106 protein-coding genes (2 of these 106 running past the window's edge) are annotated in these 113,181 nt (G+C 70.5%); 44 read left to right on the plus strand and 62 right to left on the minus strand.

What is annotated here, in order from left to right; genetic code table 11:
* The 4 genes from ACYVLP_RS26350 to ppk2 all read right to left on the minus strand — a co-directional run.
* Nucleotides 1-259 carry the 5' portion of a WhiB family transcriptional regulator gene (locus tag ACYVLP_RS26350; protein WP_452269380.1) on the minus strand. 29 nt of this gene lie to the left of the window's left edge, so only the first 259 of its 288 coding nucleotides appear in the window; its start codon is at nucleotides 257-259; its stop codon lies off the left edge, out of view.
* A gap of 274 nt (nucleotides 260-533) precedes the next feature.
* Nucleotides 534-794, minus strand: coding sequence for a hypothetical protein (locus tag ACYVLP_RS26355; protein ID WP_460630238.1), 261 nt, complete (start codon nucleotides 792-794; stop codon nucleotides 534-536).
* A 138-nt stretch (nucleotides 795-932) separates the two neighbouring features.
* Nucleotides 933-3,074: an ATP-dependent DNA helicase UvrD2 gene (locus ACYVLP_RS26360; RefSeq protein WP_460630370.1), complete on the minus strand. Its 2,142-nt coding sequence runs from the start codon at nucleotides 3,072-3,074 to the stop codon at nucleotides 933-935.
* On the minus strand, nucleotides 3,071-3,910 hold the full coding sequence (gene ppk2, locus ACYVLP_RS26365) for a polyphosphate kinase 2 (protein ID WP_460630239.1): 840 nt from the start codon (nucleotides 3,908-3,910) through the stop codon (nucleotides 3,071-3,073). The genes ACYVLP_RS26360 and ppk2 overlap by 4 nt, the downstream gene beginning before the upstream one ends.
* Nucleotides 3,911-4,000: 90 nt before the next feature.
* Between ppk2 and ACYVLP_RS26370 the strand changes: the two genes are divergently transcribed.
* A complete protein-coding gene (locus tag ACYVLP_RS26370) occupies nucleotides 4,001-4,261 on the plus strand; it encodes a mycoredoxin (protein WP_452269377.1) in 261 nt (86 codons plus the stop codon).
* Between the two features lie 49 nt (nucleotides 4,262-4,310).
* Here the strand turns inward: ACYVLP_RS26370 and nudC are convergent, their stop codons facing one another.
* Nucleotides 4,311-5,246 (minus strand): NAD(+) diphosphatase, encoded by a 936-nt coding sequence (gene nudC, locus ACYVLP_RS26375; protein WP_460630240.1) that lies wholly within the window; start codon nucleotides 5,244-5,246, stop codon nucleotides 4,311-4,313.
* 93 nt (nucleotides 5,247-5,339) lie between these two features.
* Between nudC and ACYVLP_RS26380 the strand changes: the two genes are divergently transcribed.
* Nucleotides 5,340-6,884: a phosphotransferase gene (locus ACYVLP_RS26380; protein WP_460630241.1), complete on the plus strand. Its 1,545-nt coding sequence runs from the start codon at nucleotides 5,340-5,342 to the stop codon at nucleotides 6,882-6,884.
* A gap of 186 nt (nucleotides 6,885-7,070) precedes the next feature.
* On the opposite strand, the gene ACYVLP_RS26385 is transcribed toward ACYVLP_RS26380, so the two are convergent.
* From ACYVLP_RS26385 to moeB, 4 genes are all read right to left on the minus strand, one after another.
* Nucleotides 7,071-10,511 carry a UvrD-helicase domain-containing protein gene (locus ACYVLP_RS26385; protein WP_460630371.1) on the minus strand — a complete coding sequence of 1,147 codons (3,441 nt, stop codon included), beginning with the start codon at nucleotides 10,509-10,511 and terminating at the stop codon, nucleotides 7,071-7,073.
* A 2-nt stretch (nucleotides 10,512-10,513) separates the two neighbouring features.
* Complete coding sequence (locus tag ACYVLP_RS26390) at nucleotides 10,514-13,741, minus strand: ATP-dependent helicase (RefSeq protein WP_460630242.1); 3,228 nt, start codon at nucleotides 13,739-13,741, stop codon at nucleotides 10,514-10,516.
* Between the two features lie 333 nt (nucleotides 13,742-14,074).
* Nucleotides 14,075-14,788: an MGMT family protein gene (locus tag ACYVLP_RS26395; protein ID WP_460630243.1), complete on the minus strand. Its 714-nt coding sequence runs from the start codon at nucleotides 14,786-14,788 to the stop codon at nucleotides 14,075-14,077.
* A 16-nt stretch (nucleotides 14,789-14,804) separates the two neighbouring features.
* A complete protein-coding gene (gene moeB, locus ACYVLP_RS26400) occupies nucleotides 14,805-15,983 on the minus strand; it encodes a molybdopterin-synthase adenylyltransferase MoeB (protein ID WP_460630244.1) in 1,179 nt (392 codons plus the stop codon).
* Nucleotides 15,984-16,122: 139 nt separating this feature from the next.
* Here moeB and ACYVLP_RS26405 point away from each other — a divergent pair, with 139 nt between their 5' ends.
* From ACYVLP_RS26405 to ACYVLP_RS26420, 4 genes are all read left to right on the plus strand, one after another.
* A complete protein-coding gene (locus ACYVLP_RS26405; protein WP_460630245.1) occupies nucleotides 16,123-16,761 on the plus strand; it encodes a TetR/AcrR family transcriptional regulator in 639 nt (212 codons plus the stop codon).
* Nucleotides 16,762-16,815: 54 nt separating this feature from the next.
* Nucleotides 16,816-17,037: a DUF3107 domain-containing protein gene (locus ACYVLP_RS26410; protein WP_452269369.1), complete on the plus strand. Its 222-nt coding sequence runs from the start codon at nucleotides 16,816-16,818 to the stop codon at nucleotides 17,035-17,037.
* A 261-nt stretch (nucleotides 17,038-17,298) separates the two neighbouring features.
* Nucleotides 17,299-17,568 carry a GlsB/YeaQ/YmgE family stress response membrane protein gene (locus ACYVLP_RS26415; protein WP_452269368.1) on the plus strand — a complete coding sequence of 90 codons (270 nt, stop codon included), beginning with the start codon at nucleotides 17,299-17,301 and terminating at the stop codon, nucleotides 17,566-17,568.
* Nucleotides 17,569-17,809: 241 nt separating this feature from the next.
* A complete protein-coding gene (locus ACYVLP_RS26420) occupies nucleotides 17,810-18,079 on the plus strand; it encodes a GlsB/YeaQ/YmgE family stress response membrane protein (protein ID WP_460630246.1) in 270 nt (89 codons plus the stop codon).
* 6 nt (nucleotides 18,080-18,085) lie between these two features.
* Here ACYVLP_RS26420 and ACYVLP_RS26425 read toward each other — a convergent pair whose 3' ends face one another.
* A complete protein-coding gene (locus ACYVLP_RS26425; protein ID WP_460630247.1) occupies nucleotides 18,086-18,853 on the minus strand; it encodes a ferritin-like fold-containing protein in 768 nt (255 codons plus the stop codon).
* 240 nt (nucleotides 18,854-19,093) lie between these two features.
* On the opposite strand from ACYVLP_RS26425, the gene ACYVLP_RS26430 reads away from it, so the two are divergent.
* From ACYVLP_RS26430 to ACYVLP_RS26445, 4 genes are all read left to right on the plus strand, one after another.
* Nucleotides 19,094-20,797, plus strand: a complete 1,704-nt coding sequence (locus tag ACYVLP_RS26430; protein ID WP_460630248.1) for a DEAD/DEAH box helicase — start codon at nucleotides 19,094-19,096, stop codon at nucleotides 20,795-20,797.
* Between the two features lie 163 nt (nucleotides 20,798-20,960).
* Nucleotides 20,961-21,221 (plus strand): hypothetical protein, encoded by a 261-nt coding sequence (locus tag ACYVLP_RS26435; protein ID WP_452269364.1) that lies wholly within the window; start codon nucleotides 20,961-20,963, stop codon nucleotides 21,219-21,221.
* Between the two features lie 14 nt (nucleotides 21,222-21,235).
* Entirely contained in the window at nucleotides 21,236-23,068 is a 1,833-nt protein-coding gene (gene glmS / locus ACYVLP_RS26440) for a glutamine--fructose-6-phosphate transaminase (isomerizing) (protein ID WP_460630249.1), read from the plus strand.
* A gap of 130 nt (nucleotides 23,069-23,198) precedes the next feature.
* On the plus strand, nucleotides 23,199-23,762 hold the full coding sequence (locus ACYVLP_RS26445) for a pyridoxamine 5'-phosphate oxidase family protein (protein WP_460630250.1): 564 nt from the start codon (nucleotides 23,199-23,201) through the stop codon (nucleotides 23,760-23,762).
* Between the two features lie 3 nt (nucleotides 23,763-23,765).
* Here ACYVLP_RS26445 and ACYVLP_RS26450 read toward each other — a convergent pair whose 3' ends face one another.
* The 8 genes from ACYVLP_RS26450 to ACYVLP_RS26485 form a co-directional block, all read right to left on the minus strand.
* On the minus strand, nucleotides 23,766-24,596 hold the full coding sequence (locus ACYVLP_RS26450) for a ParA family protein (RefSeq protein ID WP_460630251.1): 831 nt from the start codon (nucleotides 24,594-24,596) through the stop codon (nucleotides 23,766-23,768).
* Between the two features lie 28 nt (nucleotides 24,597-24,624).
* Nucleotides 24,625-25,269, minus strand: coding sequence for a maleylpyruvate isomerase N-terminal domain-containing protein (locus tag ACYVLP_RS26455; protein ID WP_460630252.1), 645 nt, complete (start codon nucleotides 25,267-25,269; stop codon nucleotides 24,625-24,627).
* Between the two features lies 1 nt (nucleotide 25,270).
* Complete coding sequence (locus ACYVLP_RS26460; RefSeq protein WP_460630253.1) at nucleotides 25,271-26,158, minus strand: RecB family exonuclease; 888 nt, start codon at nucleotides 26,156-26,158, stop codon at nucleotides 25,271-25,273.
* 82 nt (nucleotides 26,159-26,240) lie between these two features.
* Nucleotides 26,241-26,855: a MarC family protein gene (locus tag ACYVLP_RS26465; protein WP_460630254.1), complete on the minus strand. Its 615-nt coding sequence runs from the start codon at nucleotides 26,853-26,855 to the stop codon at nucleotides 26,241-26,243.
* Complete coding sequence (locus tag ACYVLP_RS26470; protein WP_460630255.1) at nucleotides 26,852-27,730, minus strand: PHP domain-containing protein; 879 nt, start codon at nucleotides 27,728-27,730, stop codon at nucleotides 26,852-26,854. Before ACYVLP_RS26470 ends, ACYVLP_RS26465 begins: the two co-directional genes overlap by 4 nt.
* Nucleotides 27,731-27,823: 93 nt before the next feature.
* Nucleotides 27,824-28,777 carry a type IV toxin-antitoxin system AbiEi family antitoxin domain-containing protein gene (locus tag ACYVLP_RS26475; RefSeq protein ID WP_460630256.1) on the minus strand — a complete coding sequence of 318 codons (954 nt, stop codon included), beginning with the start codon at nucleotides 28,775-28,777 and terminating at the stop codon, nucleotides 27,824-27,826.
* A 168-nt stretch (nucleotides 28,778-28,945) separates the two neighbouring features.
* Nucleotides 28,946-29,479 (minus strand): MaoC family dehydratase, encoded by a 534-nt coding sequence (locus ACYVLP_RS26480; protein WP_452269355.1) that lies wholly within the window; start codon nucleotides 29,477-29,479, stop codon nucleotides 28,946-28,948.
* Nucleotides 29,480-29,588: 109 nt separating this feature from the next.
* A complete protein-coding gene (locus ACYVLP_RS26485) occupies nucleotides 29,589-31,130 on the minus strand; it encodes a threonine/serine exporter family protein (protein ID WP_460630257.1) in 1,542 nt (513 codons plus the stop codon).
* Between the two features lie 209 nt (nucleotides 31,131-31,339).
* Between ACYVLP_RS26485 and ACYVLP_RS26490 the strand changes: the two genes are divergently transcribed.
* Nucleotides 31,340-32,884, plus strand: a complete 1,545-nt coding sequence (locus tag ACYVLP_RS26490) for an aminopeptidase P family protein (protein WP_460630258.1) — start codon at nucleotides 31,340-31,342, stop codon at nucleotides 32,882-32,884.
* 113 nt (nucleotides 32,885-32,997) lie between these two features.
* Here ACYVLP_RS26490 and ACYVLP_RS26495 read toward each other — a convergent pair whose 3' ends face one another.
* The 5 genes from ACYVLP_RS26495 to ACYVLP_RS26515 all read right to left on the minus strand — a co-directional run bounded on the left by ACYVLP_RS26495 (nucleotide 32,998) and on the right by ACYVLP_RS26515 (nucleotide 40,595).
* Nucleotides 32,998-34,152: a hypothetical protein gene (locus tag ACYVLP_RS26495; protein ID WP_460630259.1), complete on the minus strand. Its 1,155-nt coding sequence runs from the start codon at nucleotides 34,150-34,152 to the stop codon at nucleotides 32,998-33,000.
* Nucleotides 34,153-34,241: 89 nt separating this feature from the next.
* Complete coding sequence (locus ACYVLP_RS26500) at nucleotides 34,242-34,841, minus strand: YflT domain-containing protein (protein WP_452269351.1); 600 nt, start codon at nucleotides 34,839-34,841, stop codon at nucleotides 34,242-34,244.
* A gap of 40 nt (nucleotides 34,842-34,881) precedes the next feature.
* Nucleotides 34,882-36,084, minus strand: coding sequence for an acyl-CoA dehydrogenase family protein (locus ACYVLP_RS26505; protein WP_460630260.1), 1,203 nt, complete (start codon nucleotides 36,082-36,084; stop codon nucleotides 34,882-34,884).
* A 103-nt stretch (nucleotides 36,085-36,187) separates the two neighbouring features.
* Nucleotides 36,188-37,063: a caspase family protein gene (locus tag ACYVLP_RS26510; RefSeq protein ID WP_460630261.1), complete on the minus strand. Its 876-nt coding sequence runs from the start codon at nucleotides 37,061-37,063 to the stop codon at nucleotides 36,188-36,190.
* Nucleotides 37,064-37,121: 58 nt separating this feature from the next.
* Nucleotides 37,122-40,595, minus strand: a complete 3,474-nt coding sequence (locus tag ACYVLP_RS26515) for a CHAT domain-containing protein (RefSeq protein WP_460630262.1) — start codon at nucleotides 40,593-40,595, stop codon at nucleotides 37,122-37,124.
* Nucleotides 40,596-40,839: 244 nt separating this feature from the next.
* On the opposite strand from ACYVLP_RS26515, the gene ACYVLP_RS26520 reads away from it, so the two are divergent.
* Entirely contained in the window at nucleotides 40,840-41,748 is a 909-nt protein-coding gene (locus ACYVLP_RS26520) for a serine protein kinase RIO (RefSeq protein WP_460630263.1), read from the plus strand.
* Nucleotides 41,749-41,928: 180 nt separating this feature from the next.
* On the opposite strand, the gene ACYVLP_RS26525 is transcribed toward ACYVLP_RS26520, so the two are convergent.
* The 3 genes from ACYVLP_RS26525 to ACYVLP_RS26535 form a co-directional block, all read right to left on the minus strand.
* Nucleotides 41,929-42,597, minus strand: coding sequence for a nitroreductase family protein (locus ACYVLP_RS26525; RefSeq protein ID WP_460630264.1), 669 nt, complete (start codon nucleotides 42,595-42,597; stop codon nucleotides 41,929-41,931).
* Between the two features lie 106 nt (nucleotides 42,598-42,703).
* Nucleotides 42,704-44,113: a proline--tRNA ligase gene (gene proS, locus ACYVLP_RS26530; RefSeq protein WP_460630265.1), complete on the minus strand. Its 1,410-nt coding sequence runs from the start codon at nucleotides 44,111-44,113 to the stop codon at nucleotides 42,704-42,706.
* An 18-nt stretch (nucleotides 44,114-44,131) separates the two neighbouring features.
* Nucleotides 44,132-44,986 carry an extensin family protein gene (locus ACYVLP_RS26535; RefSeq protein WP_460630266.1) on the minus strand — a complete coding sequence of 285 codons (855 nt, stop codon included), beginning with the start codon at nucleotides 44,984-44,986 and terminating at the stop codon, nucleotides 44,132-44,134.
* 118 nt (nucleotides 44,987-45,104) lie between these two features.
* Between ACYVLP_RS26535 and ACYVLP_RS26540 the strand changes: the two genes are divergently transcribed.
* From ACYVLP_RS26540 to ACYVLP_RS26550, 3 genes are all read left to right on the plus strand, one after another.
* Nucleotides 45,105-45,677, plus strand: coding sequence for an RNA polymerase sigma factor (locus tag ACYVLP_RS26540; RefSeq protein ID WP_460630267.1), 573 nt, complete (start codon nucleotides 45,105-45,107; stop codon nucleotides 45,675-45,677).
* Nucleotides 45,674-46,606, plus strand: a complete 933-nt coding sequence (locus ACYVLP_RS26545; RefSeq protein WP_460630268.1) for a hypothetical protein — start codon at nucleotides 45,674-45,676, stop codon at nucleotides 46,604-46,606. Before ACYVLP_RS26540 ends, ACYVLP_RS26545 begins: the two co-directional genes overlap by 4 nt.
* A 78-nt stretch (nucleotides 46,607-46,684) precedes the next feature.
* Nucleotides 46,685-47,419, plus strand: coding sequence for a class I SAM-dependent methyltransferase (locus ACYVLP_RS26550; protein WP_460630269.1), 735 nt, complete (start codon nucleotides 46,685-46,687; stop codon nucleotides 47,417-47,419).
* 109 nt (nucleotides 47,420-47,528) lie between these two features.
* On the opposite strand, the gene ACYVLP_RS26555 is transcribed toward ACYVLP_RS26550, so the two are convergent.
* Both ACYVLP_RS26555 and ACYVLP_RS26560 read right to left on the minus strand, forming a co-directional pair.
* Nucleotides 47,529-48,479, minus strand: coding sequence for an HpcH/HpaI aldolase/citrate lyase family protein (locus tag ACYVLP_RS26555; RefSeq protein ID WP_460630270.1), 951 nt, complete (start codon nucleotides 48,477-48,479; stop codon nucleotides 47,529-47,531).
* Between the two features lie 5 nt (nucleotides 48,480-48,484).
* On the minus strand, nucleotides 48,485-49,558 hold the full coding sequence (locus tag ACYVLP_RS26560) for an HpcH/HpaI aldolase/citrate lyase family protein (protein WP_460630271.1): 1,074 nt from the start codon (nucleotides 49,556-49,558) through the stop codon (nucleotides 48,485-48,487).
* A gap of 90 nt (nucleotides 49,559-49,648) precedes the next feature.
* Between ACYVLP_RS26560 and ACYVLP_RS26565 the strand changes: the two genes are divergently transcribed.
* From ACYVLP_RS26565 to ACYVLP_RS26580, 4 genes are all read left to right on the plus strand, one after another.
* Nucleotides 49,649-50,263: a hypothetical protein gene (locus ACYVLP_RS26565; RefSeq protein ID WP_452269338.1), complete on the plus strand. Its 615-nt coding sequence runs from the start codon at nucleotides 49,649-49,651 to the stop codon at nucleotides 50,261-50,263.
* An 18-nt stretch (nucleotides 50,264-50,281) separates the two neighbouring features.
* The gene (locus ACYVLP_RS26570) at nucleotides 50,282-51,586 is read left to right on the plus strand and encodes a magnesium transporter MgtE N-terminal domain-containing protein (RefSeq protein ID WP_452269337.1); all 1,305 of its coding nucleotides are present in this window, start codon (nucleotides 50,282-50,284) and stop codon (nucleotides 51,584-51,586) included.
* Nucleotides 51,583-52,143 carry a DUF1003 domain-containing protein gene (locus ACYVLP_RS26575; RefSeq protein ID WP_460630272.1) on the plus strand — a complete coding sequence of 187 codons (561 nt, stop codon included), beginning with the start codon at nucleotides 51,583-51,585 and terminating at the stop codon, nucleotides 52,141-52,143. Before ACYVLP_RS26570 ends, ACYVLP_RS26575 begins: the two co-directional genes overlap by 4 nt.
* 162 nt (nucleotides 52,144-52,305) lie before the next feature.
* Nucleotides 52,306-53,448, plus strand: a complete 1,143-nt coding sequence (locus tag ACYVLP_RS26580) for an Mrp/NBP35 family ATP-binding protein (RefSeq protein ID WP_460630273.1) — start codon at nucleotides 52,306-52,308, stop codon at nucleotides 53,446-53,448.
* Between the two features lie 27 nt (nucleotides 53,449-53,475).
* Here ACYVLP_RS26580 and tatB read toward each other — a convergent pair whose 3' ends face one another.
* The 5 genes from tatB to ACYVLP_RS26605 form a co-directional block, all read right to left on the minus strand.
* Nucleotides 53,476-53,829 carry a Sec-independent protein translocase protein TatB gene (tatB, locus tag ACYVLP_RS26585; RefSeq protein ID WP_460630274.1) on the minus strand — a complete coding sequence of 118 codons (354 nt, stop codon included), beginning with the start codon at nucleotides 53,827-53,829 and terminating at the stop codon, nucleotides 53,476-53,478.
* 59 nt (nucleotides 53,830-53,888) lie between these two features.
* The gene (locus ACYVLP_RS26590; RefSeq protein WP_460630275.1) at nucleotides 53,889-55,601 is read right to left on the minus strand and encodes a S1C family serine protease; all 1,713 of its coding nucleotides are present in this window, start codon (nucleotides 55,599-55,601) and stop codon (nucleotides 53,889-53,891) included.
* Nucleotides 55,598-56,269: an anti-sigma factor gene (locus tag ACYVLP_RS26595; RefSeq protein WP_460630276.1), complete on the minus strand. Its 672-nt coding sequence runs from the start codon at nucleotides 56,267-56,269 to the stop codon at nucleotides 55,598-55,600. Before ACYVLP_RS26595 ends, ACYVLP_RS26590 begins: the two co-directional genes overlap by 4 nt.
* An 18-nt stretch (nucleotides 56,270-56,287) precedes the next feature.
* The gene (sigE, locus tag ACYVLP_RS26600) at nucleotides 56,288-56,944 is read right to left on the minus strand and encodes an RNA polymerase sigma factor SigE (RefSeq protein ID WP_460630277.1); all 657 of its coding nucleotides are present in this window, start codon (nucleotides 56,942-56,944) and stop codon (nucleotides 56,288-56,290) included.
* Between the two features lie 137 nt (nucleotides 56,945-57,081).
* On the minus strand, nucleotides 57,082-57,567 hold the full coding sequence (locus ACYVLP_RS26605; RefSeq protein WP_460630278.1) for a hypothetical protein: 486 nt from the start codon (nucleotides 57,565-57,567) through the stop codon (nucleotides 57,082-57,084).
* Between the two features lie 94 nt (nucleotides 57,568-57,661).
* Here ACYVLP_RS26605 and ACYVLP_RS26610 point away from each other — a divergent pair, with 94 nt between their 5' ends.
* The 6 genes from ACYVLP_RS26610 (at nucleotide 57,662) to ACYVLP_RS26635 (ending at nucleotide 63,579) form a co-directional block, all read left to right on the plus strand.
* Nucleotides 57,662-58,285: an O-methyltransferase gene (locus ACYVLP_RS26610; RefSeq protein WP_460630279.1), complete on the plus strand. Its 624-nt coding sequence runs from the start codon at nucleotides 57,662-57,664 to the stop codon at nucleotides 58,283-58,285.
* A 301-nt stretch (nucleotides 58,286-58,586) separates the two neighbouring features.
* On the plus strand, nucleotides 58,587-58,778 hold the full coding sequence (locus tag ACYVLP_RS26615) for a hypothetical protein (RefSeq protein ID WP_452269328.1): 192 nt from the start codon (nucleotides 58,587-58,589) through the stop codon (nucleotides 58,776-58,778).
* 75 nt (nucleotides 58,779-58,853) lie between these two features.
* Nucleotides 58,854-59,054 (plus strand): hypothetical protein, encoded by a 201-nt coding sequence (locus tag ACYVLP_RS26620; RefSeq protein WP_452269327.1) that lies wholly within the window; start codon nucleotides 58,854-58,856, stop codon nucleotides 59,052-59,054.
* An 87-nt stretch (nucleotides 59,055-59,141) separates the two neighbouring features.
* A complete protein-coding gene (locus ACYVLP_RS26625) occupies nucleotides 59,142-61,964 on the plus strand; it encodes a MinD/ParA family ATP-binding protein (protein ID WP_460630280.1) in 2,823 nt (940 codons plus the stop codon).
* Nucleotides 61,965-61,977: 13 nt separating this feature from the next.
* Nucleotides 61,978-62,721 (plus strand): hypothetical protein, encoded by a 744-nt coding sequence (locus tag ACYVLP_RS26630; protein WP_460630281.1) that lies wholly within the window; start codon nucleotides 61,978-61,980, stop codon nucleotides 62,719-62,721.
* A 132-nt stretch (nucleotides 62,722-62,853) separates the two neighbouring features.
* The gene (locus ACYVLP_RS26635; protein ID WP_452269324.1) at nucleotides 62,854-63,579 is read left to right on the plus strand and encodes an AfsR/SARP family transcriptional regulator; all 726 of its coding nucleotides are present in this window, start codon (nucleotides 62,854-62,856) and stop codon (nucleotides 63,577-63,579) included.
* Nucleotides 63,580-63,641: 62 nt separating this feature from the next.
* Here ACYVLP_RS26635 and ACYVLP_RS26640 read toward each other — a convergent pair whose 3' ends face one another.
* Entirely contained in the window at nucleotides 63,642-63,815 is a 174-nt protein-coding gene (locus ACYVLP_RS26640) for a DUF3117 domain-containing protein (protein WP_076262632.1), read from the minus strand.
* Between the two features lie 140 nt (nucleotides 63,816-63,955).
* On the opposite strand from ACYVLP_RS26640, the gene ACYVLP_RS26645 reads away from it, so the two are divergent.
* Complete coding sequence (locus ACYVLP_RS26645; RefSeq protein WP_460630282.1) at nucleotides 63,956-64,783, plus strand: enoyl-CoA hydratase/isomerase family protein; 828 nt, start codon at nucleotides 63,956-63,958, stop codon at nucleotides 64,781-64,783.
* Nucleotides 64,784-64,866: 83 nt separating this feature from the next.
* Here the strand turns inward: ACYVLP_RS26645 and ACYVLP_RS26650 are convergent, their stop codons facing one another.
* Genes ACYVLP_RS26650 through dapE form a run of 4 tightly spaced genes read right to left on the minus strand, consistent with a single transcriptional unit; the run spans nucleotide 64,867 to nucleotide 68,731 of the window.
* Complete coding sequence (locus tag ACYVLP_RS26650; RefSeq protein WP_460630283.1) at nucleotides 64,867-66,081, minus strand: hypothetical protein; 1,215 nt, start codon at nucleotides 66,079-66,081, stop codon at nucleotides 64,867-64,869.
* Nucleotides 66,078-66,806 carry a hypothetical protein gene (locus ACYVLP_RS26655; RefSeq protein WP_460630284.1) on the minus strand — a complete coding sequence of 243 codons (729 nt, stop codon included), beginning with the start codon at nucleotides 66,804-66,806 and terminating at the stop codon, nucleotides 66,078-66,080. The genes ACYVLP_RS26650 and ACYVLP_RS26655 overlap by 4 nt, the downstream gene beginning before the upstream one ends.
* The gene (locus ACYVLP_RS26660; protein WP_460630285.1) at nucleotides 66,803-67,573 is read right to left on the minus strand and encodes an LOG family protein; all 771 of its coding nucleotides are present in this window, start codon (nucleotides 67,571-67,573) and stop codon (nucleotides 66,803-66,805) included. The genes ACYVLP_RS26655 and ACYVLP_RS26660 overlap by 4 nt, the downstream gene beginning before the upstream one ends.
* Nucleotides 67,574-67,603: 30 nt before the next feature.
* On the minus strand, nucleotides 67,604-68,731 hold the full coding sequence (gene dapE / locus ACYVLP_RS26665) for a succinyl-diaminopimelate desuccinylase (RefSeq protein ID WP_460630286.1): 1,128 nt from the start codon (nucleotides 68,729-68,731) through the stop codon (nucleotides 67,604-67,606).
* A 92-nt stretch (nucleotides 68,732-68,823) separates the two neighbouring features.
* Here dapE and dapD point away from each other — a divergent pair, with 92 nt between their 5' ends.
* Together dapD and ACYVLP_RS26675 are read left to right on the plus strand one after the other, a co-directional pair.
* Nucleotides 68,824-69,762: a 2,3,4,5-tetrahydropyridine-2,6-dicarboxylate N-succinyltransferase gene (gene dapD, locus ACYVLP_RS26670; RefSeq protein WP_460630287.1), complete on the plus strand. Its 939-nt coding sequence runs from the start codon at nucleotides 68,824-68,826 to the stop codon at nucleotides 69,760-69,762.
* Between the two features lie 46 nt (nucleotides 69,763-69,808).
* Entirely contained in the window at nucleotides 69,809-70,684 is an 876-nt protein-coding gene (locus tag ACYVLP_RS26675; RefSeq protein WP_460630288.1) for a hypothetical protein, read from the plus strand.
* A 176-nt stretch (nucleotides 70,685-70,860) separates the two neighbouring features.
* On the opposite strand, the gene ACYVLP_RS26680 is transcribed toward ACYVLP_RS26675, so the two are convergent.
* The 4 genes from ACYVLP_RS26680 to fdxA form a co-directional block, all read right to left on the minus strand.
* Nucleotides 70,861-71,211, minus strand: coding sequence for a hypothetical protein (locus tag ACYVLP_RS26680; RefSeq protein WP_452269316.1), 351 nt, complete (start codon nucleotides 71,209-71,211; stop codon nucleotides 70,861-70,863).
* Between the two features lie 90 nt (nucleotides 71,212-71,301).
* Nucleotides 71,302-72,582 (minus strand): citrate synthase, encoded by a 1,281-nt coding sequence (locus ACYVLP_RS26685; protein WP_460630289.1) that lies wholly within the window; start codon nucleotides 72,580-72,582, stop codon nucleotides 71,302-71,304.
* A gap of 116 nt (nucleotides 72,583-72,698) precedes the next feature.
* On the minus strand, nucleotides 72,699-73,823 hold the full coding sequence (dapC, locus tag ACYVLP_RS26690; RefSeq protein WP_460630290.1) for a succinyldiaminopimelate transaminase: 1,125 nt from the start codon (nucleotides 73,821-73,823) through the stop codon (nucleotides 72,699-72,701).
* Nucleotides 73,824-73,831: 8 nt separating this feature from the next.
* Nucleotides 73,832-74,158, minus strand: a complete 327-nt coding sequence (fdxA, locus tag ACYVLP_RS26695; RefSeq protein WP_452269313.1) for a ferredoxin — start codon at nucleotides 74,156-74,158, stop codon at nucleotides 73,832-73,834.
* Between the two features lie 66 nt (nucleotides 74,159-74,224).
* On the opposite strand from fdxA, the gene ACYVLP_RS26700 reads away from it, so the two are divergent.
* Nucleotides 74,225-75,322 (plus strand): GNAT family N-acetyltransferase, encoded by a 1,098-nt coding sequence (locus ACYVLP_RS26700; protein WP_460630291.1) that lies wholly within the window; start codon nucleotides 74,225-74,227, stop codon nucleotides 75,320-75,322.
* Between the two features lie 130 nt (nucleotides 75,323-75,452).
* Here ACYVLP_RS26700 and ACYVLP_RS26705 read toward each other — a convergent pair whose 3' ends face one another.
* From ACYVLP_RS26705 to ACYVLP_RS26725, 5 genes are all read right to left on the minus strand, one after another.
* A complete protein-coding gene (locus tag ACYVLP_RS26705; protein ID WP_460630292.1) occupies nucleotides 75,453-77,180 on the minus strand; it encodes a VanW family protein in 1,728 nt (575 codons plus the stop codon).
* A 105-nt stretch (nucleotides 77,181-77,285) separates the two neighbouring features.
* The gene (gene mshB, locus ACYVLP_RS26710; protein ID WP_460630293.1) at nucleotides 77,286-78,164 is read right to left on the minus strand and encodes an N-acetyl-1-D-myo-inositol-2-amino-2-deoxy-alpha-D-glucopyranoside deacetylase; all 879 of its coding nucleotides are present in this window, start codon (nucleotides 78,162-78,164) and stop codon (nucleotides 77,286-77,288) included.
* Between the two features lie 11 nt (nucleotides 78,165-78,175).
* Nucleotides 78,176-79,945, minus strand: coding sequence for an ABC transporter substrate-binding protein (locus tag ACYVLP_RS26715; protein ID WP_460630294.1), 1,770 nt, complete (start codon nucleotides 79,943-79,945; stop codon nucleotides 78,176-78,178).
* Between the two features lie 7 nt (nucleotides 79,946-79,952).
* A complete protein-coding gene (gene typA / locus ACYVLP_RS26720; protein ID WP_460630295.1) occupies nucleotides 79,953-81,851 on the minus strand; it encodes a translational GTPase TypA in 1,899 nt (632 codons plus the stop codon).
* 13 nt (nucleotides 81,852-81,864) lie between these two features.
* Nucleotides 81,865-82,374, minus strand: coding sequence for a (deoxy)nucleoside triphosphate pyrophosphohydrolase (locus tag ACYVLP_RS26725; RefSeq protein WP_460630296.1), 510 nt, complete (start codon nucleotides 82,372-82,374; stop codon nucleotides 81,865-81,867).
* Between the two features lie 72 nt (nucleotides 82,375-82,446).
* On the opposite strand from ACYVLP_RS26725, the gene ACYVLP_RS26730 reads away from it, so the two are divergent.
* The 9 genes from ACYVLP_RS26730 (at nucleotide 82,447) to ACYVLP_RS26770 (ending at nucleotide 92,800) form a co-directional block, all read left to right on the plus strand.
* Entirely contained in the window at nucleotides 82,447-82,755 is a 309-nt protein-coding gene (locus ACYVLP_RS26730; protein WP_460630297.1) for a 4a-hydroxytetrahydrobiopterin dehydratase, read from the plus strand.
* 161 nt (nucleotides 82,756-82,916) lie between these two features.
* Entirely contained in the window at nucleotides 82,917-84,437 is a 1,521-nt protein-coding gene (locus ACYVLP_RS26735) for a hemolysin family protein (RefSeq protein ID WP_460630298.1), read from the plus strand.
* The gene (locus tag ACYVLP_RS26740; RefSeq protein ID WP_460630299.1) at nucleotides 84,434-85,447 is read left to right on the plus strand and encodes a hemolysin family protein; all 1,014 of its coding nucleotides are present in this window, start codon (nucleotides 84,434-84,436) and stop codon (nucleotides 85,445-85,447) included. Before ACYVLP_RS26735 ends, ACYVLP_RS26740 begins: the two co-directional genes overlap by 4 nt.
* A gap of 273 nt (nucleotides 85,448-85,720) precedes the next feature.
* Nucleotides 85,721-86,713: an ABC transporter permease gene (locus ACYVLP_RS26745; protein ID WP_460630300.1), complete on the plus strand. Its 993-nt coding sequence runs from the start codon at nucleotides 85,721-85,723 to the stop codon at nucleotides 86,711-86,713.
* Between the two features lie 49 nt (nucleotides 86,714-86,762).
* Nucleotides 86,763-88,547, plus strand: coding sequence for an ABC transporter substrate-binding protein (locus ACYVLP_RS26750; protein ID WP_460630301.1), 1,785 nt, complete (start codon nucleotides 86,763-86,765; stop codon nucleotides 88,545-88,547).
* Between the two features lie 105 nt (nucleotides 88,548-88,652).
* Nucleotides 88,653-89,666: an ABC transporter permease gene (locus tag ACYVLP_RS26755; RefSeq protein ID WP_460630302.1), complete on the plus strand. Its 1,014-nt coding sequence runs from the start codon at nucleotides 88,653-88,655 to the stop codon at nucleotides 89,664-89,666.
* Complete coding sequence (locus tag ACYVLP_RS26760) at nucleotides 89,663-90,832, plus strand: ABC transporter ATP-binding protein (RefSeq protein WP_460630303.1); 1,170 nt, start codon at nucleotides 89,663-89,665, stop codon at nucleotides 90,830-90,832. Before ACYVLP_RS26755 ends, ACYVLP_RS26760 begins: the two co-directional genes overlap by 4 nt.
* Nucleotides 90,833-90,863: 31 nt before the next feature.
* Nucleotides 90,864-91,928 carry an ABC transporter ATP-binding protein gene (locus ACYVLP_RS26765; RefSeq protein WP_460630304.1) on the plus strand — a complete coding sequence of 355 codons (1,065 nt, stop codon included), beginning with the start codon at nucleotides 90,864-90,866 and terminating at the stop codon, nucleotides 91,926-91,928.
* Between the two features lie 158 nt (nucleotides 91,929-92,086).
* A complete protein-coding gene (locus ACYVLP_RS26770; protein WP_460630305.1) occupies nucleotides 92,087-92,800 on the plus strand; it encodes a DsbA family oxidoreductase in 714 nt (237 codons plus the stop codon).
* 585 nt (nucleotides 92,801-93,385) lie between these two features.
* On the opposite strand, the gene ACYVLP_RS26775 is transcribed toward ACYVLP_RS26770, so the two are convergent.
* From ACYVLP_RS26775 to ACYVLP_RS26790, 4 genes are all read right to left on the minus strand, one after another.
* Entirely contained in the window at nucleotides 93,386-94,204 is an 819-nt protein-coding gene (locus ACYVLP_RS26775) for an ABC transporter permease (protein WP_460630306.1), read from the minus strand.
* Between the two features lie 11 nt (nucleotides 94,205-94,215).
* Entirely contained in the window at nucleotides 94,216-95,028 is an 813-nt protein-coding gene (locus tag ACYVLP_RS26780) for an ABC transporter permease (protein ID WP_460630307.1), read from the minus strand.
* A 103-nt stretch (nucleotides 95,029-95,131) separates the two neighbouring features.
* Nucleotides 95,132-96,355 carry an ABC transporter substrate-binding protein gene (locus ACYVLP_RS26785; protein WP_460630308.1) on the minus strand — a complete coding sequence of 408 codons (1,224 nt, stop codon included), beginning with the start codon at nucleotides 96,353-96,355 and terminating at the stop codon, nucleotides 95,132-95,134.
* Between the two features lie 11 nt (nucleotides 96,356-96,366).
* Complete coding sequence (locus tag ACYVLP_RS26790; RefSeq protein ID WP_460630309.1) at nucleotides 96,367-97,488, minus strand: ABC transporter ATP-binding protein; 1,122 nt, start codon at nucleotides 97,486-97,488, stop codon at nucleotides 96,367-96,369.
* 97 nt (nucleotides 97,489-97,585) lie between these two features.
* On the opposite strand from ACYVLP_RS26790, the gene ACYVLP_RS26795 reads away from it, so the two are divergent.
* Nucleotides 97,586-98,353, plus strand: coding sequence for a FadR/GntR family transcriptional regulator (locus tag ACYVLP_RS26795; RefSeq protein WP_460630310.1), 768 nt, complete (start codon nucleotides 97,586-97,588; stop codon nucleotides 98,351-98,353).
* The gene (locus ACYVLP_RS26800) at nucleotides 98,350-99,081 is read left to right on the plus strand and encodes a cache domain-containing protein (RefSeq protein WP_460630311.1); all 732 of its coding nucleotides are present in this window, start codon (nucleotides 98,350-98,352) and stop codon (nucleotides 99,079-99,081) included. The genes ACYVLP_RS26795 and ACYVLP_RS26800 overlap by 4 nt, the downstream gene beginning before the upstream one ends.
* An 18-nt stretch (nucleotides 99,082-99,099) precedes the next feature.
* Here the strand turns inward: ACYVLP_RS26800 and ACYVLP_RS26805 are convergent, their stop codons facing one another.
* The 3 genes from ACYVLP_RS26805 to ACYVLP_RS26815 form a co-directional block, all read right to left on the minus strand.
* Nucleotides 99,100-99,594, minus strand: a complete 495-nt coding sequence (locus tag ACYVLP_RS26805) for a GNAT family N-acetyltransferase (RefSeq protein ID WP_460630312.1) — start codon at nucleotides 99,592-99,594, stop codon at nucleotides 99,100-99,102.
* A 166-nt stretch (nucleotides 99,595-99,760) separates the two neighbouring features.
* On the minus strand, nucleotides 99,761-100,195 hold the full coding sequence (locus ACYVLP_RS26810) for a hypothetical protein (RefSeq protein ID WP_460630313.1): 435 nt from the start codon (nucleotides 100,193-100,195) through the stop codon (nucleotides 99,761-99,763).
* A gap of 96 nt (nucleotides 100,196-100,291) precedes the next feature.
* Nucleotides 100,292-101,038 carry a hypothetical protein gene (locus tag ACYVLP_RS26815; protein WP_460630314.1) on the minus strand — a complete coding sequence of 249 codons (747 nt, stop codon included), beginning with the start codon at nucleotides 101,036-101,038 and terminating at the stop codon, nucleotides 100,292-100,294.
* A 208-nt stretch (nucleotides 101,039-101,246) separates the two neighbouring features.
* Here ACYVLP_RS26815 and ACYVLP_RS26820 point away from each other — a divergent pair, with 208 nt between their 5' ends.
* Genes ACYVLP_RS26820 through ACYVLP_RS26830 form a run of 3 tightly spaced genes read left to right on the plus strand, consistent with a single transcriptional unit; the run spans nucleotide 101,247 to nucleotide 102,474 of the window.
* A complete protein-coding gene (locus tag ACYVLP_RS26820; RefSeq protein ID WP_460630315.1) occupies nucleotides 101,247-101,504 on the plus strand; it encodes a hypothetical protein in 258 nt (85 codons plus the stop codon).
* A gap of 53 nt (nucleotides 101,505-101,557) precedes the next feature.
* A complete protein-coding gene (locus tag ACYVLP_RS26825; RefSeq protein ID WP_460630316.1) occupies nucleotides 101,558-102,250 on the plus strand; it encodes an RNA polymerase sigma factor in 693 nt (230 codons plus the stop codon).
* Nucleotides 102,247-102,474 carry a hypothetical protein gene (locus tag ACYVLP_RS26830; protein WP_460630317.1) on the plus strand — a complete coding sequence of 76 codons (228 nt, stop codon included), beginning with the start codon at nucleotides 102,247-102,249 and terminating at the stop codon, nucleotides 102,472-102,474. The genes ACYVLP_RS26825 and ACYVLP_RS26830 overlap by 4 nt, the downstream gene beginning before the upstream one ends.
* A gap of 140 nt (nucleotides 102,475-102,614) precedes the next feature.
* On the opposite strand, the gene ACYVLP_RS26835 is transcribed toward ACYVLP_RS26830, so the two are convergent.
* The 6 genes from ACYVLP_RS26835 to ACYVLP_RS26860 form a co-directional block, all read right to left on the minus strand.
* Entirely contained in the window at nucleotides 102,615-103,241 is a 627-nt protein-coding gene (locus tag ACYVLP_RS26835; protein WP_460630318.1) for a potassium channel family protein, read from the minus strand.
* A gap of 3 nt (nucleotides 103,242-103,244) precedes the next feature.
* On the minus strand, nucleotides 103,245-104,753 hold the full coding sequence (locus ACYVLP_RS26840) for a DUF2252 domain-containing protein (protein ID WP_460630319.1): 1,509 nt from the start codon (nucleotides 104,751-104,753) through the stop codon (nucleotides 103,245-103,247).
* Between the two features lie 5 nt (nucleotides 104,754-104,758).
* A complete protein-coding gene (locus tag ACYVLP_RS26845) occupies nucleotides 104,759-106,528 on the minus strand; it encodes a SulP family inorganic anion transporter (protein ID WP_460630320.1) in 1,770 nt (589 codons plus the stop codon).
* 12 nt (nucleotides 106,529-106,540) lie between these two features.
* Nucleotides 106,541-108,313, minus strand: coding sequence for an MFS transporter (locus ACYVLP_RS26850; RefSeq protein WP_460630321.1), 1,773 nt, complete (start codon nucleotides 108,311-108,313; stop codon nucleotides 106,541-106,543).
* Between the two features lie 274 nt (nucleotides 108,314-108,587).
* Nucleotides 108,588-110,051 (minus strand): glycoside hydrolase family 3 N-terminal domain-containing protein, encoded by a 1,464-nt coding sequence (locus ACYVLP_RS26855; RefSeq protein ID WP_460630322.1) that lies wholly within the window; start codon nucleotides 110,049-110,051, stop codon nucleotides 108,588-108,590.
* A 247-nt stretch (nucleotides 110,052-110,298) separates the two neighbouring features.
* On the minus strand, nucleotides 110,299-110,514 hold the full coding sequence (locus ACYVLP_RS26860; protein WP_460630323.1) for a hypothetical protein: 216 nt from the start codon (nucleotides 110,512-110,514) through the stop codon (nucleotides 110,299-110,301).
* A 40-nt stretch (nucleotides 110,515-110,554) separates the two neighbouring features.
* Here ACYVLP_RS26860 and ACYVLP_RS26865 point away from each other — a divergent pair, with 40 nt between their 5' ends.
* Nucleotides 110,555-111,517 carry a hypothetical protein gene (locus ACYVLP_RS26865; protein ID WP_460630324.1) on the plus strand — a complete coding sequence of 321 codons (963 nt, stop codon included), beginning with the start codon at nucleotides 110,555-110,557 and terminating at the stop codon, nucleotides 111,515-111,517.
* 131 nt (nucleotides 111,518-111,648) lie between these two features.
* On the opposite strand, the gene ychF is transcribed toward ACYVLP_RS26865, so the two are convergent.
* Both ychF and ACYVLP_RS26875 read right to left on the minus strand, forming a co-directional pair.
* Complete coding sequence (ychF, locus tag ACYVLP_RS26870; RefSeq protein ID WP_460630325.1) at nucleotides 111,649-112,734, minus strand: redox-regulated ATPase YchF; 1,086 nt, start codon at nucleotides 112,732-112,734, stop codon at nucleotides 111,649-111,651.
* Nucleotides 112,735-112,880: 146 nt separating this feature from the next.
* Nucleotides 112,881-113,181, minus strand: the end of a protein-coding gene (locus ACYVLP_RS26875) for a thioesterase family protein (protein ID WP_460630326.1). It continues 539 nt past the right edge of the window; the window shows 301 of its 840 coding nt (coding positions 540-840); its start codon lies beyond the right edge, outside the window — the gene reads right to left on this strand; its stop codon occupies nucleotides 112,881-112,883.

The raw sequence follows: 113,181 nt of genomic DNA on the forward strand, positions 1-113,181 counted from the left end.
GGCCACGCGGCCGCTTGCGAGCCACGACCGCGCCCTGGACGAGCAGCTGCCCGCCCCAGACGCCCCACGGCTCCTGACGCTCGAGGGCGCCGGCGAGGCACTGGACCCGCGCCGGGCAGAGCCCGCACAGGGTCTTGGCGAACTCGACGTCCTCGGGTCGCTCGGCGAACCATAGCTCCGCTTCGTAGTCGCGGCACGGGATGGTCTCGCCGACCTGCTCAGCATGTGTCCCCAGGTCAAGCAGTTCGCTCAGCTGCATCGTTCTCACCTCCGTCTCGGGTGCGCCCTGCGGCGGGCGCTCCCTCTCACTCATGTCTGGTCTGGCTCGAAGCCCGGCACCGGTGGTGCGGGTCTCGGTCCTGCTGCTCGGCATCCGGGGAGTCATGGGTGTCCCTGTCTGTCTGGCACCGGTCTGGTGCTGTCCTGGTGACTTGTCGTTACTTCGGTGGAGCGGCAAAAGTGTTCGGAGAAACACGAAGGCCGCGGACCCGGTGATGTCGGGTTCGCGGCCTGGAGGTGAGGCGTCTGGTCTGTCAGACCGGTGGCCTCCCAGAGCGGGAGCGAGCGACATCGGAGGGCTTGTAGTTCGGGTCGAACGTGAGTGCGGCGGCGACAGAGATGTCCCCCTGAACGGGGACAGTGACGCCGGACATACGACCCTCGCGGGCGGCGATGGACACAGTGGTCCCCTGGCCCAGGGCGTGGGTGTCCGCAAGACGGATCTGGCCGGCAGCGCGCGGACGCACGGAAAGGACGCAGGACGCTGCGCTCATCGTCATCGTGGTGATGCTCATTGCCGACCCTCCTTACTCTTGCTCGCGGACCCCAGCTGGCCACCTGAGCCACTGGGCTTGACTTCGTCAAGGGTACGCGGGGCGCTCTCGCACGAACAACTTATTTATCGAAGTTTCCGGAACTTTTTTCAGAAGTCCCTACGCCTCAGCGGATTCCCTTGCGCCAGAACGGCTTTCGAGAACATCTTCGGCTGTGGCGCCACCGATGAGCGCCAGGACGTCGCCGCCGTACTGCTCGAGCTTGCGCGCTCCGACCCCACTGATGGCCGCGAGCGCGGACTCGTCCCGGGGCCCCGCCTCGGCGATCGCGGTCAGCGTCGCATCCGTGAAGACGACGTATGCCGGCACGCTCGCCTCCCGGGCGACGGCCAGGCGCCAGGCCCTGAGCCGGTCGAACGTCGCGGTGTCGTAGGTCGGCGGACAGTCGTCGCAGCGGCCGGTCTTGCGCTGGGCCGCGGTGACGAGCTCCGTGCCGCAGCCGCGGCAGTGCGAGACGCGGGCCACCTTCGGGGCCGACCGGCGGCCGCCGGACGGCCGGCCTTCGGTGCGCGCTCCCTGACCGAGGATGCCGGCGGCCGGGGCGAGGAAGCGGGAGACCCGTCTCGTGCTACGCGCCCCGGGCGTGCGTGCCCCCGACCACGAGACGAACAGCTGGCGTCGGGCTCGAGTGAGCCCGACGTAGAGGAGCCGGCGCTCCTCCTCGATGGCGTCGACGCCCTCGGCCATCGAGATCGGGATCAGCCCGTCGGACGCGCCGACGAGGAAGACCGTGTCCCACTCCAGCCCCTTGGCCGCGTGCAGGCTGGCGAGCGTCACGCCCTGGACCGCCGGGGCGTGCTGCTCTGCGGCTCGCCGGTCCAGCTCGGCGACCAGCTCGGGCAGGCGTGCGTCGGGCATCGCCGCCGCGAGGTCGTCGGCGAGGGTCGCCACTGCAGCGAGCGACTCCCACCGCTCACGCGTCGCGCCGCCGGCTGGGGGCTCGGGCGACCAGCCGGCGCCGGTGATGACGTCGCGGGTGAGCTCGCCCAGGGGCTTGTCACCGGCGTCGCTCCGGGCGGCACCGCGTAGCAGCAGGATCGCGTCGCGGACCTCCTTGCGGGCGAAGAACCGCTCGCCACCGCGGACGAGGTACGGCACACCCGCCTCGGCGAGGGCGGACTCGAAGGCCTCCGACTGCGCGTTGGTGCGGAACAGCACGGCAATCTCTGCCGCCTCGTGGCCGGCGTCGGTCATCGACCGGATGCGCGCCGCCACCGCCGCGGCCTCCGCCGGGTCATCAGCGTGGGTCTCCAGCACCGGCGCCGGACCGGCAGGGCCCTGGGCCACCAGGCGCACAGCCCCGTCTCGGGCCGCCTGCGTGCCCGACCCGACGATGGTGTTGGCCAGGGCCACGATCTGCGGCGACGAGCGGTAGTTGCGCACGAGGCGGACGACCTGGGCACCCTTGAACCGCTTCGGGAACCCCACGAGGTGGCGCGGGCTGGCTCCCGTGAAGGAGTAGATGGTCTGGGCCGGGTCACCCACGACACACAGGTCGTCGCGGTCGCCGAGCCAGAGGTCGAGCAGGCGCTGCTGGAGGTCGTTGACGTCCTGGTACTCGTCGACGACGAACTGGCGGTACTGCCCGCGGACCATCCGGGCGATGTCGTCCCGCTCGTCGAGGATCCCGACCGTCAGCAGCAGGACGTCCTCGAAGTCGATGACACCCCGGCGCTGCTTGACCTCCTCGTACGCCTCGAACAGGCGAGCCATCGCGGTGAGGTCGAGCCCGGGAGGCTCACGGCGCTCCTCGCGGGCGCGGGCGGCATACGACTGGGGGGTGAGCAGGTTGACCTTGGCCCACTCCACCTCGGCGGCGAGGTCGCGGATCGTCGTGCGGTCGAACTGCATGCGCAGGCGTGAGGCAGCCTCGGCGACGGCCGGCGCCTTGTGGCTCATCACCTCGGGGGCGGCGCCGCCGACGGCCTGCGGCCAGAAGAAGTGAAGCTGGCGCAGGGCGGCAGCGTGGAACGTGCGTGCCTGCACGCCCTGGACGCCCAGGCCCCGGAGGCGGGCGCGCATCTCGCCCGCAGCGCGGGCCGTGAACGTCAGCGCAAGGACGCGCTGCGGCTGCTGCGCGCCGGAGTGGACGGCATACGCGATGCGGTGCGTGATGGCGCGGGTCTTGCCGGTGCCCGCACCGGCAAGGATGCACAGCGGGCCCGCGGGCGCGCTCGCGACCTCCCGCTGCTCGGGGTCGAGCCCGGCGAGGATGTCGTCGGCGGACGGTGCAGGGCTCAGGACCGATCACCCACCGCAGCCGTCCTGAGCGCGGCGGCGTGGTCCGGGACGTAGTTCTGCGCCTCCTGGGGTGGGCGTTCGTACCCGCGCGGCGCGGGCCGCGCCGGGACCGGGGGCACGTCGGGGGAGATCTGCTCGTGCGGGATCGAGGTCAGCAGGTGGCTCATGACGTTGATCCGGGAGCTGCGCTTGTCCTCGGACTCGACGACGAACCACGGCGCGAAGTCGGTGCTGGTGGCCGCCATCATGACGTCCTTGGCCTTGGAGTAGTCCTCCCACCGGGTGATCGACTCGAGGTCCATCGGCGAGAGCTTCCACTGGCGCATCGGGTCCTTGGCCCGCGAGCGGAAGCGCTTCTCCTGCTCGGCGTCGGACACGCTGAACCAGTACTTGCGCAGGATGATCCCGTCGTCGACGAGCATCCGCTCGAACATCGGCGCCTGCGCGAGGAAGCGGTGGTACTGCTCGTCGGTGCAGAAGCCCATCACCCGCTCGACACCGGCGCGGTTGTACCACGACCGGTCGAACAGCACGATCTCCCCGGCGGTCGGCAGGTGGGCGACGAAACGCTGGAAGTACCACTGGCCACGCTCGCGCTCCGTCGGCGCCGGGAGGGCCGCGATGCGCGCCACGCGCGGGTTGAGGTACTGGGTGATCCGCTTGATCGCCGAGCCCTTCCCCGCGGCGTCGCGGCCCTCGAACACGACCACCACGCGCTCCCCGGTCGCCCGCACCCACTCCTGGAAGGACACAAGGTCTGCCTGGAGGCGAGCGAGCTCAGCCTCGTAGATCTCGACCGGCAGCCGCTTGGGTCGTTTTGCGCCGTGACGTGCCATGGAGTCATCCTTGCACCGAGGGATGACGGCCGTGAGGGCCATCCACGATCCCCGCGCAGCGCCCGCTCAGGGCACCAGAGAAGGAACCCGATGCCGAAGGTGACGCCCGACGAGGGCTCGATCACGATGTTCACGACCGTGTGGTGCGGCTACTGCACGCGCCTCAAGGGCCAGCTCACCCGCGAGGGCGTGTCCTTCACCGAGATCGACCTCGAGGCCAACCCGGAGCACGTCGACTTCGTCGAGAGCGTCAACGGGGGCAACCGCACCGTCCCCACGGTCGTGTTCCCCGACGGCTCGGCCGCGACCAACCCATCGCTTGCCGAGGTGCGCGCCCGCCTCGCGAGCTGACCCCTCCCAGCCGGGTGGCGCTCGACGCAACCGATGCGGACGGCGCCGGTCAGGTCGGGCGGGTGACGACCGACTCCACTGTCTGTCCGAGCCAGCGCTCGATGATCCGCTTGGCGATCGAGATGCCGCTCGGTGTGCGGATCTCGTCCGCACGCAGCAGGTCGCGGTAATCCGCTCGCGTGACCCACCGTGCCTCGGCCATCTCGACCGGGTCGAGCGTGAGATCGGTCTGCCTCGTGGTCGCCGCGAACCCGATCATCACCGACGACGGGAAGGGCCACGGCTGGTTGCCGAGGTAGCGCGCATCGTCGATGGCGATCCCGACCTCCTCGGCCACCTCGCGAGCGACGGCCGACTCGAAGGACTCCCCCGGCTCCACGAACCCGGCCAGCACCGAGAACCTCCCCGGCGGCCAGTGGGCGCCTCGACCGAGCAGCAGCCGGTCCTGCGGGTCGACGACCGACATGATGACGGCCGGGTCGGTCCGCGGGTAGTGTTCGCTGCCGTCGGCGACGCAACGGCGCACCCACCCTGCCTGGACGGCCTCGGTCCGCGCGCCACAGCGCGGACAGTGTCCGTGGGTCGAGTGCCAGTTGGCGAGCGCGAGCGCCGTCGTGAACACTCCGGCGTCGCGCGCACTGAGCGCCTCCCCGGCTTGCCTGAGGTTGAGCCAACCGTCACCGGCGGGGTCGACGGCTTCCGCGCCCTCTGGCACGACGACGCCGACGTATGCCGTCCCGCCAGCATCGCGACCGAGGTGCACCCCCAGCCGCCCCAGGTCGTCGGGCCGGGGCGATCGCAGGTCGAGCGACAGCGACCCGAGGCCGTCCTCGACGACGTGGAGGCGCTCGCCCCTGACCTCCGCCACGCGAGTCGCTGGGTCGGCCAGCAGCTCGGCGAGCACACCCTCCCGCACGCGCTCCTCGGCAACCCGGTCGAGAGAGCTGCGGGACAGTGCGAGATCGGTCAGGGTGTCGTCGCTCACGGCCACGACTCACACCCTAGGACGCGCGCAAGCGGCGGGGCCGGGGCCCCGGACGTCCCACGATCTCCGCGCCACGCGGCATACCGTTGAGAGGTGACGCGCACCCCGCTGTTCCTCGCCGCCTTGGCGAGCTCGGCCGTGCCGGGGCTGGACCCCGTGTCGGTCGAGGGCGTGGCGACGCGTCCGGACGGGCTCTTCGAGGTCGCGTACGTGCAGGACTCGCAGGACCGGCTCTGGGTCGTCAAGGCACCCCGCACGCCCGCGGCCGGCGCCATGCTCGACGACATCACGATGCTCTGCCAGCTGCTGGGACGGCGGCTCGATGTCGCGGTGCCGATGTTCCGCGGCCACGCACCCGTGCCGGAAGGGCGCGCCGCCGTCTACCTGCGGGTCCCGGGCCGGCCGCTGGACTTCGCGGGCCTCGGGCCGGGTCCGCTCGCGGCCGAGCTGGGGCGGACGCTGGCACATGTCCACAACCTCGAGCACCTGCTCTACGAGGAGGCCGGACGCCCGACGTACGACGCCGAGGCGCACCGACACCGACGACTCTCCGACCTCGACCGCGCCGCCGCGACCGGGCATGTGCCGACCGGCCTGCTCACCCGGTGGGAGCGGATGCTCGAGGACGTGTCGCTGTGGCGGTTCGCTCCCGCGACCGTGCACGGCAGCTTCACCGGCGACAATCTGCTCGCCTCCTTCGACGACGACCAGGACGACGCGAGCGGACATGTGCGCGGGGTGCTCGCCTGGGAGCAGTCGCGGGTGGGCGACCCCGCCGACGACTTCGCCGCGCTCGTCGCGCTCGCACCACCGGAGACTCTCGACTCCGTCCTCGAGGCCTATGCCCAGTCGAGGGTCGAGCGACCGGACGTCAACCTCGTGCACCGGGCGCGGCTCGCCGCTGAGATGGCGCCGTTGGCCACCCTGCTGCACGCGCTCGCCTCGGGACTGCTGCCTCTGGTCGAGCGCACGGCCGACGAGCTGCGTGCCCTCGACGAGAGGGTCGAGGACGACGACCGCCGCCACGCCGAGGAGGACGCCGCCCGAAGCGAGCGCACCCGCCGGGCCAAGGAGCGCGCCCTGCTCGCGGCCACCATCGACCCCGACGACCCGGAGCAGCCGCTGCCGGACTGGGACGCGACCCAGCCGCACTCGCCGTTCCCGATGCTCGGTGAGACGCAGTACATCGAGATGTATGCCTGGCTCACCGACGACGACCCGTCGACGGCGGCCACGGCCGAGGACCTGCCCGAGTGGTCGGAAGAATCCGACGAAGCGGACCCGTCCAACGCTGATCCGGCCGCCGCCGATCCGCCCGCCGCCGATCCGCCCGCCGCCGATCTGTCCAGCGCCGACCCGTCCGGGCCCTCGACGGCGGTGTGGGACTCGCCGGACCGGCCTGGCGACCCATCCGCCGAGGCGACGCCCGACGGTATGGGCCGCCCGCGTCTGGGGGTCGTCCGCGACACCGGGGCGCCAGTCCCCTACGTCAGTCCTAGCGACAGAGATGGCGCCGCCTTCGAGATCGACGAGGTCGAGGCACTGCCGGACGAGCTCGACGGGGTGCTCGACCTGCACGAGGGTGCGTCCGACTTCGTGCGCATCACCGACCGCCGCCACGGCGACCACGCCTCCTGACCACCCCTCGCCTACGGCCGTAGCGTCGATCAGCCGGACCCGGGCTCTGGCGCAAGGTATGCAGCATCTGGTGGTGAACACCCCCGCGACGTGCAGACCTTCCGACAACCCATCCGACGCGGACTGTGGTCACCTGCGGCGCGCGGTCGATCGGCCGTTCCGCCGAGGTCGATCGGCCGTGCTCGCTCAGTCGGGGACGGTGCGGAGCAGGGTGACGAGGTCGGCCTCGCCAGGGACCCTCGGCCGGACGGTGACTCCCTCGCCCGCGTAGTAGAACGCCGCGTCCACTCGCGCAGGGTCGACGCCGCGCAGCCGGGCGAAGGCGACGGCGTAGGCGGCGAGCTGAAGGGCGCGGACACTCGCATCGCGCCCCGTCGGCTTGGCACCCGTCTTCCAGTCGACGACCGTCCACCCGCCGTCGTCGCGCCCGAAGACCGCATCGACCCGGCCGCGCACCGCGATGCCGTCGATGACGGTCTCGATGGACAGCTCGATCTCCTCGGGGATCCGGTCGGCCCACTCGCTCGAGAGGAAGTGCTGCTTCATCACCTCGAGGTCGGAGTCGTCTGCCGCGCCCTCGTCAGCACTGCCGGGCAGGTCGAACAGGTCGACGATCGCGGCGCGCGAGTAATGCTGCTCGACCCAGGTGTGGAAGGCGGTCCCCAGGCGCGCCGCGACGGCGGGTGGGCTGGGCATCGGACGACGCAGCGTCATGGCGAAGGCCTCGACGTCGCGGGCGAGGGAGACGACTGCGGATGCGGACAGATGGCGCGGCACATCGACCACGGGCTCGGACGTGTCGCGCCTGGCCGCACGCTCGGCCAGGAGCACACGAAGGTCATCGACGCGCGGATCGCCCTGTGGCACAACGGGGCCCGACTCAAGTGCGGCGCGCAGCAGCCGTCCTGCACCGACCAGCGCGGCGCGTCTGGCCGCCATCGGGTCGTGCGGCCACCGGGCCGACACCGGCTCGGCCAGGTGCGGGTTGGACGGGGCAGACGCCTTCCCGCGGTCGTCCAGCAGAGGCTCTGGCGCCGGGTGCCACGCGGTTCGCACCACGCGGTCGGGCAGCGCATCGCAGACCTCGAGCAGGAAGCGCGACGGCACCGACAGGGTCTTCTTCGCCGCTCCCCAAAGGTGGCAGGTGAGCAGCATCGCCGTCCGCGCGCGGGTCAGGGCGACGTACGCGAGCCGGCGCTCCTCGGCGATGGCGTGGCGTCCGCCGTCGAGGACGAACTCGTCGATGGCGGTGCTGAGAGCCTTTCGGTCGGGCGCACCGCGCCAGTCGAGGTGTGGCAGCCCGTCGCGGTCGCCCCGCAGGTCGTAGGGCAGCGAGTCGAGGCCGACGAGCCAGCCCTTGTCCTTGACGTCGCCGGAGCAGGCGTACTCGACCGGGTCGCTGCCCTCGATGACCGCGACCGAGGTCGTGGCCGAGTGGGCCGGAAACACGCCCTCGACGAGTGTCGGGATGGCGACGACGTCCCACTCCAGGCCTTTGGCGGCGTGCACCGTGAGCACTTGGACCGCGTCGGCATCTGACTCCACGTGGCCCGCGTCCAGGCCCCGCTCCTGCTCTCTGGCGGCGTCGAGCCAGCTCAGGAAGCCGGACAGCGTCGGCCGGTCCGAACTGGTCGCGAACCGGGCCGCGACGTCGGCAAAAGCGTCGAGGTGAACGCGCGCGGTCGACGAGGTGTGCTCGGCGCGGGAGAGCACCTCGATGTCGAGCCCGATCGCCACCTCTGCCTCGGCGACGAGGTCGACAAGCGGTAGCGCGGTCAGCCGGCGCAGGCGACGAACCACGTCAGCCAGCCCATGCAGACGGGACAGCGCCTCGGCGGTGACCGTGGCTCCGTCACGACCTACCCACCCGGCACGCGGCAGGTCGTCCAACGCCTCGACGAGCGTCGCGGTGTCGGCGCTGTCGGCCGCCAGGTCGCTGCCGCGGCGGTCGTCGGCCGAGTCGGGGTCGGCCTGCTCGCCCGCCGTGGCGGCCGGTCCACCGTCGCCAGGAACCGCCCGACCCGGCTCCGCAGTCGCCGGCTCGAACAGGGAGCCTTGCTTGGCCGGCTCGGCGCCCACCCGCCACGGCCGCGAGTGCAGCTCGCGAGCCCACGACCAGAGGCCGGCGAGGTCGGCCGCTCCGAGCCGGACGACCGGCCCGGTGAGCAGCCGCATGAGCTGGTCGCCGCGGGTCGGGTCCTGGACGACCCACAGGGCGGACACGAGGTCGCTCACCTCCGGCGTGACGAGCAGTCCACCCAGGCCCACGACCTCGACGGGCAGCTGCTGACGGCGCAGGGCCTCGAGCACGAGCGGGAAGGAGGAGCGTCGACGGCACAGCACCGCGGCGCTGCGTCCCGTGCGACGGCCGCTCGGGCTGAACCAGTGCGACGCGACCCACTGTGCGACATGGTCGGCCTCCGCCTCAGCCGTCTCGAGCCGTGCGACGTCGATCTGGCCCGCGCCGGCACCCGCTCGTGGGCGCAGCGGCCGGACGTGCTCGGTGGCCAGCGGACCCGCGGTCACGTTCGCCGCCTCGAGGATGGAGCAGTCGTTGCGCCAGCTCGTCGACAGCGGGAGCACCTCTGCCGGACTGTCCGTGCCGAACTGGCGCGGGAAGCGCAGCAGCGTCGTCGCGCTCGCGCCACGCCAGCCGTAGATCGACTGGTTGGGGTCGCCGACCGCGGTCAGGGCGACGTCCGGGTGGTGGAACAGCGAGTGCAGCAGCTCGAGCTGAGCCTCCGACGTGTCCTGGAACTCGTCGAGCAGCACAGCGCGGAAGCGCTCCCGCTCGACGCGCCCGACCGCCGAGTCCGAGCGGGCGAGCCGGGCAGCGAGTGCGATCTGGTCGGCGAAGTCGAGCGACTCCCGCTCGCGCTTGAGCGCCAGGAAGGCCCCCACGATCGGCAGTACCGTGCGGCGCTCGCGCAGCACGGTGATGGCGTCCCTCGCGGTCGTGGTGACGCCTCGCCCCTCGCCGTCCGGCAGCCCCTCGAGCCGTTCGAGCACCGCGTCGAGATGGGCCATCACCTCGTCGGGCGTGCGCACGTGCTCGGCCATCTCGCCCGCGAGAGCCATCACGGCCTGGATCACCGTGGCCTCGCTCTTGACGACGTCGTCCATCGGACCGTCCCAGCGCGCCACGGCCTCGGCGGCCAGCTGCCAGGCCCCGGCCTCGGTGAGCACCCGGAACTCGGGCTCGATGCCGACCCGCAGCGCATGCTCGCGGACCAGCCGGCCGGCATACGAGTGGTAGGTCGACACGGTCGGGGTGCCCCCGAGCACCTCGGCCCCGGTGCCGTCGTCGACGGGTGGCGTCCAGATGCCCGCGCGCTCGAGGCCGCGCAGGCGCTTGGCGATGCGCTGGGACAGCTCAGCCGCGGCCTTACGGGTGAAGGTGAGGCCGAGCACCTGGTCCGCGGCGACGAGGCCGTTGGCGACGAGCCACACGACGCGCGCAGACATCGTCTCGGTCTTGCCCGAGCCGGCTCCGGCCACGACGAGGAGCGGGGCCGGGCCGGCCTCGATGACGGCGGCCTGCTCGTCGGTCGGCGGAGGCATGCCGAGAGCGTGCGCGATGTCGTGCGCCGAATGACGCACAACGACCTCGGGCCGGTCGACGACCATGCTCACAGCGCATCCCCCTCTGGCTGGACGGGGCACGAGGAGCGCACCGGGCACGTCTCGCACGACTTCCCTTGTGCCGCAACGAACTCCGCGGCACCCATGCCATCGGCCGTGGCTTGGACCAGGGCCCGCGCCCAGCCAGGGTCGTCGCTGGAGGACAGAGCCGGCTGGTCGAGGACGCTCGGCTTGAGACCGGAGAGCCCACCCTTGCCGATGAAGACGAGTGCCGCTCCGGCGCTCCGGTCCCCGAGCTCGGGGAACCCGCCCGCCTCGACGGCGACCTGGTACGCGCCCAGCTGGCCGTGGGTGGCGAGCTCGGCTCTGGCCGGCTTGGACTTGCCGGTCTTGAGGTCGACGATGCGCAGCGCTCCGTCGGCGTCCCGCTCGATGCGATCGACCCGGCCCGCGACCACCGCGCGCCCGACCGGCACACGGAAGTCGGTCTCGACGCCGACGCGCTCCCAGCTGCCTTCCGCCCCGTCGCGGTATGCCGTGAAGCGGGCAACCATGTCATACGCCTCCGAGCGCGTCCGCTCGGTCACCCACCCCGGCCGCAGCCCGAGCCGACCCCAGCGGGCGTCGACCTCCGCGCGGAGCTCGTCCAGCGTCGCGTCGGGCAGCTCGGCCACGATGTCGTGGACGAACGTGCCAACCGATGCCGCGCCCAGCGAAACCCCTTCTCCCCCAACAGAAGTCAGGAACCAGCGCAAGCCACACTCGGCGAAGTAGGTGACCTTCGAGGGCGACACGGGGACCGACTCCTCGGGTCGCCGCACGGGGAGATCGCTGGTCACGGACCGCAGCGCCCACCACGAAGCGGGGTCGGCGCCACGGACCCCGGACCGCGCAGCCAGCGCCAGCAACGCCAGGGCCGGCTCGGCTACCCCGGGATCGGGGCTGAGCACCTCCCGCCGCAGCTCACCGACCAGCCCGGGCAGGGTCATGGTGCGCGCGAGCTCGGTGTGCGGGCGGACCTCGTCAGCCATCCGCGGCCCGTCGGGAGGGTCGACGAGGTCGAGATAGACCGAGGGCTGCTCGTCCTCGTTGCCCACCGCGGTGACGAGCAGCCGCTCCGTGGAGCGGGTCACCGCCACGTGGAAGAGACGCGTCTCGTCGTAGCGGACTGCGGCCTGGGCGGCGCGGAATCCGAGGGGCCGCCGCTCCAGCACGTCCACGAGGTCCTCCGACCCGAGGATCGAGCCGCGCAGCCGCAGGTCAGGCCAGGCGCCCTCCTGGACGCCGGCGACGACGACGATGCGCCACTGCCGACCCGCCGCGCTCTGCGGGGTCAGCAGCGCGACGCGACCGCCGCCCTGGCCGCCGACGAGGAGGGTGTCGCCGGGGACGTCCTGCCCGAGGATGTGGTCCAGGAACTTGTCGGGACCTGCCGTGGGGAGACGGTCGACGTACGACGCAGCGGCGTCGAAGAGGGCCAGCACGGCGTCGAGGTCTCGGTCGGCGCGCTCCCCGGCCGGACCTCCAGCGAGGGCGAGGCGACGCCACGACTCCGCGACCCCGGCACCCTCCCAGACCGCCCAGAGGACGGACTCGGCCGTGACGCCCGTAGCCCAGCGCCCCTCCTCGCTGAGGCGGGCCGCGGCGATCCCAGCAGCCAGCGCCTCGCCCACTCGCCACGCCGCCCGGGCTGTGGACCCGAGCGCACGAGCGCGCAACGGATGACGAAGCAGGTCGGCGAGCAGCTCGTCGCTGGACCGCCCTCCTCCGTCGGCCAGCTCCTCCTGCCGCAGCACCCGGCGCAGCCTGCGAAGCCCGACAGTGTCGGAGCCGCCGACCGGCGAGAGCAGGAGGTCGGCCGCGTGGACGGGGTCGACGGCATACGGTTGCCTGGAGTACTCCGCTCGCGCGATGGCCACGCTCTCGCCGAGGACGGCGAGCAGCGGCCGGACCGCGCTCTCGTCGCGGACGGGCATCTCGGCGGTGCCCGCCTCGACCGGCACGCCTGCCTGGCCGAGCTGACGACGCATCGTGTCTGCACGCCCGCTCCCGCGGACGATCACGGCCATGTCGGTCCACGGCACGCCCTCGACGAGATGCGCGCGCCGAAGGAGCGATGCGATGTGGGTACTTTCTTGGGCAACCGAGCGCAGGAGAGCCACCTGGACCACGCCTGTCGCTCCGGCACGCTGCAGCGCGCTGGCCATGCGTCGCTGCTCGCCGCCGCCCAGGGCACCGATCCGTCGTGACACTCGGTCGGCGACACCGGCGAGCGCAGGCGGCAGCCGGTAGGTCTCGTCGAGCACGACCGTGCGGGTCTCGGCTGCGGAGTCGGCAGGCATCGGCAGCCCGGCGCCCAGACGTGCGGGGCGAGGTGTCGCCAGCGACTCCCAGCCGTCCGCAAGGAACCGCGGGTCGGCGCCGCGGAAGGTCTGGACCGCGACGTCCGGGTCACCGAGGAGCACCACCCTCGGGCCCCCGCGGACGACGACGCGCAGCAGGCGCGCGGCCGCCGAGGTCAGCTCCTGGGCCTCGTCGACGACCACGAGGGCGATGCGGTCGCGCAGCCGCGCGAGCGCCGACGGGTCCTCCTCGAGCAGCTCTGCCGCGGCCGTGAGCACCCAGGCGGGGTCGTACGACCCGTGCCTGCTGAAGGAGGTCACCTGGTCGTACTCCCGCAGCACCTGCGCAGCCGCGACCCACTCGGGACGCCCGTGCTCGTCACCGAGCCGTGCCAGGTCGTCGGGCCCCAGGCCCCGCTCGACGGCGCGCATGAGCAGGTCACGCAGCTCGTTGCGGAAGCCGCGGCGGTCGAGCGCGTCGTGCAGCGACTCAGGCCAGTCGGGGCCGGGCACGTCACCGGCCGCATGGCCGGCGAGCAGGTCGCGCAGGATGACGTCCTGCTCGGGCCCGTTGAGCAGGCGAGGTGCAGGGTCGCCACGCAACGCGGCCTCGGCCCGCAGCACCCCGAAGCCGAACGCCTGCCAGGTGCGGGCCAGTGACTCGGTCGACGTGCCGTCCAGGCGCGCCGTCACGCGCTGCCGCAGGCCTGCTGCGGCACTTCGGCTCGACGTGAGCAGGAGGCACGCGTCGGCGCGAACGCCCCGGCGCCGGACAGCGTCGACGACGAGCTCGACGGCGACCGTCGACTTGCCGGTGCCCGGACCGCCGAGCACCCGGAGCACCCGCGCTGTCGAGTCGACCGCCGCCTGCTGTCGCGTCCCCAGACGCACCGCCTCCGACACGAGGGCGGGAGCGCGACGGAGGATGACCACCCAGCGATTCCATCACGCCGAACCGACAATCACATGGCTCGCTCCGCTCGCGTGTCCGGCGCTATTACATGGGCTCGCTCCGCTCGCCGTGCCCGGCGCGCCTTGACGTCCCGCCTTCCCTCCTCGACTCGCTCGCTGACGCTCGCCCTACCTTCTCGCTCGCTCCGCTCGCGTGTCCGGCGCGCCTTGACGTCACGCCTTCCCTCCTCGGCTCGCTCGCTGGCGCTCGCTTTGCTCGTCAGTCCAGGCGCGACGCGCGCCGGACTGGCTCGTCGGTCCAGGCGCGACGCGCGCCGGACCATCACATGGGCTCGCTCCGCGAGCTTCGCCCGCCTACCTAGCTACGAGCTCGACCTCGAACCCCTCGCCGCTCTCGAGGTATGCGGCATAGTGATCGGGCCCTCCGGCATACGGGTGCTTGTCGGCGAACATCAGCGTCCAGCCGCCGGCCTCGCAGTCGGTAGCGACCGCGTCGACCTCAGCGCGCGAACCACCATGGAAAGCAAGGTGGTTCAGGCCGGCGCGCTTGCGCTCGTGGCGCCCGGGAAGCACGTCCGGACCAGCCTCGATGACGACGTAGAGCGGGCCGAGCTCCCACGCCTGCCCGTGGCCCCAGTCGTCGCCGAGCTGGTACCCGAGCCGCCCGAGGAGCCAGCCCCACTCGCTCGCGGCCGCGCCGATGTCCTCGACCCAGATCTCGATGTGGTGCAGCCCGCCGCGCGTGCCGGCGACCTCGCTCGCCAGGGCCGGGATCGCCCAGCGCGCCGACCGCATGTCCGCACGCGCGCCGTCGACGAGCCCCCGGACCATCGGCGTGCCCTCGGCGCGCCAGTGCTCGATCGCGACGGACTCGTGACCCTGCGGTGGGCGACCGTCGGCGCGGATCACACGCCACCACGCCACGTCGGCGCCGTACCGGCTCATCACCGTGCCGACGTTGCGCGCCCCGCCCTCCCCGAGCGACCGCGCGATGTCTCCATAGGCGACGACCCGCCCCGACGGGATGCGCGAGACCACCTCGAGGACCCGCTGCGCGTACTCCTCCATGGCGCTGGGCTCCCCCTCAGTACTCGGGCTGGCTCGGGTCGATCTCCCGGACGTACGCGAGTATGCCGCCCTCGACGTTGGCCACGTCGGTGAACCCCGCGCGAAGCGCGAGACGCGTCGCCTCGGCCGAACGCGCGCCCACCTTGCAGTGGATGAGCACCCGGCGATCGCCGGGGAGCTCGGCGAACGCGTCGCCGGACCGGAAGCGGTCGAGGTGGATCGCCACGGCCCCGGGGATGCTCGCGATCGCCCGCTCCTCGTCCCCGCGGACGTCGACGAGCAGCGGCGGGTGCGCGGCACCCAGCTCCTCGACCATCTGATGCACGGTCACTGTGGGCAGCGCCGCCTCGTCGTGCGCGGCTGCCCCGGGCACGCCGCAGAACTCGACGTAGTCGATGAGCTCGGTCACCGTCGGCTGCTCGCCGCAGACGGGGCAGTCGGGGTCGGCCCGGACGGTGAGGGTGTCCCAGGTCTGGCGCAGCGCGTCGTGGATGAGCAGCCGGCCGGTCAGCGGCTCGCCGATGCCGAGGATGAGCTTGATCGCCTCGGTCGACTGGACCGAGCCGATCGCCGCGCACAGCACACCGAGCACGCCGCCCTCGGCACAGCTGGGAACCGATCCCGGCGGTGGCGGGTCGGGGAACACGCAGCGGTAGCACGGGCCATGCCCCGCCCACCACACGGACACCTGGCCGTCGAACCGCAGGATCGAGCCCCACACGTGCGGCTTGCCGAGCATGACGCAGGCGTCGTTGACGAGGTAGCGCGTGGGGAAGTTGTCGGTGCCGTCGACGACGACGTCGTAGCCGGCGATGATGTCCAGCGCGTTCGACGAGTCCAGAGCGAGGTCGTGGCGCACGACCGACACGTGGGGGTTGACGCGGTGGACGGCCGCCTCGGCGGAGACGGTCTTCGGGCGGCCGATGTCGGCGTCGGAGTGGATGACCTGCCGGTGCAGGTTGGTCAGGTCGACGACGTCCGCGTCGACCACGCCGATGGTGCCGATGCCGGCTGCGGCGAGATAGAGCAGCGCGGGCGAACCGAGGCCACCGGCACCGACGACGAGCACCTTTGCGGCCGCCAGCCGCTCCTGGCCGTCGCGTCCGACATCGGGCAGCAGGACGTGCCGGGCATAGCGCGTCGTCTCGGCGTTGGAGAGGGGTCGACCCGTCTTGACCAGCGGATCCGTCGACATGCCCTCACCGTACTGCTCGGTATGGTGAGAATGGCATCGACGTTCGCTGCGGTGGGCGCCCCGATGTCGACACGCTGTGGCCCTCCACCGAGCCGCACCGCACCACGAAGCACGACGCGATTCGCCTCAGAGGATTCGGATGCCAGAAGAGATCTCCCCCGGCCGTGGCCAGCGGCTGCCGCGCTCGGAGCGCCGCGCCCAGCTGCTCGACGCCGCCCTCGGCGTGTTCGTCGAGAACGGTTACCACGCAGCCGCCATGGACGACATCGCCGCACGGGCAGGGGTCTCCAAGCCGGTGCTCTACCAGCACTTCCCCGGCAAGCTCGAGCTCTACCTCGCCCTCATCGACCAGCACACGGGCGAGCTGGAGCAGCTCGTCCGGGACGCGCTCGCCCTGTCCGACAACAAGGCGCGGATCAACACGATGACGCGCGCCTACTTCGACTTCGTCGGCCAGGAGGGCGCCGCGTTCCGACTGATCTTCGAGTCCGACCTGGCCAACGAGCCCGAGGTCCGGCGACGTCTCGACCAGATCGACCTGACCTGCGCGGAGGCGATGGCCGAGATCATCCGCAGCGAGACGTCGATGACCCAGGAGGAGGCGGTGCTCGTCGGGGTCGCCTTCGTCGGCCTCGCCCAGACGGCGGCACGCCACTGGCTCACCCACGAGGCGACGCTGTCGAAGGAGACCGCGGTCCGCGTCACCAGCTCGCTCATCCGACGTGGGTTCGGCGCCTACCCCAAGGCCCGGGAATCCGTCGGCACGACTGCTGGTTAAGGTGACGACGGGACGCCGGTTGCGCGTCCACTCCGACTGAGAAAGCAGGTAGACGTGGAGGTCCGTATCGGCGTGCAGCACGTGGCACGCGAGATCACCTTCGAGACGACCCTGAGCGCCGACGAGCTCGTCGCCGCCGTCAAGGCCGCACACGAGGCCGACGTCCTGGAGCTGACGGACGACAAGGGCGGGCGCATCATCATCCCGACCGCGTCGCTCGGCTACGTGACCACCGGCGCAGAGAAGAAGGCAGGCGTCGGCTTCGGCGCTCACTGAACCGCGCCACTGAACCGCGCCACTGAACCGCGCCACTGAACGCTCACTGACCGCCCACCGGGCGCTCACGTGGAAGTTCGGGTCCGGCATACGGCTGCTGCGGCGTGCCTGCTGGCCAAGCGTGGTGCCGAACGGGTACGAAGGCAGCGCCAGGATCTCCCCACACGACCCGTCGTGGTGAGAGATTGACGGTGTTGCAACTGGTATCCGTGCATGGGCACGGGTCAGAAAGACCGCTCCGACGGTCAGAAAGGCTGTGACATGCTTGGCGCAATCATCGGGGCCATTGTCGCCGGACTCATCATCGGCGCACTGGGCCGACTCATCCTGCCTGGCAAGCAGAACATCTCGATCCTCATGACCATCGTCATCGGGATCGTCGCATCACTGCTGGCGACCTTCATCCTCGGAGCGATCTTCGGCTACGAGAACGCCAACGGCGGTGTCCGCTGGTGGTACTGGATCGTCGGGGCCATCCTGGCCGCGGTCGGCATCTCGGTCTACGGCCGCATCTCGAAGAAGTCCGTGTGAGCTGATCTCCCGGCGCCGCACGGCAGGTCCGCACGGCGCAGGGAAGGCAGTTCGGAAAGGGCTCGACCGACATGGTCGGGCCCTTTCGTCGTCTCCAGGGACAACACCGCATCGACGAGCGCTCCAGAGGGTTCGCGCGGCCTGCCGCCCAGCAGGTGGGTGACGTGGTTGAGTAGGAGCAGACTGGGACGGCCCGGTCCACAGGTGCCCGCGGCGCGGGCGCGAAGGAGGAAGCGTAGACATGGTCGGAACCATCCTGATGGCCCTCGTCGCAGGGGCCATCGTCGGGCCGCTTGCGCGTTTTGTGCTCCCCGGAAAGCAGCACATCGGCGTGTTGATGACGGTCATCCTCGGCGCCGTCGGCTCGGCGATCGGCGCCTGGCTCTACAAGGTCATCTCAGGGCGAAGCGACACCCCGGGCATCGACTGGATCTCGTTCATCATCGGTGTCGCCGTGGCGGCACTTCTCATCCTCGGTTACGGCATGGTCAGGGGAAACAAGACCACCTGAGCCGGCTCACGCCGAAAAGCCCAGGCGCTCCATCCGGCGGGTGTGCTCGTCGGTGAGCCGCGCGAACATCCGGCCGAGCTCTGCGAGGTCCGCCCCGGCGCGGCCGGGGGCGCCGACGAGGATGCTCGCAAGGGCGTCGCGTTCGACGCCGACCCGCTGCGCCTGAGTGATCGCCTCGCCCACGAGGCGGCGACCCCAGAGCGCAAGGCGTCCTGCGACGCGCTGGTCTGATGCGATGGCCTCGCGCACGGCCGTGACGGCGAAGTCGGCCTGCCCGGTGTCCTCCAGCACGCCGAGCACGAGGGCGCGGGTGTCCGCGTCGACGTAGTTGGCGATCTCGCGGTAGAAGTCCTGCGCGATGCCTTCCCCGACGTAGGCCTTGACCAGGCCCTCGAGCCAGTCGGACGGGGCCGTGCGCTCGTGGAACTGGTCGACGGCTGCGACGAACGGTCCCATGGCCTCCTCCGGCTCGACGCCCAGCGCGGTGAGGCGCTCGGTGAGGACGGCATAGTTGCGCAGCTCGTGCGCGGCCAGGGTGGCGATCTGCGACTTGTGGTGCAGCGACGGAGCCAGCTCGGCGTCCTTCGCCAGCTGCGAGAAGGCCCGCAGCTCACCGTAGGCGAGCACCCCGAGGAGCTCGGTCACCGCCGCGCGGTATGCCGGGTCGGCGTCGGAGACCGCCGGGTCGGCGTCGGAGACCGCCGTATCGGCGGCGGAGACCGCCGGATCGGCGTCGGACATGGAGGGGGCGGCGTCGCTGGGGCCGTCTGTCATGGCGCCCACCCTAGTGAACGGATTCGGGCGTACCCCGCGTTGCCAGTAGACTGTGCCGGACAACTCGGTGCCCGGTCGGCCCCGTGGCTCACACCAGATGGTGCTAGCGGGCTCCCGCGTGCACCGGCGGAGTCCTCGCTCGAGCGAGGCCACCCACCGCCAGACACTCTCCGATCGGCCCGCCACGCGCCACTGAGCTCCCGTGTTGCACGGGGTGCTCGTGCCGATCGAGAGACACACATGACCGAGCTTGAAGAGACCTCGCAGACCACCGCTGAGGCCCCGACCCCCGAGGTCAGCTTCGCCGACTTCGACGTCCACCCCGACATCGTCGCCGCCCTTGCAGACGCGGGCATCACGACCCCCTTCCCGATCCAGGCGATGACCCTGCCGGTGGCGCTCTCCGGCCACGACATCATCGGCCAGGCCAAGACCGGCACCGGGAAGACGCTGGGCTTCGGCGTCCCGATGCTCAACCGGACCGTCGCACCCGGCGACGAGGGGTATGCCGGCCTGGCCCGCCCCGGCAAGCCGCAGGCGCTGGCGGTCGCCCCCACCCGTGAGCTGGCCGTGCAGGTGGCCGGCGACCTCGAGCGAGCCGGCAGGCGCCGCGGGATCCGTGTGCTCACGGTCTACGGCGGCCGGGCCTACGAGCCCCAGATCGAGGCGCTCAAGGACGGCGTCGAGATCGTCGTCGGCACCCCAGGACGGCTCATCGACCTGTCCAAGCAGGGACACCTTGACCTGTCGCAGGCCCGCACGGTCGTGCTCGACGAGGCCGACGAGATGCTCGACCTCGGCTTCCTGCCCGACGTCGAGACGCTCATGGCGCTCACGCCGGGCTCGCGTCAGACGATGCTCTTCTCGGCCACGATGCCAGGTGCCATCGTCGCGCTCGCGCGCCGCTATATGACCCAGCCGACGCACATCCGCGCGATGGGTGACGACACGGAGAACGCCCACACGGTCAAGGCCATCGAGCAGTTCGTCTACCGCGCGCACGCCCTCGACAAGGTCGAGATGCTCTCGCGGATGCTCCAGGCCCAGGGCCGCGGGCTGACCATCGTCTTCAGCCGCACCAAGCGGACCGCAGCCAAGGTGGCCGAAGAGCTGGTCGACCGGGGCTTCGCCGCGGCCGCCATCCACGGTGACCTCGGCCAGGGTGCTCGCGAGCAGGCGCTGCGCGCGTTCCGCAACGGCAAGGTCGACGTGCTCGTGGCCACTGACGTGGCGGCCCGCGGCATCGACGTCGAGAACGTCACGCATGTCGTCAACTTCCAGTGCCCTGAGGACGAGAAGACCTACGTGCACCGCATCGGCCGCACCGCCCGCGCCGGCAACACCGGTGTCGCCGTCACGTTCGTCGACTGGGACGACCTGCACCGCTGGACGCTGATCAACAAGGCGCTCGACCTCGGCATCCCCGAGCCCCAGGAGACGTACTCCAGCTCCGAGCACCTGTTCACCGACCTCGACATCCCGACCGATGCCAAGGGCTTCCTGCGCAAGTCCGAGCGGACGCGGGCCGGGCTCGAAGCCGAGGAGGTCGAGGACCTCGGCGAGACCGGCAAGCGCCACGGACGTGGTGGGGCGAGTCAGGGCGGATCCGGTCGTGCTGGACGCTCGCGCACCAGCGGTGGTGCCGGTCGCGACGGCCGCGACGGCGGCGACTCCGAGGCGCGCGACGGTGACGGCGGCGAGACCCGGACCCGGCGCAGCCGCAACCGTCGGCGTACCCGCGGCGCGGGCGCGGCGGCCGCGGCCGCTGCAGGCACCGATTCGGGTGCCGATTCGGGTGCCGATTCCCGTGCCGATTCCGGTGCCGACGCGCCCGCCGGTTCGACGGGCGGTTCGACAGGCGCCGAGGACAGTGCGAAGCCGGCGCGCCGGCGACGCCGCCGGGGCGGCGCTGGTCGCGAGAGCTCCGTCGCCAGCACCGACTGACCCGACCGGGCTTCACGCGGCAGATCAGTCTGCGTCTGGGGGCGCCAACCTCGCACGACCAGCAGACTGATCCGCCGACCGATCTTGCCAACTAACCCAAAGAATCTGCCCGAAGTCGGGCAGATTCTTGGTTTTGGGACCGCCGTTTGGCACAGTCGAGCCCGTGCCTGATCCAGAACTCGTCGCACGGGTCGCCGACTCGGCCGGGCTGACCCCGGCCGAGGCGGCCCGCGTCATCGGCGACGTGCTCGCGCACTACCGCGAGCCGCTCGAGGACTACGTCCAGCGCCGCCATGCACACCTGCAGCTGCACGGCACGCGCAACGCCGCCGCCTTCCGGATCATCCAGGACGAGCTGGCGGACCGCCTCGTCGCGGCTCCCCCGCTGACGGAGCGGCAGCTGCGCCGCATGATCTACGGCTGAGAAGGAGACCTCACATGTGTGGAATCGTCGGCTACGTCGGGCAGCAGCCCGCCGCACCCATCCTCATCGAGGGGCTCACCCGCCTCGAGTACCGCGGGTACGACTCGGCCGGCATCGGCGTGCTCGCGTCGTCTGCGCAGGCAGCAGGCGCGACCGTGGTGAGGCGCGTCGGGCGAGTGCGCGAGCTCGAGGCGGCTCTGCCCAAGCGGCTCACCGGCCAGGTGGGCATCGGACACACTCGGTGGGCGACCCACGGACCGGCGACCGAGCCGAACGCCCATCCGCACACCAGCGCCGACGGCCGCATCGCCGTGGTGCACAACGGAATCATCGACAACGCCGCCCAGCTGCGGTCGCGGCTCGCCGGCGAGGGCGTGACCTTCGCATCGGACACCGACACCGAGGTCGTCGCGCACCTGGTCGGCCGCTCGGCCGAGGCCACGCTCGAGGAGCGCGTGCTCGACGCGCTCGAGCACGTCGTCGGGACCTATGCGATCGCGGTCATCGATGCCGACGCTCCGGACCGCATCGTCGTGGCCCGCAACGGGTCGCCGCTCATCATCGGGGTGGGTGACAAGGAGATGTTCGTCGCCTCCGACGTGTCGGCACTGGTGCGGCATACCTCGTCGGTGATCCACCTCGACGACGGCGAGCTGGCGGTCGTCAGCGCGCGCGGCTACCGCACCTTCACCCGCGACACCCATGACACCGGGCGCACGCCGACCACGATCGACAGCGCCGACGAGGCCGCCGAGCTCGGCGAGCACAGCCACTTCATGGCCAAGGAGATCGCCGAGCAGCCCGAGACGGTCTCGCGCATGCTTCGCGGCCGCCTCGATCTGCGGTTCGGCACGGCTCGGCTCGACGGCCTCAACCTCAGCCCGCGCGAGCTGCGCGCCTTCCGCCGGGTGAAGATCCTCGGGTGCGGCTCCGCGTTCTACGTGGGTGAGCTGGGCGCGTTGATGATCGAGGAGCTGGCCCGGATCCCGGCACACGCGGAGGCCGCGTCGGAGTTCCGCTACCGCAACCCGATCATCGAGCCCGACACCCTCTACGTCGCGGTCAGCCAGTCCGGGGAGACGGCCGACACCGCTTTCGCCGTCCGCGAGATCAAGCGCAAGGGTGGTCAGGTCGTGGGCCTGGTCAACGTGGTCGGCTCCACGATCGCCCGGGAGTGCGACGGCGGAATCTACCTGCACGCAGGTCCCGAGGTCGCCGTCGCCTCGACGAAGGCCCTGACCCACATGGGTGTCGGTTTTGCCCTGCTCGCCCTGCTGCTCGGGCGCGTCCGCGACCTCTCCGTTGAGGACGGCAAGCGCATCCTTGCCGGACTGGAGCGACTGCCTGCGGACATCGCCACCGTGCTCGAGGGCGAGCGAGGCATCGCCGAGATCGCGCACGAGCTGGCCCAGGCCGAGAGCCTGTTCTTCATCGGTCGCGTCCGCGGCTTCCCGGTCGCTCGGGAGGGGGCACAGAAGCTCAAGGAGATCTCGTACCGGCATGCGGAGGCGTACCAGACCAGCGAGCTCAAGCACGGCCCGCTCGCACTCATCGAGCCCGCCCGCCCGACGGTGGCGGTGATCCCCGACGACGAGCTGACCGACCGCAACATCGCCGCGGCCGAGCAGGTGCTGGCTCGGGGTGGGCGCGTCGTGGCGGTGACGCATCCCGGGGTGGACCTCAGCGCCGTCAGCGCGCGACGGATCGACGTGCCTCGCAACGAGGTCGAGCTCGACCCCATCCTCCTGATGATCCCGATGCAGCTGCTGGCCCTCCACGCCGCGCAGGCTCTGGGGCTCGACATCGACAAGCCGCGCAACCTCGCGAAGTCGGTCACGGTCGAGTGACGACCTCGCTTCGGGGGCTCGTGTCGCAGGACGCGTCCGTCCACGGTTCGGCCGCGGCGCGTGTCGACGGCGCGCGCTTCCTAGTCTGGGTGGGGACGCCCGACCCGGGGCGGCGAAGGGAGAGCCAGCCATGAAGCTGCACGAGTCGATCGACGGGCGCCTGCGCACGTTCATCGAGAGCCAGCACCTCTTCTTCGTGGCGACTGCGCCGCTCGACGCCGAGGGACACGTCAATGTCTCACCGAAGGGGCTGGACACGTTCCGGGTCGTCGACGAGCACACCGTGGTCTACCTCGATCTGACCGGGAGCGGCTCCGAGACCGTGGCCCACCTGCGCGAGAACGGCCGGATCACGCTGATGTTCTGCGCCTTCGACGGCCCTCCGAACATCGTGCGGCTGCATGGCCGTGGGCGGTACCTGACCCCAGACCACGACGAGTTCGCTTCGTGGGCAAAGCAGTTCGAGGAGTTCCCCGGCATCCGCGGGGTGGTCGTGGTGGCCGTCGACCGGGTCTCCGACTCCTGCGGGTATGCCGTGCCGCTGATGACGTACGACGGCGACCGCGACCTGCTGACCTCGTGGTCGCAGAACCGTGGCCCCGAGGGCCTGGTCCGCTACCGCTCGGAGAAGAACGCGACGTCGATCGACGGGCTGCCTGCGCTCGACACCGGCGAGCCGGCCCAGGCCGGCTGAGCCTCAGAGCCGGGCGGCCAGGCCTGCAGCGACGTCGCGGTACGCCTGCGCGCCCTTCGAGCTGCGCGCAGTCGTGAGGATCGAGCGCCCGACCGCGGGAGCTTCCGCGAACCGCACCGTCTTCGGGATCGGCGGCTCGAGCACGGGTAGGTCATAGCGCTGGCCGACATCGGCGAGCACCTCGCGCGCGTGGTTGCTGCGGCCGTCGTAGAGCGTCGGCAGGATGCCCCAGACCTCGAGGTCCTTGTTCAGGATCTTCTGCACGTCGGCGACGGTGTCGAGCAGCTGCCCGACGCCACGGTGGCTGAGCATCTCGCACGGCATCGGCACGATGAGCGCGTCGGCCGCGGTGAGCGCGTTGAGCGTGAGCACTCCGAGGCTCGGAGCGCAGTCGAGGAGCACGACGTCGTATGCCGCCCGGCTGGCTTCCAGCGCAGTCCGCAGGACGAACTCACGGCCGGGTCTGGAAAGGAGCGTGGCCTCGGCACTGGCCAGGTCGATCGTCGAGGGCACCAGGTCGATCCCCTCGTCGCACCGGAGCACGGCTGCGGCCAGGTCGGTGCCGCCCGTCAGGACGTCGTGGACCGAGACCTCGACCGTGTCCGGGTCGACTCCGAGGGAGAAGGTCAGGCACGCCTGGGGGTCGAGGTCGATCAGCAGGACCCGCAGGTCGCGCTCGGCCAGTGCGGCCCCGATGCTCGCGACGGAGGTGGTCTTCGCGACCCCACCCTTCTGGTTCGCGAAAGCGATGGCCGTCGCGGGTGCAGGAGCGGTGCCGACTGTCGTGGAGGGTTGGCTGGCAGGCTGGTCGCCCTGGGGCGTGCGGTTCGCCATGTCGGCAAGTCTGTCAGGTCGGGCTCGATCAGAAAGCCGAGATCGTCGCAGGGGCCCGCTCCGTGCGGGTGAGCGCAGCCACCACGGCAGCCTGCCCGTGGCGCCTGACGGCGAGGTGAGCGAGCAGCCCGAGAACCGGGTCGAGCACCGCAGCCGGCAGCGACGGTGCCGGCACGCCCAGGCTGGCGGCCACGTCCTCGCCGTGAACGACGATCTCCATCATCCGCCCGACCAGAAAGTCATCCAGCGCCAGTGACCAGCCCTGCCAAGGGATGAGCACGGCTCGGTCCTCCGGTGCCGCGGCGAGCAGCTCGGGAAGCGCCTTCCGCGCGGCGACGACTCCAGCAAGCACCTCCTCCCGTCCGACCTCCGCCTTCTCGTCACTGCCCTCGCGGATCGCGACGTTGATCTCGTCGTCGAGGCTCGCGGTGACCCAGGCGGCACGCGCATAGTGCTCCTCGAGCGGGATCGGGTCGCTCGCCGGGGTCGAGTCGAGCAGCCTCGCGGCCGTGACGGGCTGGCTGGCCAGGTGCGCGACCAGGCCGCCCAGGCGCCAGTCGGCCAGGGCGCTGGGCTCGTCCCAGGCCGCGGCGACCTCGTCGCGGGCGACGATCGCGATGACATGGTCGGTCGCGGCGAGGAAGGCCTGTCTCAGGTCGGGTCGTGCGGGCATGTCACTCCTGCTGGCTGGCGGTCGGCTCGGGCGAGGCGTAGCTCGACGGCTCGAGGCCCGCCCAGTCGGACTGCTCCGGACCCTGCTGCTGCCCCTCGGGACAGTGGGCCCGGAAGTCGCACCAGGTGCAGAGGGTCGATGGACGTGGCGGGAAGCGCGGTGACTCGACGCCCACCGCGTCGAAGTCGGCATCGGCCCGACGCAGGTCGGTTGCGATGGACTCGGCCTCGGCGACCTTGCGGCCCAGGGACTCGTCCGTGTGGACGTGCGCGGCCACCGTGCCGGTCGGGACGTGGTGCAGCTCCACCCGGTGACAGGGGCGGCGGAACATCCGACCCGCCGCCACGGCATACAGCGCGAGCGGCAGAGACGTGCGGGCGTCGTCGTCGCCGGGCACCTGGCGACCCGTCTTGTAGTCGACGACGACCAGCTCGCCGTCGCGGTCGTCGAGCCGGTCGACCCGCCCGGTGATCGCGATCTCGTCCGTCTTGAGCGAGACGCTGCGCTCGAGCCCCACGGGCTGGCGCTCGCGGTCGGTGCGCCGGAGGTACTCGGTCACGGCGTCGCGCACCCGCAGCCGCCAGGTCGCCGACTCCTCGGGGTTGCGGAAGCCGACGTCGATCCACGACGTGCGGACCAGCTCCGCGACGCCGGCCGGCGTGCGGGAGCCGACGGGAAGGTCCCAGAAGTCGCGCAGCACGTTGTGGGTCGCGATGCCGACGGACGTGTGGGCCCGCTGCGGACGCGCCTCGGGCCGCGGGCGGTCGAGATAGTGCATGCGGTAGCGACGGGGGCAGTCGAGCCACGCGAGCAGGCGCGACGGGGACCCGGAATAGAGCGGCGTGGGCATGCCGGAGAAGCTCGTCTGCACGGGCTGTCCGATCGTCACCCGACCACCCTAGGTGGACGCTGCGACAACGTCGGGGAGCCGTCCCCAGCGCGTCGCGCCCCGCGGGACACGCGGCATACGGTCAGCCCTCGCCGGTGACGAATGCGCGCACGGAGTTCGCGATCATCTGCACGGCGATGGCCGACAGCAGCAGGCCCGCAATGCGTGTGAGCAGCATGGTGCCGCTCTCGCGCAGCAGCCGGCGCACCTGCCCGGCGAACCGCAGGACGAGGTAGACACACAGCATCGCCGCGACGAGAGCGGCTCCGACGGCGACATACTGCCCGCCGTCCTGGGCGCGCTGGACGGCCAGCATCGTGGCCACGATCGCGCCCGGCCCGGCGAGCAGCGGAGTGCCGAGTGGGACGAGAGCGACATTCACGCCGGCGTCGGCCACGGCATCGGACTCCCTGCCGGTGAGCAGCTGCAGCGCGACGAGGAGCAGCAGCAGCCCGCCCGCACCTTGCAAAGCGGCGATCGAGATGTGGAGGTAGTCGAGGATCCGGCGTCCGAAGAACGCGAACATCGCGATGACGAGCACCGCAACCAGCGATGCCCGCCGGGCCGCCACGTTGCGCTGGACGCGCGTCAGGGACGCGGTGAGTGCGAGGAAGATCGGCACGGCACCGGGCGGGTCGAGGATGACGATGAGCGTGATGAAGGTGCTGAGGAAGATCGTGCTGTCGAACCAGGTCACGGGCGGAGCACCTCGGTCACTCCGCTGGAGACCGCCTCGATTGCCTCGAAAACGCTTGGGGCAGTGGTGTTCTCGGCGAGACGGTTGACCTTGCCCTCGCCGTGGTAGTCACTCGAGCCGGTCAGCGCGAGATCGAGTCGCCGCGCCAGCCGCTGGGCACGCTCGACCTCCGCCGGCCCGTGGTCGCGGTGGTACGCCTCGAGGCCGAACAGGCCTGCAGCAGACATCCGCTCGACGAGGTCGTCGGTGACGCCGGCGCCGCGCGTTCGTGTGAAAGGGTGCGCAATGACCGGCACGCCCCCGGCCGCGCGCACGAGCTCCACCGCGCGCACGGGGTCCGGCGAGTAGTGCGTCACGTAGTAGCGCGAGTCGTTGGTGAGCCAGTCGCGGAAGGCCTCGTCACGGTGGGCGATCGTGCCGTTGGCCACGAGCGCGTCCGCGATATGCGGTCTGCCCGGGGTGGCTCCCGGGGCGACCTGGGCGAGCACCGCGTCGTACGTCACGGGTATGCCGTCCGCCGCCATCAGCTCGACCATCCGCTGCAGCCGGGTGGCACGGGAGTCGCGCGCCCTGGCGAGCTCGGACATCAGCGCGTCGTCGTCGGGGTCGGTGAGATAGCCGAGCAGGTGGATCGAGGCATAGCGCCACGAGCACGAGATCTCGATGCCGCGCACGAGCGTGACGCGCGTCCGGGCGGCCGCGTCGGCCGCCTCGGCCCAGCCCCGCACGGTGTCGTGGTCGGTGATCGCGAGGACGTCGACGCCGGCTGCAGCCGCGGCCTGCACCAGCTCCGTGGGGGTCTCGGTGCCGTCAGATGCGTTCGAGTGCGTGTGCAGGTCGACCACCTGCTCGGCATGCTCTCCCGTCGACGTCACGGCCCCAGACTAGGGGCTCCCCGCAACACACCCGGAACTCGCCTACTCCCCTGCAACACACCGAGCAGTCGCCAAAATCGACGGAAATAACCGTCAGGGTTTGCGACTGCTCGGTGTGTTGTGAGGGCGTGCCGATCGGATCCGGGCCCCGAGCAGGCCGGGCCGGTCGAGGTCGTCCCAGATCGCGCGCTCGACCGGGTGGCCCAGGCGACGGATGCGGTCCTCGCGCTGCTTCTCCAGCCACAGCACCTGCTCTGGGTCCGCAGCCTGGCCCTCGCCGGGGTCGCGTGCCCGCTGGTACTTCACCCGGCCGTCGAACTCGAGGACGACACCCTCGACCATGAAGTCGACCCGAGCGACCACCTCGCCGCTCGGCTCGCGAATCAGCACCTGACACTCGTACGTCAGACCCAGATCGTCCAGGACCAGGCGGGTGAGCGACTCACCTACTGACTCGGACGCGCCGTTCATCCGGAGCACGGCGTCGAGGGCGCGGGATCGTCCCTCGTGCGGTGTGAGACGCGCGACCTCGTCGACCAGCTGCGCGTGGGTGACGAGCCCTGCGTGCAGCGCAGCGTCGCCGGCCACCACCGCGCACTTGAGGCCCATGGTCAGCGCAGTACGGACGACCGACCGGGCTATCGGCTCCACCGGTATGCCGTCGACGACCTCCGGCCGGACCAACCCTCGCGGGTGGATCCACAGTCCAGAGCGTCCGACCGCCTGTTCGACGTCGCTCAGCATGTCGATGCGCCGCGCGTTGTACCCCCACAGTGGCAGACCACGAACCGCGAACGCCGAGTGATGGCTGACGGCGTCACCAGGGCGCGTCCGCGCGACCGCCATGACCGCGAGCCGGTAGCGCGAGTCGGGGTCGGCTGCTTCCCAGTACTGCCCAGACACGAACGCGCCCCGGCGAACCCGGATCAGCTCACCGTCGCGCAGGGCCCGGCGCACCATACCCGCGTCGATGCCGCGGATCCGCGCTTCTGCTGCCGAGAACGTGCCGGCCTGTTCGCCAGCCAGAGCGGCAATTCGCCTGTCCATGGCAGGAGGGTGGACGGCAAACGCCCGACGTTGCGCGGACCTACGATCTCCTGTGGACAACCTCTCTCGAAGTCTGCCCCCATGTGGACACCCCGCAACACACCGAGCAGTCGCGAAGTTCGACGGAAATAACCGTCAGGGTTGGCGACTGCTCGGTGTGTTGCGGGGTCAGGGGGTCTCGGGGCCGGGCCAGTTCTTGTCGGGGACGGGCGTCGGACGACCGGGCTGCTCGCCACCGCGCGCATCGAGGTAGCTCTGCTTGGGCACCATGACCTTGCGCCTGAAGATGCAGACCACCTGGCCGTCCTGCTTGTACCCCACCGTCTCGACATGCACCACGCCGCGGTCGTCCTTCGACGTCGACTCCCACTTGTCCAGGACGCGGGTCTCGCCATAGATCGTGTCGCCGTGGAACGTCGGCGCGACGTGCCGAAGCGACTCGATCTCGAGGTTCGCGATGGCCTTGCCCGAGACGTCTGGAACGGACATCCCGAGCAGCAGCGAGTAGACGTAGTTGCCGACGACGACGTTCTGGCCGAACTGTGTCGTCTCGCCGGCATAGTGCGTGTCGAGGTGCAGCGGGTGGTGGTTCATGGTCAGCAGACAGAACAGGTGGTCGTCGTACTCGGTCACCGTCTTGCCGGGCCAGTGCTTGTACACCGCACCGACCTCGAACTCCTCGTAGCTGCGTCCGAACTGCATGACCGACACTCCTGCCAACCGGACCGGGCGACCCGGCCAACCGTCAACGTCCGGTGCAAGCCTGCCCGAGCACACGGCATACGAACACGTCCGTATGCCGTGTGCTTGCTCACGCCGACGTGTCGGTCGCGCGCACCTGAGAGATCTCGCCGGTATCGGAGAGCACCGGAGCGCGACTGGCGATTGTCCTCGGGTCGGGGTCGGCCGGCAGAGTCGCCCCCGCTGCAGGCCGTGGATGGCTGCCCTGACGCTTGGCGAAGATCAGGCCGGCGAAGTACGTGCCCAGCGAGACCCCTGCGGCCAGGCCCAGTCCGATCCCGAACGCCTGGAGCAGGATCGGCAAGCCGAGGGCGAGGCCGTTCCCGTCGGGGTTGGTGACGATCTGCGAGATGCCTTCGTAGGCCAGCCGGCCAGGCAGCAGGGGCACGATGGCTGCGGTCGTCACGGCGAGCGCCGAGATGTTGAGGCGCCGCGCTATCGGGCGGACGGTGAAACCGACGACGAGCGCCGCTGTGGACGACGCGGCGACCGCCCCGAAGTCGGCCTGCTCGCTGATGCCGAGAATCACCCAGCCGACCGCTCCCGCTGCTCCGGCCATGGCCACTGCCCGGCCGCTGGAGTAGGACATCACCGCGAACGCCACCGAGATGATGACCGCGCAGACGACCTGGACGAGGATGTCGTCGCTGAGACGGGTCCGGGTGGCGATCGCGATCGGGTAGTCCAGACGCTGTCCGATGGCCAGGACGAACGAGATGCCCACGGCGATGCCGAGCGAGAGCACGACGACCTCGAAGGTCCTGGCGCCGGCGGTCACGTAGTACCCCTCGAGGGCATCCTCCGCCGCGCCCACGATGGACAGACCCGCGAGCAGCAGCACGATGCCGGACGCGACGACGAGCGACGGCGAGACGGCGCCGACGAACGACAGCCCCCATGACTGGGCCACGACGACGAGCGTCGCCACGACCGTCGGGATGGCTGCGCCGACGCACTGGGCGAAGAACGCGGCCACGCCGGCGGAGCTGAGCCAGGTCAGCACGCGCTCGACGACCGTCGCAGTGAGGAAGCTGAGCAGGATGATGAACGGTCCGGCGCCGACGAGTCCGGCGGCGCCGGCCGCGAGCGCGCCGCCCGCCACCGTGACGAGCCAGCGTCGGTAGCGGTGGGGCGAGGTGATGACCGAGTCGAACCGCACCCTGGCCTCGTCCACGTCGAGCGGCGCGCGGGTGAGCTCGACGATGAGGTCGCGGAGCCGCTCGAGCCGGGTGTAGTCCTGCACGCGGAACCGCACGATGCGCATGACCGTGATCGGGTCGGCGTGCGGGCCACGGTGGTAGGACACGGTGACTGACGTGTAGGTCACATCGACGTGCACGGACGTGAGGCCGTACGCCCTCGTGAGCATCAGCACCGTGGCCGTGACGTCCGCTGCCGCGGCGCCGGTGGCCAGCATCGCGACGCCCGCCCGCATGGCGAGGTCGATGACGGCCCGGGCGGTGTCGCGTTCGACGCCGTCGGGAGCGGTCCAGATCGGGATCTCGTCGGTCGGCGGGCCGCTCGGGCGCATGGCCCGCCGGGTGCTTGCGCGGAGCGAGGGCAGTGCCGCTCGCGCGGTGCTCGGCCGGTTCGGGCGGTCGGTGCGGGCCACCCCCCGACTGTATGCCGCCCGCCTCGGTCGGGGCGGCCGGGTGCCGCATCCGGGCCCGCCCCGGCAACACACCCGGGAGTCGTCAGCTCGCGCCAGTTGCAACCATGTCGGGCAGCGCGTTGCCGGGTGTGTTGCCGGGGTCTGTTGCGGGGTGTGTTGCCGGGGGAACCCGGTTCGGCGGGTCCCGTGGTTCGTGACACGATGGCCGGGTGACGAGCGAGAAGCAGCAGACCTCCCCCAGCCGCCGACGGCCCACGACCGACGAGTTCCGGGCCTTCGTCGCGACCGGGTGGGCGCCTCGCAGCACCGAGGTGACCCCTCGGGCCGAGGTCGCCGACTACGCAGCCAGACGACGCGACGCCCTCAGCGCCGCCTTCCCCGGTGAGCGCCTCGTGGTGCCGGCGGGCGGCCTCAAGGTGCGCAGCAACGACACCGACTACGTCTTCCGGCCGCACAGCGCCTTCGCCCATCTCACGGGCCTCGGCGGCGACCGCGAGCCCGATGCAGTGCTCGTGCTGGAGCCGACCGGTCCCGACGCGGACGGCGCGGACGCCGGGCATGAGGCGGTCCTCTACTTCCGGCCCCTGGCCGACCGCGACACCGAGGAGTTCTTCGGCGACTCCCGCTACGGCGAGTTCTGGGTCGGGGCTCGCCCGACGCTGGCTGACATCGAGTCCGAGCTCGGCCTCACGGCCCGGCACATCGACGAGTTCGGCGACGCGATCGCCAAGGATGCCGGCTCGGTGACAGTCCGCGTGGTTCGCGACGCCGACACCGACGTGGCGGCCCGTGTTGACCGGGTGCGCGACGTTGCGGCGGAGTCGCAGACCGAGTCGGAGGAGCGGGTCGACCGCCAGCGCGAGGCGGACGAGCAGCTGGCCGCCTTCCTCTCGACGCTGCGCTTCGTCAAGGACGAGTGGGAGATCGAGCAGATGCGCTCGGCCGTCGACGGCACCCACGACGGGTTCGACGCGGTCATTGCCGACCTGCCCGAGGCCGTGCGCCGGGGCCGAGGCGAGCGCTGGGTCGAGGGCGTCTTCGGCCTGCACGCACGCCACCACGGCAACGGCGTGGGCTATGACTCCATCTGCGCGAGCGGCGACCACGCGAACACGCTGCACTGGATCAAGAACACCGGCGACATCAAGGACGGCGACCTGATCCTGCTCGACGCCGGCGTCGAGGTCGACTCGCTGTTCACCGCCGACATCACCCGCACCCTGCCGGTGAGCGGCACCTTCACCGACGCCCAGCGCCGGGTCTACGACGCGGTGTATGCCGCGCAGGAGGCCGGCATCGCGGCGTGCAAGCCGGGCAACAAGTTCAGCGACGTCCACGCGGCCGCGATCCGGGTCATCGCCGAGCATCTGCACGAGTGGGGCCTGCTGCCCGAGGGCGTCGACGTGGAGGGCACACTCGACGCTGAGCACGGCCAGTTCCACCGCCGTTGGATGGTGCACGGCACGAGCCACCACCTCGGCATCGACGTGCACGACTGTGCTCTGGCCACGCGCGAGGAGTACTCCGACGCCGAGCTGAAGCCGGGCATGATCATCACCGTCGAGCCGGGCCTCTACTTCAAGGCCGACGACGAGCTCGTCCACGAGGAGCTCCGGGGCACCGGGGTGCGCATCGAGGACGACATCCTCATCACCGACGACGGCTGCGAGAACCTGTCGGCCGCGATGCCGCGCAGCAGTGCGGATGTCGAGAAGTGGATCGCCGGCATCTGGGCGCCCGCGACCACATCCTGACCCCTCACCGCACACTTCGAGACACCGCAACTCACCGAGCAGTCGCAAGGTCCGACGGAAATAACCGCAGACGTTGCAGGTTGCTCGGTGTGTTGCGTTGGAGCGGGTCGGGGCTACTTCGTCTGCGCCGGGACGGTCGCTGTCGTCTCCGTGCCCGCATTTCCGGACGACACGGAGCCGTTCGGGTCCGGGCCCGCGATCGGCGCGCTCCACTGCTCGACGAGCCGCACGAGCGAGGACGCGTCGTCCGCCTGAAGTCCGTTGCCGAGCACCTGCGGAGCGCACTCCGGGTCGACCTGGATCCGCACCTGCGGCCCGGCGTCGTAGTTCAGCAGGAGCGTGAACCGCGACGAGGACACCTTTCCCGAGCCATCGCACGTGTGTCCGGTCGGCTCGGACTTCAGCCCGCGCAGCTCGGCCACCACCTGCTTGCTCTGGTCGGCGTCGAGACGTGTGGCGTGGTAGGTGCTGTCGGCGGCCACACGGCATACGGTGACCTTCGGATCCCCTTCGGGCGCCAGGCTCTGGTCGTCGCCGAGTCGCCCCGTCAACGAGCCGAAGCACGGGTCCGGCGGGGTCTGCGCCGGCTCGCCGCCGACTATCGCGCGGATCGTCACACCGAGCGCCTCCCCCGACACGAAGTCACCGTTGGTGGAGTGGGAGCAGGCGTTCGGGTCGTCCTTCGCGGCCACCCACACGATCGCGTCGGTGTAGCGGGACCCCACGAGGTATGCCGTCTCGTTACCGGCCATCATCGTGCACACCTGAGGCTGGCCGTTCCATCGAGGCGCCCAGGCGAGCAGGTCGGTCAGGTAGCGGCGTTGCTCGGGCGAGGCCACGGTGCGCTGGGTGAGCTCGAACGGTGGGGTGAGCGGCTGCGTCGCGGCGATGTCCATGACCGGGTAGGCGCAGACGACCATGGACGTGGCCGCTCGGTCGGGTAGCAGGCGAGCGTTGCCGTCGACGTTGCCTTGCGGTTTCTCAGGGACCGTCATGCCCTCGGGCGAGGTGAGCGAAGCAGGGCAGTCGAGTGCGCCGTCCGGCGCGGTCGGCTGGTCGCTGACCGCTCGAACGGGTGCGCTCGTGACCGGTGCGGTGGTGCTCCCGATGCCCGGCGACTGCGCGCTGCCGCACCCGGCGAGCACGATCGCGGTGATGCCCGCGACCGCTCCGAGGGCCGAGCGGCCCATGACCCAGCGAGACGGAGCCCAGCGAAACGGAACCCAGCGAGACGTCGCCGAGCGTCGCGTGACCCCAGGACCTGACATGACGCTCCCTCCCAGCAGCCCGTGCTTCACCAGGAACGACCCGGGAGGGTCACGGAACGTTGCATCCCGAGCCGGGCGGCATACTGCGCTCAGATGTCGGAGCCCGGCGGGCGCGGCGCGTCGGAACGGCTCACCGGGGGCTCCGGGCTGACCGGCGCGATGCCGATGCTGACGTTGCCGCCCGGTGTGATGCCCGCCGCCGTGAGGATCTCGCGACCCTCCTGGGCGAACTTGTGCTCGCAGAACACCTCGTACTTCGTCGCGACGACCTGGCTCACCGAGGAGAAGTCACGGACCCCGCGGGTGAAGCCGTAGCCGACGAGCGACCAGATGAGACCGAACACGGCGCCGTACACGGCGGCGGCGATGATCATGCTGAACGGGTTCGACGGCCGGGCGAACAGCGACAGGATGAGGCCGACGAACAGACCCAGCCAGATGCCCGACAGCAGGCCTCCCAGCGCGACGCGGCCCCATGACAGCCGCGCGGTGACCCGCTCGAGCTGCTTGAGGTCGGTGCCCACGATGAGGCAGTTCTCGACCGCGAAGTGCTTGTCGGACAGAGTGTCGACGGCCTTCTGCGCATCTTCGTACTTGTCGAAGGTCCCCAGAGACATGGGGTACTCCAGCGACAGCGTCGCGAAACCCTGGCGCCCTCGGCCCCCCGGACCCTTTGGTTGCAGGCTCATGCGGACATCCTCGCATCTGTGAGGACGCTGGGACTGGAGGTCACGCCCGCAGCTTGTAGTCCTCCACGAGCCGGCGGCCGATGATCATCCGCTGGATGTCGGCGGTGCCCTCGCCGATGAGCAGCATCGGCGCCTCGCGGTAGAGCCGCTCGATCTCGTACTCCTTGGAGTAGCCGTAGCCGCCGTGGATGCGGAACGAGTCCTCGACGACCTGGGCGCAGTTCTCGGAGGCGAGGTACTTGGCCATCCCGGCCTCGAGGTCGTTGCGCTCGCCGGAGTCCTTCTTGCGGGCGGCCTTGACCATCATCTCGTGCGACGCCTCGACCTTGACCGCCATGTCGGCGAGGCGGAAGAGCACGGCCTGGTGGTCGACGATCTTCTTGCCGAAGGTCTCCCGCTGCTGGGCGTAGGCGATGGCGAGCTCGAAGGCGCGTCGCGCCACGCCGCAGCCACGCGCGGCGACGTTGACACGGCCGACCTCGACGCCGTCCATCATCTGGTAGAAGCCGCGGCCCGGCTCACCGCCGAGGATCTGCGCATCCGACGTGCGATACCCGTCGAAGACCAGCTCGGTCGTGTCGACGCCCTTGTAGCCCATCTTGTCGATCTTGCCGGGCACCGTGACGCCGGGCGCGGTCTCGCCGAAGCCCGGCTCCTTCTCGACGAGGAAGGTCGTCATGTTGCGGTAGACGGACTCGGCGCCGGTGTCGGTCTTGACGAGCACCGCGACGAGGTTCGCCGTCCCGCCGTTGGTGAGCCACATCTTCTGGCCGTTGATCGTCCAGTCCCCGGAGTCGGCGTCGCGCACGGCCTTGGTCTTGATGGCGGAGACGTCCGAGCCGCAGCCGGGTTCGCTCATCGAGAACGCGCCGCGGATCTCGCCCGTCGCCATCTTCGGAAGGTAGCGCTGCTTCTGCTCCTCGGTGCCGTGCTGCAGCAGCATGTAGGCGACGATGAAATGGGTGTTGATGATGCCGCTGACGCTCATCCAGCCGCGCGCGATCTCCTCGACGCACAGGGCGTAGGTCAGCAGCGACTCGCCGAGCCCGCCGTACTCCTCCGGGATCATCAACCCGAAGATCCCCATCTCCTTCATGCCGTCGACGATCGCCTGCGGGTACTCGTCGCGGTGCTCGAGCTCCGTGGCGACGGGGATGATCTGCTCGTCGACGAACTCGCGGACGAGCTTGACCAGCTCGGTCTGCTCCTCGGTGAGGCCGTCGGTCTGCTGGAGGCGGGACATGCGAGAGAGTATGCCGCCGCCTCCGCCGTGCAGTCAGCGCGCTCGGATGTGAGTACGGCCACCTGTGGCGTCAGTCACCGGCTCGCGTGGTCCACGAGGGGTGTCACCAGGGCTGGCCGAACGCGACCTTCTTGGCCTTGACCGGACCCTCGAGCGTCGACCTCTGGCTGAAGTCGCCGTCCTTGAGCCCCGTGGTCACGGTCTTGAGGAGCTCGCTGCGGGTGCTGGTCGGGCTGTCCTTGATGGCCTTGAGGAACAGGTAGGTGAACGCGCCGTTCGACCTCCCGCCGAAGGTCGCGTCCGACGCCGTCTGGTCCGGCTTGCACGCGGCGAACAACACCGGCTTGGAGGCGGTCGAGCGGCTCTTGGTGAGCTCGACGAGTGCCTTGCGGTCGACGGTGCGCGGGCCGGTCGCGGCGCGGATCGAGCGAGCCTGCGCGAGACCGGTGGGCGTCGGTGGCGGCAGGTAGCGAGGCTTACGACCGAGGAGCTGGGCCTGCATGATCTCGTCCAGGTCCCTGAGGCCGGTCCCGCTGTGGCACGTGTCGAGCACCACCTCGAGGAGCACACCCTGCGGCAGCCGCCCGAACAGGTCGTGCAGCTCGTCGTCGACCACGACCGTGTCGCGGTCCCACTGGTCGCCTTTCTGCCGGATGTCGTGGCAGGCGAAGGCCTCGTCGAGACCGTCGGGCTCGTAGTCGCCACCCGGCTCGTTGGGCACCTGGGTCCCGTGGCTGGAGAACGTGAAGACGAGGTGGTCGCCGGCCTTGGCCGCGCCGACCATCGTGTCGAGCGCCCCCATGACGTTCTTCTTGGTGGCGTCGGCGTCGGTGAGCACCGTCGTGGTGCGCGCGGTGAAGCCGTACTTCTTCAGCGCGGCCGCCACGTCCTTGGCGTCGTTGACACAGCCGTTCAGCCAGCTGGTCTGCGGCAGCGACGCGAACTCGTTGATCCCTACGCAGAGCGCCTTCTGTGCCATGCGAGTTCCTTCCTCTCGATCTCGTGCGGTGTTGGGTTCGCCTGGGACGTATGCCGTCTCACCCCGTCGCCAGCACGGCGTCGGGTCTCGCGTATACGACGTACGCCAGCCAGGTCGGATCGTCCGCCTCGCGGGCGGCAGCCCGGGCGACGGCGCTCGCGCGGGAGATCGGGGTGCCCTTGAGCAGCTCCTCGTAGAGGCTTTCGACGAAGACCCTGGCGGGTTCCTCGTGCACCGACCACAGGCACGAGACGAACGCGGAGGCGCCGGCGTTGAGGAACGCCGTGGCGAAGCCGCCGACGGTGGTGAACAGCTCCCCCACCCGTCCCGTCTGGCAGGCGTTGAGAACCACGAGCGGGCCGCCGACGGAGGGATCGGCCCAGTCGAAGTTCTCCGAGACGTCGGTGGCAGAGAGGAACTCGTTCATGACGACGTTGCCGCGCCGGCGGCCCCTCAGCAGGACCTGGGCGTCCGCGATGTTGTCGGTGCGAGCGGCCCCGTGGCCCGAGAAGTGGAGCAGGTCGAAGTTGCCGCCGCGCAGCAGCCGCTCGACGCCGCTCGGGGTGGCGGTGACCGCCTTGGCGCCGAACCGCGCCTTGAGGTACTCGGCCTCGAGAACTCCCGCGTCGTTGCTGATCGACGGGTCGGCGTAGACGGGGCAGATCGAGCGCGCCCGGCCGGTCCGGACCTTCAGCTGCTTGGGCGGGAAGCTTCCGATCTGCCAGCGGACCAGGCCACCCTGGGCGAGGAAGAGCGGGGTCGTGCCGCGCTTGCCGCGAGGCGGCTTGAGGTGCACGAGCTCCCAGGGTACGTAGGGCTCGTCGGTGTAGACGATGAGGTCGTGCACGAGGTCTCGGTGCGTCCAGAGGTACTCCTGCATGTCCTCCGGGAAGAACTGCTCGAAGAGCATGGAGCCGATGTTCTGGAGCTTCCTCAGCCGGGCCGAGGGCCTGGAGAGGGTGTCCTTGATGACGCTCTCGACCTCGGCGATCCGGGCATGGACGAAGTCGTCGCGTCCGATGATCGGAGGCGACTCGAAGAACCGCACGTCGTCCCGCTCGAGGCGGAGCGCGTAGGTGTAGACGAGCTCGCCCGTGGCCCGTCGTCCGAGACTGATGTCGAGGCAGGCCACACCGTCGAGCTCGGGGGCCTCGATGCCGGCGTGGACCGACGCCGTCACCGGGGTGGGTGCGCGCATGCCGTCCTGGGCCGCGGTGGCCTGCAGCCGGACGGTCGCGACGGGAACCCAGCCCTGGCGGAGCACGACCTCGACGGCGACCGGGCCGGGCGCGATCGCCCTGGCTCGGAACGTCAGCTCCGCCGCCCAGTCGCCGCCGGGCAGGCCGAAGACCTTGCTGTCGCGCTCGAGCACGTCGACGTTGACCTTGCCGAAGACCTGGACGCTGACCGGGCGCTCGGCATCGACCCGCACCTGCTGGTCGACGTGGACGGTTCCCTCCGTCGCCTCGATCGCGACCCGCGCCAGGCGCACTCGAATCGTGAACTCCTTTGCAGGAGTGACGGTTTCGGGCATCTCCGCCGCGAGGTGGGCAGTGGCTGCAGGTGGCGCGACCGGCTCCAGGCCCGCCGCCAGCGGGGGCGCGGGTGGTGGCGCCGCAGGTGGCGGCGGTGGCGCCGCAGGTGGCGGCGGTGGCGCCGCAGGTGGCGGCGGTGCCGCTGGCGGCCGAGCGGCGGGCGGCCGAGCTGAGGGTGGCGCGACCATCGGCGGAGGCGACATCGGGGGCTCAGCCATCTCCACGCCCCGGTCACCGCCCCCGCGCGATGCACCCTCGGCCATCTCATCCTCGGCGCCTGCCCCGGGGAGTGCGTCCCCCGGCTCCGCCTCGGGTGCCGCTTCCGCGCCGGCTGTCATCCACGCTGGGAGGGACGTGCCGTCGTCCTCACCGGCACCGAGGCCGAGCGGCAGCCACTGGGAGATCTTGCCGAGGACCGAGGCGTTCGAGAAGTAGTTGACGTGGTAAGTGACGTCGTTCGTCCCCAGCGCCAACGTGTCCCGTACGAAACCGCCTTTCGGCAGGCCGATCGCCGACATCGAAGCCGTATCGACGACGAGGTCGTTGGGGCCCTCGAAGAGCCCGTCGAGGAAGCCCTCGGCGAGACGTGCCGCGAGCTCGCGCGGGAACTCGGCCGGGACCACGTGACCGCCGAGGAGCGAGACATGGAAGTCGGACGACACGACGTACCAGCTCGTGCCGGGCTGCGGCTGGCCCGGCTGCATGGTGTTGATCGTCGTGACGAACGGCCCGTCGGGCACCATCGCAGCGAGCCCGGGCACCGCCTTAGCGTCAGCGGCATACGAGGCGAGGAACTTCACGAGCGCGCCGACGCCCTGCACCACACCGCCGACGACGGCCGTGAACGCGGCCGCGCCCGGCACGAGCGAGAGGCCGACCGCTCCGACCATCACCAGGTTGGTGTAGAGGTCGACGAGGTCGTGCCAGCGCTTCGGGTCGGCGAGATGGGTGCCGCCGTTGGTCGCGGCGACGAAGACGATGTTGTCGACCGAGCCCTGCCAGGACGACTGCGGCAGCACCGTCTCGACGAGCGACCTCGTGACGAGCCCACCTCTGCTGTGCGTGATGACGTCGATCTGCAGCGGACGGCCGTGTCCCCCGGCCGACAGCAGGTCGAGCAGGTCGCGCGCGTTCTGCTCGGGGTCGACGCTGAGCGTGCGGTGGTCGTAGCCGATGACGGCGTCGTAGGCAGAGACGAGGGTGTCGACGAAGCGGTTCGCATCGGGCGCTACCGACATCGCCCCGAAGGCGCTCACGGTCGAGGAGAACGTGCCGTGGACGAGCAGCAGCACCCGCGGAGTCCAGTCCGTGTCGAGCGGCACCTCGGCGATCGACTGGATCGGCTTCCAGTGGTCGAGCGAGCCGCCGGTGATGTGCACGAGTCCCGTGCGGATCTTTGACTCGAGCACCTCGATGACCTTGCCGACCACGGCCGGCGCGACGAACTTGATGACGATGGCTTGCACCGCCCCATGGACCAGGTCGCCCAGCAGGCCGCGGTCACGAGACCCGTCGCCATCCGTCGGCGTGATGTCTCGCTGGCGTCCACCCCTCTGGGAGTGGGGCGCTGGACGTGCGGGGCGCATCGGCTGCACCGGGATGTCGAAGCTGACGGTGCGGGGGCCGAGGTCGATGGAGCGGTCGACCGGGCCGCCCTTGGGCAGCTGCCACGAGTAGACGCCGTCACGCTCGAGCAGCACGACCGCGTCGTCACCGGGGGCGACGTCGACGTCCACCTGCACCGTGCCCCTGCGGTTCGACGGTGGCCTGCCGTCGATGTCCCGTGACCCTCGGGGCGTGAGGTCGATCCGGTCCAGGACGGTGAAGTCGTTGTCCGCCAGGGCATCCAGCAGCGCGGCGGTCGGCCCGCCCGCCGGCAGGGGCAGGTCGCGGTCCGTGTGTCCCGGGCGTGCGTCACCGCTCGGGGCTCGGGTGGCGTCGTAGGTCTCGGGGGTGCGCACCCGCACCGCTCCACCGCCGAAGGACGCGGCCGGCATACCTTGCTCCCTCCGAGGGACCCGCTGGACGGACTCTCTTGTCACGGTAGAGGTGGAGAAGTGCGCGCTGATACGGATTCGCCCAAAGCGGGCCGGTAATTCGTTTGCGTCACAGGCGAGCGATGCGGCACCCTCGTGGACGACCGCGACGGCACCAGGCCGGCGCACGGGAACCCAAGGAGGGTGACATGTCGATCACGGCCCCGGGCATGCCTGCCCACATTGCTACGAACTTGGAGTTCCCTTGTCATTCAATGCTTTTCACGAGGACGAGTACGAAGTATTCGACTCTCGCCTGACTGACGGCCGGGCTCTCGACTCCCACCTCGAGGACTTTGCCGTCGACAGCGCGCCCGACGCACCTCCGGAGGGCGAGCGCTGGTCCAGCTGGGACGGTGCGACCCACGGTCCCAAGCCCCGACCCGACTGGGTCATCACCGACCTCGGCGCCGTCGAGGCCGACCTCGGTGTCCTCAAGACGGGCAAGGAGGCCGACGTCCACCTCGTCCGCAGGTGGGTGCCGGGCGCCCCGGACCGGGACGTGCTCATGGCCGGCAAGCGGTACCGGTCGAGCAAGCACCGCATGTTCCACCGCGACTCGGGCTACCTCGAGGGACGGAGGGTGCGCAAGTCGCGCGAGACGCGGGCCATCCGCACGCGGACCTCGTTCGGCAAGGAGCTGATCAGCGGACTCTGGGCCTTCGCGGAGTTCGAGACGCTGATCCGGCTGTGGGGTGAGGGACTGCCGGTGCCGTACCCGGTGCAGATGTCCGACGACGAGATGCTGATGGAGTTCATCGGCACTCCCGACGGGCAGGCCGCGCCACGGCTCGCCCAGGCCCGACCTGCTCCGGAGCTGCTCCCGAGGCTGTACGAGCAGCTGCGCGAGGCGATGCTCCGGCTCGCTGAGCTCGGCTGGGCGCACGGTGACCTCTCGCCGTACAACGTCCTGCTCGACGGCGACGGTGAGGATGTGCGGCTGGTCCTCATCGACTGGCCGCAGATCGTCGACATCATCGGCAACCCGCACGGACCGGAGTTCCTCGAGCGCGACGCGCGGAACATGTGTGACTGGTTCACCCGCAGGGGGTATGCCGTGGACGACGGACTCCTGTTCGGTGACCTCATGGCCGCGGCGACGTCGCGCTGGTAGCGCCACCGAACGTCGCGCCGGTGCGCCGGCCGGTGGAGGCCACCCGTTCGTGGGGTGGCCTCCACAAGCCGCCGGCGCGCCGTCCCCACGGACACACCAAGTGCTTTCGTGGCGGCCGGACAGGCGTGAGCAACCACGCCGCGCGAGCTTGGTATGTCCCTGGTGCCGGGGACGGCGGGATCAGCCCGTCGGCGGCTCGTCGAGGAAGTCTGCGGCGTGGCCGAACTTGCCGGAGTGCACGAAGGCCTCGAGCGGCAGCCGCGACCTGGGCAGACGCGAGCGCGCTCGCAGCCAGTCGGGCATCTCGAGGTCGCCGTCTGGCGCCGCCGGAAGCCCGAGCGCGATCCCGGTCGTGACCGCCCAGTGCGGGGGCACAGCGAACCGCTCGGCCGCGGCGCGGTGGTCGAAGCCACCGAACTGGCGCACCTGCAGGCCCATGGACCTCGCCTGCACGGTGATGTGGGCCACCGCCTGGCCGAGGTCGAACATCGCGTAGTCGCTGTACGCGATCTCGTGGTCCTCGTCGGTCGCGACCTGGTGCAGCGTCAGGATGATCGCCGAGGCGGACGGCGCCCACACCTGGTTCGCCGAGGACAGCAGCTCGACCATGGTGGCGTGGGTATCGTCGCCACGCCGGCCCACGATGAAGCCCCACGGCTGCGAGTTGCCCGCAGACGGTGCCCAGCGCGCCGCCTCCAGGATGGCCCGGAGCGACTCCGGCGAGAGCACGTGCGACCGGTCGTAGACCATGACACTCTCGCGCTCGCGCAGCAGCGGAGTGAGGATGTCCGGCTGCGCCGAGACACCCGGGGACGTATGCCGTTGGGTGGTCACCGTCTCGTCGCTCATGTCGCGCTCAGCCTCCTCACGCACTCCTCAACCATGCCCGACGCCTGCCTCTTCCCGACTCCCCTGTGGGAAGGCCCACTCGTGCTTTTGGCTCGCTTCGCTCGCGTCAGTAGGCCCGCCCGACCACAGCGAGGACGTCCGGGTCGTCTTCGGACAGGGGCACGGAACCGTCGGGCATCGTGAGGCAGCGCACCGTGACGGACGACTCGGCCAGTACGGCCTCCCCTTCGTCGCCGACCTGCTTCCACGCGATCGTCGCCCAGCCGGTGCGAGCCGCCTCGGCGGCCTCGGCGAGGGTCTCGACAGCGGAGGTGTTCGTATCGCGATGAGCCAGCGCGCCGGCATACAGGGCCTGGTGGTCCTCGTCGAGCGCGCGGGACACCTCGGTGACGAGCGCCGCGAGCGGCAGCGGCGACTTGCCCCCGGCGATGCGCCTGACGACCGTCACCGTGCCGGCGGCGAGATCGCGCGGCCCGACCTCGATCCGCACCGGGATGCCCTTGAGCTCGGCGTCGACCGCGCGCCGCCCGAACGGCGTGTCGAGCCGGTCGTCCAGCTCCGCGCGAATGCCTTGCGCCACAAGGTCTTTCACGACCTGGCCGGCCGCCTCCGCGACGCCCTCGCCCGCCTTGACGACCATGACGAGCACCTGGATGGGGGCGAGCCGCGGAGGCACCCGCAGGCCGTTGTCGTCGCCATGGCACATGATGAGGCCTCCCACCATGCGGGTCGTGCTCCCCCACGAGGTCGTCCAGGCCAGCTCCTGGCGGCCCTGCTCCGAGAGGTAGGTGATGTCGAACGCCCTGGCGAAGTTCTGCCCGAGCTCGTGGCTGGTGCCCATCTGCAGCGCCTTGCCATCACGCATCATCGCCTCGAGCGTCATCGTGTTCGTCGCGCCGGCGAAGCGCTCCTTCGCGGTCTTGCGGCCGAGGACCACCGGGATCGCGAGCACCTCCCTCATGAACGCGGCGTACACGTCCTCGTGGATGCGCTTGGCGAACTGCCGCGCGTCCTGCTCCGTCGCGTGCGCGGTGTGCCCTTCCTGCCAGAGGAACTCGCTGGTGCGCAGAAAGATGCGGGGGCGCAGCTCCCAGCGCACCACGTTGGCCCACTGGTTCAGCAGCAGCGGCAGGTCGCGGTAGCTCTGCGTCCACTTGGCCATGAACTCCCCGATGACCGTCTCGGACGTCGGCCGCACCACGACCGGCTCCTCGAGCTCCTTGCCCCCCGCGTGGGTGACGACGGCGAGCTCCGGGCTGAAGCCCTCGACGTGCTCCGCCTCACGCTCGAGGTACGACTGCGGGATGAACAGCGGGAAGTAGGCGTTGCGAGCGCCGGTCTCCTTGATCCGGCGGTCCATGTCGGCCTGCATCCGCTCCCAGATCGCGTAGCCGTATGGCCGGATGACCATGGTGCCGCGCACCGGGCCGTTGTCGGCCAGCTCGGCCTTGGCGATGACGTCCTGGTACCACCGCGGGAAGTCGTCGGACTGTGGAGTGAGCACGCTCTGGGCCATGACGACCGATCCTACGGGTCACGCCTCGCGCATCGTCGCGACGAGGAACGCCTGCCACGCCTCCCTCGAGTCGGCCAGCGCATCAGGGCTGCCCGCCGCCTCGAGGACGCGCGAGGTGGCCTCGCGAGTCGCGTCGTCCAGCTCCCCCGTGATCTCGACGTCCGTGCGTCCCCATACGTGCCGGCACATCGCCTGCACGGCCTGGACCTGTGCGTGGGACCGGCGGATCAGTCGGGGCTGCTCCGTCCCGAAGCGTCCGATGTCGACGTGGATGTGGTTCGCATGGGCGGCGTCGAACAGGTAGGTGAGGACGTCCGCGAACTCGTGGTGCAGCCCGGCGGCGGTGCGCCAGTAGAGCCGGAGGCGCCGCTGGAGCTCGGCCGCGGGCGCGTCACGCCACTGGTCGTAGCGCAGCGAGGTGAGGTCGCGTCCGCCGGCGCGCAGGCGTGCGATGTCGATCGCCTCGCCCGAGCTGTGCCACGAGGTCGCGGCCCCGCGGACCCACGCGCCGTAGGAGCGGACCTCGTCGGGCACCTGGCCGATGTACCGCTCGTGCAGCGCCAGCCACCGGTCGAGGCGTCGGCCGAAGGCGTCGGTCACGTAGTACGTCGCCGGCCGTCCGGTGACCTCGTAGACGTAGGTCGCCCGGCCGATCCGCCGCCGCGCCACGAGGTCGCGGTAGTCGACCGGCTGCGGGTCGATGCGCAGCTCCGGAGGCGCGGGGCCGGCGAGTCCCGGTATGCCGGGCACCTCGGGTAGCTCGACGAGCCCGCTTCGCGCGACGGCATACGTGCCGCCCGCCGCGACGACGCCGAGCGCACCCGCCACGATGAGGCCGCGCCGGGTGATGCGGTGCCCCTCGGAGCGCTCCATGCCCTGACCAACGCGCGGGCGCTCCCCGTGTATCCCGAAGCCGTATGCCGCTTGTCCGCCACATGCACCCGCCCGTCGCTCGGGCGCCCGGAGAGGGCACACGGCATACCCTCTCCGGATGACTGGGGGCGCTGGGCAACCTTTCGGCGTCTCGCGCGTCGTGCCGGGTGTGAGAGTCATCGTCAGCGACCCGACGGACCGCGCGGCCGGCTTCCGCGGCCTCTTCGACGCCCACGCCACGCGAGCGGTGCGGTTCGCCGCGCTGCTCGGCGCCGAGGACCCCGAGGACGTCGTCCAGGACGCGTTCTGCCGTCTCTACGAGCGCTACCAGGGTGGGACCGGAGACCTGGCCGACGCCAGCGCCTACCTCAACCGCGTCATCGTCAACCTCGTCCGCGACCGGCATCGCCGCCGGGTGGTCCGATGGCGCCGGACCCGCCTGGAGCGCCGCGACGCGGAACGGCACGCCGAGTCCGCCGAGGAAGCGTCGCTGCGCACGTCGGAGGCGAGCCAGGTGCTCGCCGCCCTGGACCGCCTGCCAGAGCGGCGCCGTGAGGCGGTCGTGCTGCGGTACTGGCTCGACCTGCCCTACGCCGAGATCGCCACGCTCATGGGCACCACCGTCGGTGCCGCGAAGTCCGCCGTGTCCCGAGGGCTCGACGACCTGCACCGCCACCTGGAGGACCGATGACCGACCGCGACCTGCTGACCCGGGACCTGCTCGACACAGCTGCGCAGGAGATCGACGTCGACCTGGAAACGCTGTGGCAGCAGACCGAGAGACGCCTCGGCACTCGCCGCTCGTGGCTGCGCCCTACCCTCGCTGCCGCGTCGGTCGTCGCTGTCGCCGGCGCGGCCGTCGCCACGGGCTGGTGGACTGCCCGGCCGGACACCACGTCCTTCGGCTCCGGCACCCCGTCGGTCTCGTCTGCCACGACCCCAGCCGCAGCGTCTTCCACCGCCACGACATCGAGCGCGAGCACGACCTCGAGCGCTTCGTCGACCGGCCCGGTCATGCCCGGGCTCACCATCGGCAGCCCGCTGCCGGCATACCAGCAGTACGTCGACCAGACGAAGCTGGGCAGGCAGAACCGGTGGGCGCACATGGCCAAGGGCCGGACCATCGGCCTCGGCACGGTCCACGTCGGAGGGCGCCCCGCGAACATCCTGCTCGCGCCGGCGATGACGGACGCAGGGTCGTACGGCGACGGCAAGGCCCGGCCCGCGGGCTGCATCATGGTGTGGCCCGCGGACCGCAACATCAACGACAACCAGGTCCGCGGCAGCAGCTCGACGTGCGTGACCTTCCCGCTGCCGACCTCCAAGCCGGGCCCCTTCGACGACCTCGGCGAAGGGGCGCTGTCGGACCCTTCGACCAACGAGGTGGACGAGTACAGGGACGTGCTCCGGCCGGTGGTGGCGACCTCAGGCCGGGTCGCCTCGTTGGACTTCGAGCAGGACGGTCTCCTGACTCCGCTGCCGTACCGGCTCACCCTCCCGGGTGTCGACGGGGCGGTGTTCGTCGGGTTCCTGCCGTATCGGCCGATGACCCTGGACTCGGACATGCGGATCGTGGCTCGCGATGCGGCCGGAAGGGTGGTCTTCGACCGCCGGCTCTGAGCTGTCCGAAGGAGCGCCGCGGCGACGACGGCGGATATTCGGTGGACCGGCCTCGCGACGCGCGGCAAGGTCGAGGACATGTGGCAGGACGAGCTCTGGGATGCCGAGACCGCAGCGCGCTACGACACGCCTGGCGCGGGGATGTTCGCCCCCGAGGTGCTCCGGCCGACCGTCGACCGGCTGGCCGCACTGGCCGCCGGGGGTGCCGCGCTGGAGCTGGCGATCGGCACCGGCCGGGTCGCCGTGCCCCTCGCGGAGCGCGGTGTGCCGGTCAGCGGGATCGAGCTGTCCCAGCCGATGGTGGACCGTCTCCGGGAGAAGGCCGATGAGCAGTCGATCCCGGTCGTCCTCGGCGACATGGCCACCGCGACCGCCCACGGCGAGTTCACGCTGGTGTACCTGGTGTACAACACGATCTCCAACCTCATGACGCAGCAGGAGCAGGTGGACTGCTTCCGCAACGCCGCCCGCCACCTCGTCCCGGACGGCTGTTTCGTGGTCGAGCTCTGGGTGCCCGAGCTGCGCCGGCTGCCGCCCGGTGTGCCTGCGACCGTGTGGGACCTGCAGCCGGGCTACATCGGGCTCGACACCTACGACGTGCTGCAGCAGCACGTCGTCTCGCACCACTTCACCTTCGACGAGACCAGGCGCGCCCGCCTGACCCGCTCGCCCCACCGCTACATCTGGCCCGCCGAGCTCGACCTCATGGGGCGGCTCGCCGGTTTCGAGCTCGAGGCCCGGCACGCCGACTGGTCGGGCTCAGACTTCACCGCCGAGTCGCGCTCGCACGTGTCGGTCTACCGCCTGCCCTGAGCGAGGCTCACCCCCGTTCGAGGTATTGCGGTCGAGGTACAAGGTCGTGCCAGCTGGCGACCTGATACCTCGATCCGATTACCTCGAACGAGGGGGCACGGACGAGGGGTCAGCGAAGCGCGGCGATGGCCTCGGCGGTCGCGAGCACCTGGTGCGCCTGGTCGACGTGGAGGTTCTCGATGAGCCGGCCGTTCAGCGTGGCAACACCAGAGCCCTGCGCCACCGCCGCCTCGAACGCGGCGATGACCGCGCGCGCCTCCTGCACCTGCGCCTCAGTCGGGGCGAAGACCTCGTTGCACGGATCGACCTGCCCCGGATGGATCAGGGTCTTGCCGTCGAAGCCCAGCTCCCGGCCTTGCCGAGCCTCGGCGACGAACCCGTCGGCGTCCTTCACGTCGTTGAACACCCCGTCGACGATCGCGACCCCCGCAGCGCGCGCGCCGAGCAGAGCCAGCTGCAGCGACGTCTGGATCGCCGCGCGTCCGGGCGAGTACGTCGCGCCGAGCTCCTTGTAGAGGTCGTTGGTGCCGAGCACGAGGCAGGCGAGGCGGTCCGACGCGCTCGCGATCTCCTCCGCGTGCAGGATCGCCGAGGGCGTCTCGATCATCGCCCAGAGGCGCACATGGTCGGGGGCCTCGGCCGCCACCATCGCCTCGACGAGCGACCGCACCTCGTCCGCGGACCCGACCTTCGGCACCACCACCGCGTGGGGCCCTGCAGCGCAGGCCGCCGCAAGGTCGGCGTCGTGCCACTGGGTGCCGATGCCGTTGACGCGGATCGTCAGTTCACGCCGGCCATAGTCCCCGGACTGCGCTGCGGCACAAGCGTTCTCGCGCGCAGTCTCCTTCGCGTCGGGTGCCACGGCATCCTCGAGGTCGAGGATGAGGGCGTCCACGGGCAGGGTCTTCGCCTTCTCCAGGGCACGCTCGTTGGAGCTCGGCATGTAGAGCACCGAGCGGCGTGGGCGCACGGCCCCGCGTCCTGGAGCCGGGGAGGGGTCGCTCCCGAGCTTGCGAGGGTCCGGCCCGTCATTCCGGAATGCCGTGCGGTCGGCGACCATGGGACTCAGCCTTCCTGCGTGGCGGGCTCGGCGGCATACAGTGCGGCGAGCTCGGGGTCGGTCCGGGCGAGGCGCTCGGCGAGCTCCACGATGACGAGGCACTGCTTGAGGCTCGCGTCGTCCTCCATCTTGCCGTCGAGCATGACGGCGCCCGTGCCGTCACCCATCGCCGCCACGACACGCCTTGCGTGGCGGACATCTTCGGCGGATGGGCTGAAGACGCGCTTGGCGATCTCGATCTGGACGGGGTGCAGCGACCACGTGCCGACGCAGCCGAGCAGGAAGGCATTGCGGAACTGGTCCTCGCACGCGACGACGTCGGCGATGTCGCCGAAGGGGCCGTAGTAGGGGAAGATCCCGTGCATCGCGCACGCGTCGACCATCCGGGCGATCGTGTAGTGCCAGAGATCCTGCTGGTAGGTCGCGCGCTCTCCCTGGATGTTCCCGTCCACGGGGTCCTGCCGCACGAGATAGCCGGGGTGCCCGCCCCCGACCCGCGTCGTCTTCATCCGGCGGTCGGCCGCCAGGTCGGCGGGCCCGAGCGAGAGCCCCTGCATGCGCGGCGAGGCGCCGCAGATCTCCTCGACGTTGGCCACGCCTCGCGCGGTCTCGAGGATCGCGTGGACGAGGATCGGGCGGGTCAGGCCGGCACGCGCCTCGAGCTGGGCGAGGAGCCGGTCGACGTAGTGGATGTCCTCGGCACCCTGGACCTTGGGCACCATGATGACGTCGAGCTGGTCGCCGATCTCGGTGACCAGCGTGGTCAGGTCGTCGAGCACCCACGGGCTGTCGAGCGCGTTGACCCGCGTCCAGAGCTGGGTGTTCTCCCCGAAGTCCGTGGCCTTGGCGATGGCCACGAGCCCGGCCCGTGCCGCCTCCTTGCGGTCCGCCTTGACCGCGTCCTCGAGGTTGCCGAGCAGCACGTCGACCGTGCCGACGAGCCCTGGGACCTTGGCCGCCATCTTCTCGTTGCTCGGGTCGAAGAAGTGGATGACCCGGGACGGACGCGCCGGGACCTCGGTGAGCGGCGTCGGGGCGCCCACGGCGAGGGGACGGAAGAAGTCCTTTGCGCTGCGCATGGGCGTCAACGTAGCAACGGCCCGGCACACCCGGTTATGACCGCAGTCACGCCCACCACCAATGAGGTCGGAATCACTATGGTGGGCCGTGTGACCGAGCCGCCCAGCGCCAACCTCACCGCCCTCCTCGGCGAGGCCATGAGCAAGTCCGGCCTGCTCTGGATCGACGTCGCCGACGACCGCACCTGGCCGGCCTGGCACGTGTGGGACGACGGCGCTGCCCTGGTGGTGAGCGGGCCGGGTGAGCAGCCGCTGCCCTGGCTCCCCAAGGAGGTCCGGCTGATCCTGCGCAGCAAGGACACCGGCGGGCGGCTGCTGACGATCCGGGCGCACGTCCACGTCCTCGAGCCCGGCACTCCCGAGTGGCAGCGTGCCGCCGAGCTGCTCAAGGCCTCGCGGCTCAACGCCGTCGACGACTCGCTGACCCGCTGGGCCGCCGAGTGCACCATCACCGCACTCGTGCCGTTCGACAGCCCGCTCGAGTCCCCAGGCGCCTATGACGCCGGCGACCACCGGGCCGCCCCGGCCCGCACGGCCGCGACGACGACCGCGTGGCGCCCGTGGCATCTCGGCGGGCGTGGAGAGGAGCGCGCCGAGCGCAAGCGCGCCAAGGCTGCCCGCAAGGCCGCGGTGAAGGCCGCCCGGGAGCGCGCGAAGCTGCGCAAGAAGCGTCAGCGACGTGGCGTCGGCCGGCACGGCACGTGACCGCATAGCCTGGGCCTCATGAGCGCCAGCACCCGCGTCTTCGTCGCGCGCCTGACGGGACTGAGCGTCTTCGACCCGCTCGGTGACCAGGTCGGTCGCGTGCGCGACGTCGTGGTGATGTTCTCGGCCAACCGGCCCGAGCCCCGCGTGATCGGACTGGTCGTCGAGGTGCCGGGCCGGAGGCGGGTGTTCGTGCCGATGACGCGGGTGACCTCGATCGACGCGGGCGCCGTGATCACGACCGGCCTGGTCAACATGCGCCGCTTCGAACAGCGGACCAACGAGATGCTGGTGGCCGCCGAGCTGTTCGACCGCACGGTCAAGGTGACGACGCCGGAGGCGGTCGAGGCGGGCTTCGGCGACGCGATCGTCGAGGACCTCGCGATCGAGCAGGGGCTTCGCCGCGACTGGCTCGGCGTCAAGGTCTTCGTCCGGCAGGCGTCCGGGGTGTCGTCGGCATCTCGCGCCATGTCACGCCTGACTCGCCGGCGGTCGGGCAAGACGATGCTCGTCGACACCCGCGACGTCCAGGGCCTGCATGAGCAGTCCGGCGCGCAGAGCGCGGAACGCCTCCTCGAGACCTACGACGATCTCAAGGTCGCCGACCTCGCCGAGGTCATCCACGACCTGAACCCCAAGCGGCGGGCCGAGGTCGCCGCCGCCCTCGACGACGAACGCCTGGCCGACGTCCTCGAGGAGCTCCCCGAGGACGACCAGGTCGAGATCATCGCCGGGCTCGACACCGAGCGGGCTGCGGACGTGCTCGAGGCCATGGAGCCCGACGACGCCGCCGACCTGCTCGCAGACCTGCCCCCCGAGCAGGCCGAGCAGCTCCTGCAGCTCATGGAGCCCGACGAGGCGGCGCCCCTGCGGCGGCTGCTCACCTACGACGAGAACACCGCCGGCGGCATGATGACGACCGAGCCGGTCGTGCTCGGTCCCGAGGCGACGATCGCCGAGGCGTTGGCGACGGTGCGCCGCGAGGAGCTCGCCCCGGCGCTGGCGTCCCAGGTGTACGTATGCCGTCCGCCACTGGAGGCGCCCACGGGCCGCTACCTCGGCCTCGTCCACATCCAGCGCCTGCTGCGCGAGCCGCCGCACGCGGCGATCGGCTCGATCATCGACAAGGAGATGGAGCCCGTCTCGGCGAACGCCTCGCTCGAGACGGTGACCCGGACCCTCGCGACCTACAACCTCGTCTCGCTGCCCGTCGTCGACGACGACGGCCGGCTCATCGGTGCGGTCACCGTCGACGACGTGCTCGACCACATCCTCCCGGAGGACTGGCGTGAAGAGCGCCACGAGCTCGGAGTCCGCCCGTGAGCGAGCGTTCGGAGCGGCGGATCGGCGCCCGGGCCGTGCGCGGCGACAAGCTCGACCAGCCTCGCGAGCAGCGCGCTCGGTTCCTGCCGCAGGTGTCGCTGTCGCAGGAGGCCTTCGGCGTCCTGTCCGAGAAGTTCGCGCGCTTCATGGGCACGGCGCAGTTCCTCATCGGGATGACGGTCTTCGTGCTCGTCTGGGTCGGCTGGAACATCCTGGCCCCGCCGGGCCTGCGGTTCGACGAGTACCCGTTCATCTTCCTCACGCTCATGCTGAGCCTGCAGGCGTCGTATGCCGCACCGCTGATCCTGCTCGCGCAGAACCGGCAGGCGGACCGTGACCGGGTCACCCTCGAGCAGGACCGGGCCCGCGACGAGCGCAACCTCGCCGACACCGAGTTCCTCACCCGTGAGGTGGCCTCGCTGCGCGTGGCGCTGCGGGAGCAGGCCACACGCGACTTCGTCCGGTCCGAGCTGCGCGGCCTGCTCGACGAGCTCGAGGACCGCGCCCTGCTCCGCCGCCTCGACGACGACCACACGCCCCCGCAACACACCGGCTAGCCGCATACTCCTGCGGAAATAACCGGCGGACTTGGCGGCTGCTCGGTGTGTTGCCGGTGTTGCAGGTGTCGCACGAGCATGCCGCGAGGGTGCGCGCGAGTGTGGCGCGAGTGACAGGGGGCGTGGTCGGGAGCGCCCGATCTGCGGCATACGATGGACACCATGTCCGTCCTCATGGTGCCCAGCCGTGACGCGCTGCTCACGGCCCTGTCGAAGGTCAACGACCCCGAGATCCGCAAGCCGATCACCGAGCTCGGCATGGTCAAGTCGGTCGAGATCGACGATGCCGGGCGGGTGGCTCTCGCGATCTTCCTCACGGTCTCGGGCTGCCCGATGAAGGACACCCTGACCCGCGACACCACAGCCGCCCTGCTCGCTGTCGACGGCGTCACCGCTGTGGACGTCGCACTCGATGTCATGAGCGACGAGCAGCGCGCCACCCTGCGTCAGCAGCTGCGCGGTGGGGCCCCGGAGAAGGAGATCCCCTTCGCCAAGCCGAGCTCGCTGACGCGGGTGTATGCCGTGGCGTCCGGTAAGGGCGGCGTCGGCAAGTCCTCCGTCACGGTCAACCTGGCTGCCGCGATGGCCGAGCAGGGCCTGCGGGTCGGCGTCGTCGATGCCGATGTCTACGGCTTCTCGGTGCCGCGGATGCTCGGCGTCGAGCAGCGACCGACGCAGGTCGACGACATGATCCTGCCGCCCATCTCGCACGAGGTGAAGGTCATCTCGATCGGGATGTTCGTCCCGGGCAACCAGCCGGTCGTGTGGCGTGGGCCCATGTTGCACCGCGCCCTGCAGCAGTTCCTCGGTGACGTCTTCTGGGGTGACCTCGACGTGCTGCTGCTCGACCTGCCGCCCGGCACAGGTGACATCGCGATCTCGATCGCGCAGCTCATCCCGACCGCCGAGATCCTCGTCGTGACCACGCCGCAGCAGGCCGCCGCAGAGGTCGCCGAGCGCGCGGGCTCCATTGCGCTGCAGACGCATCAGCGGGTCGTCGGCGTCATCGAGAACATGTCGTGGCTCGAGCTGCCCGACGGCACACGCCAGGAGATCTTCGGCTCCGGCGGTGGCCGGGACGTGGCCGAATCACTGACCCGGAGCATTGGCGCCCCGGTCGAGCTGCTCGGTCAGATCCCGCTCGACACCCGGCTGCGCGAGAGTGGCGACAACGGCATGCCGGTCGTCCTCGGAGAGCCGGACTCCCCCGCCGCCGTGGCCCTGCGCGGCATCGCACGCACTCTCGCCACGCGCGCCCGTGGGCTCGCCGGTCGCTCCCTCGGACTCACGCCCGCCGGTCGCTGACTCCGTCGAGCTACCCCGGCGGACAGGTCAGGTGGCCTCGGTGTCCCACGGGGTCGGCAACGACGGGTCGTGGCCACGCGGCACGCTGACCGGCTTGTCGGCGGTGTCTGCCACCGGCTCCTCGTCGGGCGGTGCGTTGAGGGCGTCGCGCACGATCTTGCGCGGGTCGTACTGCCTCGGGTCGTAGGCCCGCCAGTCGATATCGGAGAACTCCGGACCCATCTCGTCCTTGAGCTGCTGCTTGGCGCGGTCGGCCATCTGGCGAGCCTGGCGGACGAACCGCCCGAACTTCGCGGCGTAGTCGGGGAGCCGCTCGGGACCCAGCACGAGGATGGCGAGCACCCCGAGCAGGAGCAGCTCCCACCCGTTGATGTCGAACAACTGACCCTCGCTTCCACGCGTTCCTACGGCGCGGCCATCCTACGGTCCCGCGCTGGGAGCTACTTCGCCGGCTCCGCCTCGAGCGTCATCTTCAGGTCGAAGTCGTGCCCGTCGCGCTGGACCGTGAGGGTCACGGTGTCGCCCACGGCGCGCGACCGGATCGACACGATGAGCTGGTCGGGTGTGCGCACTCGCTTGCCCTCGAACGCGACGATGACATCGCCCGGCTTGACCCCGGCCTTGGCGGCGGGACCTCCCGAGGTGACCGCGTCGCCCGAGTCGTCGACCTCTGCGCCCTCGCCCGTGAAGGTGCGGTTGAGCTTGACCCCGATGATCGGGTGCGTCGCCTTGCCGGTGGCGATGAGCTGGTCGGCGGTGCGACGCGCCTGGTCGCTCGGGATCGCGAAGCCCAGGCCGATGCTGCCGCCGGTCGACCCGGACGTCCCGGGCACCCGCGCGATCGCGCTGTTGACGCCGATGACCTGCCCGGTCATGTCGAGCAGCGGGCCGCCGGAGTTGCCGGGGTTGATGGCGGCGTCGGTCTGAATGGCGTTGATGTAGGACGCCTCGGTGCCGTCGCCGGGTGTCACGGGGCGGTTCATCGCGCTGACGATGCCCGTGGTGACGGTCTGGTCGAGGCCCAGCGGCGCGCCGACCGCGATCACCTGGTCGCCGACGACGACCTTGTCGGAGTGGCCCAGGGTCAGCGGGGTGAGGTCGCTGCGGGCGATCTTGAGCACTGCGAGGTCGTAGCTCGCGTCACGTCCGACGATCGTCGCCTTCTCGGTGTCGCCCGTGCTCAGCACGACCTGGATCTCGCCGTTGGGCGCCGCCTCCACCACATGGTTGTTGGTCAGCACATGGCCCAAGCGGTCGATGACGAAGCCGGAACCCGTCGCCGAGCCCTCGCTGCCGCCGTCCACCTTGATCGTGACGACGCTCGGCAGCACGTTCGCCGCGATGTTCGCCACCGAGCCGGCCGGGCGCGACGTGGCGCCCGGGCCCGGGGTGGGCAGCGTGGTCCCGGCAAGGTTGATGCGGTCCTCGGCGACGTGGCCGGCGACGCCGCCGATGACGCCGGACAACAGGCAGAGGGCGACGACGCCGGTAACGATGAGCCCACGACGGCGCCGAGGCCGTGAAGCCGCCGTTTCATCGGTCAGTGGGACGCCGGGGAGCAAGGGACCGCCGGGCAGCTCGCCACCGCCGGGCGGCGCCACCGGAGAGCCGGGTATGCCGCTGGCATCCGTCGGGCCGTACGCACCGTGAGTGCCATACGGGCCTGGAGCCCCTGGCGACCCGGTCGGCGCCGTCGTGCCGGCGGCGGTCGCGGCGTAGTAGCCGGCTGCGGGGGCCGACGGCGAACCCGGCTGGGCCGCCGAAGCGAGCGCGTGCGAGTCGGGCGTCGGAGACTCGACCGGGGGCGTGTACGCCGCCCGGTGCGCCTCCTCGGCCAGGGCGTCGGCGCGGTCGCTCCCCCACGAGGAGTCGGCGCGTGCAGGAACCCCCGTTGAGGCCGGGTCGCCGAAGACGTCGAACCAGGCATCGTCGTCCTGGCCGGGCGCGGTGACAGCGGCCTCGGAGGGGATGGCTCGCGTGTCGTGCAGGTCGATGATGCCGGTGCGCTCGGCCTCGCCGCGCGCGGGGCCTGTCTCGAGGCCCGTCTCAGGCCCTGCCTCGGGGCCCGTCTCAGGCCCTGTCTGGGGACTCGCTTCGGGCGCTACCCCCGAAACAGCGGGCTCGTGGTCCGGCGTCCTCGACTCGTCGCTCATGGACCTGATTGTGCCGAACTGACGCTGGTGAACCGAACCGGGCCCAGATCACTGTCGCGGTGCGCGGTGCCGGTCGCGACGACCCAGTACGACACGGTGACGCGCACCGGCATGGCCGGGCCGTACATCGTGCCGCTGGAGGAGCTGGTGCGGCTCACCGGCAGCGAGTGCCCGTTCAGGCCCGTCAGGGAGTTCTGGCCGAAGTGCGCCACAGGGACCTGACGCGAGGTGCCGCCGGAGCCGGAGACCGGGGACACGGCCAGGCCCCAGGCCGCCGCCACCGAGGCACCGGCCGCAATCGACGCGACGACCGCAGCACGCATCGGGGAGCGGTGCAGTGCGGGCGCACCCGGGGATACGGTCGGCACGGGGTCGTACGAGGGGGCGGACGGCATACGGAACCCGATGGGGGGCAGCGGGATCCGTGGCCCGCTGTGCACCGGAACCTCGGGCGCCGGCGGAGCCGTGGCGAGCCCGATGAGGGAGGACCGCAGGCTCATGGGCACCCCGGTGTCGGAGCGCAGCGATGCGACGATCCGGCGCTCCTGGTCCGCGGCTGCTCGGCACATCGTGCAGCACACGACATGGCGGTCGTAGAGGTGAAGCAGGGCAGGAGGGAGCGCGCGGTCGACGTACGCGCGGACGTGGTTGCGCAGGTGCGGCGTCACGGGGTCACCTCTGCACCATCAGCGCGTCCCTGCCGCGACCCGGCGCCCGGGGATCCGCAGGCCGGCGCGGCCCGTGCGCGACTCCGGCTTAGCGGCGGGCCTGGCGGCCACGTCTGGAGCGCGGTGCGCGAGGGCCTCGCGCAGCTGTGCGCGGCCCCGGTGGATCCTGGAGCGCACGGTGCCGAGCTTGACGCCCAGCGTGGCGCTGATCTCCTCGTAGGAAAGGCCCTCGATGTCGCACAGGACGACCGCGGCCCGGAACTCCGGGGCCAGGGCGTCGAGCGCACGCTGCACGTCGTCGTCGAAGCGAGCGTCGTGGTATGTCTGCTCCGGGCCCTTCTCGGCGCTGGCAAGACGGCCGGCGGCGTCCTCAGGGAGGGCGTCGAAGCGGATGCGCTGCTTGCGGCGCATCTTGTCGAGGAACACGTTGGTCGTGATGCGGTGAAGCCAGCCCTCGAAGGTGCCCGGCTGGTAGGAGTGCAGCGACCGGAACACGCGGACGAACACGTCGTGCGTGAGGTCCTCCGCGTCATAGGGGTTGCCCGTGAGGCGGTAGGCCAAGCGGTAGACGCGCGCCGAGTGCTGCTCGACGATCTCCTCCCACGTCGGAGGAGTCCATGCCGAGTCGGCCTGCGCCACGGCGGTGGGCGGGGTGGTCGTCACGCTGGTGGTCACGGGGGCCTTTCACGGAAGGGTTCAACGACAAGAACGCCGTTGCGTCTCGTTTCGTTCCCCTTCAGAGTGGCCGATCCGGTTATGTGCGCGCACATCGGAACCTGTGGATCCGCTGTGGATCCCCGATGACCGCCCCGTCAGCGCTCGCCCGCCTCGGCCGCCTGCTCGGGCGCCTCGGCCACCTGCTCGGGCGGCACGGCCTCGTGGTGCCGGCGCCCGTGGGTGCGCCGGTCCTCCTTCATCTGCGCCTCGAACAGGTGGCGGCGGCCCTCGACGAGCCGCTCGCGCGCCTGCGCCTCGAGCCGCTTGAAGGTCTCGTAGTAGCCGTCGTCGTACTCCTCGACGACCTGAAAGGTCCAGCGGCCCTCGAGCACGTTCCGGCCGACCAGGTCGGTCTCGATCTCGTCGGCGAGCTCTCGATGACCGGCCGCCCGGAGCAGGTCGACGGCCTCTCCCAGGGCGAGGTCGGCCGTGCCGGTCAGGCGATGGAAGCCGTAGAGGTGGCCACGCGCGTCCTCGACGACCTCGAACGCCTCCGACAGCTTCCCGAGAGCCTCGATCGTCGCGTCGTCGACGCCCGCCGGACGGCGGTGCTGGGGCGCCGGCAGGTCCAGTTCGTCCATGTCCGCACCCTAGGCGCTTCCGGGACGCCGTAGGTCCCGAGCGCCCCGACGCGCGTCCCGTCGATGCCGTATGCCGCACAGTAGGGTTGCCCGCATGAGCACCCAGAAGGTTGCGGCCTGGTCGCACGCGGAGGAGTTCGTGACCCCGAGCGAGCACATCGAGCAGGCCCGCCGCAAGGGTGAGGAGCTCGGCGCCGAGCCCGTCGGCAACGGCGTCGGGGCAATGCTCCAGCTGCTCGCGGCGGCGATCGGCGCCAAGGCCGTCATGGAGGTCGGCACGGGCGCCGGCGCCTCGGGACTGTGGCTGCTCGGTGGGATGCCACCGGACGGCATACTCACGACGATCGACCTCGAGACCGAGCACCAGCGGGCGGCGCGCGACGCGTTCGCCGCGGCCGGCATCGCACACCAGCGCACCCGAGTCATCGCCGGGCGGGCGCTGGAGGTGCTCCCGCGGATGACCGACGGCGCCTACGACCTGGTCGTCGTCGACGCGGACCGGCTGGAGTACCCCGAGTACCTCAACCAGGCCGCACGGCTGCTGCGCACCGGTGGCACCCTCGCCATGACGTGGACGGACAAGGAGTCCGACCCGGCGAACCGCGACGCCGAGACCCGCACCCTGCGCGACGTCGGCAAGTCGATCCGCGACCACGCCGGATTCACGGTCGCCCTGCTGCCGGTCAGCGACGGCCTCCTCCTCGCCGTCAAGAGCTGACCACGCAGCCGTCCCGGCTCCTCGAGCTCCTGGCCGGAATCCGACCTCGGATTGCCCACGGCACCAAAGGAATCCGAAAGCGCATGCGCACCCAAGGAGTCATGCGGATAACGCCCGCTTGACGCCTCGGTCACGCGCCGATCACGCGCCCTTCACACCTCAGTCACGGCCTTGTCACGCGCAGGTCACGCGGCCCTCACGCCGGCATGACGCAAGATTCACGCCTGCCTGACGGCACGATGACGGACCCGTCACACCCCTCCCGGTCTACTTGTTGGCAGCAGGGAAGGAGGTGAACACCATGAACATGATCAGCTACTCCGAGCTCGAGTCCGAGACCGTCGAGCTGCTTCCCGAGAAGGAGACGCTCTTCTTCAACAACAACTGGGCCGGCATCTACGCGAGCAACTCGTCGCTCGCTCTCAACGTTGCCTCCGTTTTCGCGAACGCCCAGAGCAACGCGACCCAGGTCATCGGCGTCGTCCAGCACTGACCCGCTGTCCGGTGCCACCGTCCCGCCGACACTCGGGACGGGGCACCGGACTTCCGCATGTAGAAGGGGGATGTCATGCAGACCATGACGTCGATCTCGCTCAGGGACATCGACGACGAGCTCGTCGAGTGCCTGCCGGACCGGGAGACGCTGTTTTTCGACATCAACGTCGCGCCGGTCATCGGGGTGAACCTGTCGATTGCGATCAACGCCGCGACGGTCAACAGCAGTGCGTACGCCAACGCGCACCAGGTCCTCGCGTCAGTCATCCACTGACCTGTTCACCCGATCGTGCTGGCGTGCCCTCCAGGCACGGGGACGCGCCAGCACGGTATGCCGCAGCCTGAAGCTTTGGGGGAAACCATGTCCGAGCTCGTCGCCTCCCGCGTGAGCACGCCGAGCGTGCTGGGCACGCAGGCCTTGCCGGGCGAGCGCCACCTGACGCCCGTCGGACCGGCGCAGCCCGACCGGCCACTCACAGAGGTCCGGTGGGCCCTACCACGGGACGTGGCACTCCTCGGACCGGTGCCGGCGTCGGGGCTCGCCACGACGCCGTACCTCGTGCGCCGCGGAGACGGCCAGGTGATCCAGGTCTCCGAGCTGCTGCATGTCGTGCTCTCACGCGTCGACCCCGGCCGCACCCTGGCCCAGATCGCCCGCTCGGTCAGCCTCGTCCACGGCAGGATGCTCACCGAGGACGGTCTGGACTACCTCCTGCGCACCAAGCTGATGCCGCTCCGGCTCGTCATCGAGGTCGGGGCCGAGCCAACGGCCTCCGACGCCGACCGCAGCGTTGCCCGGCCGGTGCTGAGCCTCGGGCTGCGCGGCACGCTGATCCCGGCTACGGTGGTCCGCCCGCTCGCCCGTCTGCTGACCCCTGCCTTCCACCCGGCCGTCGTCGTCGCCGCGCTGGCCGCACTCGTGGCCCTGGACGCGAGGCTGCTGCTCGACGGCGGTGTCATGTCGGCCCTGTCCGCCGTGCTGGCCACGCCGACGCTCCTGCTCGCGCTGTTCGGGATCATGACGCTGGGGGCCGTCATCCACGAGCTCGGGCACGCCGCGGGCTGTGCGGCCTCCGGCGGGACGCCCGGCCGGATCGGCGTCGGCATCTACCTGCTCTTCCCCGCCTTCTTCACCAACGTCACGGACTCGTACCGCCTCGACCGCAGGGGCCGCCTCAGGACCGACCTCGGCGGCCTGTACTTCAACGTCTGGTGCCTGCTCGTGGCCGGCACCGTGCAGGCATGGACCGGCAGTGGGCTGCTGCTGCTCGTCATCCTGCTCATGCAGATCGAGATGATCCAGCAGCTCATCCCGACCGTCCGGTTCGACGGGTACTTCGTGCTGACGGACCTCACGGGCATCCCGGACCTGTTCTCCCGCATCAAGCCGGTGCTGCGCTCGCTCATGCCCGGCCGCCCGGTCGACCCGCGAGTGAAGGAGATGCGCCCGTCGGCGCGTCGGGCCGTGACGGCGTGGGTCTTCACCGTGGTGCCGCTGCTCGGGATCGCCTCCGTGTGGACGATCGTCAACCTGCCGACCATCGTGACGACCACCGTCGGGGCGCTCGAGGTCCAGTGGGATGCCGTGGTGAGCGGCTGGAGGTCCACATCGGTGCAAACGGTGCTCGTCGGTGCGATCGGCACTTTCCTGCTCGTGCTCCCCCTCGCGGGACTAGCCTTGGTCTTCTACCGGATCGTTCTGCTGCTGGTGGGCGTCCTGCGACGGCGCCTGACTGCTGACTCGAGGCGGACGCGCATGAGCACGATCGACAGACCACCGGCCGCGGTGCCGGGGCGACCCGACGACGCGCGCGACGGCCTCGCCAGTCCGAGGCCCCAGCCTGTTCCCGCACCGGCGCTGTCTGACCCGCAGCGACCCGAGCCCGCCCTGCTTCAGCCCGTCACGACGCAGCCCGTCACGCCGCAGCCCGTCACGCCGCAGCCCGTCACGCCGCAGCCGGTCACGCCGCAGCTCGTGACCCTGCCGCCGGTGACGCCGCAGCTGGCCACGCCAGAGCCCAACCGCCCCGAGTCCGCCGCTGACACCGCCGACACCACCCACACTGCCGACACCACCCACGCCGCCGACACCGCCAGCACGACGCACGCGCCTCCCGAGACGCCGGCCGACCTGGCGACGGCCGACCCGGCGACGGCCGACCCGGTGACGGCCGACCCGGCCCTGGCCGACCCGGCGACGGCGGGCCGGGCCCGCGGCGAGCACACCGGTGTGGGCGAGAACGAGTGGGCCAGCTCGCTGTCGGCCGACGAGTTCACCGACGAGGCGTTGTTCGGCGAGCCCCGCACGATGGCCCGCACCGGATGGCGCAGGGCCGTGCGGGTAGCGACCGGCGGACGGGTCGCTCCCGGCCCCGGTGCGGAGGAGCTCCGCCGCGCCGAGATCGCCCAGCGGGTCCGGGCCCCGATCGACGGCAGCCGCCGCATCGTGGTCATGAGCCGCAAGGGCGGCGTCGGCAAGACCACCGTGACCGTCGGCCTCGGCGCGACGTTCGCGCAGAGCCGCGGAGACCGCGTCGTCGCGGTCGACGCGAACCCTGACGCCGGCAACCTGGCCCGGCGCATCGCCGGCGACTGCCCGCGCACGGTCACCGACCTCCTCGCGGACATGGACAGCATCGACACGTTCTCGGCCATGCGGCGCTACACCTCGCAGTGCGAGGAGTCCCGGCTCGAGGTGCTCTCGTCCGACGACGACGCGACGATCAGCCAGGCCCTGGACCGGCCGGCATACCGGCGCGTCGTCTCCCTCCTCGACCACTACTACAACCTGATCCTGCTGGACACGGGCACCGGCATCCTCGACAGCGCGAACCAGGGCCTGCTCGGCGAGGCCGACCAGCTCGTCCTCGTGCTTCGGCCCGCGCTCGACGGAGCCCGCGCGGGTGCCCAGACGCTCGACTGGCTCGACCACCACGGCTACGCCGACCTCGTCTCATCGGCCGTCGTCGTCATCAACGCCGTCGCGCGGAGCGACGACCAGACCATCAGCACCGTCAAGCAGCACTTCGCCCGCCGCTGCGCCCACGTCACCGAGATCCCCTGGGACGCGGCGCTCGAGTCGGGTGGGCGCACCCTCCTGTCGCGGCTGTCCCCGAGCACGCAGGAGGCGTTCATCGACGTGGCCGCGGCAGTGGCCGACCGGTTCGCCAACACTGGAACGTGACAGGGAGGCACAGATGCGAGTACTCACCACACCCATCCGGATCGCGAGCGTCGCCGTCATGGCGGCGCTCGTCCTCGTCCAGCCCGCGTCGCAGGCCGACGGGGACCACTCGCGAGCCCAGCTCGTCGCGAGCGCCCAGGCCAGTCCCGGCATACCGTCCGCCAGCGAGTCGCTGACCGCGTGGGACAAGGTGGGTCGCGCCGGACGCGTCACGACCACAGCCACCTCGTCCGCGAGCTGCGACGGGTGCGATGCGAACGCCTCTGCTGTCCACGTGGTCCGCACCATCGGCGGGGGCGGGACCAGTGCCGACAACGTCGCCGTGGCCTGGGCGAACAGCTGCACCGGCTGCCGCGCCTCTGCTGTGTCGGTCCAGGTGGTCCTGGTGGTCGGCTCGCAGCCGATCGTGGCCAACAACCGGTCGCTCGCCGTCAACGCCGCGTGTGTCGGTTGCACGAGCGACGCCACGGCCGTGCAGTTCATCCTGGTCGGCGGCAAGCGCAGCGACCTGTCCGAGGCTGCCCAGTCGCTGCTGCGCCAGCTCGTCCGCGACCTGCGCGGCGAGGCCGGGACGCGCGACGCGGCTCCCAGGTCGGGATCGACGGACGCCCGGCACCGGTCGGCTGCTCCCCAGCGCGGTCTCTCGACCGTATCGGGCAGCGGCAGCGACCTGCTCGACAATGCCGGGCGCGCGCTTCAGCGCGATCTCGGGGCGACCGGACTGACGGTGAACGTCGACCGGCACACGGGCAGCTGACCGGCCGGCGCGCCTGCGGCATACCGGACGTTCAGGGTCTCCACAGGCCAGGTGCGTATCAGGCGCGTCTCCACGGTCCTCTGACTGGAGGCTGATCAACGAACCCAACGACCATGAGCTTGGGGGCTCGTCATGGCTCTCGGAGTTACGACACGCCCACCGACAGCGGCCGGTCCGCGATGGCGACTACGTCTCCTCGGCGACTGGCGGCTGCTGGATGGCACCACGACGGTGCGGATGCTCCACCGCGAGCGTCTGCTCCTGGCCTACCTCGCAGTTCACGGCTCGCGACACAGATGCCATGTCGCGGGGGTGCTGTGGCCCGAGGTGGACGAGCACAACGCCCGTTCGAGCCTGCGGCAGTCCCTGCATGCGGTGCGTCGGCTCGCGCCGGGCCTGATCGACTCGGACGGCGACTCGCTGGTGCTGTCCGACGACCTCGAGTCGGATGTCGACGTGGTCCGCGAGTGGTGCGACCGGCTCGAGCGAGGTGACGTCGTGTCGCCCGGGAGTGCCGTGGACGGGCTGCGAGTCCTCGACGGGCCCGAGCTGCTGCTCGGGGAGTTCGACGACTGGGTGCTCGTCGAGCGAGAACGGATCCAGCGCGCCCAGACCCGCGCTCTGGAGATGCTCGCCGGCCGGCTCGCCGATGCAGCTCCCCTTCACGCGATCGCGGCATGCGAGGTGGCAGCGCGGATCGAGCCGCTCGGCGAGGGACCCGCGACCACTCTCGTGTCGCTGCACCTGGCGATCGGCAACCGCGTCGATGCCGTGCGCGCCTACCACGCGTTCCGGGACCGGCTCTGGGACGAGCTGCGTCTCGAGCCGTCACCCAAGATGACGGCGTTGCTTGCCTAGGGACGCGCGACGGCCCTTGACCGAGTGGTCAGGGGCCGTCAGGTCCGAATCAGGCGGAAGGGTCAGCTGACGCCGTCACAACCCTGGATCGCGTCACGCAGAGCCGCAGCTTCGTCGGGGGTCATCTCGACGACGAGCCGTCCGCCGCCCTCAAGGGGCATCCGCAGCACGATGCCGCGGCCCTCCTTGACGACCTCGAGCGGTCCGTCGCCGGTCCTCGGCTTCATTGCTGCCATGGTTCCCCTTCCCTAGGAATCCTCGGTTTAGGACCCATTATTCCGTGCGCCGTGTGGGAGACCTAATCCGGGATGTGACAGAGCGCACGCTGCGGTGCTGCGGCTTCCGCAGCGGACCGGATTGGGAGAGAGTGGCGCCCATGAGCGAGTCAGCCCACACCGAACACTCGTCCGAGACGCCCGCCGGTCCGCTCGTCGTCGACGTGGCCGACGGCATCGCGTGGCTCCGGCTCAACCGCCCCGAGGCGATGAACAGCCTCGACAACGCGCTCAAGGACGCCCTGGTCGCCGCCCTGGAGTTGGTGGCCGAGGACCCGGCCGTGCGCTGTGTCGTGCTGACCGGAAACGGCCGCGCGTTCTGCGTCGGGCAGGACCTCAAGGAGCACGTCCAGAGCCTCGGCGACCCGACGTCGTCCCTCGCCACGACGGTGACGGACCACTACAACAAGATCGTGACGGCGATCGTGACGATGAACAAGCCGGTGGTCGCGGCCCTCAACGGCGTCGCCGCGGGTGCGGGGATGAGCTTCGCCCTCGCATGCGACTTCCGGGTCGCCTCCGAGCTGGCCGGGCTCAACACGTCCTTCGCCGGGATCGCGCTGTCCTGCGACTCCGGCGCCTCCTGGTCACTCCCCCGGCTCGTCGGCCCGGCCCGCGCCAAGGAGCTGCTGATGTTCCCCCGGACGATCCCGGCGCACGAGGCTGCCGAGCTGGGCCTGGTGACGCGAGTGGTCGCCGCCGACGAGCTCGACGCAGCGGTGACCGAGCTCGCGCGGACGCTCGCCGATGGGCCGACGCTCGCCTACGGCTCGATCCGGCGGGCGGTGGCGTACTCCGCGAGCGCCGACCTGGCCGATGCCCTCGCGAACGAGGCCGAGCTGATGGCCCTGACCGGCATGAGCAGCGACCACCGGGCCGCCGTCGACGCGTTTCTGGCCAAGGAGCAGCCCACCTTCACCGGCACCTGACCCGGATCCACGCCGGGGTCGATGTATCTGCGCGTCGTATACGACGCGGGATCACATCGACCCGTGGTGCGGTGCGGGCGGGGCTACGGGGGGTAGTCGCTCGGGGGGATGAAGCGCCAGAGGACGTCGGTCCACCAGTACTGCCCGAGCACGCACAGCACGAGCAGCGGCACGCCGATGATGAGCAGGCGCGGCCAGGAGTTCCCGCGCCGGTCGGCCCACCCCGCGCCGATGAGGATCGGCAGCACGGGAAACAGCGGCAGCAGGTAGCGCCACAGGCTGGTGAACGGGTCGAGGACGACGGCCAGGTATGCCGGGTACGCCAGCGACCACGTGCGCAGCTCGGCTCCGAGCGCCCCAGCCCACGGCCCGGCGACGGCGACGACGAGCAGGACGGCCGCCGCGAAGAGCCAGAACGGACCCCAGGTCGGGCCGAGCCAGTACGTCGCCTTGTCCAGCCACGGCACGAACGGCTCCACGGTCGCATAGCCCCGCCAGGCCGCCATGGTGTCGGTGTACGCGCTGCTGACACCGGTGCGCCACCAGGCGATCGCGGGCCACAGGAACCCCGCGACCCCGCAGCCCACGAGCGCTGCGGCCATGGCGGCATACTCGCCGCGGGCAACCGGCCTCTCGCCACGCTTGCGCCACCTCATGACGACCACGACGAGCGTCACCAGACCCAGCGGGAGCGCGATCGGCCGGGACAGCCCGATGAGGAGCGCGATGACGGTCGCGATCAGCCATCGCTCTCGCGACAGCGCATAGAGATACGCCACGAGCAGCAGCATCGCGAGCGACTCGGTGTACGCGAGCTGCAGGGTGACCGACGCCGGGAAGCTCGCCCACAGGGCCACGACAACGTATGCCGCAGGGTCCCCGATCCGCTCGCGAAGGAGCAGTCCCATGAGCACCGCAGCGCCGAAACCGCACACCAGCGCGATCGTGGAGGCGACGGCGGGGAAGCTCAGGCCGGTGATGCTCATCCCGGCCTTGGCCAGGTACGGGAAGAGCGGGTAGAACGCCCACTGGTTCTCCCCGACCTTGCCGGAGTCGGTGATCGGCAGGATGTCGGGATAGCCGCCGTCGGCGATGCGCCAGTACCACTGCCCGTCCCACAGCGCCGTGAACGGGAAGTACGACACCGGCACGTTGTCGCCGCCGGTCATCCCGCTGGGGGCCTGGTGCTGCATGACGAGCAGCAGGATCGTCGTGGTGATGACGCGGGCGACGGCGTAGATCGCGAGCACCCACCCGACGAACGTCCAACGGTTGCGAGTGTTGAGCGCCTCGGTCATGTCGGGGGTCGGCGGCGCGTGGCGGGCCTCGTCCGGCTGCCTCGGGCCGCGGGCTGCTTGGCTGCGGGCTGCTTGGCTGCGGGCTCTTCCACCGGCTCCTCAGCAGCCTCGACAACCGGCTCGGCGGCAGGCTCCTCAGCAGCCTCGACAACCGGCTCGGCCGCAGGCTCCTCAGCAGCCTCGGCAACCGGCTCGGCCGCAGGCTCCTCAGCAGCCTCGGCCGCAGGCTCCTCAGCAGCCTCGGCAACCGGTTCGTCGATCGGTTCGTCGATGGGCTCGTCAGCGGCCTCGATCGCGGGACGGTCCTCGGGCGCCTCGATCGCGGGACGGCCCTCTGGGGCTTCGACCTCGGGACGCTCCTCGCCCGCCTCGACGGTCGGGAGGTCCCCGGCGACGTCGAACGCGGGGAGCTCGTCGGTGCGTGTCTCGTCGGCATCGGGTCCGGCGGGCTGCTCACCTCGCAGGACCGCGATCTCGGCATCCTTCTCCCGCAGCTCTCGGCGCAGCCGGTCGACGACCCCGTCGACCTGGCTCATCCGGTACCCACGGGCGGCGACGTCGAAGGCGAGGCCGTCGAAGTCGGCGTCCTCGATCGGGTCGTCGGGCAACGGCTCGTGGCTCAGGCTCGAGGTCGGCCGGCTCATCGCCCCGCTCGCGAGCCCGAGGATCAGGGCCACGACGAAGCACACGACGATGACGCCGACGAACAGGATGAACCACTTCACGTGGACGGCTCCTCGTAGGTGCGGATGGCCTTGACGGCGGTCTCGGGGTCGTCGGTGACGACGAGGCGGTCGAGGTCGGCAGGACCGATCATGCCGCGTGCGAGCACCGTGTCACGAAGCCAGTCCAGCAGGCCGCGCCAGTACGCCGCACCCATGAGCACGACCGGGAACTCGGTCACCTTCTGGGTCTGTGCCAGGGTCAGCGCCTCGAACAGCTCGTCGAGTGTGCCGAGGCCGCCCGGCATCACGACGAAACCCCGGGAGTACTTGAGGAACATGACCTTCCGGGCGAAGAAGTAGCGGAAGTTGATGCCGAGGTCGACGTACTCGTTGAGCCCGGTCTCGAACGGCAGCTCGATGCCCAGTCCGACCGAGGTCCCCTTGGCCTCGTAGGCGCCCTTGTTCGCGGCCTCCATGGCGCCGGGACCGCCGCCGGTGATGACGGCATACCCCGCCTCGGCGAGCCTGCGCCCGACCTCGACGCCCATCGCGTATGCCGGGTCGTCCGGCCGCAGGCGGGCCGAGCCGAAGACGGCCACGGCGGGACCGAGCTCGGAGAGTGCGCCGAAACCCTCGACGAACTCGGACTGGATGCGCAGCACCCGCCACGGGTCGGCGTGCAGCCAGTCGGCCGGCTGCGATGGCTGCAGGAGTCGCTGGTCGGTCGTCGTGGGCGGTACCTTGTTGCGCCGCAACGTGACGGGACCCGTGCGGCGCTCGTCACGGTACGCAGTCACCTGGTCGAGGTCCGCCTGCTCGTCACTCACAGCGCCACCTTAAAGGCCCTACCCGTGCGGTCAGGCGAGCCAGCGCAGCAGCGCGGCCTCGGCGTCGACGTACTGCTGCACCGGGCAGCACTCCTCGTCCATGTGCGCGAGGTTGGGGTCACCCGGCCCGTAGTTCACCGCCGGGATGCCGAGCCCGGAGAAGCGGGCGACGTCGGTCCAGCCCTCCTTGGCGTTGACCGGGACGCCGAGCGCGTCGATGAAGGCCTTGGCCGCGGGCAGGTGCAGCCCGGGGCGCGCGCCGGCGACGGCGTCGCCGAGAGAGACCTCGAACCCGTCGAACACCTGTTGCACGTGGGCGAACGCCTCGTCGACGTTCTTGTCTGGGGCGAAGCGGTAGTTCACCGTCACGGTGCAGCGGTCGGGGATGACGTTCCCGGCGATGCCGCCGCTGATGCCGACGGCCTGCAGGGCCTCGTGGTAGTCGAGCCCGTCGACGTCGATGGTCTCCGCCTCGTATGCCGTGAGGCGGGCGAGAACCGCCGCCGCGTCGTGGATGGCGTTGTGCCCCTTCCACGGACGGGCCGAGTGGGCAGCCACGCCCCGCGTGGTGACGTCGGCGCGCAGGGTGCCCTTGCAGCCGCCCTCGATCGCCCCGAACGTCGGCTCGAGGAGGACGGCGAAGTCACCGGCGAGCAGGTCGGGCCGGGTCTCCGCGACGCGGGCGAGGCCGTTGAACTGCCCGTCGATCTCCTCGCACTCGTAGAACAGGAACGTCAGGTCACGGCTGGGCTCGGTGACCTCCGCCGCGATCCGCAGCATCACCGCGACGCCGCCCTTCATGTCCACGGTGCCGCGGCCCCAGAGCTGCCCGTCCACCTGCCGCGTGGGCAGGTTGGGAACGGCGGTGAGTGGGACGGTGTCGATATGGCCGGCCAGCACGACGCGCTCGTCGCGGCCGAGGTTCGTCCTGGCCACGACCGTGTTGCCGTCCCGGGTGACCTCGAGGTGGTCGAGCCCACGCAGGGCATCCTCGACGGCGTCGGCGAGCGTGGCCTCGTTGCGGCTGACCGACTCGATGTCGCAGACCGCCGCGGTGAGCGTCGTGACGTCGCTCGTCAGGTCGAGCGCGACGGCAGTCGGGGCGCTCAGGGCGGCCGAAGCGCTCGCGGCGGCCGGGGACTGGGGGCTGGACGGCATACGGGGAAGGCTATCTCCACCGGCGTGTCCGACCCGTCCGGGCTGTGGGTCGGCGTTTCGCCGGGTCCCCGGGTCGCCCTATCCTTGCGGCCATGTCTGAGCGCAGCGCATGGGGATACGGACTGACCACGGTGACGGAGGACGGTCAGACGCTCGACACGTGGTTCCCTGCGCCGGCGCTGGGTCAGCGTCCTTACGACACCGGTTCCGATGAGCTCGCTGCGGCGCTGGAGTCCCTGGCGGCGACTGACCCCGCCCGGGGCGTGCGCACCGAGGTGCGCCTGGTGGAGGTCGACCTCGACGCGGCCCCGGCGGACGCGCCGGACGCCTACCTGCGCCTGCATCTGCTGTCCCACTGCCTCGTGCGGCCCAACACGATCAACCTCGACGGGATCTTCGGCGTGCTGCCCAACGTCGTCTGGACGAGTGCCGGGGCGTGTGCCGTGGACGGGTTCGAGGCGACCCGCCTACGCCTGCGCGCTGCGGGTCACGTCGCCGTCTACGGCGTCGACAAGTTCCCGCGGATGACCGACTTCGTCGTGCCCGCAGGCGTGCGGATCGCCGACGCCGACCGCGTCCGGCTCGGCGCGCACCTCGCGCCCGGGACGACCGTGATGCACGAGGGATTCTGCAACTTCAACGCCGGCACCCTGGGCACCTCGATGGTCGAAGGGCGCATCGTGCAGGGTGTCGTCGTCGGCGACGGGTCGGACATCGGCGCCGGTGCCTCGATCATGGGCACGCTCTCGGGCGGTGGCACGGAACGCGTCAGCATCGGTGAGCGTTGTCTGGTCGGAGCCAACGGCGGCATCGGCATCGCCCTCGGTGACGACTGTGTCGTCGAGGCGGGGCTCTACGTGACGGCGGGGACCAAGGTGAGGCTCCCCGACGGGTCGGTGGTCAAGGCCAGGGACCTGTCGGGATCCAGCAACATCCTGTTCATCCGCAACAGCGTGACCGGTGCCGTCGAGGCTCGCTCCCGCACCGGCTCCGGAATCGCCCTGAACGCCGCACTGCACGCCAACGACTGACCGAAGCCGTCCGCGCGGCTGACGTCCCAGCCGACCAGAGGACCTCATGACGAACACCCGAACGGGCCCCGTGCTCGCCGAGGCCCGGGCCGCCAGCCCCGGGCGCCGCCGGCGTGGGCGCGGCATCGCGGTGCTCGTCGTGCTCGCCATCGTCGGAGCCGGGGTCTGGTATGCCGCCCGGTTCCTCTACTCGAGTGTCATCAACCCGCGGTGCACCATCACGGCGTCCGGCATGACCGAGACCTTCGACCCGGAGCAGACCGGCAACGCAGCCCTGATCGCCGCCATCTCGATGAAGCGAGAGATGGCGCCACGGGCCGCCACGATCGCCCTGACCACCGCGTTCCAGGAGTCGAAGATCCGCAACCTGCGATACGGCGACCGCGACTCGCTGGGCCTGTTCCAGCAGCGGCCGAGCATGGGCTGGGGCACCGAGAAGCAGATCCTCGATCCCGTCTACGCGACCAACCGCTTCTACGACGCACTCGCCAAGTTCCAGGACTACGAGCACGCGGACATCACGAAGATCGCCCAGCGGGTGCAGAAGAGCGGCTACCCGGAGGCGTACCGCGACCACGAAGGTCAAGGCCGGGTGCTCGCCTCCACTCTCACCGGCCACTCCCCGGCCGGCCTGACCTGCCGGCTCGACGCCGCCAAGAGCAGCGTCGCCCCGAGCCGGGTGGCGTCCGACCTGGCCGAGCAGATGGGCGTTACGTCGGCGCGCACCGGCGACCACCAGCTCACCGTCACCGCGCCCGACCAGACCACCGCCTGGGCGGTCGCCCACTGGAGCGTGGCGCGCGCGCAGCAGTACGGCGCGACGGCCGTCAGCATCGGCGAGCGTCAGTGGGACCGCAACCATGGCGGCGACGGCTGGTCGGCGGGCCAGCCGAGCACCACGGTGACCATCACCCTCGCCTGACGGTTGTCGCGTGTGACCAGGCGCCCACTCGACCGGGTTGGTGGGACCAGGCGCTCACTCGACCGAGTTGGTGGGACCGGGCGCTCAGTCGACCGGGGCTGACCGGGGCCCGCGCCCCTCTCCCGGTCGAGTGAGCCCTGCGTCCCACCAGCAACAGGCAGTCCGCGCGCGCCCGGTCAGCCAGTCGCGCCGTCGAGGTACTGCAGCAGGTCGTGGGCCGCGAGCTCGACGTCCTTGTGGCGCCATTCGGAGGCGCGGTAGACGCAGGCGATGAGCGCCGTCCGGTGAACCCGGCGCAGGTCCCCGTAGACGAAGGCGTAGCGCGCCTTCGTCCCGTCGTTCGCGCCCTCCGTGAGGCCGAGATGCCAGGCGGCATAGTCCTCCCACGAATGGTTCTCGAGGAAGGCGTTCTGCGCCTCGGCGTCGGGCTGGACGTCGCCCCAGTCGCTGTCGAGGACGTACTGCCGCTTGTCGATGAGCTCGCGGCAGCGGGCCACCGCGGCGTCGTTCACGTGGTACTTCGCCATCCACCCATCATGCCGAGGCCCCCGCCCGAGAGGGGCGGGGGCCTCGGACCGGCGTGATGCCGGACGGGTGCCGTCTGGGCGCTGCGGCGGTCAGCCTGGGTAGTTGCGCTCGGCCTGACCGGTGTAGATCTGGCGCGGGCGGCCGATCTTGGTCTCGGGGTCGTTCATCATCTCGCGCCACTGGGCGATCCAGCCGGGCAGGCGGCCGATCGCGAACAGCACCGTGAACATCTTGGACTGGAAGCCCATCGCCTTGTAGATGAGACCGGTGTAGAAGTCGACGTTCGGGTAGAGCTTGCGCTCGACGAAGTAGTCGTCGGCGAGGGCGATCTCCTCGAGCCCCTTGGCGATGTCGAGCAGCGGGTCGTCCTGGCCGAGCTTCTCCAGGATCTCGTCGGCGGCCTTCTTGATGATGGCGGCGCGCGGGTCATAGTTCTTGTAGACCCGGTGGCCGAAGCCCATGAGGCGGACGCCGCCCTCCTTGTTCTTCACCTTCTCCATGAACTTCTTCGGGTCGTCGCCCGACTCGTTCAGCTGGCCGAGCATGTCGAGCACGGCCTGGTTGGCGCCGCCGTGGAGCGGGCCCGACAGGGCATGGATGCCGGCGGAGACGGAGTTGAAGAGGTTCGCGTGGGCCGAGCCGACGAGGCGGACCGTCGAGGTCGAGCAGTTCTGCTCGTGGTCGGCGTGCAGGATGAACAGCAGGTCCAGGGCCTTGGCCACGACAGGGTCGACGTGGTAGGGCTCGACCGGGTAGCCGAAGGTCATCCGGAGGAAGTTCTCGACGAACGAGAGCGAGTTGTCGGGGTACATGTACGGCTGGCCGACGCTCTTCTTGTGGGCCATCGCCGCGATCGTCGGCAGCTTGGCGAGCAGACGCACCGTGGAGATCTCGACCTGCTCCTGGTCGAACGGGTCGAGGCTGTCCTGGTAGAACGTGCCGAGGGCCGAGACCGCCGAGCTGAGGACCGGCATCGGGTGCGCGTCGCGCGGGAAGCCGTTGAAGAAGGCGCGGAGGTCCTCGTGCAGCATCGTGTGCCGGCGCAGGAGGTCCTCGAAGGTGCTGAGCTGGTCGGGGGTCGGCAGCTCGCCGTAGATGAGCAGGTAGCAGACCTCGACGAACGAGGACTTCTCGGCCAGCTGGTCGATCGGGTAGCCCCGGTAGCGAAGAATTCCCGCGTCGCCGTCGATGTACGTGATGGCGCTCTTGCACGACGCCGTGTTGACGAAGCCCACGTCGTAGGTGACGAGGCCGGTCTCCTTCAGCAGCGAGCTCACGCCCAGCCCGTCGTTCCCGTCGACGGCCTCGACACCGGGGAAGGTGAGTTCCTTGTCTGCAACCTTGAGAGTCGCGTCCACTGCCTTCGTCACTGTTCCTCGCCTCCTGTCGCTCCGGCCGTCGTCGCCGGACACATATCCGGCAGCGACGTTACCCCAGCGTCGGGTCGCCGGAGAAAAGTGGTCCCATTCGGCGATTTCGGCAGGTCTCAGAGCCGGGCGCAGGCAGCCTCGACGCGCTCGTCGGTCGCCGTGAGCGCAATACGCACGTGCTGCGCTCCCGCGGGGCCGTAGAAGGCGCCGGGCGCGACGAGGATCCCCAGGTCTGCGAAGTCGGAAACCGTTGTCCAGCAGTCCTGCCCGCGGGTTGCCCAGACGTAGAGGCCGGCCAGGGAGTGGTCCACCCGCAGGCCTGCCCGGGTGACCGCGGCAAGCAGCAGCTCGCGCCGACGAAGGTATGCCGTCCGCTGCGTCGCGACGTGGGTGTCGTCACCCAGGGCGACCGCCATCGCGTGCTGGACGGGTGCGGGCATGATCATGCCGGCGTGCTTGCGCACCTCGAGGATCGCCGAGACCAGGCTCCGGTCCCCGGCCACGAACGCGGCGCGGTAGCCGGCGAGGTTGGACTGCTTCGACAGCGAGTAGACCGCGAGGAGGCCGTCATGATCGTTGTCACACACGTCGGGGTGCAGCACGCTCGGCGTCGTGGTGCCGAGCTGCCCCTCGCGCCAGTCGAGCTCGGCGTAGCACTCGTCGCTCGCAACGACGACGCCGTGCTCGCGGGCCCAGCGGACGACCTTGCGCAGGTGCTCCACCCCGAGCACCTGGCCGTTCGGGTTGCCGGGGCTGTTGAGCCACAACAGTTTTGGCGTCGTCGTCTCGGTGAGCGGGCCGAGACTCGTCAGCGACTGGGCCACGACCGTGGAGGCCCCGGCGATTCGCGCCCCGATGTCGTAGGTCGGGTAGGCCACCGCCGGTATGCCGACGACGTCACCGGCCCGCAGACCCAGCAGGGTGGGCAGCCAGGCGACGAGCTCCTTGCTGCCGATGGTCGGCAGCACCTGGTCGATGCCGAGTCCCGGCACGCCGCGCCGCCGGGCGAACCAGGCGCAGATGGCCTCGCGCAGCTCCGGCGTGCCCACCGTGAGGGGGTACCCCGGGGCGTCGGCCGCCTCGGCCAGCGCGCGCTGGACGAGCTCAGGCGTCGGGTCGACGGGTGTGCCGACCGACAGGTCGACGATCCCGTCCGGATGTGCCGCTGCTCGCGCCTTGTACGGCGCGAGCAGGTCCCACGGGAATTCGGGCAGGTCGAGCGGAGTCAGCGAGGCGCCCACCCGTCAGCTCACTCGTCGTGTTCCTGCGGCGGCAGCGCGGCGATGAGCGGGTGGTCCTTGTCGATGACACCGAGCTTGGCGGCACCGCCCGGGCTGCCGAGGTCGTTGAAGAACTCGACGTTGGCGTTGTAGTAGTCCGCCCACTGCTCCGGCACGTCGTCCTCGTAGTAGATCGCCTCGACGGGGCAGACCGGCTCGCAGGCGCCGCAGTCGACGCACTCGTCGGGGTGGATGTAGAGGGACCGCTTCCCTTCGTAGATGCAGTCGACCGGACACTCCTCGATGCAGGCCCTGTCCTTCAGGTCGACGCAAGGCTGGGCGATGACATAGGTCATGGGGAGGGGACCTCCTGCTGGTGGAGCGTTCGGGTGCATTCTGCTGCTACGCCTAGTATGCCGGACATGAACGGCGAGCCTACGCACGGCCCCTCCGATGAGACCGACCCCTCCAGCGGTACCGACGATGCCCTCGTGGACACCCCCGGGCACCGCCTCTCGGCGGGCCTGACGATCGGCAACCGGGTGGTCGTCCGGTACCTCCTGGAGCCCGGCCAGCAGGCTCGCGCGACCGACTTCGTGGGTGACCTGATCGCGCGCGACCGCGACTTCCTCATCGTCGACACCAAGACCGAGCGCGTGAAGCTGATCCGCGCGGACATCATCGCCGCCAAGGAGGTCCCCCCGCCGGCGAGCGTGGCCGGACCGGCCCACAAGCGCGTCTCCGCGGACGACCTGCAGAAGGTCATGGCCAAGGGCTGGGTCGCGACCGACAGTGCGGGTCTCGGCGACTGGGTGCTGCGCTCCTCTCATGGTTTCACCGGTCGCGCGAACTCCGCTCTGCCCGTGGGTGATCCGAGCCTGCCCCTCGACCGTGCCATCGACTACGTCGAGAAGTGGTACGCCGAGCGCGAGGCTCCCACGCTCTTCCAGCTGCACGGCGGCCAGGGCTTCGTCGTGGAGGAGGACGCGGTCGGAGCCGCCCTGCTCGAGCGCGGATACGCCGTCGGCGGCGGTCGGGACGACTGGCAGCGCGTCCTGGTCATGACCGGCCTCGCGTCGGAGATCCCCCCGCTGACGACCGAGTCGGCGCCGGTCACCGCCGACTCGCAGCTGCAGACCGAGTGGCTGATGGCCTACGGCGAGCAGCGCCGGCTCGTCCCCGGCGTGACCGAGGCGGTGCTGTCCGGCAGCGACGGGCAGCTGTTCATGTCGGTCCGCGACCCGGAGAGCGGGCGGATCGTGGCCATCGCCCGGATGGCGATCCACCCGGGCTGGGCCGGCATCTTCGGGCTCTGGGTCGACCCGGCGCACCGCCGCCAGGGCCTGGCCACGACGATCGTGTCAGCCGTCGCGATGGTCGCCCGCGAGAACAACATGCCGGCCATCTACCTGCAGGTCTCGGGCGACAACACCGACGGCATCGCCTTCTGGGAGCGTCTCGGCTTCACCGTGCACCACGAGTACACCTACCTGGCCAAGCCCGACACCCCCACCGCCTGAGCGCCCCAGACCGGCAACACACCGAACAGCCGCAAACTCTGATGGAAATAACCGTCGAAGTTTGCGGCTGCTCGGTGTGTTGCGGGTCAAGCGGGCCCGGGGCGAGGGGCCGGGGGGTCATGCCGGGAGGTCACGGCGGGGTGGCGTTGGGGTTCGTGCAGACGATCTCGTCCTCGGGCCGGTAGCGCGTCGTCACCGACTCCTTCTTCACCAGCGCCGACGAGCCGGGCTTGTACCACTGGCGCGTGACGGTGACGACGAAGCCCGGGTTCGGCTGCTGCGGGTAGCACTTGAGGCCGTCGATGACGATCCGCTCCGGCGGGACGACATTGCGGCGCGGGCCCTTGACCGACGTGATGTCCCACACCTTGGTGCTCCACACGCGGCCGTGCACGTAGCCGTCCTCGACCCAGGTCTGCAGGAGCATCCCGAACGACGTGTCGTTCTTCCACTTGTTGTCGATGCTGGGCCAGTAAACGGTGGCCTCACGCCCCTCGGGGTAGCGCGGGATGAAGAAGGCGTGCGGAGTGAACTCGAGGATGTCGGCGCCCGCGAAGTAGGCCATGTTGTAGATCACCGTGGACACCTGGCTCACGCCGCCACCGGTGCCGCGCGTGAGGCGGCCGTTGATGATCACGGTCCCGTCGGCATACCCCTTGTCCTCCGTGCGCTCGCCGAGGACGCCGTTGAGGCTGAAGGTGCCGCCCGGAGGCACGTACGTGCCGTTGATCGTGCGTGTGGCGACGACGAGGTTGTTCGTGCGGGTCTTGTCGTTCGTCGGGAAGGGTGACTTGAAGTCGACCACGAGCGTCGTGATGCCGGCCTTCTGGGCCTGCTCGGTGGTGAGCTTCGGCTTGGTCACGACCGGTTTCACCGTGACCGTCCGGTTGCCGCTGCCGATGGCGGCGGCGACCTGCGTGCCGACCGCGGCCTGGTCGACGGCCGAGCCGTCGACCGAGGGCACCAGCCGGGGCCGCCCGTTGTTCGGCGCGAAGACCCAGCGGGCATCCTGCGCGGCCTTGCTGGGGACGTTCAGGTTCTTCGCGACGAGAGCGGCCAGACCCTTCTCGTCGAAGGCCGGCCGGAGGCTGCCGGCACCGTCCGGCTCGAGGGACACCATCGGCGCGAACTCCGCCTGGCTGAGCTGCGTCTTCGCCGTGCCGGCCACGACGGTGACCGGCCCCGACATCGCCGTCCGCCCGAACTCGTCGGCGACCTGCTGGACGGTCTCGGGGCCCACGGCCGGGTCGACGGCTCGCATCGCGGCCGTCGCGGAGTCCGAGTTCGGGAACGCCTTGCGCAGCGCGAGCTTGGTGCCTGCGACGTCGAGAGCCTGGCCGGGCCGGGGCAGCGCGACGGTGACCATCCCGCCGGGGAAGGACACGCCGCCCTCCGTCGCGGCGACGGCCACCCTCGGGGCGAGGGTGCCGAGGTATGCCGTGAGGCGGTCGTCGTCGACGCTGGTCAGCAGCGGCGCCTCGACCGAGCCGGTCAGCTTGCTCCACACCGTGCTCGGGCTCAGCGTGAACCCGGTCAGCCCGTCGAGGGACCGCCGGATGTCGACCTGGAAGCCCGCCGTGGAAGGCACCACCTGCACGGGTTCCTCACGGCCGGGCACGCTCAGTGCGATCGGCGTGCTGAGCAGCGTCTCTGATCCGCGCTCGATGGCGGCTCCGGCCTGGTCGGGCGACATCCCGCCGACGTGGATGCCGCCGATGGTGACGGTGGCGGGCACGTGGCCGGACGCCCAGATGCACAGGGCCGCATAGCCGCCCCCGAGCACGAGGCCGGCCACCAGGAGGCGCAGCGCGGTCGAACGGTTCTCTCGACGGGGCTCAGGTTGCCACGAGTCAGGCATGGGATCTCCGGGGAGGGGACAGGTCGCATGACGGTAACCCGATGCCTCGCAGAATGGGGCCGACGGACCTCACGACTCGGCGGCCGTGACGGATTCGTTGTCGGCTCAGTCCAGCAGGCTCGTGCCACGCTGCCCGGTGGCCGCCCAGGTGCGGGGGTCGACCTGCCGGAACCCCTCCCGCGCCGTCGTGCGCGCGGCGATCCGGTTCGACAGGGCGTGGACGTCCTCGCTCGCGACGATGACCTGGGTGGCGTGGGCGCGAAGGGCGTCGTTCTGGACGACACGAGCGGCGGCGTCCTCGACGACATGCGACACGAGCTCGTCGGCCACGACCGACGGCGGGAACGGGTCGGTGACCGCGGGCAGCACGAGCGGGGGCTCACCCACCGGGAGGGCGTATGCCGTGGGGTCGGCTGCGTGCAGCCACGCGCGGTCCTCGTGCGCCCAGCTGCGCGGCGTCAGGATCTCGTAGGTGTGAGCCGGTAGGTCGCCGGCGTCGAGCAGCTGCAGGGCGCGTCGGGTGACCCGGTGGGTCTGGATGTGGTCAGGGTGGCCGTAGCCGCCGTGCTCGTCGTACGTGACGACGACGTCGGGCCGCACGGACCGGACCACGTCGGCCACGAGGGCTCCGGCGGTGTCGACATCGGCCGCGGCGAACGCGTCCGGGTGACGCGCGGCCGCAGACCCGACCATGCCGGAGTCGCGGAAGCGCGACAGGTGTCCGGCGTCCGCGCCGAGGACGTGCATCGTGGCGCCGATCCGGTGCAGCGCCTCGGTGAGCTCGGCATGACGGTAAGGCCCGAGCGTGTCGTCGGGATGGCCCTCGAGGTGGGCGAGCGGCTCCGGGATCACCTCACCCTCCTCACCGAGGGTGCAGGTGAGCACGTGGACCTCGTCGCCGCGGGCGACATGGTGCGCCATGGCGATGCCACAGGTCAGCGTCTCGTCGTCCGGGTGGGCGTGGACGAACAGCAGGCGAGCCACCGGGCCTCCAGTCAGCGCACCGCGACCGTGGCGAGGTCCACGACGGCGCCGACGGCGTGGTCCTCGTAGTTCTTGACACCCGAACCGTGCAGGTAGAGCGCCTTGGTCGCCGAGAGAGCCACGTAGCCCTGCTTGGCGCGGATGGCGTCGTCGACCTGTGCCCAGACCGAGGCCCGCGCCTTGGGGTCGGGCGTGGCGTCGGCCTTGTCCATGAGTCCGTTGACGGTGTCGTCGCTGAAGTACCCGACGTCCTGTCCGGGACCGCTCGAGTCGATGTTGAGCCGGGAGTCGAACAGGGCGGGCAGGACCCCGCTCGCCGACGGCCAGTCGGGCGTCCACACGCCGCGGAACACGTCGTAGGTGTTGACGGAGTTCGGCTTCTCGATCGTGGCGTAGTACTCCTCCGGGGCCACGCCCGTCAGCTGCACGTCGAAGCCGGCACGCTCCCACCCGGCGGCCAGGGCGGCATACGCCTTGTCGGCGAGGACCGACTTCGCGTGCACGACGCGCACGCGTACCGGCAGCTTCAGGCCGGCCTGCTCGAGCAGGAGCCGGGCCGACTCGGGGTCGCCCTCGACATAGGTGCCGCTCGGGGGCGTCGTGCCGCTCGGGTCGACCGCGGGCGACAGGATCGACCAGGTCGGCGTGCCCGCGCCGTCGCCGCCGGTCGCGGCGACATACGTGGCGCGGTTGGTGGCGAGGGCGAACGCCTTGCGCACCGTCGGATTGGACATGACCTTGCTGCGCATGTTGAGAGCGAGGTAGTCGACGTTTCCGGTGTACGGGAAGGTGAGCCGGGCCTGGAGGTCCGTGCCGGCCTGGTTGCGCAGGGTCGGGCTCGCCTGGACCCACGAGACGGCATACGCGTCGTCGTCCTGCTGGTTGAGCAGGCGCTGGATGACCGTGGACTCACCGAGGTCGGTCGTCACCTGGATCTCGTCGGGGTAGGCCTGGCGGATCGGGTCGGTGCGAGGGTCCCAGTACGTGTTGCGCACGAACGTCCCGCCCTTGCCGACCGTCCACGGCTCCTTGAGCTTGTAGGGGCCGCTCGACATGACCACGAGGCTGGCCTTGTCGTCCTTGGTGTCGGTCGAGGCCTTGCGCGGCGCGAACTCCGGCATCGCGACGATGTGCGGGAAGTCGGGCTCCGAGTCGCGCAGCCGGAACGTCACCGTGCGGCCCTTGCAGGAGACAGCCTTGTCGAAGTCGCTCTGGTGCTTCTTGTCGCCGGGACCGGTGTAGACGGGCTTCTCGAGCCCCTCGGCCGTGACCTTCGTCGGCATGTCGAGCAGGTAGCTCGCGTAGTTCGTGCCGCCGACGTGGGTGCGGCGGTCGAAGGTGCGGGCGACGCCGTGTCGGACGTCCTCGCACGTGATTGGGGAGCCGTCCTGCCACCGGAGGCCCTCGCGCAGGGTGAAGGTCCACGTGCGCGCCTGGTTGGACGGGGTGCCCGTGTCAGTCGCGAGGTCACCCTCGATGTCACGCTGGTGCTCACCCGTGCCGTATGCCGTCAGGCCCCGCGCGAACGTGCGCTGGGCGAAGAACGCCTCGGGGCTGGGGTACATCAGCTGCGGGTCCCAGGTCGCGATCGAGTCGGCGACGAGGACGTTGAGCGTGCCACCGGGCTGGGCCGCACCGCCGGAGTCCGACGACGTGCCGGCGACACCGGCCGACCCTCCGATGCCGCTCTCGCCCGTGCAGGCGGCCGAGCCCGTCGCGAGCAGGGCAGCACCGACCGCGGCGGTGACCCCCCGCCTCAGCCCGCGAAGCTCGACCCGCACGCTCGGATCAGCCTTCGGCCCTCGCCGCGGCACGCACGCGGGCGGCAGTGCGGGACCGCTCGGTCGCGTCGAGCACGACCTTGCGGATCCGGACCGCCTCCGGGGTCACCTCCACGCACTCGTCCTCGCGGCAGAACTCGAGGCACTGCTCGAGGCTGAGCTTGCGCGGCGGAACGATCTTCTCGAAGTTGTCGGACGAGGAGGCGCGAACGTTGGTGAGCTTCTTCTCCTTGGTGATGTTGACATCCATGTCGTCGGCTCGGGAGTTCTCGCCGACGATCATGCCCTCGTAGACCTCGGTCGTCGGCTCGGTGAACAGGGTGCCACGCTCTTGGAGGTTGACCATTGCATAGGCCGTGACAACACCCGTGCGGTCGGCGACGAGGGAGCCGCTCGTGCGCGTAGTGATCGCGCCGAACCACGGCTCGTAGTCCTCGAAGACGTGGTGGGCGATCCCCGTGCCCCGGGTCTCGGTGAGGAACTCGGTGCGGAAGCCGATGAGTCCACGCGAGGGGACCAGGAACTCCATCCGGATCCACCCCGTGCCGTGGTTGGTCATCTGCTCCATCCGGCCCTTGCGCGCGGCGAGGATCTGCGTGATCGGCCCGAGGAACTCCTCCGGCGTGTCGATCGTCAGGCGCTCGACGGGCTCGTGCACCTTCCCGTCGACCTCGCGGGTCACGACCTGCGGCTTGCCGACCGTCAGCTCGTAGCCCTCGCGTCGCATCTGCTCGACGAGGATCGCCAGCGCCAGCTCGCCGCGGCCCTGCACCTCCCAGGCGTCCGGTCGCTCGGTCGGCAAGATGCGCAGCGACACGTTGCCGACGAGCTCACGGTCGAGTCGGTCCTTGACCATCCGCGCAGTCACCTTCGCGCCGCGGACCCGCCCGACCATAGGGCTCGTGTTGGTGCCGATGGTCATCGAGATGGCGGGCTCGTCGACCGTGATGAGCGGCAACGGGATCGGGTTGTCAGCGTCCGCGAGGGTCTCGCCGATCGTGATGTCCGGGATGCCGGCGACGGCGATGATGTCTCCGGGGCCGGCGCTCTCGGCCGGCTTGCGCTCGAGGGCTTCGGTCATGAGCAGCTCGGTGATCTTGACCCGCTGCTGCGAGCCGTCATGGCGGCACCACATGACCTGCTGGCCCTTGTTGATCGTGCCGTTGTGGACCCGCAGCAGGGCGAGGCGGCCGAGGAAGTTGGACGCGTCAAGGTTCGTGACATGGGCCTGCAACGGGGCCTGGTCGTCGTACGTCGGAGCTGGGATCGTCTCGAGGATGGTCGCGAACAGCGCCTCGAGGTCGGCGCCGTCCGGCAGCCCGCCGTCGTCCGGCCGCTCCGTCGAGGCGCGGCCCGCCTTGGCGGAGGCGTAAACGATGGGGAAGTCGATCTGCTCCTCGGTGGCGTCGAGGTCGAGGAACAGCTCATAGGTCTCGTCGACGACCTCGGCGATGCGTGAGTCGGGCCGGTCGACCTTGTTGATGCACAGGATCACCGGCATCTTCGCGGCGAGCGCCTTGCGCAGGACAAAGCGCGTCTGCGGGAGCGGGCCCTCGGACGCGTCGACGAGCAGGACGACCCCGTCGACCATCGACAGGCCACGCTCGACCTCGCCGCCGAAGTCGGCGTGCCCGGGGGTGTCGATGATGTTGATCGTGACGCCGTCCGCCAGGCCGCGGTCGGTCGATGCCTTGCCCGTGTAGTGCACCGCGGTGTTCTTGGCGAGGATCGTGATGCCCTTCTCGCGCTCGAGGTCACCGGAGTCCATCGCCCGCTCGTCGACGTGCTGGTGCTCGCCAAAGGCCCCCGACTGCCAGAGCATCTTGTCGACGAGGGTGGTCTTGCCGTGGTCGACGTGAGCGACGATGGCAACGTTGCGGATGTCCGCACGGGTCTTCATGGGCATGGGGGACAGTCTCTCAGGGATTCGGCGTGTGCTTGACCACGCTCTGCGGCGGTCCGGAGCGCAGAAGCGCCTCGAGCCGATCGACGATCGGCAGGTCGGCCGGCAGCCACGCGACGGCATGCAGCGCGTCGAGCGGGAGCCAGCGCAGCTCGTCATGGTCCTCGATGGGCGCCGGAGTGCCCTCGACCACCTCCGCGAGCCAGACGAGCATCTCGTACCGGTCGCCGAGCGCCCAGGTGGCACCCGGCAGCGGCCCTGGGACGTGCGCACCGAACGCGACCCGCACGCCGAGCTCCTCCCACACCTCGCGATGGAGGGCGGACAGCGGCGACTCGCCCGGTTCGACCTTGCCCCCGGGCAGCTCCCAGCCGCCGGCGAGGGCGGCGGGCTCGGTGCGGCGGGCGGCGAGCATGCGGGTCGGCCGGTCGAGGCTGTCGACGATGGCGGCGCCGACGACGAGCCGCAGCGACCGGCGCAGGTCGTCAGCGGGCTCGGGCGGCATGGTGGAGGAATCGCTGCTCATGGCGCCCCCGATCGTGCCACAGCCCGCACGCGGACTCAGCCGTCCGGCATACGTCCGCGTTTTACTGGAGTCATGACACGACTGCTTGACGACGAAGAGATCGAGCGCCAGCTCCGCGACCTGCCGGGCTGGGCTCGAGACGGCAGCGAGATCCGCGCCTCCTACGAGGCTCCGTCGTTCCTCGACGGCATCCGGCTGGTCCGCGAGGTGGCCGCCGCGGCCGAGTCGATGAACCATCACCCCGACATCGACATCCGGTGGCGCACCGTCACGTTCGTGCTCTCGACGCACTCCGAGGGCGGGCTCACCCAGCTCGACATCGAGCTCGCGCACCAGATCTCCCAGGAGGCCGGGCTGGTGGGCGCCAGCGCGACGGGCTGAGGCACACCGGCGGTCACCTAGGATTGGCCCATGCGATCACCCACCCGTCCCGGCTCGGCCTCCGAGTCACAGGAGGGCCATAGTCCCTGGCCGGACTCGGTCCGGCCGCCCCGTGTCTTCTGGCGCCTCGCTTCGCTGCGGCGCATGCTTGGTGATCCGGTATGAGCATCGTTCTCGGAATCGCACTGATCTTGGCCCTCACCGCCGCCACGGGCTACTTCGTGGCTCAGGAGTTCGCCTACGTCGCCGTCGACCGCAACGCGCTTCGGCAGCATGCCGAGCGCGGCGACGCCGCCGCGCATCGCGCGCTACAGGTCACCTCACAGCTGTCCTTCACGCTCTCGGCGGCGCAGTTCGGGATCACCGTCACCGCGCTCCTGGTCGGCTACGTCTCCGAGCCGCTCGTCGGCGTGGGCCTCGCCGAGCTGCTCGATCCCTCCATGTCGTATGCCGCACGGCTGAGCCTGTCGGTGACCGCCGTCCTCGTCTTCTCGACGATCGTCCAGATGGTCTTCGGCGAGCTGGCGCCCAAGAACCTCGCCATCGCTCGCACCGTCCCGCTGGCCCGGGCGCTCAGCCGGTCCACCCTCGTATATCTCAGGCTCGCAGGCCCGGTCGTCCGGCTCTTCGACCGCGCCTCCACCACCCTGCTACGCAAGGTCGGGATCGAGCCCGTCGAGGAGCTCGAGCACGGTGCGACGGCCGAGGACCTCACGCGCATCATCGACGAGTCGCACGCCGGGGGCCTTCTCGACGACGACCTGTCGGAGGTGCTCGAGGGCGGCCTACGCTTCCGGGCGCTCGACGCCAGCGACGTCATGACACCACGCGTCAGGGTGACGACGGTCCGGGCCAGCGCGCCTCTCTCCGATCTCGTCACGCTGCTCGACACCGGCTGGTCGCGGTTCCCGGTCACCGGCCGGGACGGCGACGACATCGTCGGCGTGGCCGGGATCCCCGAGCTGCTCGCCGTCCCCGCCGAGCTACGGGCCACCACGCAGATCGGCTCCGTCGTGTCCGAGCCGACTGTCGTGCCGACGAGCGCACCACTCCCCCGCGTCCTCGAGCAGATCCGGGCCGACCATCGCCAGCTCGCCGTCGTCGTCGACGAGCACGGCGGCTTCGCCGGTGTCGTGACCTTCGAGGACATCGCCGAGGAGGTCGTCGGCGACATCCTCGACGAGGACGACAGCCCCCAGCCCGGTGTGCTCGAGACCGCCCCGGACGAGTGGCTGGTGCCTGGCCATGTGCGCCTCGACGAGCTCGAGGCGGCCACCGACCTCGAGCTCACGAGCGCCGACGAGCACGCGACGCTGAGCGGGCTCATCCTCGAGCGGCTCGGACGCACCGCACGCGTCTCCGACACGGTCGAGGCCGACGCCCGCCGCGAGGTGGTCAGCGACCGGCGTCACGTCGCGGCACCCGAGGGTTCCGCCGGCGACGAGCCGGAGCCGGACGCCGATCCCGACGAGAGCGAGCTGCGCCGGACCCGCGTGACGGTCCGCCTCACCGTAGAGGCGGTCGCACGGCACGTGCCCGCGACCGTACGCGTGGCCGTGCTCGACCTGATGGCCGACCTCGAACGCCTCGACGCGGAGGTGGCCCAGCTCGCCGATGGCGGCGAGGGCACCGAGGGCACAGAGGGCACCGAGGGCGGCGCGCCGGACGGGGAGACGCGATGACCACCGCACTGCTGTTCTCCGTGCTCCTTCTCGTCGGCAACGCGTTCTTCGTAGCGGCCGAGTTCGCCCTCGTGGCCAGCAAGCGGCACCGGCTCGAGGACCTGGCCGAGCGGGGCAGCCTCGCCGCGCGGGCTGCGGTCCGCGGCAGCCGTGAGCTCTCCCTCATGCTCGCGGGAGCCCAGCTCGGGATCACGCTGTGCACCCTCGGCCTCGGCTCGCTGGCGAAGCCAGCCGTCGCTGAGCTGCTCCAGCCCGTGTTCACGTTCCTGCGGCTGCCAGACGCGGCGGCATACGTCGTCTCTGTCGTGCTCGCCGTCGCCATCGTCGTCTTCCTCCACATGGTCGTGGGCGAGATGGCGCCCAAGTCGTGGGCCATCGCCCACCCAGAGCGGTCCGCGCTCATGCTGGCGCTGCCGTTCCGGGCCTTCGCCCGCGTCATGCGACCCGTCCTCGCCCTGCTCAACGCCATGGCCAACGGATGCCTCCGCCTCGTCGGCGTGCAGCCTCAGGACGAGCTCGCCCAGGTCCACGGCCCCAAGGAGCTCGAGATGCTGCTCCAGAGCTCGCGGGAGCACGGCCTGCTCGCGGAGCCGGAGCACCGGGTCCTGGCCGGCGCCATCGACCTCGACACCACCCCGTTGTCCGACGTGCTCGTGCCGCTCGCGCACGTCGTCGGTGTGGGCGCGACCGCGACGTGCGCCGAGGCAGAAACCGTGTCGCGGGAGTCGGGCCGCTCACGGCTGCTCGTCCGTGACCGCGACGTCCCGGTCGGCATCGTGCACGTGCGGGACGTCGTGCGCTCCGCCGCCTCGGCGCCGGTCACGGCCGTCACCGCGCCAGCCCTCCAGGTGGATGCAGGCCTGTCCCTGCTCGACGCCGTGTCACTGATGAGATCCCGCCAGGCCCAGCTCGTGCTCGTGGAGGGCCCCCAGGGCCCGGTCGGCATCGTCACCATGGAGGACCTGCTCGAGCGCGTGCTCGGGCGGTTCGACGACGAGACGGACGCCTAGCGCGCTCCCAGCAAAGTCCCACCCAGCTCCCAGCCGAGCGGTCGAGTCGTGCGTGCGGCCCTCGCACGGGAAGGTTTATCGCTCAACCCGCCAGATCGCCGAAAGATATCCAGCGAGTCACGATTCGGCATAGTCGGTTGCTGGTGGTGCCCGGTCGCTGAAAGATGGGCGGCGCGGTCGTAGGGAGCGTAGGTTTGCGGCTGTCGCCGAATACTTGTCGGTGGGTCCAACGTGGCCCCGCCCGGCACCGAACTCACCCGGAGGTGACGGCACGTGAGCACACCCCTCGAGCTCGAACCCGGCGGAGCGTCAGCAGCCCCCGAGGCGGTGCTCGAAGGCGGCGGCGTCATCGAGGGTCGTTCACTCGGCCAGATCGCGTGGAGCCGGCTCAAGCGAGACCGGGTCGCGCTGGCCGGCGGCATCTTCGTCATTTTCCTCGTCGTGATCGCCATCCTGGCCCCGCTCATCGTCCGGCTGCTCGGACACCCGCCGGACGAGTTCCACCAGGAGCTCATCGACGCCAACACCCAGATTCCCATCGGCCCCTTCGGGGGGATCTCCTGGGACTTCCTGTTCGGCCTGGAGCCGGTGAACGGCCGAGACCTGTTCAGCCGCATCCTGTACGGCTCGCAGGTCTCGCTGCTCATCGCGTTCTTCGCAACGCTGGTGTCGGTCGTCATCGGCACGACGATGGGCCTCATCGCCGGCTACTACGGCGGCGCGGTGGACAGCTTCATCAGCCGCCTCATGGACATCTTCCTCGCGTTCCCGCTGCTGCTGTTCGCCCTCGCCCTCGTCGGCGTCATCCCCGACTCGGCGTTCGGCCTCAAGGGCGACCAGCTGCGGATCGCGGTCATCATCTTCATCATCGGCTTCTTCAACTGGCCGTACATCGGCCGCCTCGTGCGCGGCCAGACGCTCTCCCTTCGTGAGCGGGAGTTCGTCGACGCGGCGCGCAGCCTCGGCGGGCGGACGCCGTACATCGTGACGCGGGAGCTGCTGCCGAACCTCTTCGCGCCGATCCTGGTCTACGCGACCCTGCTCATCCCGACCAACATCCTGTTCGAGGCGGCCCTGTCGTACCTCGGTGTCGGTGTCCAGGCCCCTCGCGCCACGTGGGGCGGCATGCTGTCCGATGCCGCGACGTGGTACCAGATCGACCCCTGGTTCATGATCCCTCCAGGCATGGCCATCTTCGTGACGGTCCTCGCCTTCAACCTCTTCGGGGACGGCCTACGTGACGCCCTCGATCCTCGGTCGCGGTGACCACTGCGACCGTATGCACCACCAGAAAACACAAGGGAGCGCAAAGCACATGAAGAAAACGCGCATCATGGCTGTCGCCGGTGCGACGGCCCTGGCGCTGGGGTTGACCGCCTGTGGCGGCGGTAACACCGGCGGCACCACGGGCGGCACCGGCGGCAGTGGGGGCGGGGGCGGCTCGACCGCCGTCGCTGCCGACGCGGCACTCACCAAGGTCGTCAACCCCTCGGACGCCAAGGGCGGCACGTTGCGCTTCGGCATCTCGGACGACTGGGACTCGGTAGACCCCGGCGACACCTACTACGGCCTGTCCTGGGACTTCCTGCGTAACTACGGGCGCGGCCTCGTGACGTTCAAGGCGGCGCCGGGTGAGGAGGGCGCAAAGCTCGTCCCGGACCTCGCGACGTCCCTCGGCAAGCCGAGCGACGGCAACAAGACGTGGACGTACACCCTGCGTGACGGCGTCAAGTACGAGGACGGCACGCCGGTCACGAGCAAGGACGTCAAGTATGCCGTCGCGCGCTCGCTCGACAAGACGACGTTCCCGAACGGTCCGACGTACTTCAACGACTTCCTCGCCGACGTCCCCGACGGGTACTCCGTCTACAAGGACAAGAACCTCGACGACCTCAAGTCGATCACCACGCCCGACGACAAGACGATCGTCTTCCACCTGAAGACGGCCTTCTCCGGGTTCGACTACTTCGCCATGCTTCCTGCCACGGTTCCGGTCCCGCAGGCCAAGGACACCGGCACGAAGTACAAGGAACACGTCATGTCGACCGGCCCGTACAAGTTCACGACGTACCAGGCCGGCAAGCTTCTCGAGCTCGACCGCAACCCGAACTACGACCCGGCTACCGACCCGGACACCGGCCGCAAGGCCCTCCCGGACAAGCTCACGGTCGAGATCGGCGTCAACGCGGCAGACCTCGACAACCGGCTCATGTCGGGTGACATCGACGTCGACCTCGCGGGCACGGGTGTCCAGGCGGCGGCGCAGGGCAAGATCCTGGCGAGCCCCGACCTGAAGAAGAACTCCGACAACCCGAACACCCAGCGGACGAACTACACGCAGATCAACACCGACGTGGCGCCGTTCGACAACATCGACTGCCGCAAGGCCGTCCTGCTCGCCTACGACAAGACCGGCTACCAGCGCGCGTACGGCGGCAGCATCGGTGCCTCGATCGCGACGAGCCTGATGCCCCCGTCGGTCCCGGGCCACCAGGACATGGATCTGTACAACTTCGCCGCGAAGCCCCAGGGCGACCCGGATGCCGCCAAGGCCGAGCTCGCCAAGTGTGGCAAGCCCGACGGCTTCGACACGATCATCGCCTACCGCACCGAGCGTCCGAAGGAGAAGGCAACCGCCGAGTCGCTCCAGCAGTCCCTGGCCAAGGCTGGCATCAAGGCCACGCTCAAGGGCTTCCCGCAGGGTGACTACTTCAAGCTCTACGTCGGCAAGCCGGACTATGCCAAGGCCAACGGCCTGGGCCTCATGATCATGAGCTGGGGTGCTGACTGGGCTGACGGCTTCGGCTTCATGGAGCAGATCGTCGACAGCCGCGTCATCCGCCCGGCCGGCAACACGAACCTCGGCATCAAGCTGCCGGCGGTCGACGCCCTCATCGACCAGGCGCTCGGCGAGAACGACGTCGCCAAGCGTGACTCGATCTGGGGCAATGTCGACAAGACCGTCATGGAGAACGCGGTGGTTCTGCCTGGTGTCTGGGGCAAGGGTCTGCTCTACCGACCCGAGAACCTGACGAACGTGTTCGTCACTGACGCGTTCAGCTTCTACGACTACACGACGCTGGGCACGACCAAGAAGTAGCTGTACGAACTGCCCACTGCCTCATCCACCGAAAGAAGGTGAAGGCGTGGCCCCGGTGGCAGCCGACGATCTCGTCGGCTGCCACCACCCGGGCCGCCGACCACAGTGCTCGCGTACCTGATCAGACGCCTCATCAGTGCAGTCGTGCTGCTGTTCATCGTGACGGCAGTCGTCTTTGCCATCTTCTTCCTCCTCCCCCGGATCGGCGGGGCCACCGTCGAGGACCTCGCCTCGCGCTACGTCGGCAAGTCCGCGGGCGCCGCCCAGATCCATGAGACGGCCGTGCGCCTCGGGTTCACCGACCCGATCTGGGTGCAGTACGGCCGCTTCATCAAGGGCCTCTTCGCCGGTAGCGACTACTACACCGGCGCCGGCTACGACCACTGCCCCGCCCCGTGTCTCGGGTACTCGTTCATCACACAGAATCCCGTCCTGCCTGACCTCATGGACCGCCTGCCGGTCACGCTGAGCCTCGCGGCCGGCGCCGCATTCCTGTGGCTGCTGGGCGGGGTCGCGACCGGCGTCGTCTCGGCGCTGCGTCGCGGGACCTTCGTCGACCGCGCGGCCATGACGGTCGCGCTCGCCGGTGTCTCGCTCCCCATCTTCTTCACCGGCCTGCTGGCGCTGTCGATCTTCAGCTACGGCCTGGGCTGGACGGCGCCAGGTGGCTCCTACACCCCGTTGCAGCAGAACCCCTTCTTGTGGGCCTACGACCTGCTCCTGCCGTGGATCACGCTGGCGTTCCTGTATGCCGCGGCATACGCCCGGCTCACCCGCGCGGGCATGCTGGAGACCATGAACGAGGACTACATCCGCACGGCCCGCGCCAAGGGCCTGCGAGAGAACGACGTGGTCGTCAGACACGGCCTGCGCGCCGCGCTGACCCCCATCGTGACGATCTTCGGCCTCGACCTCGGCCTGCTGCTCGGTGGCGCCATCCTCACGGAGACGACCTTCTCGCTGCCCGGCATCGGCCAGTACGCTGTCAAGGCCGTGTCGCAGAACGACCTGCCGAAGGTCCTCGGCGTGACGATTCTCGGCGCCGTCTTCATCATCATCGCCAACCTCGTCGTGGACCTTCTCTACGCCGTCATCGACCCGAGGGTGCGCACCGCATGACTGAACCCACGAACCGAAGCACCGAGGAGATGGCCGAGGCTCTCGTCGACTCCTCCGAGACCGTCGACCGCACCGGTCGCCGCCGCCGCAGGGGCGCCGAGTCGGTGAACGTCCTCGACGGCATCGGCGGCCTCGGGGCGCCGCAGCCGGGGACCTTCCTCGCGGTGCGCGACCTGCGCGTGCACTTCCCCACCGATGACGGCCTCGTCAAGTCGGTCGACGGCCTGTCGTTCGACCTGGCCCGCGGCAAGACCCTCGGCATCGTCGGCGAGTCGGGATCTGGCAAGAGCGTCACGAGCATGGCGATCATGGGGCTGCACAAGCCCGGCACGGTGCGGATGACCGGCTCGATCCGGCTCGACGGCCAGGAGCTGGTCGGCGCGAGCCGTGAGGACGTCCGGGCGCTGCGCGGCAAGAAGATGGCGATGATCTTCCAGGACCCGCTCTCGTCGATGCACCCGTTCTACACGGTCGGCCGCCAGATCATCGAGGCCTACAAGGTGCACAACGACGTGAGCACCTCGGTGGCCCGCAAGCACGCCATCGACATGCTCGACCGCGTGGGCATCCCGCAGCCGAACAGCCGCGTCGACGACTACCCGCACCAGTTCTCGGGCGGTATGCGGCAGCGAGCGATGATCGCGATCGCGCTGTCGTGCTCCCCTGACCTGCTCATCGCCGACGAGCCCACGACCGCGCTGGACGTCACCGTGCAGGCGCAGATCCTCGACCTCATCCGCGACCTGCAGAGCGAGTTCAACTCGGCCGTCATCATCATCACCCACGATCTGGGTGTCGTCGCCGAGCTCGCCGACGACATCATGGTGATGTATGCCGGACGGTCCGTCGAGTACGCCGCCGCTGAGGACGTCTTCGAGCGGCCGCAGCATCCGTACACGTGGGGCCTGCTCGGCTCGATGCCGCGCCTCGACCGCGAGCGCACCGAGCGGCTGCGCCCGATCGCCGGCACGCCACCGAGCCTGATCAAGGTTCCTGCTGGCTGCCCGTTCCACCCGCGGTGTGCGTTCGCGGACCGCACCGGTGGCCGGAGCCAGACCGTCCGACCCCCGTTCGCCCCCGGGCCGCCCGGGCACTATGCCGCCTGCCACCTCTCCCCCGAGGACCGACGGTCCATCTGGGAGAACGACATCAGGCCGGCGCTGTGACCCGCCCGACCACGTGCGAAGGAGCCGCATCGTGACCACGTCCACCGCACCCGAGGCGGGCACCCAGACGCGCTCGGGCGACGCGCTGCTGCAGGTCACCAAGCTGACCAAGCACTTCCCGATCCGCCGTGGGCTCCTGCAACGCGTGGTCGGCGCGGTCCAGGCCGTCGACGAGCTGACGTTCGACGTGGCGCGGGGCGAGACCCTGTCGCTGGTGGGCGAGTCGGGATGCGGGAAGACGACGACAGGCCGGATGCTGACCCGCCTCATTGAGCCGACGTCGGGCACATTGCTGTTCGAGGGCCAGGACGTCACGCACTGGTCGGTCGGCAAGCTGCGTCCGCTCCGTCGCGACGTGCAGATGATCTTCCAGGACCCGTATGGCTCGCTCAACCCGCGCCACACCGTGGGCACGATCGTGGGGGCTCCCTTCAAGCTGCAGCACGTCAACACCGAGAACGGCATCAAGCGTTCGGTTCAGGACCTGCTCGAGCTCGTCGGCCTCAACCCGGAGCACTACAACCGCTACCCGCACGAGTTCTCCGGCGGCCAGCGGCAGCGCATCGGCATCGCCCGGTCGCTCGCCCTCAAGCCCAAGCTGATCGTCGCCGACGAGCCGGTCTCGGCGCTCGACGTGTCGATCCAGGCCCAGGTCATCAACCTCCTCGAGGACCTCCAGGACGAGCTGGGCCTGACCTACGTCGTCATCGCCCACGACCTCTCGGTGGTCCGGCACATGAGCGACCGCATCGCTGTCATGTACCTCGGCAAGCTCGTCGAGCTGACCGACCGCGACGAGCTCTACACCCGTCCGATGCACCCGTACACCACGGCGCTGCTGTCGGCCGTGCCGATCCCGGACACCCAGCGGCGCATTCACCGCGAGCGGATCCGTCTCGAGGGTGACGTCCCGAGCCCGATCAACCCGCCGCCGGCGTGCCGCTTCCACACGCGCTGCTGGAAGGCGCAGGAGATCTGCAAGACGGTGGAGCCACCACTGCTGCAGCTGGCGCCAGGCCACCAGGTGGCGTGCCACTTCCCGGAGAACCAGGACCTGCCCACGCCGACCGCTCCCCCCACCGCAGCCGACGCCTGACCCCGCAACACACCCGGAAACCGACAGCTCGTCATAGTTGCAACCGTGGCGAGCAGTCGGTTTCCGGGTGTGTTGCGGGGTAAGGCGGTGAGGGGCCTCACTGGTCGGCCGATGGCTGCGGAGGGAACGAATCGGGCGCGGCTTTGGTTGAACGTTCCATGAAGGTGGAGATCTGGTCCGATATCGCCTGCCCGTGGTGCTACATCGGCAAGCGCCGCTTCGAGAGCGCGCTCGCGCAGTTCCCGCACCGCGACGACGTCGAGGTGCACTGGCGCAGCTACCAGCTCGACCCCACGCTCCCCGACCACCACGACGGCACCGAGCTGGACTACCTGGTCGACCGCAAGGGGATGTCCCGCGGCCAGGTGAGGCAGATGTTCGACCAGGTCACGGCGATCGCGGCCGATGAGGGCTTGGCCTACGACTTCGACTCGGTCGTCGTGGCCAACAGCTTCCCGGGCCATGAGCTGCTCCACCTCGCCAAGGCACATGCGCTCGGCGACGCCGTCAAGGAGGCACTCCTTTCGGCCCACTTCGAGCATGGTGAGGACATCGGCGACCGCGAGGTGCTCGTGCGCATCGGCACCGAGGCGGGCCTCGACCGGGAGGAGATCGTCCGCACCCTGAGCGAGCACACCTACCGGGGCGCCGTCGTCGCCGACATCCAGGCAGCTCAGAAGATCGGGATCCGGGGCGTGCCGTTCTTCGTGCTCGACGACAAGTACGGCATCTCCGGTGCCCAGCCGGCCGAGCTGTTCGGCCAGGCGCTCGACCAGGTCTGGCGCGAGACGCATCCGCTCGTCATGCTCGACGCCAGCACAGGCTCGGCCGCCGGCGACGCGGCCTGCGGCCCCGACGGCTGCGCCATCTGACCCCGAGCACGCGTGTGACGGGTGAGACGGGGCGCCCACTCGACCCCGACCCCGCACCCGCGTCGAGTGTGCGCTGCGTCCCACCGGCCCCAGAGCCCTGTGTATGGCCCCCCGTGTGACGGGTGAGACGGGTGAGACGGGGCGCTCACTCGACCCACACCCCCACCCCAGTCGAGTGGCCGCTGCGTCCCACCGGCCCCAGCCCCGGTGAGACGGGTGAGACGGGTGAGACGGGGCGCCCACTCGACCCAGACCCCGCACCCCCGTCGAGTGGCCGCTGCGTCCCACCGGCCCCAGAGCCCTGTGTATGGCCCCCCCGTGTGACGGGTGAGACGGGGCGCTCACTCGACCCACACCCCACCCCCGTCGAGTGGCCGCTGCGTCCCACCGGCCCCAAACCCCGGTGTGTGCCCCCGTGTGACGGGTGAGACGGGGCGCTCACTAGACCCACACCCCCACCCCCGTCGAGTGGCCGCTGCGTCCCACCGGCCCCAGAGCCCTGTGTATGGCCCCCCGTGTGACGGGTGAGACGGGGCGCCCACTCGAGCAGGTGGGGGCCGGTCGGGTGGGCGCCTGCGTGTTGGGCTAGAGGCGGCTCTCGGCCGCGTCGGCGCCGGCGAGCCGCTGCGCCAGCCACACCGGGATGATCGACAGCACGATCAGCACCACGGCGATGACGTTGACGACCGGGGCCTGGTTGGGCCGGAAGAGGTTGTTGAAGATCCAGATCGGCAGCGTCGGGCTGTCCGGGCCGGCCGTGAAGGTCGTCACGACGATCTCGTCGAAGCTGAGGGCGAAGGCGAGCAGTGCGCCCGCGAGCAGGCTGGAACGCAGCAGCGGGAAGGTCACCCGTCGGAAGGTCGTGAAGGGCCTGGCGCCGAGGTCGGCCGATGCCTGCTCGAGCGACGCTCCGAGCCGCCGCTGGCGTGCCGTCACGTTGTTGAAGACGATGACGATGCAGAAGGTGGCGTGGCCGACGATGATCGTGAACAGCCCTGCGCCGATGCCGAAGATGGGCGTGAGCACACCCTGGATCGCCGACTGGAGCGCGATGCCGGTGACGATCCCGGGCAGCGCGATGGGCAGCACGATGAGCATCGAGATCGCGTGCCTGCCGAAGAAGGCGTACCGGCTCAGCGCGAGGGCGAGCAGGGTCCCGAGCAGCAGGGCGATGGCCGTCGCTCCGAGGCCTGCCTTGACCGACATGAGGAACGCGTCCCGCGGGCCCTGAGCCTGCAGCGCCGCATGCCACCACTGGGTGGTGAAGCCAGGCGGCGGCCAGCCGAACGTGCGGTCGCTGTTGAACGAGTTGACCGTCACCACGACGATCGGCACGTAGACGAAGGTGAGCACGAGCGTCGCGAACACCGTGAGGAGCACCTTCGTCCCTCGTCCGAGTCTCATCAGTCCACTCCTCAGAGGTTGTCCAGCGCGCCGGTGCGCCGCACCGCGACCAGGTAGAGGACCATGATCACGACCGACGACGTGCCAAGGGCAGCGGCGAAAGGCAGGTCGAGGGTGATGTTCTGCAGCACCGTGGTGCCGAGCACCTGGAGCTTGCCGCCGACGATGGACACGGCGATGTAGTCCCCAAGGCTGAGCGAGAAGGTGAAGATCGAGCCGGCCGCGATCGCCGGCATGAGCGAGCGCACGACGACCTTTCGGAACGTCGTCGCGGGCCGCGCACCGAGGTCGGCCGAGGCCTCGAGATGGCTCTCCGGGAGGCGCTCGAACGCGGCATAGACCGGCAGGATCATGTACGGCAGCCACAGGTAGCTCAGGGTGAGCACGACTGCGGCCAGGCCGAACCCGGGGGTCGCGCCGAAGGCGCTGTCGAACACGCCGCCGGGCTGGAGCATGGTCCGCCACGCATAGGCCTTGACGAGGTAGCTCGCCCAGAGCGGGACGAGCACCGCCGCGAGCAGCAAGCCGCGCAGGCGTCGCGGCGCGACCCGGGCCATGAAGAACGCGAACGGGACCGCGACAACGATGCACAGCACGGTGACGAGCACGGCGATCAGCAGCGTGCGCCCGATGATGCCGGCATACGTCGGGCTGAGGATCTCCCGGAAGTTCTCGAGGGTGAAGGTCGGGATGACCTGGTTCGTGAACGGGTCGGTCGTGAAGAAGGCCGTCGCGAAGATGACGGCGAGCGCCCCGAGGTAGACCACGACGAGCCACAGCAGTGGCGGGGCGAGCAGTGCTGCGAGCCCCCTGCGGTTCCTCATGTGGTCCACCTCCGTGTTCTCGACAGTGTTCTCGACGGTCTGGAGCCCGTATGCCGGCGGGTGCCGTCCCGGGGCCGACGCCGGTCCCGGGACGGCTCGCCCGTCAGCTGTTGCGGATCTCGGTCCAGGCCTTGGTCCACGTCGCGTAGTCGGTGCACTTGACGTCGGTCCGGCCGTCGAGGCAGGTCGAGATGGGCGTGGTCCAGTAGTGGACCTTGCTGAAGTAGGCCTCGTCCTCGGCGTGGTACGTCGCGCAGTGGTTCTTGTCGACCGTCTCGGCGCAGGCCTTGCGGTTGGCCGGAGCCTCGCCGAAGTACTCGGCGATCGCCGCATTGACCTTCGGCGAAACGATGTGGTCGATGAACTTGTACGCGCACGTCTTGTGCTGCGACTTGGCCGAGACCATCCAGGTGTCGGACCAGCCGGTCGCCCCCTCCTTCGGGAGGATTGCCTCGACGGGCGTCTTGTCCGCCTGGGCGACGTTGGCGATGACCTGCCAGGTGGTGCCTACGGTCGACGTGCCGTTCTTGAAGGCCTGGACCTCCTTGAGGTAGTCAGACCAGTACTCGCTGACGTTGGCCTTCTGCGCCTTGAGCAGGTCGACCGCCGCAGCGAGCTGCGTGTCGTCGAGCGCGTACGGGTCCTTGATCCCGAGGTCGGGCTTGGTCGCCATGAGGTAGAGGGCCGCGTCGGCGATGTAGATCGGCGAGTCGTATGCCGTGACGTGGCCCTTCTGGGCGCCGGCCTGGTCGAACACGGCGCCCCACGAGTCGGGGGCGGGCTTGACGAGGTCGGTGCGGTACATGAGCAGGTTCGCGCCGCGGCCGTGCGGGATGCCGTAGGCGACCCCGTTGACGGAGTTCCAGGGCTTCATCTTCAGCGAGTCGAAGATGTCGGGGTAGTTCGTGATGAGCGAGGTGTTGACCGGCTCGACATCGCCTGCCGCGATGAGCCGAAGGGTGGCGTCGCCCGAGGCCGAGACCGTGTCGTACTGGCCGGTGCGCATCAGCTGCACCGCCTCGTCCGAGGTGCCGAACGTCTTGATGTTGACCTTGCACCCGGACGACTTCTCGAAGTCGGTGACCCAGTCGACCTTGGGGTCGTTGCTGCCGTCCTCGACATAGCCGGGCCACGCGAGCACGTTGACCTCGCCCTCGGGTGTGCCGAGCTTGTCCAGTGCCTTGAGGTCGGGCACCTGCATGCCGCCGGCCGCACCGGTGCCGCCGGTCCCCCCGGTAGTGGATGGGGTCGAGCTGCCGCAGCCCGCGAGGGCAAGGACGGCCACGACCGCGACGGTCCCGAGGAGGGACTTCCTTGACGTACGCACGCCGATCTCCTTCATGGTGTTGACGAGTGGAGCGTTGATGATTCGGGCGCTGACGGCTCAGGCGCCGCCGTTCTTTCGAGCGCCGGCGGTGCGGGCACGTCGATGACGTGCTCGCTGTTCCAGATGAGCACGACCCGGTCCCCGCGCCGCAGCGCGGCACCACCAGTGCGTGACCCCGTGTTCTGCTCGAGGGCCGTGAGCCGGCCCCCGGCAGCGAGTGCGACGACGTAGCGCGTGACCGGCCCGCCGTAGACGACCTCCTCGAGCGTCCCGTCGGCATGCAGCTCACCGGCCCCCACCGTCGCGCCGGCCGGGGCGACCGAGAGCTTCTCGGGGCGGATCGCGAACGACCCGTCGCGCTTGATGACGGCCCGGGCGGCCGCACCCGTGAGCAGGTTCGAGGTGCCCACGAAGCCGGCGACGAACGCCGACTGCGGGCTCTCGTAGACCTCGTGGGCCGTGCCGACCTGCTCGATGCGGCCGGCGTTGAAGACCGCGATGCGGTCGGACAGGGTGAGCGCCTCCTCCTGGTCGTGGGTGACGAAGAGGAACGTGATGCCGACGTCGCGCTGGATGCCCTTCAGCTCGACCTGCATCTGCTCGCGCAGCTTGAGGTCGAGGGCGCCGAGCGGCTCGTCGAGCAGGAGGACCTTCGGCCGGTTGACGAGTGCGCGGGCCAGCGCGACCCGCTGCCGCTGGCCGCCGGAGAGCTGGGACGGCCGGCGCTTGCCGTGGTCGCCGAGCCGGACCTGCTCGAGCGCCTCGCCGACGCGGGTGCGCCGCTCGGATCGGCCGACCTTCTTGACGAGCAGGCCGTACTCGACGTTCTCGGCCACGCTCATGTGCGGGAAGAGGGCGTAGTCCTGGAAGACCGTGTTGACGTCGCGGTCGTAGGGCTGGCGCTGGGTCACGTCCACGCCCTCGAGCTCGACGACGCCGGACGTCGGCTCCTCGAACCCCGCGATCATGCGCAGCACGGTCGTCTTGCCGGACCCCGAGGGCCCGAGCATGGAGAAGAACTCGCCGCCCCGCACGTCGAGGTCGATGTCGTCGACGGCGACGACCGGCGGGGTGCCGGTGAACTCCTTGCGCAGCCGGCGAAGGCGGATCGCCGGGGTGTCCTGCCCGGTCATGGTGCTCCTCGGGTGTGTTCGGCCTGCTGGACGGAAAAGGTATGGGTCCATATGTTTACGCGCAAGGGGAATCACCAAACTGTTAGGAGGTGGTGTCATGGCGGACCGGTCCCTGCCCCTCGGGCCGTATGCCGCCGTGTTCGCCCCGCTGCCCGCCGAGGGCCGCGCCGAGGCCGTCCGCCGCCGGCTGGGTGAGGCGATCGCCCTGGGCCTGCTGCCGGACGGCAGCATGCTGCCGCCCGAGAGCGACCTGGCCGACCGGTTCGGGGTAGCCACCGTCACCGTGCGTGAGGCTCTGGGCACCCTGCGCGAGGACGACCTCATCGTCACGCGCCGCGGCCGCGGCGGTGGCTCGTTCGTCAAGGCGCCGGAAGACGGTGGGCGCGCCGCCCTGCTGGCGCGGCTGGCCCGCGTGGGCCTGGGCGAGCTTCGCGACCTGTCGGACCACTACTGCGCCGTGAGCGGCCACTGCGCCGCGCTGGCCGCCGAGCGGGCCGACCAGGACGACCTCAGGCGGCTGCACCAGCTCGCGTCCCGGCGTCCCGACCGGGGCGAGCCGAGCGGCATACCCCGGCACGAGGGCACCTTCCACCTCGAGCTGGCCGCGACCGCGCAGTCGGCGCGGCTCACTCGCGAGGAGCTCTCGCTCCAGCGGGAGATCGGACCCGTGCTCTGGCTCGCTGACGCCGACCCGGGCGCCGGGTCGGCCGACGTGGGCGGCGTTCGCGCGCACGAGCGGATCGTCGAGGCGGTCGCGTCCGGCGAACCCGCAGCGGCCCGCGCCGCCGCGGAGGATCATGTCAGGGAGCTGTTCGAGGCGGTCAAGAGGCTGCACCGGACGACCCGGTCGAGGAGGCAGGCATGACGGCGACGACAACGGGCACCGACGTGGCCCAGTGGGTCGGTGACTTCGGTCGGGCGCTGTTCGACGAGCTCGACGAGCTGGGTGAGCTCGTCCGCCGGCAGCTGAGCGGCGCGGTCCCGCGGCGCGCCGACCTCGACATCGAGCGGTACTGCCGCGCCATGCTCGAGGACCCCAGGACTCCCGTCGCCGGCGCCGGCGTCGTCATGGCGCCCGGCCTGCTCAGCGACGCGGCGTACTGGCTGGAGTGGTGGACCTCCGACTCGCGCTCGGGCACGGCGACCATCGCCAAGCTGGCGGCGGAGACCGACCCGCGAGCCGTCGGGTTCCGCGACTACACCCAGCTGCCTTGGTACGCAAGGCCTTTCGAGACCGGCGATCGTCACGTCACGGGGCCTTACGTCGACTACCTCTGCACCGACCAGTACACGCTGACCTTCACCCAACCGCTGGTCGTGGGCGGGCTGTTCGGCGGGGTCATCGGGGCGGACGTCCTCGTCGCCTGGTTCGAGGAGCACGCGCTCGACATCATGGACGGCGTCGGGCGCACCTGCGTCCTCGTCAACGCTGCCGGGCGCGTGGTCACCTCGTCGGACCCCACCTGGGTCACTGGCGACCTGATCCGGGACCTTCCGCTGGATGCGTGGGCGTCCGGAGCCGAGACGCCGACCTCGGGATGGCTCGCCACGCTGTGCCAGGGCCTGCCGTTCTTCGTGATCACCCCGCGCTGAGCGCCCGGAATCGGCGGCTCAGCGGGCGGCTGCCCAGTCGGCCCGAAGGATCGAGTAGAGATACCCGTCGTGGTAGGCGCCGTTGCGCCACTGCGCTCCGCGGATGACGCCCTCGCTGGCGAAGCCGACCTTCTCGAGGGCGCGCTGCTCGGCGACGTTCTCGACGTCCGTGTGGGCCTCGATGCGGTTCGTGTTCGTGTGCCGGAAGAACAGGTCGACGAGCAGCCGTTGGGCCTCGGTGCCGATGCCGCGCCCGCGCACCCACTCGTCGAGGTGGATGCCGATCATCGGGTTGCGGGAGCCGGCGTTCGGGCCCCACTGCATCCAGATCCAGCTGACGGTGCCGGCCAGGTCGCCGTCGACGACCACGGCCAGGTTGCCCCGATCGTCGAGACGGCACGGTGGCGGCTGGTCGTAGCCCGGGCGCGGGCCGAAGTCGTCGAACTCGGTGTCGGCGTCGCGCGGCTCGGTGAGCTCACCGGCGCGCACGGGGCGAAGGCTGACCGCGCTCATGCGGCAACCTTACGGCGCAGGGCCCACCCAACGGCCACAGCCCGGCGCCACGGGACACGGCATACGGGTCACGGGAGGACCCCGGGAAAAGAAGAGAGGCGCCACCCGCTCGGGGGTCCAGATGGCGCCTCTTCCACCCGCTCCATCGGAGGCGGGGCAGGATGCGTTACACGTCCATCGGGGATTTCTTGTCGAGGTCGATGCTGAGGCGAGCCAGGGCGATGGCCGCGAGACAGAGGCCGAGGTCGCGCAGGGCGATGTCGAGGTGGCCGCCGAGGACCAGCAGGTTGACGATGATCCCGAGGAGCCAGAGCGCCACGATCGGGGCCCCGATGCGCGGCCACAGTGCGACGACCACACCGGCAGCGATCTCGACCACTCCGACGATGTACATGGTCGTGTGCACGGAGAACGGCGACAGCGACGCGAACCCGGGCGCCAGGTAGGCGTCCCAGCTGACCATGTAGTCAAAGAACTTGTCGATGCCGAAGAGGATCGGTGCGATGGTGAAGGCGCTCCGCAGGATGAGGAAGGCCTGGTACGTCGGCGATGCGAGGTCACGCGTCGTCGAGGCGGGTGCCTGCGTGGTGGTGTGGCTCACGAGCAGCTCCTTTGTCGGTGTGGTGTGGCGTCGGTGTGGTGTCGGTGCGGTGTTGATGTCGGGTGTGGGTGGGGCGGGTGGACGGCGGCGAGGTCGTCAGTGCACCTGGGACGGGAACTGCCGCATGATCCCGTCGCTGAGCAGGTCGGCCATCGCGAGGATGTGCGCGTGGACCTGCTCGTATGCCGCGATGCTGGCCGCGTAGTCGCCGTGCAGCTCGGCCGCCGCCTCGGCGAGCGTCTGGTCGAGGTGCATGCGCATCGACTCCCGCATCGTCGCCTGCGGCCAGTTCCTGGGGTTGGCGGCGGCGAGGACGTCGGCGATCTGGTCGGCGTTGGCGTACCACCGGGTCTTCGCGTCGGCGAAGGCCGCGGTGTCACCGGCCTTGGCAGCCTGGAGCAGCTCGACGGCGATGGTGATGTGGTCGTGGAGCAGCGCGGTGAGCGTGGAGCCGGCCTGCGCGCCATAGAACGTCGCGATGGCTTTCCCGATGTCGGACTGGTTGGCCAGCAGCCTGTTCGCGGTCGGACCGAACCCGGCCGAGCCGTCCGCGAACGCGACGATCGCGAGCCGGGTCCACGTGACGTGGTCCTCCCACAGCTTGCGCATCGCGTCGTGCAGTGACGCCTGCGCGGCGGTGAGGGCGCGTGCTGGGGCGGAGGTGGTGGCTGCCGCGTGGTGCGAGGCGTGCGAGGCGTGCGAGGCCGTGGGCACGACGCCGGCGGCACTGCGCGGCACCGTGAGCGCCAGCGCGGCGAGCACGAGTCCCATGACCGAGACGGAGAACGTGAAGCGCCGACGGCGTCGGCGCGAGGGCGAGGACGTGCTCTGGTCATCCATCATCGATGTGACCATCACTGTGACCTTCCTTCGTCGAGGCACCCGCTCGGGATCTGCTGTCACGGCTGCCGTGGGTTGACCGGTGTGACCACCCCTGCCGACACTGGCGAAGAGGTGATGCCGAGGTGGTCACAGGACGTTCGCGTGTCAGGCCGCGCAGTTCTTACCGCCTGGCCGGTAAGAGCTGCGGCGGGACGGACGCCAACCAGTCATGACCGTCAACACCGCCTCAGGCCCACAGGCCTCGCACGGCCCCGCCCGACCACGGGTATGCCGCTCGGACGGCCCCCCTGCCGACGTGACGGCGTGGCGCCACTGCCGGCTGCTCGAAGCGGGCTTCCCTGAGCCGCTGGCGACGCGGCTCTCGCGGGCGCGGGTCGACGTGCACGCCTTGCTCCAGCTCGTCGACCGCGGCTGCCCTCCCGAGCTGGCGTCCAGGATCCTCGGACCCGATGAGTGGTCCTCATGACGGCCGCGGACCCCGACACCCGTGCGGCCCACCCCGTCGCCACCGTTGTGCCGATGCCCGCCGACACCTGGGACCGGCCGGCGGACACGGGGTGCACGCACCGGTCCTCGGCCGGGAGCCTCGAGGCCCGGCTCGCGTCCCTGGGACACGAGCGGGAGGATGCCGTCCGCGAGCTGCACGCCTTGATGGTCCGCGGTTGCCGGCACCAGGTCGCGCGGATGCGCGGCCAGCTGCCCGGGCTCGACGCTCGCGACCGTGACGACCTGGCCGTGGCGGCCGCGGACGACGCCGTCGTCGCGCTCCTGGCCAAGCTGCATACCTTCGAAGGGCGCAGCCGCTTCACGACATGGGCGTACAAGTTCGCCATCCTCCAGGCCGCGACCGAGGTGCGCCGGCAGGCATGGTCGCGGCGCGAGGTGCCGCTCGAAGACCCGGACACCCTGCACTGGTCGGCCGCGGGACCGGCCGAGCTGGCCGTGGCGACCGAGCTGGCCGCGGAGGTCGGGCGCGCGCTCGACGTGGCCCTCACGGCATACCAGCGGCGGATCGCGGTCGCGCTGCTCGTCGACGAGGTGCCCATCGACGTGCTCGCCGAGCGCCTCGGCACGACCCGCGGCGCTCTCTACAAGACGCTTCACGTGGCACGCACCCGCGTGCGGGCGTACCTCGTGGCCTCTGGGCACCTCGAGCCGCGGCGTGCGGGTGGTCCGGGGACTGCTGGGCAGGACGAAGGAGGCGGGGCATGAGCATCCGCAAGCTGACCGACACGCAGGCGCGCGAGCTCGTGGTCGACACCGAGCCGTGGCTGTCGTGCGACGACTGCTTCCGGCTCATGGACGAGTACGTCGAGCTCCTCGTGGCCGACCCCGCCTCGACGGCGATGCCGCAGATGCAGGTCCACCTGCGCGCATGTCCCGCCTGTGCGGAGGAGGCCGAGTCGCTGGCCGCCCTGGTCCGCGAGGACCGGTAGCGCAGACGCGACGAGGCGCCAGTCGCTCGGGGGTCCGACTGGCGCCTCGTACGCCTGCTTCATCGGCCCAACCGTCGGCGGTGTTACAGGATCTCCGAGAAATTCTTCGAGAGGTTTCTGCGGGCCCGTCGCTGGGGCCATCAGGCCTGGTCGGGCCCCTCCCGCTCCTCACGACGCCGCTTCAGGCCGAGCTGCGCGGCGCCACTGATGACCCGCGCCACGAGGCCGATGAAGATCAGCCCGAGGAGCATCTGCACCGTGGCCACGAGCCGCGCGGCCTCCGAGACCGGCGAGATGTCGCCGTAGCCGACCGTGGCGAAGGTCGTCACCGTGTAGTAAAGGGCATCGAGCCGCGTCATCGCCTGGGTGTAGCTGCCCGGCTGGACGGTGTCGATCGAGTAATGCGTGCTCGCGAAGACGAGCAGGAACAGCGGGCCGGTCGTCGCCAGGGCCTCCACCGTCCGGATCAGCGGGTACGGCGAGCCCACGATGCCTCGGGTCTGCATGCCCAGGACCACGATGACGAGCAGCACGCCGAGGACGAACTTCAAGAGCGAACGCTCCTCGTCGAAGCTTCCCAGCGGGATGAGCGCGTAGACCACGAGCGCCACGATGACCGACAACGAGGACCGCAGCAGCGCCATGAGCAGCACCCTGCGTGGGGGCTTGCTGATCCCCGTCCTGCTGCTCTTCGGCCGGCCGACGCCCGCCGGTGAAGCCGCGTCCGCTGCGGGGGCCGGCTCGACCGGCGGCGAGGCGTCGGCCATGCCTCAGACCCCTTGGCGGGCTTCGATCTGGCCCGAGCTGATCGCGTGCATGAATGCCGCGTAGTCGCGGTCGTTCTGGTCGGCATACTCCTCGGCGAACTCCGCGAGCGCCTTGTCGAAGCGTCGCTTCGACCCGAGGTATGCCGCTATGGCCACCGGGTCGCCCGAGCGCGCGTGCGCGCGGGCGAGGGTCCAGCCACAGATGCGGGCGTAGTAGCTCATCCCGGCCGGGATCATCGTCTCCACACTTGCGGACCCCTTCATGTCACGCAGCTGCCGCCAGTAGTAGAACCGGTCCGTCTCGATGCCGGCGGACCAGCCGAGGAAGATGTCAGAGGCAGACTGAAGCAGCTGCTGACCTTGGACGACACGCTCACCGGCGTCGGCGAACTGGCTTCTGGGCAGGTGCGCCTCGAGCACCGAGCGGGTGGCCTCCTTGACCTGGAGGAACAACGGGTCGCGCTCGTCGCGGCCCTCGAGCAGCGCGACGAACGCACGCGTCCCGACCGACCCGACCCCGACGACCTTCCTCGCGACGTCGACGATCGTGTACCGGTTGAGCAGCTGCCGGCGGCTCAGGCTCAGCGTCGCGCGGTACCGCTCGAAGAACTGGCGGATGACATCCTCGATGTCGGCGAAGTCGAGGTCGTAGTACTTCTCGAGCTCTCGCATCGGGATGAGCACGGGTGGCTGGCTCACGATGCGCTGGCGCCCGTCGACCACCTCGGTGAGCTTGGACAATGCCTGCAGGTTCGTGCGGCTGCGGGCCTTGCGCAAGGCCGCCTCACCCTGCTTGATCGACGCGCCGGTGACCTTGAAGTCGGCCGACTCGCCCTTCGCCTTGGTGGAGTTGAGCAGAGCCCGGCGCGCGTCATCCATGCCCCGGCGGAGGTCGTCCTCGGACAGGCGGGAGTACCACACGTCCAGCGTGTCCTGGCCGGCGAACTCCGCCATCGCCGTCCGGTAGGACTGGCCCACGATGAGACACACGTCGCGCACGTCGACCGGGCTGAAACCGTTGTTGCGGCAGGCGATCGCGAAGCTGGCGGCGAGCCGCTTGACGTCGAACTCGAAGGGGCCCGGAAGCGTCTCGTCGAAGTCGTTGAGGTCGAAGAGCAGCTGGCGCTCCGGCGAGGCGTAGACGCCGAAGTTGGACAGGTGGGCGTCGCCGCAGAGCTGCACCCTGAGCCCGGCGGTCGGCGTGGTGGCCAGGTCCGAGGCCATGATCGCGGCCGACCCTCGGTAGAAGGTGAACGCCGAGGCCATCATCCGACCGTGCCGGACCGGCACGAGGTCGGGTTCACGCATCGCGTTCTGCGCCTCGAGCAGCGCGACCGGGTCGGGCCGTCCGGCCGCCGGCCGCCAGCCGGCATGGTCCTCCAGGGGCGCACGCTCCCTCGCCTCCTTGCCGATCGCGCGGCGCTCGTCGACGCTCAGGTGCGCCGTCTCCTCCATCGGGTGCACGTGGTCGGTCGCGCCGACCGGGTGCTCTGGGTGTGTTGCCTGCACCATCGCGCTCAGGCCTCCTTGGGCTGGGTCGCCCGGCCGTCGGGGCCAGGCCCCGGCGGCAACGAGCGGAAAGCCGCGACGGCGTCCGCGACGGTCGGATAGATGTGGTCGACGTTGAGCATCTGCAGGACCCCGAACTTCTCGAGCGTGGCCCGCAGGTCGGGGTCGAGGTTGGCCAGGGCCACGTTCGCCCCGCGGTTGTGGACGAACGTCACGAGCTGGTGGAGTGTGGCGCCGGCCGAGTAGTCGACGTCGGGGATCGAGGAGCAGTCGAGGACGAGCCAGCGCACCGGGTCCGGGGCGCTGGTGATGAGCTGCTGGACCCCGTCCGAGAACTGGTTCGCGTTGGCGTAGAACAGGTCGGCGTCGTAGCGGAAGACGAGCAGGCCGGGGGCGCTCTGCATGCCCTGCTCGGCGCGCGTGTAGATCGGCTGGCCCTCGGCGTCGATGCCGATGACGAACCGGTGTGGACGGTACTGCCGCCGCACCATCTCGACGAGGGAGAGGATGACCGCCAGCACGATGCCCTGCTCCACGCCGACGGCGAAGACGACGATCGCCGTGAGCACAGCGATGTAGAACTCACTGGGCCTGGCCTTGCGGACGCGCTTCAGGCCGGCGATGTCGATGAGGTCGACACCGATGAGGAAGACGATCGCCCCGAGCACGGGCTTGGGCAGGTTGGTCAGAGCTCCGGTGAAGAAGAGCACGATGACGAGGACGACCAGGGCCATGGTCGCGTTGGCGAGCTGCGTCTTGCCCTTCTGCTCGTCGAGGATCTGGGTCTTGGTCGGGCTGCCGTTGACGACGAAGGTGCCGCTGAGTCCGGCCGCGAGGTTCGCGCCGCTGAGCCCGACGATGTCGCGGTTGATGTCGACCCGCTGGCCGTGCCGGGTCGCGAAGCTGCGGGAGGTGGCGGCGCTCTGGGCGATGATCAGGACGAAGCACGAGAAGGCGACCGTGAGGAGCTTGGGGATGTCGGACCAGCCGACACCCTGGGGCAGGCCGATCGGTGGGAAGCCGCCCTGCATGGCGCCGACGACTGCCACACCGTGCGAGGAGGCCTGCGTGACCGTGGCAAGGATGATCGAGAGCACCACGGCCACGATGGCGCCCGGGACCTTCGGCACGAACCGCTTGAACCCGAGGATGATCGCGAGCGCTCCCAGTGCATAGGCCAGCGTGATCCCACTCGTGTCACTGAGGTGTGTCAGCGTGTACCACTGCTGCTCGAACCAGTTCCCCTTGCCCTTGGGGATCCCGAGCATGTCGGGGATCTGGCCGGTGAAGACCTGGATCCCCACGCCGGTGAGGAAGCCGATGAGCACCGAGGCCGACAGGAAGTCGCCGAGGAAGCCGAGCCGGAGCAGCCTGGCCAGCAGCAGCAGGACTCCGCACATGATCGCGGTCAGGGAGGTCAGGGCGAGCCACTGGGGCGAGTTGGGGGTCAGCCCGGCGATCCCGATCGTCGCCAGGCCGGCCGCGAGGATCGCGGCCGTCGCCGAGTCGGCACCGACGACGAGCAGCCGTGACGAGCCGATGATCGCGAAGACCAGCGCCGGGAAGAGCACGGTGTACAGGCCCGTGATCACCGGCACCTGGGCGATCGAGGTGTAGCCCATGGTCTCGGGGATCGCGACCGCCGCCAGGGTCAGCCCGGCGAGGATGTCGGGGCGGAGCCAGGACCTCTGGTAGCCCCGCAGGGACTCGGGCTTGAGGCGCTCCGACCGGCTGGGGCGCTCCGGGCTCGGTGCGCTCGTGGTGCTCGTCGTGCTCATCGTCAGCTCCTCTCACGCGAGGTGCGCCGGGCCCTCCGGCCTGTCCTCGGGCCGGCCAGCTGGCCGGTCCGCAGCCCCGTCTGCAGCCTGTCCGGCGGCCTGTCCGGCAGCCGCCCCGGCGGCCTGTCCGGCAGCCGCCCCGGCGGCCTGTCCGGCAGCCGCCCCTGAAGCCTTCTCAACGGCCGGGCGCGTGCCCTGATCCTGCGCCTCGTATCCCGCCAGCAGCTGCAGCTCGCCGTCGTGTCGCGGGAAGAGGAAGAAGACGATCGCGGCGCCGACGAGGATGGCGATGATGCCTGCGGTGTAAGCCCAGTCGGCCCCCGACAGGAAGGACGACTTCGCCCCAGCCATGATCTGGGTGGAGTACTGAGGGTACTGCTGCGCGATGCCCTCGGCTCCGGCGAACGACTTGGTCAGCTGGTTCTGCACGCTGCTGGTGATCTCAGCCCCGTTCGGGGCGGCGGCGATGCTCGCGGCGACCGCAGCGGCATACCCGGCGGTGAGCAGTGCGCCGAAGATCGACTGCATGATCGCGCCCCCGAGGTCGCGCTGCAGGTCGGCGGTGCCTGACGCCATTCCGGCACGCTGGACCGGCACCGCGCCGGTGAGCGAGTGCGAGGCCGGCGTGCCGGCGAAGCCGACGCCGATCCCGATGAAGGCGTACGCGAGCGCGATCTGCCAGTACGAGCTGCCCTCTGACCAGAAGAGCAGCATCCAGACGAACGCGAGGAACAGGAACACGTACCCGGTCAGCAGGGTGAAGCGCGACCCGGCGGACTCGACGAGCTTCGCCGAGCGGGGAGCGACGAGGATCATGAACACGACCGCGGGAAGGAACGCGGCGCCCGCCTCGAAGGTCGTGTAGCCAAGGACGTTCTGCAGGTACTGCTGGCTGACGAAGGCCGACGCCATGAGCGAGCCGAAGACGATGATCCCAGCACAGGCGGCGACCCAGAAGATGCGGCGCCCCGCGATGTGGAGGTCGTAGAGCGGGTTTGCGGCGCGTCGCTGACGGAGGATGAAGGCGACGAGCGTCGCGGCGGCGATGAGGGCCAGGCCCAGGGCGAGAGTGCCCTTGTTCGGGACCGGGGCGAAGTTGATGGCGAGGATCAGTGCGCCGACGAGCACGACCGACAGCACTCCCCCGAGGTTGTCGACGGGCTCCGTCGTCTCGTTGACGTGCGCGGGGACGAGCAAGACTGCCATGACCAGCGCGACGGCGGCGAGCGGGAGCGTGATGAGGAAGACCGAGCCCCACCAGAAGCGCTCGAGCAGGAACCCCGCCACGAGCGGCCCGAGCGCGGCGATCCCGCCGCCGACGGCCGACCACAGCGCGATCGAGCGGGTGCGCCCCGGTCCCGACCACAGAGCGGCGATCAGAGCGAGAGTCGTGGGGTACGCCATGCCGGCCGACACGCCTCCGAGGACTCGCGCCACGAACAGCACGCCGTCGGAGGGAGCGTAGGCGGCCAGGAGACACGCCGGGACGGAGAGCAGCATCCCGAGGATGAGCAGCAGCTTGCGGCCGTAGCGGTCGCCGACCGCGCCGAGGTAGAGCACCGACGCCGCGAGGCCGAGCGAGTATCCGACGGCAATGAGGTCGAGGGTCGTCTGGGACGAGTCGAACGCCCGTCCGATCGAGGGCAGGGCGACGTTGGCGACCGAGAGGTTGAGGTTCGCGACCGCGGCGACGGCGATGAGCGCGACGAGGACGAGCCCGGCGCGCTGCGGCTCGGTGGACTCCTCGACGGCGACGGTGCCCGCAGGGGTCCCGGACTCAGCCATGCCGATCGCCCCCGAGGTCGAGCCCGAGGTCGAATGCGCCCCCGGGCGCATCCGTGCGCACACACGTCATAGCGAACCCCTCACGCTTGAGTGCCGGGCTCCATCGTCCGGCCCCAGCGCGCGGGACCACATCACCCCCAAGGGGTGGCCCAGCATCATGCCGTGGGTCGAGTCGCCGGGTATGTGGCGGTACTTCCCGATGAGCACGTGCACAACACGGCCGATCTGTCGCGGACGCGAAGCACGTCCGGTGTGGACGTTCCGTGACGCGGGGTCAGAGCTGGGTGTTGAGGTACATCTGGAGCTGCTTGACGGTGCGGGCGTTCCAGGTCGTCGCACCGTCGCGGCTGATGCCGAGGTAGGTCTGCAGGGCCGCCATCGACCGCGGACCCCAGGCGCCGACGACGTCCATCCCGATCCGGGCCTGGAGGGCCTTGATCGTGGCGACGTTCAGCGTCCCCGTCTGGGTGACACCGAGCCAGCGTTGCAAAGCCGTCGTGGTCAGCGGTCCGAGGTTCCCGGTGATCGGGAGGCGGGCCGCAAGCAGCCCTTCCTCAGCCTTGACGGTGAGGACCCGCAGCGCCGCCGTGTTGACCTTCGCGCGGAACGCGCTGTCCGAGGCCGCCCGGCTGGTGACCGCGTTGACCATCGCCGGGAGGACGGCAGGGTTGACCGTGAGGACGACGTCACCGCCGGCGCCGATGAAGTCGATCGCCCGGTTGCCCGGCGACCACGCCTGGACCTGCTTGGCGTTGCCGAGGTCGTCACTGACCACGATGCCGGTGAAGTGCAGGTCCCCGCGGATCATGCCGGAGATCACCGTCGGTGAGAACACCGCGGGACGGGCGGCGTCGATCTTGCTGTAGTAGGCGGACGAGAGCATGACGAGCCGGGCTCCGGCGGTGACGGCCGACCGGAACGGGGTGATGTCCGCCGAGGTCCGGGTCGTGACGGTGTCGGTCACGCCTGCAGTCGTGTCGGTGTTGCCGGTGACGCGTCCCAGCCCGGGGAAGTGCTTGGCCGTCATGGCGAGCCCGGCGGACCGCATACCCTTCAGGAAGGCGCTGCCTTTGTCCGCGACGACCGACGGGGTGTAGCCGAACTCGCGGTAGTAGTAGCCGATCGGCTTGTTGTAGGGCGCGAAGCTCTTCGAGACGGTGTCCATGACCGGCGCGAGGTTGAGGTCGACCCCGGCGCGGAACACCTGGTGGCCCCACGTCGTGGCGTCGGCCGTCAGCGTCGTGTCGCTGTAGGTGCCCTGGGTGAGCGCCGTGGGCATCCTGGAGAAGCCCGAGCCCTGGAGCACCTGGACGTAGCCGCCCTCCTGGTCGGTCGCGATGAACAGCGGCACCCCTGCCGTCGCGGCGCTCGTCGTGAGCGTGTCCGCCCGGCTCGTCAGGGCCCGCACCGGTGCGGCGCCCGCCGTGGTGCGACCGGTGAGGATGAGGTTCCCGACGTGGTACGTCGTGATCGCGGTCTGCGTCGACGAGGGGAGGCCTGTGACCGAGCCCCCCACCATGAACAGCTGTCCGATCCGCTGAGCGGTGGACATCCGGTTGAAGACCGCCTGGGCCTGGCTGGCCGGGGTCGCTGTGGTTGTCGCCGCAGTCGTTGCGGTCGCCGCAGTCGTCGCGGTCGCTGCGGTCTCGGGCGCGCCCGAGGCGCTCGCCGCGCCTGCGACCAACGCCGTTGTCGCGCACGCGGCCAGGGCCAGGCCGGAGGTTCGTCGCGCGTTCATCAGTGCCTCCTGCAGCTCGCCGGCCGCGCGTCCCCGCGGACACGTCTGTATGCCGCACCGGAAATGTATGCCGCCCGGCTGGGTGCATCCTGCGCCCACCCTGCGACGAGCCTGAGTCCTGCCTGACTGCCTGGCATCCGTCGAACACCCCTCACGAGAGGCGTGGCAGTGCCACGCTGGACGGGACGCCTGACGGACGCATCGGTGGGTCCGGCCTCGAAGCCGGTCGCGCCACGGTGGGCGCGCATCACCCATGGGAGGCCGTGATGACAGCGTCTGTCATGACCCGTCCGGGGCGCCTAGGCCCGGTGGCGTCGGTTCTCGCGGCGGCTGTGCTCGCGGCGTGCTCGTCCGGGTCCCCGAACCCCAGACCGGCCGAGGGTCTTGGCACCGCGGCGGCCCACCTGAGCTCGTCGACGTCGAGCACGGCCGCGACGACCGCCTCCGCGAGCCCTCCAGCCACGAGCCCTCCCTCGACGGCGGGGGCATCTGGCGGGGCCACGATGGGAGTCGCGACGGCGACCCCGCTCGACCCGTCGTCCACGTGGCTTCTCGTCCAGGCCGGCCACCTCGAGATGGTCAGGGAGGACGGCACCGGACGACATGTGGCCGCCCCGACCGTCGATGTGGCAGGACGCTTCCACGAGGTCGGGCTCGCGGACTGGTCGCCCGACGGGGCACGGTTCGCGTTCACCGAGGTCATCCGCGGGACGCAGCCGACGGACCCGCCCGAGTCGCATCTGTGGGTCGCTCGCAGCGACGGGTCAGGCGCGAGAAAGGTCTTCGAGTGCGGCACCGCGTGCACGATCCGGTTCGCTCCGGCGTGGTCGCCCGATGGCAAGGGCCTTGCGTTCGTGTGGGGCCGCTTCGACGAGGCCCGTGGCGTGTGGGCGTCGGGTGGGGTGGCGGTCGGCGACCTCGCGACGGGTCGCACGCGCACGGTGTTCGAGAGCACCGCCAGCTCCGACGGCGTCGACCGCGTGCGCTGGTCGGGCGATGGCCACCGCCTCCTCCTCAGCATGAACGAGGCCAGCAGCAACAAGGCAGACTCCGTTCTCGTCTCGCACAGGGTTGCGGTGGTCAACACGTCTGGTCCCCCGTCACAGCGGCCCCGGACCCTGACTCCGAAGTCGGCGGACGCCGGCTTCGCAGACTGGAACCAGCGCACCGGCCGCATCGTCTATGCCACGAATCTGCTTGAGCAGCAAGGAAAAGCACCCACGAAGGACGTGAACGTCTACACCATGGCGGCCGACGGCTCTGACGTGCGTGCGGTGACCCACCTCGCGGGCGCGCACGGCTGGAGCACGCAGCCGGCATGGACACCCGACGGCCGCATCGTCTTTGTGAACTGCCTCTCCCCGGGGGTGTGCTACGTCGCCTTTGTCGACGCGAACGGGTCACACCTTCAGCTGCCTCAGCAGGTGACGGGCGAGGCACCTCAGGTCAAGCCGCGACGAATGTGAGTGAGCCGTGGGCTGACATCGTCGGGCCTTGTCGGCGAGGCCCGGGCGACATACAAAGCCCGGCGGCGCAGCGGCATACGAGCTCGACGTCGTTCGGGTCGCGGGACTTCCTATGTCCGACAGGACGTCCGTTACACGTTGAAGCGGAACTCGACGACGTCGCCGTCGGACATGACGTAGTCCTTGCCTTCGATCCGGACCTTGCCGGCGGCCTTGGCGGCGTTCATGGTGCCGGCGGCCACGAGATCGTCATAGCCGACGATCTCGGCCTTGATGAACCCACGCTGGAAGTCGGTGTGGATGACCCCGGCAGCCTGGGGAGCAGTCCAGCCCTTGCCGATCGTCCAGGCGCGCGACTCCTTCGGCCCGGCAGTGAGGTACGTCTGCAGCCCGAGGGTGTGGAAGCCGACGCGGGCGAGCTGGTCGAGACCGGACTCCTCCGCGCCGAAGCTCTGCAGGAGCTCCAGCGCCTCGTCGGGCTCCATCTCCATGAGGTCCATCTCGAGCTTGGCGTTGAGGAAGACCGAGTCGGCGGGCGCGACCGAGACGGCCAGCTCCTTCTTCAGGTCCTCGTCAGCGAGCTGGTCCTCGTCGAGGTTGAAGACGTAGATGAACGGCTTGGTCGTCAGCAGGCCCAGCTGGCGCGCGAGGGCCGGGTCGACCCCGGCAGCCGACCCCGCGGCATACAGCGTCCTGCCCTCCTCGAGCACCTGCTGCGCCGCGAGCGCGGTGTCGAGCACGGCCTTGTCGGCCTTCTTGCCCTTGACCTCCTTGTCGAGGCGGGGGACGGCCTTCTCGAGCGTCTGGAGGTCCGCGAGGATGAGCTCGGTCTCGATGGTCTCGATGTCGGAGCGCGGGTCCACCTTGCCGTCGACGTGGGCGACGTCGTCGTCGTCGAAGACGCGCACGACCTGGCAGATCGCGTCAGCCTCGCGGATATTGGCGAGGAACTTGTTGCCGAGGCCCTCCCCCACGCTCGCGCCACGGACGATGCCGGCGATGTCGACGAAGCTCACCGTGGCCGGCAGGATCCGCTCGGAGCCGAAGATCCCGGCGAGGGTCGCGAGCCGCGCGTCCGGAAGGGGCACGACGCCGACGTTGGGCTCGATCGTCGCGAACGGGTAGTTCGCGGCGAGCACGTTGTTCTTGGTCAGCGCGTTGAAGAGCGTCGACTTGCCGACGTTGGGGAGCCCGACGATTCCGATGGTGAGTGCCACAAGACGAGCAGTCTAGTTGCGTCGACGAGCGCCCCCGACCACGTCGTCACGCGCGACACACCCGGAAACCTCCAGCTCCTACGAGTTGCAACTGTGCCGAGGTGACGGTTTCCGGGTGTGTTTGCGGGGGGTATGCCGTCCGCTTCCTAGCGCGCCGGGCGCACGCCGCACAACTGGCGCGACTGGGCGACGAGGGCTCCGGCGGAGTCCCAGATCATGGCATCCTCCTCCATCATCCCGCCGCCGAGCGTCTCGCTGTGCAGCGCGACCCGCAGCCAGCCGGGCTCAGGACGACGCCGCACGTGGCCCGTGAACTCGAGCGTCGGAGTCCAGCCGAACAGCCCGAGGTCGAAGGCGACCGGAGGGAGCGCGTCGAGGGCGAGCATGAGCATCGTCGTGTCCGGCTCGCGACCGTCCTTGAGCCGCAACCACCCTCGCATGACGCCT

It is taken from the genome of Intrasporangium mesophilum, from assembly GCF_054783095.1.

Coding starts and splice junctions, on each gene's coding strand:
- ACYVLP_RS26630 (WP_460630281.1), top strand. CDS start 61,978: ATGCGAGTACTCACCACACCCATCCGGATCGCGAGCGTCGCCGTCATG.
- ACYVLP_RS26370 (WP_452269377.1), top strand. CDS start 4,001: ATGCCGAAGGTGACGCCCGACGAGGGCTCGATCACGATGTTCACGACC.
- ACYVLP_RS26610 (WP_460630279.1), top strand. CDS start 57,662: ATGAGCACCCAGAAGGTTGCGGCCTGGTCGCACGCGGAGGAGTTCGTG.
- ACYVLP_RS26700 (WP_460630291.1), top strand. CDS start 74,225: ATGAACGGCGAGCCTACGCACGGCCCCTCCGATGAGACCGACCCCTCC.
- ACYVLP_RS26820 (WP_460630315.1), top strand. CDS start 101,247: ATGACCGTCAACACCGCCTCAGGCCCACAGGCCTCGCACGGCCCCGCC.
- ACYVLP_RS26650 (WP_460630283.1), bottom strand. CDS start 66,081: ATGACCGAGGCGCTCAACACTCGCAACCGTTGGACGTTCGTCGGGTGG.
- fdxA (WP_452269313.1), bottom strand. CDS start 74,158: ATGACCTATGTCATCGCCCAGCCTTGCGTCGACCTGAAGGACAGGGCC.
- ACYVLP_RS26795 (WP_460630310.1), top strand. CDS start 97,586: ATGGCGGACCGGTCCCTGCCCCTCGGGCCGTATGCCGCCGTGTTCGCC.
- ACYVLP_RS26840 (WP_460630319.1), bottom strand. CDS start 104,753: ATGGTGCAGGCAACACACCCAGAGCACCCGGTCGGCGCGACCGACCAC.
- ACYVLP_RS26775 (WP_460630306.1), bottom strand. CDS start 94,204: ATGAGACTCGGACGAGGGACGAAGGTGCTCCTCACGGTGTTCGCGACG.
- ACYVLP_RS26680 (WP_452269316.1), bottom strand. CDS start 71,211: ATGGCGAAGTACCACGTGAACGACGCCGCGGTGGCCCGCTGCCGCGAG.
- ACYVLP_RS26580 (WP_460630273.1), top strand. CDS start 52,306: ATGTCCGTCCTCATGGTGCCCAGCCGTGACGCGCTGCTCACGGCCCTG.
- moeB (WP_460630244.1), bottom strand. CDS start 15,983: ATGTCGACGGATCCGCTGGTCAAGACGGGTCGACCCCTCTCCAACGCC.
- ACYVLP_RS26825 (WP_460630316.1), top strand. CDS start 101,558: ATGCCCGCCGACACCTGGGACCGGCCGGCGGACACGGGGTGCACGCAC.
- ACYVLP_RS26385 (WP_460630371.1), bottom strand. CDS start 10,511: ATGGTCGTCGACCGGCCCGAGGTCGTTGTGCGTCATTCGGCGCACGAC.
- ACYVLP_RS26615 (WP_452269328.1), top strand. CDS start 58,587: ATGAACATGATCAGCTACTCCGAGCTCGAGTCCGAGACCGTCGAGCTG.
- ACYVLP_RS26865 (WP_460630324.1), top strand. CDS start 110,555: ATGGGAGTCGCGACGGCGACCCCGCTCGACCCGTCGTCCACGTGGCTT.
- ACYVLP_RS26605 (WP_460630278.1), bottom strand. CDS start 57,567: ATGGACGAACTGGACCTGCCGGCGCCCCAGCACCGCCGTCCGGCGGGC.
- ACYVLP_RS26760 (WP_460630303.1), top strand. CDS start 89,663: ATGACTGAACCCACGAACCGAAGCACCGAGGAGATGGCCGAGGCTCTC.
- ACYVLP_RS26625 (WP_460630280.1), top strand. CDS start 59,142: ATGTCCGAGCTCGTCGCCTCCCGCGTGAGCACGCCGAGCGTGCTGGGC.
- ACYVLP_RS26450 (WP_460630251.1), bottom strand. CDS start 24,596: ATGGCGAACCGCACGCCCCAGGGCGACCAGCCTGCCAGCCAACCCTCC.
- ACYVLP_RS26475 (WP_460630256.1), bottom strand. CDS start 28,777: ATGGACAGGCGAATTGCCGCTCTGGCTGGCGAACAGGCCGGCACGTTC.
- ACYVLP_RS26510 (WP_460630261.1), bottom strand. CDS start 37,063: ATGGCACAGAAGGCGCTCTGCGTAGGGATCAACGAGTTCGCGTCGCTG.
- ACYVLP_RS26550 (WP_460630269.1), top strand. CDS start 46,685: ATGTGGCAGGACGAGCTCTGGGATGCCGAGACCGCAGCGCGCTACGAC.
- ppk2 (WP_460630239.1), bottom strand. CDS start 3,910: ATGGCACGTCACGGCGCAAAACGACCCAAGCGGCTGCCGGTCGAGATC.
- ACYVLP_RS26645 (WP_460630282.1), top strand. CDS start 63,956: ATGAGCGAGTCAGCCCACACCGAACACTCGTCCGAGACGCCCGCCGGT.
- ACYVLP_RS26800 (WP_460630311.1), top strand. CDS start 98,350: ATGACGGCGACGACAACGGGCACCGACGTGGCCCAGTGGGTCGGTGAC.
- dapE (WP_460630286.1), bottom strand. CDS start 68,731: ATGCCGTCCAGCCCCCAGTCCCCGGCCGCCGCGAGCGCTTCGGCCGCC.
- ACYVLP_RS26750 (WP_460630301.1), top strand. CDS start 86,763: ATGAAGAAAACGCGCATCATGGCTGTCGCCGGTGCGACGGCCCTGGCG.
- dapD (WP_460630287.1), top strand. CDS start 68,824: ATGTCTGAGCGCAGCGCATGGGGATACGGACTGACCACGGTGACGGAG.
- ACYVLP_RS26675 (WP_460630288.1), top strand. CDS start 69,809: ATGACGAACACCCGAACGGGCCCCGTGCTCGCCGAGGCCCGGGCCGCC.
- proS (WP_460630265.1), bottom strand. CDS start 44,113: ATGGCCCAGAGCGTGCTCACTCCACAGTCCGACGACTTCCCGCGGTGG.
- ACYVLP_RS26495 (WP_460630259.1), bottom strand. CDS start 34,152: ATGTCAGGTCCTGGGGTCACGCGACGCTCGGCGACGTCTCGCTGGGTT.
- ACYVLP_RS26725 (WP_460630296.1), bottom strand. CDS start 82,374: ATGAGCAGCGATTCCTCCACCATGCCGCCCGAGCCCGCTGACGACCTG.
- ACYVLP_RS26480 (WP_452269355.1), bottom strand. CDS start 29,479: ATGCAGTTCGGACGCAGCTACGAGGAGTTCGAGGTCGGTGCGGTGTAC.
- ACYVLP_RS26790 (WP_460630309.1), bottom strand. CDS start 97,488: ATGACCGGGCAGGACACCCCGGCGATCCGCCTTCGCCGGCTGCGCAAG.
- ACYVLP_RS26835 (WP_460630318.1), bottom strand. CDS start 103,241: ATGGCCGACGCCTCGCCGCCGGTCGAGCCGGCCCCCGCAGCGGACGCG.
- ACYVLP_RS26500 (WP_452269351.1), bottom strand. CDS start 34,841: ATGAGCCTGCAACCAAAGGGTCCGGGGGGCCGAGGGCGCCAGGGTTTC.
- ACYVLP_RS26430 (WP_460630248.1), top strand. CDS start 19,094: ATGACCGAGCTTGAAGAGACCTCGCAGACCACCGCTGAGGCCCCGACC.
- ACYVLP_RS26545 (WP_460630268.1), top strand. CDS start 45,674: ATGACCGACCGCGACCTGCTGACCCGGGACCTGCTCGACACAGCTGCG.
- ACYVLP_RS26540 (WP_460630267.1), top strand. CDS start 45,105: ATGACTGGGGGCGCTGGGCAACCTTTCGGCGTCTCGCGCGTCGTGCCG.
- ACYVLP_RS26420 (WP_460630246.1), top strand. CDS start 17,810: ATGGTCGGAACCATCCTGATGGCCCTCGTCGCAGGGGCCATCGTCGGG.
- ACYVLP_RS26455 (WP_460630252.1), bottom strand. CDS start 25,269: ATGCCCGCACGACCCGACCTGAGACAGGCCTTCCTCGCCGCGACCGAC.
- ACYVLP_RS26850 (WP_460630321.1), bottom strand. CDS start 108,313: ATGGCTGAGTCCGGGACCCCTGCGGGCACCGTCGCCGTCGAGGAGTCC.
- ACYVLP_RS26830 (WP_460630317.1), top strand. CDS start 102,247: ATGAGCATCCGCAAGCTGACCGACACGCAGGCGCGCGAGCTCGTGGTC.
- ACYVLP_RS26635 (WP_452269324.1), top strand. CDS start 62,854: ATGGCTCTCGGAGTTACGACACGCCCACCGACAGCGGCCGGTCCGCGA.
- ACYVLP_RS26640 (WP_076262632.1), bottom strand. CDS start 63,815: ATGGCAGCAATGAAGCCGAGGACCGGCGACGGACCGCTCGAGGTCGTC.
- ACYVLP_RS26705 (WP_460630292.1), bottom strand. CDS start 77,180: ATGCCTGACTCGTGGCAACCTGAGCCCCGTCGAGAGAACCGTTCGACC.
- ACYVLP_RS26735 (WP_460630298.1), top strand. CDS start 82,917: ATGAGCATCGTTCTCGGAATCGCACTGATCTTGGCCCTCACCGCCGCC.
- ACYVLP_RS26770 (WP_460630305.1), top strand. CDS start 92,087: ATGAAGGTGGAGATCTGGTCCGATATCGCCTGCCCGTGGTGCTACATC.
- ACYVLP_RS26515 (WP_460630262.1), bottom strand. CDS start 40,595: ATGCCGGCCGCGTCCTTCGGCGGTGGAGCGGTGCGGGTGCGCACCCCC.
- ACYVLP_RS26445 (WP_460630250.1), top strand. CDS start 23,199: ATGAAGCTGCACGAGTCGATCGACGGGCGCCTGCGCACGTTCATCGAG.
- ACYVLP_RS26740 (WP_460630299.1), top strand. CDS start 84,434: ATGACCACCGCACTGCTGTTCTCCGTGCTCCTTCTCGTCGGCAACGCG.
- ACYVLP_RS26395 (WP_460630243.1), bottom strand. CDS start 14,788: ATGGAGGAGTACGCGCAGCGGGTCCTCGAGGTGGTCTCGCGCATCCCG.
- ACYVLP_RS26805 (WP_460630312.1), bottom strand. CDS start 99,594: ATGAGCGCGGTCAGCCTTCGCCCCGTGCGCGCCGGTGAGCTCACCGAG.
- typA (WP_460630295.1), bottom strand. CDS start 81,851: ATGCCCATGAAGACCCGTGCGGACATCCGCAACGTTGCCATCGTCGCT.
- ACYVLP_RS26355 (WP_460630238.1), bottom strand. CDS start 794: ATGAGCATCACCACGATGACGATGAGCGCAGCGTCCTGCGTCCTTTCC.
- ACYVLP_RS26535 (WP_460630266.1), bottom strand. CDS start 44,986: ATGGAGCGCTCCGAGGGGCACCGCATCACCCGGCGCGGCCTCATCGTG.
- ACYVLP_RS26505 (WP_460630260.1), bottom strand. CDS start 36,084: ATGTCCCGCCTCCAGCAGACCGACGGCCTCACCGAGGAGCAGACCGAG.
- ACYVLP_RS26590 (WP_460630275.1), bottom strand. CDS start 55,601: ATGAGCGACGAGTCGAGGACGCCGGACCACGAGCCCGCTGTTTCGGGG.
- glmS (WP_460630249.1), top strand. CDS start 21,236: ATGTGTGGAATCGTCGGCTACGTCGGGCAGCAGCCCGCCGCACCCATC.
- ACYVLP_RS26855 (WP_460630322.1), bottom strand. CDS start 110,051: ATGAACGCGCGACGAACCTCCGGCCTGGCCCTGGCCGCGTGCGCGACA.
- ACYVLP_RS26560 (WP_460630271.1), bottom strand. CDS start 49,558: ATGCGCAGCGCAAAGGACTTCTTCCGTCCCCTCGCCGTGGGCGCCCCG.
- ACYVLP_RS26845 (WP_460630320.1), bottom strand. CDS start 106,528: ATGAGCACGACGAGCACCACGAGCGCACCGAGCCCGGAGCGCCCCAGC.
- ACYVLP_RS26425 (WP_460630247.1), bottom strand. CDS start 18,853: ATGACAGACGGCCCCAGCGACGCCGCCCCCTCCATGTCCGACGCCGAT.
- ACYVLP_RS26620 (WP_452269327.1), top strand. CDS start 58,854: ATGCAGACCATGACGTCGATCTCGCTCAGGGACATCGACGACGAGCTC.
- ACYVLP_RS26405 (WP_460630245.1), top strand. CDS start 16,123: ATGCCAGAAGAGATCTCCCCCGGCCGTGGCCAGCGGCTGCCGCGCTCG.
- ACYVLP_RS26780 (WP_460630307.1), bottom strand. CDS start 95,028: ATGAGGAACCGCAGGGGGCTCGCAGCACTGCTCGCCCCGCCACTGCTG.
- ACYVLP_RS26815 (WP_460630314.1), bottom strand. CDS start 101,038: ATGATGGATGACCAGAGCACGTCCTCGCCCTCGCGCCGACGCCGTCGG.
- ACYVLP_RS26415 (WP_452269368.1), top strand. CDS start 17,299: ATGCTTGGCGCAATCATCGGGGCCATTGTCGCCGGACTCATCATCGGC.
- ACYVLP_RS26555 (WP_460630270.1), bottom strand. CDS start 48,479: ATGGTCGCCGACCGCACGGCATTCCGGAATGACGGGCCGGACCCTCGC.
- ACYVLP_RS26730 (WP_460630297.1), top strand. CDS start 82,447: ATGACACGACTGCTTGACGACGAAGAGATCGAGCGCCAGCTCCGCGAC.
- ACYVLP_RS26525 (WP_460630264.1), bottom strand. CDS start 42,597: ATGAGCGACGAGACGGTGACCACCCAACGGCATACGTCCCCGGGTGTC.
- ACYVLP_RS26570 (WP_452269337.1), top strand. CDS start 50,282: ATGAGCGCCAGCACCCGCGTCTTCGTCGCGCGCCTGACGGGACTGAGC.